The following is a 113572-nucleotide window of genomic DNA, read 5'->3' on the forward strand; positions in this document are numbered from 1 at the left end:
ATTGCAGCAGTTAAAGTGGTTTTACCGTGGTCGACGTGACCGATGGTGCCCACGTTTACGTGTGGTTTATTACGTTGAAATTGCTCTTTAGCCATGGCTATATTCCTTACTGTTATGCCCTCATTCTCGATGAGAGCATGGGATCAAATTTAAACCGTAGTTTTATTTGCTACGTGCTTCAATAACAGCCTGCGCAACGTTGTTCGGCGCATCGTCATACTTCAAGAACTCCATGGAGTAAGAAGCACGACCTTTAGTCAGAGAACGCAACTGAGTCGCATACCCAAACATTTCGGACAATGGTACTTCGGCATGAATCTCAACGCCAGTTGCGTTTGATTCTTGACCTTTCAACATACCACGACGTCTGCTCAGGTCACCGATAACATCACCAGTGTGCTCTTCAGGAGTCTCAACTTCAACTTTCATGATTGGCTCAAGCAGAACTGGGTTCGCTTGTTTAAAGCCTTGTTTGAAAGCTAATGATGCAGCCAGTTTAAACGCTAGTTCTGATGAGTCAACATCATGGTAAGAACCGAAGTGCAGACGAACACCTAAGTCAACTACCGGGTAACCCGCTAATGGACCTGATTTCAGCTGCTCTTGCAGACCTTTGTCAACCGCAGGGATGTATTCTGTTGGGATTACACCGCCTTTGATATCGTTGATGAACTCGTAACCTTTAGGGTTAGAGCCTGGCTCAAGTGGGTACATATCGATCACAACGTGACCATATTGTCCACGACCACCAGACTGCTTAGCATGTTTACCTTCAACATCGGTAATTTTGCTACGAATTGCTTCACGGTAAGCAACCTGTGGTTTACCCACGTTTGCTTCAACGTTGAACTCACGCTTCATACGGTCAACGATGATATCTAGGTGAAGTTCACCCATACCAGCGATGATTGTCTGGTTAGACTCTTCATCAGTCCATACGCGGAATGATGGATCTTCTTTTGCCAGACGACCCAGAGCTAGACCCATTTTTTCTTGGTCAGCTTTGGTTTTCGGTTCAACCGCGATTGAGATTACTGGCTCTGGGAATTCCATACGCTCCAGGATGATTGGCGCGTTAGGATCACACAGGGTATCACCAGTAATAACATCTTTCAGACCGATTGCTGCCGCGATGTCACCAGCACGAACTTCGCTGATTTCTTCACGCTTGTTAGCATGCATCTGAACGATACGGCCTAAACGCTCGCGTTGTGATTTAACTGAGTTCAGTACAGTGTCACCAGAGTTTACAATACCTGAGTAAACACGGAAGAACGTCAAGTTACCCACAAATGGGTCGTTCGCAATTTTAAATGCTAATGCTGCGAATGGCTCGCTATCGTCTGAACGACGTTCAGCTGGAGTATCTTTACCATCATCCAACATACCTTTAATTGCAGGCACTTCAGTTGGGGAAGGCAGATATTCGATAACGGCATCAAGCATCGCTTGAACACCTTTGTTCTTAAATGCAGAACCACAGGTAACCAAGATGATTTCGTTGTTCAGAACGCGTTGACGCAGAGCATTTTTGATTTCTGCTTCAGTCAGTTCTTCACCACCCAGGTATTTTTCCATCAGCTCTTCGGAAGCTTCTGCTGCAGATTCGATCAGGTTTTGACGCCATTCTTCTGCTAGCTCTTGCAACTCTGCTGGGATTTCTTCGTAATCGAAGGTCGTACCTTGGTCAGCATCATTCCAGTTGATAGCCTTCATTTTCACCAGGTCAACAACACCGGTAAAACCTTCCTCTGCACCGATCGCTAATTGCAATGGAACAGGGTTAGCACCTAAACGTGCTTTAATTTGGCTGACAACTTTCAGGAAGTTCGCACCCATACGGTCCATTTTGTTAACGAACGCGATACGTGGAACTTTATACTTGTTAGCCTGACGCCATACGGTTTCAGACTGTGGCTGAACTCCACCAACTGCACAGTAAACCATTACTGCACCGTCAAGAACACGCATTGAACGCTCTACTTCGATAGTAAAGTCAACGTGTCCCGGGGTATCAATGATGTTGATACGGTGTGGTTCAAATTGTTTAGCCATACCAGACCAGAATGCAGTCGTCGCAGCTGAGGTGATAGTAATACCACGCTCCTGCTCCTGTGCCATCCAGTCCATTGTCGCTGCACCATCATGTACTTCACCGATTTTGTGACTTACACCGGTATAGAACAGGATACGCTCGGTAGTAGTAGTTTTACCGGCATCGATGTGTGCACTGATACCGATATTACGGTAACGTGAAATGGGTGTTTTACGAGCCATTTGATTCCTCTGAATTCTAGGACGTTCTATTTAAGTTAACCACAGCGGGTTAGCTTTTAGAGCGCCCGCTGGGTTAACAACTACACCGAAGGGATTACCAACGGTAGTGAGCGAACGCCTTGTTGGCTTCTGCCATACGGTGAACGTCTTCACGTTTCTTAACTGCAGTGCCTTTGTTCTCTGCAGCATCAGAAAGTTCGTTCGCCAGGCGTAGAGCCATAGATTTATCACCGCGTTTACGAGCAGCTTCAACGATCCAACGCATTGCCAGAGCATTACGACGAACCGGACGTACTTCAACTGGAACCTGATAAGTTGAACCACCCACACGGCGTGATTTTACTTCGACTGTTGGACGAACGTTGTCTAAAGCAACTTCGAACGCTTCCAGTTCAGATTTTCCAGAGCGCTGAGCCAGGGTCTCAAGCGCGTTATATACGATAGATTCTGCAGTAGATTTTTTACCGTCTACCATCAGAATGTTTACAAATTTTGCCAGTAGTTCTGATCCGAACTTAGGATCCGGCAGAATTTTACGTTGACCAATTACACGACGACGTGGCATGGAATATCTCCGTTGATAATTCAGGATTGTCCAAAACTCTACGAGTTTATTTTGACATTTATGTTAAAACGTTTGGCCTTACTTAACGGAGAACCATTAAGCCTTTGGCTTCTTCACACCGTACTTAGAACGAGCCTGTTTACGGTCTTTAACACCGGAACAGTCAAGTGCGCCGCGAACGGTATGGTAACGCACACCTGGTAAGTCTTTAACACGACCACCACGGATCAGGATCACGGAGTGCTCCTGCAGGTTATGACCTTCACCACCAATGTAGGAGGTAACTTCAAAACCGTTGGTTAAACGAACACGACAAACTTTACGTAATGCTGAGTTCGGTTTTTTTGGAGTAGTAGTATATACACGAGTACATACACCACGTTTTTGCGGGCAAGCTTCCAGCGCAGGTACGTTGCTTTTTGCAACTTTACGTACGCGTGGTTTGCGAACCAGCTGGTTAACTGTTGCCATTAAATAGCTCCTGGTTTTGCTTTTGCTTCGTAAACACGTATTAAATCTACCTCATATTTCTATGAGGACGCAGAATTTTAGGGCTGAGTATAGAGGGTGTCAAGAAATAACCAACATATCGTCTCACCAAGTGATCTGTTTCGAATGCTTTACAGTCAACTCAACGAACTGTTGGTAGCTGATTATTTGAAATTTAGGCCCTAACAATGCTGTAATTCCACGGGCTTGGGCGTCTTCCTGAAGAACATAGAGTCCGGAATGCTTTCTTGCTACCAGTTTGGAAAAATAATGGTTATTAGCCACTCCACCGTATACTGCATCTTGCAAGAGTAAAATGTCGTCTGCCTGACCAATAAATGTCTCAAGATAGTCTATATCGAGCTTTACTGGAGAGGACATGATGAGATGAAGCATATGCCCCCTTAAAAACTAATAATTTTATCGTAGTGGCTGAGCCGCTGTTGAAGTTTACTTAAGGGTAAGGGCTTCACGGATATCCCACCCATAGCTTGTTCAGTAATACCACGCATTACTAAGGATTGCTGACACACATAAACATTTTCAATATCATAAAGCTCAAGTAATTTAAACGTGGTGATGTAGTCCCGCGCATAGATCACATTGGGCTGTTGAGAGCTTACGAGATGAAAGACCCCCTCGCCTATAAAAAATACCCCAATGTCTTCACTAAGCGCTGCCGTTGCAAGTAAAGCGTCGAGTCCTTCCCTACCGGAGCTTGAACCATGAGGAGCTGTTTTAAAAATATAAGCTATAGAATTCATTAAAATTGTATTACCCGCTCACAGGTTAGCAAGGATGTAGCAAGTTCTCCTAAGCCTGAAAAATTAAATTGTGGGTGAAAGTTATACTGCCCTGCTTGTGCATGCTCCTGATCGATGACCCCACGCCGTAAAGCGGCTGATACACATATATTCAGCGCGATATTTTCCTCACGACTCAACTTTACCCACTCATCAATTAAGTTGTGTTCGTCATTAGCGGGAGATGTGAGCCTATTTGCGTTACTCACGGCCTCCTGATAGAAAAAAATCGACGCAATGCTATGTTCAGCTTTCAATAGGGCTTTAGCGAACATCCAAGCACTTGTGGCATTCTGTGTGCCATAAACTGGGCCAGTTATTACCAGTGCGTAGCGCATTACTCCTCCCCTTCAGGAAAATCTTCGTGTCTGAATTGTCGGATATAAAGATAAACCGTGTGTTTGGAGATATTCAAACGGTCTGCTACCTGATTGATAGCATCTTTAATATCAAATATCCCTTTTGCGTATAAATTCAAAACGACTTGCTTATTCTTACTATTGTTGGCCACCGAACGGTCATTACTGACCTCTTCGATAGTGTGTTCCAATGTCTGCAAAACTAAGTCATCGACTGAACTGGCAAAATGAACATGACTGTCGTGCTGAGCTTCCGATGGGCAAAAGGTCGCGAGGATCTGAGAGAATGGAACATCTAGATTCATGTTGATACACAGTAGGCCGATGACGCGTTGTGAACTATTTTTAATGGCAATCGTCGTTGATTTCATTAATGCACCACTTTTCGACCGAGTAAAACGGGTCCGAGACGATGGATTTTCTCGCCCGTTTAATTCATGTAAAGTTTGTAAGGCAAGATTAGTGATAGGTGAGCCCACTCGGCGCCCCGTTAACTCGCCATTGGCAATACAGATTGCAGAACTTTCAAGGTTATCCAAAGCGTGCAGTACGATCTCGCAATGATCACCCAACATTAGGGCTAAGCCCCCCACTATCGACTCATAAGACCGCAATATTTCATGGTCGAGGGTATTGAATGCATATTTAGAGCTCATTACGTCCCTTGAGCCATCTGTAGTACTTAATGGTTTTGACATAGCTTACATCATCCTAATATGACAAAGGATAATTCCCAATCGCTCAATATCGGAAAGGCCTAGAGGTAAAATATTTATTGGTTTTAAGACTATTATTTACGCCAATCAAGAAGTGATGGCAAGGGGTAAACACCACTGCGTGCTGCAGTGGTGTTGATAATGCGAGAGAGCTTTACTTTTTAGCCGCTGAACTTTCATCAGCCGCTGGTGCTTGTGGAGCTGACTCGCCTTTAGCGGCAGGTTTAACGTCTAATAGCTCAACATCAAAAACTAGAGTCGAATTAGGTGGAATACCTGGCACACCATTCTGTCCATACGCTAGCGCCGGCGGGATCATTAACTGGATTTTACCCCCCTTCTTGATATGTTTTAACCCTTCAGTCCAACCAGGGATAACACCGTCAAGGCGGAAAGAAAGTGGCTCATGACGATCATAAGAGCTGTCGAACTGAGTTCCGTCAGTCAGTGTCCCTTTATAGTTAACAACAACTGTATCGCTGTCAGTAGGGGCTGCGCCAGTACCCGGCTTTTCGACCTTATAAAGCAGGCCTGATGATGTTTTCTTCACGCCTTTTTCTTTGGCGAATTTCGCTGCGAAAGCGTTACCTTTTTCGGTATTCTCTTTGGCATCTTTTTCCATTTTCGCTTGTGCGGCAGCTTTTACATTTCCTTCAAACGCTTTGAGTGTTTGCTCAACTTCACTATCCGAAAGTTTGCTTTTCCCTGCAAAGGCATCCTGCACACCTGCGAGTAATTGTTTATTATCTAGCTTAATACCGAGTTTCTCTTGTCCCTTTAAAGAGTTCTCCATGTAACGACCTAATGAGGCACCCAGCGCGTAAGCCGATTGTTGGCTCTGATCTTTAAAGGCAGAGTTTACTGCAACTTGTCCTGAAGGCTGAGCAGTGGTCTCTGCAGCCATGACTAGAGGGGCGTTAAGGCCAACCGCTAAAGTTGCAGCCAACAGTGAGACTTTAAACAATGATTTCATCCATATCTCCTAACCAAAGTCAGGTACTTTGGCACTTTAAAAGTGTAAAACACTACACAATGACTTTTTAATGGCTAACAGCTGTACCATTACGAGTTAAACGGCCCCTCTACGACAATACACTCATGATAAAGTTTCGAGGTTAACCAATATATTGGGGCGAAAATTTGTTTTTCAAGGGCGAATAAAATATCGCGAATTCCACAGGATTTCTGCAAGGGGTGAGCGGTATACTATCAATTAAGATCGTAAGTTCAACGATGGAGACTAGATTATGAAGGTTGAGGAATTAACTCAACGGCTAGACAACCTTGAAACAAAGGTTGCTTATCAGGAACACACTCTTGAGGAGTTAAACCAAACGTTAATCAGCCATGAACTTGAAATGGCAAAGATGAGAGAACATTTAAGGTTATTGATGAGTAAATTGAAAGCCGTTTCGCCGTCCATGGTAGCCTCTCAATCAGAAGAAACTCCCCCGCCACATTACTAATAAAAAAGGCTGCGTTATGCAGCCCTTTTTAACTTAGTGGTGACAGCCACAGCCGCCAGTACCACAACCTTCTTCGTTTTGCTCGTGATCATGGTCGTGATGATGACCATCAGCACCGTGTACATGACCGTGCGCTAATTCTTCTTCGGTCGCTTCACGAATCGCAACCACTTCGACGTTGAAGCTTAAGTTTTGACCCGCTAACATGTGGTTGCCGTCAACAACAACGTGGTCGTCGCCAACTTCAGTAATTTCTACTGGAACTGGGCCTTGGTCGGTTTCCGCTAGGAAACGCATACCTGGTTGCAGCTCATCCACGCCAACAAAAACATCTTTTGGAACACGTTGAACTAAATTCTCGTCATATTGACCGTAAGCGTCGTTAGCAGGCACATTGATATCGAACTTATCACCAGCTTCGCGGTTATCTAACGCGTTTTCTAAGCCAGAAATTAAAGAACCGTGACCATGTAAGTAGTCCAGCGGTGCGGTAACAGGTGCTTCATCAACCAGCACACCATCTTCAGTACGTACTTGATAAGCAATACTAACTACCAAGTCTTTTGCAATTTTCATGATAACTCCTAACCGTTGAGCGCTGTGTTCCCGTCTCATTGGTCTATTTTTGCCTGCAATAATACCAACCAGAAAGGTCCTGACTATGTTGAAAAACTCTATCAGTTCTTCCGTAAACAATTATAGTGGGAATGATTGGCGCGAAATTCAATGCTTAAACCAGAAATTAGCGTAAAAAACTTATTCCGGTGTAAAGACACCGATGATTTGTTCGTCTTTTCGCACCGCTGATTGCACTTGTTTGTCCGCCTCGCGCATCTGGTCACCACATTTCACACATTCAACCACCTCCACACCTGACTCTTTCCACAGTGCTAAAGTATCTTTTGCTTGGCAGTGCCGACAAATTGCTCCAGCAATAAAACGTTTACGCATGTTACACCCTTAATAGTGAAGAAGAGAACCCGCATTAATCTGCGGCATCCCAGCGTCCCAATGTTTGTTTATCCTGTTGCATTTCCCGACGAAAAACGTCTTCAAGCTCCCGGCGAGCTTCCTTCACCCGTGAGATATGTCCGGTTTCATCATGGTGTGGCATCAGATCCTTCAGCATTTGCTCGTCAAGCTGAGTAAAATATTGCTGAGCACGCTCTGCTTGGTAAGGGTGGATGCCTAGTGATACCAATGCTTTACCGGCTAATTGGACCGCACTTAAAAAAGTTTCACGCGTGATGCCGGTAATTCCAGCTTGTAATAGCTCATGAGCCTCTACCCGCCCTCTTGCTCGTGCAAGAATTTTCAAATGAGGGAAATGTTGCTGGCACAGCGCTACGGTTGCCATGGTATCTGAAGGATCATCGCAGGTCACAATGATCGATTGCGCCCGCTCCGCCCCTGCTGCACGCAATAGTTCTAGATCGTTCGAGTCGCCGTAATACACTTTATACCCATAACTCCGAGTCAAACTCACTACGCTGATATCTTTCTCTAACACGGTAACGCGCATGTTATTGGCCATCAACAAGCGTCCAACGACCTGCCCAAAGCGACCGAAACCGACTAAAATGACTTGAGGTTCATCGTCTTCAACATAATGTTTTTCTGCATTTTCATCATCTTGATTATTAAAACGACGCACTAAGATGAGATCAATCAACTTCATCAGTAAGGGGGTGGTAATCATCGATAGCGTCACGATCACAAGAAGAAGTGATAATTGCTCTTGATGGAACAGTCCCGCACTGGAGGCGGCAGAGAAAAGGACAAATGCAAATTCCCCACCTTGGCTAAGTACGCCAGAAAACTGTAAACGTTCCGAGCTTCTCATTCCATACAGACGCGCCAGTAGGTACAGAACTAATGCTTTGATGGCGACCAGAGTCAAGACGGCGACTAACACCTCGACAACATGGGTAAATAATACGCCAATATTCAGTGCCATACCGACCGAGATAAAAAATAGCCCCAGCAACAGCGCTTTAAAGGGATCGATCGCGACTTCTAACTCATGACGATACTCACTTTCCGCTAACAAGATACCCGCAATGAACGTCCCTAATGCCATCGATAAGCCTAAGGCATCCATAAATAGTGCGGAGCCGATAACGAGCAATAATGCGGAAGCGGTAAAAATCTCTTTCACGCCAGATGCGGCGATGTAGCGAAAGATAGGCCGTAGCAAGAAGCGTCCACCCACCAGCATTCCAGCGAAAGCGAGGACTTTCATCCCTATCTTCATCCAATCGGTGGGATGCCCTGAATCATTTCCCGCTAATAATGGTACCAGCGCTAAGGCAGGTATCACGGCTAAATCTTGAAAAAGTAAAACCGAAAAACCGAGCTGTCCGGCTTCACTACGGTTCATGCCTTTTTCCTGCATCAATTGTAATGCCATGGCCGTTGATGACATCGCAAGACCGATACCGCCAATTACCGCGGCTTGCCAAGAAAATTGGGTGGCCCACAGCAGTCCAGCAAGTAACACACTTGAAAAAATAACTTGTCCCGCACCGACGCCAAAAATGGAGCGCCTTAGCTGCCACAACTTACCCGGGTTTAGCTCTAGCCCGATGATAAACATCAAGAACACCACCCCTAGTTCGGAAAAGTGGAGAATTTCCTCGACATCACTAATAAACCCCGCGCCCCAAGGGCCAATCGCTATCCCCGCTAAGAGATACCCCAGTACCGGACCAATCCCTAGTCTTGCGGCAATCGGTACCGCGACCACCGCTGCGGCGAGATAAATTACGCCTGCGGTTAATAAATCAGATCCGCCCATCCATTATCTCCTCTGGTAATGGCTGAGTGAGCCAGTCTGAATACGCTGCGGCAAGAGATTTCAAGACATCCAAAGGCTGTCGTCTTGCATGATAAATCACCATTGGCGACATCCACTGCATATGGCAAGTCTGCGCGACCAATTCGAACGGGCGCATAATCTCGCCAAGAGGATAACGGTTTAACCCCTGCGATTGATAAGCACTTTCTGGCTCGCCGGTGGTGACGACACAGCGTAAGGTCTTACCTTCTAAGGCCGATTCACCCATTCCCGAAGCGAACCCCCGCGATAGTACTCGATCCAGCCATTCCTTGAGCAGCGAGGGGCAACTATAAGTATAGAGGGGATATTGAAACACAATAATATCGTGCTCCCGTAACAATTGTTGTTCACGATAGATATCGATAAAAAAATTGGGGTACGTGGCATAAAGGTCATGCACCGTAACATGCTCGACTCGGCGAGCCGCTTTAAGTAGCTTACTGTTTACCACTGATTCCTGTGCCTCAGGGTGCGCATAAAGCAAAAGTATTTTAGGTGAAGATGACATTGTCGTCCTCCAAGTTATCGTCTTAGCAATGGTTTTCCGTTACCATGCTGCGATACAAAGATGTGTGGTGAGCGATTTTAGTTATGCCACTAATTTACCATATTCCATAAATTACGGCGCTTATGATTGTCTTCTCTTCCTTACAATTACGACGCGGAACTCGCGTACTCCTAGACAATGCATCGGCAACCATTAATCCGGGCCAGAAAGTAGGCTTAGTCGGTAAGAATGGCTGCGGAAAATCAACCCTATTGTCGTTACTCAAACAAGAGATCAGCGCAGAGAGTGGTAGCGTCAATTTCCCGGCCAACTGGTCCCTAGCGTGGGTAAACCAAGAAACGCCAGCACTTGCCACGTCGGCAATTGATTATGTGATTGATGGCGATAGGGAATTTAGAGACTTAGAAACTCAGCTCTCGGTAGCGAACCAAGCCAATGATGGAAATCAAATTGCGCTGCTTCACGGTAAATTAGAGGCTATCCAAGCCTGGAGTATCCATGCCAGAGCGGCGAGCTTGCTCTATGGGTTAGGCTTTTCTCACACTCAGCTCCAGTCGCCAGTGAAAGACTTCTCAGGAGGGTGGCGAATGCGCCTAAACCTGGCACAGGCGCTAATTTGCCGTTCAGACCTTCTATTGCTGGATGAGCCAACCAATCACTTAGATCTCGATGCGGTAATTTGGCTAGAGAAATGGCTGAAAAGTTATACCGGTACCTTAATCCTTATCTCTCACGACCGGGATTTCCTCGACCCTACTGTGGGCAAGATCTTGCATATTGAGCAAGAGAAACTCATGGATTACACCGGCAACTACAGTGATTTTGAGCGTCAGCGCGCCACTAAATTAGCGCAACAACAGTCATTGTACCAAAGCCAACAGACTAAAGTCGCGCATCTACAGCACTACATTGACCGTTTTCGTGCCAAAGCGACCAAAGCAAAACAAGCACAAAGCCGCCTAAAAATGTTAGAAAGGATGGAAATGATTGCGCCCGCGCATGTCGATAATCCTTTTACCTTCCAGTTCCGTGCGCCAGAGTCGCTCCCTTCCCCGCTATTAACGATGGAAAAAGTGACTGCAGGCTATGGCGATAGAGTTATTTTGGATTCGATTAAACTGAATCTGGTTCCTGGTTCGCGTATAGGCTTACTCGGTAAAAATGGGGCGGGTAAATCTACCCTCATCAAGTTACTGTCCGGTGAGCTTAACCCGCAATCGGGTGTAGTAACCCTTGCTAAAGGCGTAAAGCTCGGCTATTTCGCACAGCATCAACTTGAGTATCTACGTGCAGAAGAGTCACCGCTGCAGCACCTGCAACGGCAAGCCCCGAAAGAGCTGGAACAACACTTACGCGACTACCTGGGGGGATTCGGATTTCAAGGCGATCAAGTTAAAGCCCCTACCGCGCAGTTTTCAGGGGGGGAAAAGGCTCGCTTAGTGTTAGCGCTGATCGTCTGGGAGCGTCCGAACTTACTGCTACTCGATGAACCGACTAACCACCTTGATCTTGATATGCGCCAAGCACTTACCGAAGCGCTTATCGACTTCGAAGGCGCTTTAGTCGTGGTATCGCACGATCGTCACTTATTACGTGCGACGACCGACGATCTTTACCTCGTCCATGATGGTAGTGTCGAGATGTTTGCGGGTGATCTCGATGATTACCAACAGTGGCTCGTCGATCAGCAAAAAGACATCGCTGCCACCCAAAAAAGCGACGCTTCTCGTGATAACAGCCAAAGTGCACAGTCGCGTAAGGATCAGAAAAGGCGTGATGCCGAACTGCGAACTAAGACACAACCTCTACGCAAGCAAATCGAGAAGCTCGAAAAACAGATGAGCGAGTGTCAGCGTAAATTAGCGGAAGATGAAGATAAGTTAGCTGATCCTGCAATTTACGAAGCAAGTCGTAAGCCTGAGCTGACCGATACCTTACAGCATCGGACCGCAGTTCAGGCACAACTTGAAGAGGTAGAACTCGCTTGGCTTGATGCGCAAGAGGAGCTTGAAGCATTACTTACGAGCGAGAGCTAACTCAGGGTAAGCCTCATTTATACGTAATTATAACCAGATAAAGACCACGCTCAGGGCGGTCAACAATCCCATAATAAGATTGAACTGTCGCCATGCGCGTGGGCTGTGCAACCAACGACCAATCACGGTACCGAAGGCTAGCCAAATACACCCCGCAATAAGGTTGACTAAAAACATGGCTAAACTAATGCGAGCAATCGAGGTAATATAGGCCTTACCGCTTAAACTGAAACTGGCAACCGCACCCAGCGACATCAACCAAGCTTTAGGGTTGACGAGTTGTAATACCGCACCTTGCCACAATGGCAATGTCTTTTCTGGATGCTCTTTCACCTCAAGAGATTCATAAGCAGCCGTCGTGATTTTCCAAGCCAACCAAAGTAAATAAGCACTACCTGCGATTTTTAAGAACATATGTAACGCAGGATAAAGGATAATAAGATTACCGACACCGAAGGCTATTAGTAACAGCATGATTTGCATGCCAAACATAATACCTAGCATCAATGGTATAGTACGAACGAAACCAAAATTGGCGCCAGAGGTCGTAAGTAGCATATTATTGGGGCCCGGCGTAATCGCCGCGACCCACAAAAAACCAAATAGTGAGAGAAAAAGACTGAGTTCCATAAAATTACCATTATCCAGATTAACCTTTGAAACTATACAGTGAGTTATGGATCAGACAAGCCCTGAGAACCTGAATAATTATCATAATGACGAGCATGATTTTACTCCTATTCGTTGTTTGAGAAATGCACATATTCAGACTCTATTACCCAGAATCTTACGCCGTATGGTCCGTATCAAACCTGTTTGGCAGCGCCTAGAGCTACCCGATGGGGACTTTGTCGATCTCGCTTGGAGCGAAGATCCGATGTTGGCAAAACATAAGCCACGCGCGGTCATTTTTCACGGGCTAGAGGGCAGTGTAAAAAGTCCTTATGCCCATGGCCTATTAGCCTCTTTTCAGCAGAAAGGATGGTTAGGGGTAGTCATGCACTATCGTGGCTGTAGCGGTGAACCCAATCGATTAAAACAGAGCTATCATTCTGCTGATATCGAGGATGCCAGTTATTTTCTACGGTGGATGAAAGAGAAGCTGGGGCCAGGCTGGACCTCCGCGACTGGATTTTCTCTCGGTGGTAACATGCTTGCTTGTCTAATGGGTAGCCAAGGCGACGAATGCTTACTTGATGCAGGCGTTATCGTTTCAGCTCCCCTGATGCTCGAACCCTGCAGTGTTAAAATTGAAGATGGCTTCTCACGGTTTTATCAGCACTACTTATTAACACGCCTGAAAAAGAGCCTACGCCGAAAGCTTAAGGCACACCCACACCTATTTTCGATTGCACCGGGCGAACTTAAAAAGATCAAGAAACTCCGCGAGTTTGACGATAAGATTACCTCGCGTATTTATCATTTTTCTGACGCGCTAGACTACTACCGACAAGCCAGTGGTATGCCGTGGCTTGCCAGTATAACTAAACCACTCTTAATTATTCATGCGGCAGACGACCCCTTTATGACCGACGATGTCATACCTTTACCAGAACAGCTATCGTTGACTATCGATTATCAGTTAAGTGAATACGGTGGGCACGTTGGTTTCGTTACTGGCAGTCTGTTTAAGCCGGTAATGTGGCTTGAACAACGTATTCCTCAGTGGCTTTCTACACAATTGGATTCTACATCATGATTATCCCTTGGCAGGAACTCCCGGCAGAGACGTTACAAAGCGTCATCGAGTCCTTTGTGTTACAAGAAGGAACCGATTATGGTGAGCAAGAGAAAACCTTATCCGAAAAAGTTGCTGACATTACTCGGCAACTTCAAGCAGGCGACATCGTTATTGTTTGGTCAGAATTACATGAATCCGTCAGCCTTCGTGCAGCGCGGGACATACGCTGAAGGATAACCGTACGCCATAGTAGTCGCCCCTAACCCGCTAAGGAGACCATCATGTCAGCCAAACATCCTATTATTGCCGTAACAGGTTCAAGCGGTGCAGGGACAACGACAACCAGCCTAGCCTTTCGTAAAATCTTTCAACAACTGAGTATCCAAGCCGCTGAAGTTGAGGGCGATAGTTACCATCGCTACACTCGTCCGGAAATGGACGTTGCCATCCGTAAAGCGAGAGATTTAGGTAAACACATTAGTTATTTCGGTCCAGATGCTAACGATTTTTTACTATTAGAACAGACCTTCAAGCACTATTCAGAAACGGGAACCGGCCGTTCCCGTAAGTATCTCCATACCTACGACGAAGCGGTACCGTGGAAACAAGTCCCAGGGACGTTTACGCCTTGGCAACCCCTCCCTGAACGGACTGATGTGTTGTTCTACGAAGGATTACACGGCGCGGTGGTGACTGAAGAGCATAATGTTGCTGATCTGGTGGATTTATTGGTCGGTGTAGTGCCGATTGTAAACCTAGAATGGATTCAAAAGTTAGTACGAGACATGCAAGAGCGGAGTCATTCGCGCGAAGCGGTAATGGATTCAGTGATTCGTTCTATGGAAGATTACGTAAATTACATCACACCGCAATTCTCCCGTACGCATATTAATTTTCAACGCGTCCCGATGGTCGACACTTCTAATCCTTTCGCCGCTCATGCGATTCCTTCGATGGATGAGAGCTTAGTGGTAATCCATCTTCGCGGTGTGGAAGAGATTAACTACCCTTATCTCCTTGCCATGATCCAAGGGTCCTTTATTTCCGCCATGAACACGCTAGTGGTTCCCGGCGGAAAAATGGGCTTGGCGATGGAGCTTATCTTGACGCCAGTCATTAAAAAGCTGGCTGAAAGGCGTCAACAGACCTTATTAACAGCTCAATGTTAAGCGATAATGATTTCGTGGCTATGGGTAATCTCTACCGCTTGCCCCAACATGAGCGCCACTGAGCAATATTTCTCCGCTGACAGGGAAACTGCTCGCTCAACCGCCTTCTCGGTTAATGTCTTTCCCGTGACAATGAAATGCAGATTTATATGGGTGAAAAGTCGAGGGACCTCTTCACGACGAGTAGAGGTTAATTTGACTTCACACCCTCGAACCTCGTGGCGGCCTTTTTCTAGGATTGAAACCACATCAATCGCACTACAAGTTCCCGCCGACATCAGGACCATTTCCATTGGACTCGGCCCCTTTTCACCACGGTTGCCATCCATTACTACTTGGTGGCCGGAGGCCGATTCGGCGACAAAACAGAGCCCATCTACCCACTTTACCTTCGCTTCCACCCACAAGCCTCCAGTTTCAGAATTTATTAGCTAAGATACTCTGAGGTGGATTAATTCGCAAACCACTCATTTGGACTCATACAATACAAGACAGTGACGCTAACCTGTGCTAAAAACAGGGAAAGGATTATTTATTTCGTTAATCCCCAGATAAAATACCTCGGAACACGCTAAGGTAATTTTATCGACCAATAAAAAAAGAAATGGCACTTGATGCTTTCATAGAGTCGCAAAGGCGGCTCACCCTGGTTTTATCCAGGTTCGATTACAATAGAGGATAGAAGCGAATGGTTCTTGGTAAACCACAAACAGACCCTACATTAGAATGGTTCCTCTCCCATTGCCATATTCATAAGTATCCGTCAAAAAGCACCTTGATCCATCAGGGTGAGAAAGCAGAAACGCTTTATTACATTGTTAAAGGTTCTGTCGCGGTACTGATTAAAGATGAAGAAGGCAAAGAGATGATCCTCTCTTACCTTAATCAGGGCGATTTTATTGGTGAGCTTGGCTTATTTGAAGAAGGACAAGAGCGTAGTGCTTGGGTCAGAGCTAAGTCAGCCTGTGAAGTCGCTGAAATTTCGTACAAAAAATTCCGCCAATTGATCCAGGTTAATCCGGAAATTCTTATCCGTCTTTCCGCACAAATGGCTCGACGCCTACAGGTAACGTCAGAGAAGGTCGGCAACCTAGCCTTTCTGGACGTGACAGGACGTATCGCTCAAACTCTGCTGCACCTTGCTCACCAACCGGATGCTATGACCCACCCCGACGGGATGCAAATCAAAATTACCCGTCAGGAAATTGGACAGATCGTCGGATGTTCACGTGAAACGGTTGGGCGTATTCTCAAAATGTTAGAAGACCAAAACTTAATTTCCGCACATGGTAAAACTATCGTAGTATACGGCACACGCTAATCGGCGTAGAAGGCAAGGGAACCCCTTGCCTTGCTCCGGTCGCGATCATTCATACAACAAACTGCAGCGGTTAATGCTACGTCGACTTATTTATCATCCTGAAGTAAATTATGCTTTCCGCCAAACTCTGGTGCTCTGTTTGCCTATTGCACTGGGCTGGCTGATGGGTGATCTCCGCTCAGGCTTACTTTTTTCTTTAGTCCCTTCCTGCTGTAATCTCGCTGGTTTAGATACTCCGCATAAACGTTTTTTTAAACGACTCGTCGTAGGCGGTTTACTTTTCGCCTGCAGCAGCTTTTTACTCCTTTGGTGTTTACAGCAGCACTATCCATTACCGCTCTTTCTGTTCGCTTTGCCGCTAATTGTCGGTGTCACGGGCGAGATAAGCCCGTTACACGGTCGACTATTGCCCGCTTCACTTGTCGCCGCAGTACTTTCTATTAGCTTGGCTGGCCGTATGCCGATATGGGGCCCCCCTCTACTCTATTTAGGAGGGACGGTTTGGTACGGGGTGTTTAATTGGGCGTGGTTTAAGTTTTCGCAGGCGCAGCAGCTTCGTGAAACGCTTAGCTTGCTCTACCGCGAGCTAGGGAATTACTGCGAGCATAAATACCACCGTATTTTTAGCGCGGATGACTCTCCAGAAAGTTTGCAGGATCTCCTCAAGCGTCAGCAGAAAGTGATTGATCTGATTACTCAATGCTACCAACAGTTGCATATGTTACCGGCGGCAAGGAATCGGAATGACCGGTTCTTGATTCGTTATTTCTTGATGGCGCAAGATATTCAGGAACATATTACGATAAGCTTGAATCAACCCGATGAAATCAAAAAACTGTGTCACGATAGTTTTGGCAGAGAAATTCTGAATTGGAATGCCAACACGGTAGCCTCACAGCTCCACCGCTTGGCTGACGATATTTTATATCACCAGTTCGTAAAGCCTTTTTCAATGAGTAAACAAATTTCAGCATTGCAAAAGCTGGCTCAACACTTCCCTCACAATCCGGTACCACAATTTTGCTTTTATCATTTCACGCGGATTGCTCGGGTCCTACAGAATGAGAAACCCCTCTATCAGCGTGATCTCATGCGTGATAGACAGCGTCGTTTACCCTTATTACCTGCCTTAAAAAGCTATCTATCGTTAAAATCGACCGCTTTGCGTTCTGCGGCACGTTTTTCAATTATGTTGATGTGTGGCGGCGGCGTCGGCATGGCGCTGAATATGCCTAAGCCCTACTGGATTTTGATGACCATCGTTTTCGTGAGTCAAAATAACTACAGCGCAACGCGGGTACGTATACAGCACCGAGCATTGGGAACTTTTGCGGGATTAATTATTGCGGCAGTCACACTGAATCTGCATGTCCCTGAATCATGGATCTTAATCATCATGTTACTGATTACCTTCTTCAGTAACCTGTTCAATCGCCAATATTATGGCTGGGCAACGATTGGATTTACGGTCACAGCCGTCTATTCACTGCAACTTCTTTCCCTAAACGGACACCAATTCCTTGTCCCTCGCTTATTAGATACGCTACTCGGCTGCTTGATCGCCTTCGGGGGAACGCTTTGGTTATGGCCACAATGGCAGAGCGCACTGTTACGCGATAATACGCTGGATGTGCTCAATGCTTATCAACAAGCTCTCAAAGTCTTATTAGGTCCAGAACAAAAAGATGAAGTCTTCGAAGCTGCGCGAGTGGAAGCAAACCAAAAACATAACGCGCTGTTCAACGCCCTTAATCAAGCCATGCAGGAGCCTGGTTTCGATGATGAGTATCTCGAAGAGATGCATTTATGGGTTAGCCACAGCCAATATATTGTCGAGCATATTAATGAGCTTACTGCGTTAGCCCGTGAACATACCATGCTTACCCCGACTTTAGCCGAACGCTATTTACAAGCTTGCGAGATAGCGCTACAGCAATGCCAACAGCGTTTATTGTATGCTAACGATCAAGAGAACTATCACTCAACACATGTGATGGATGAAGCGGCTAATTTCGACAAAGGACCCAGTACCATCGTCGAGCGGCATATTGAACGAATTCTTGTGCATGTGAAATCCATGCGGACAATTTCAGCGATTATCTGGACTCAGCGCCCGAAACACGGCGCGTGGTTTTCCCGTGCCAACAAGAGCCCTGAGCAGTAAACAACTCAGGGCAAGCACGTTAACCCATAACCTGGGCGATGGCTTGGTGTAATTTAGCCATTCCTTGCTGCACATCCTGTTCGGAGATAATAAGGGAAGGAGTAAAGCGCACCACATCACTGCCCGCTGATAACACGAGTAACCCCTGTTCTGCGGCCGCCTGAATAATTTCGCGTAAACGTCCTGCATATTCCGGTGTTAATTGTGCGCCAATTAACAGTCCTTGACCGCGAATTGCCGCAAAGAGGTGATAACGTTGATTGATCTCTTCCAATGCTTTAATGAACCAATGATGACGCTGTTCCACACCGTCAAGCAACTGACTGTCATTAATAATATCCAGAGAGGCCTCCGCCACGGCACAAGCTAATGGATTTCCCCCAAAAGTGGTACCATGGGTGCCCGCAGTCATGACCTGTGCAATATCTTCTCGCGTCAACATCGCACTAACAGGAAAGCCTCCGCCCAATGCTTTGGCTGTAGTGAGAATATCGGGAACCACTCCTGAGTGCTCATAAGCAAACAGTTTACCTGTACGTCCCATCCCCGTCTGGACTTCATCGAACACCAATAACGCTTGGTATTGGTCACAAAGCTGGCGCAAACCTGCCAAGAACTCTGGCGTTGCGGGAGTAACCCCCCCTTCACCTTGAATCGGTTCTACGACAATCGCACAGGTATGATCATCGATAACGGCTTTCACTGCATCAAGATCGTTGAAAGGGACATGTACAATATCGGCAGGCTTAGGGCCAAATCCATCAGAATATTTAGGTTGTCCACCGACCGTAACCGTGAAGAATGTACGCCCGTGGAAAGCATGATGAAAGGCGATGATTTTCGTTTTATAGGGACTGATTTTATTGGTAGCGTAATAGCGAGCCAACTTAAAGGCGGCTTCATTGGCTTCAGCGCCGGAATTAGCAAAAAAGACACGGTCAGCAAACGTAGCGGCCGTCAATTTCTGTGCTAAACGTAAAGCAGGCTCATTGGTATAAATATTACTCAGATGCCATAACTGCTCGCTCTGTTTTTGTAAGGCCTCGACTAGGACTGGGTGACAATGGCCTAATGCCATGACCGCAATCCCACCGGCAAAGTCGATATACTCATTACCTTGTTGGTCCCAGACGCGGCTCCCCTGTCCTTTTACTGGGACAAATTGTGCAGGCGCATAAATAGGTAAGATCACATCGTTAAACAGTTCACGAGTAATAGGGGGCTGTGTTACCGACATCTGAGGTCCTTAATAGGCTAGCGTGAGATAGAATAAATATACATTTATATTGCATATTAAATCAATCATCGAGTAATAAAGTTATTCAGTAACGATAGGCCTTGTTCACTCAAAATACTCTCTGGATGGAATTGCACACTTTCTATATCAAGATAGCGATGACGCAGCCCCATGATTGTCGTTTTTCCCTCTTCTTCAACCCAAGCCGTAATTTCAAGCTCATCAGGTAGTGAGGCGGCTTCAACCACCAAAGAGTGATAGCGAGTGACGGTAAGAGGATCTGGCAGATGTGAAAATAACCCTTTCCCATCGTGACGGATGACTGAGGTTTTACCGTGCATGACTTGATGTGCACGGATCACTTTACCACCAAAACCTTGAGCGATAGCTTGGTGACCTAGACAAACCCCTAATATGGGGAGCTTACCGGCAAAATGTTGAATAGCCGCCAACGAAATTCCCGCTTCATTAGGCGTACAAGGCCCGGGTGAGATCACAAGGTGACTCATTCCCAACTCTTCCATCTCTTGGAGTGTAATTGCATCGTTACGGATAACCTTCACTTCTGCGCCGCATTGGCAAAAGTATTGATAAAGATTCCAAGTAAAAGAGTCATAGTTATCTATGATTAACAGCATATGATTTCTCCGTTTGAGAAGGTAATCGTATTACCCGATGAGAAAGGTTCCAAGCACGCTATAAGCAGTGCTTGGATAATCCATTAAGGTAAAACTTTTACGGAGAGGATTGTGACAGGCTTTGCAGGCACATTTTGATAAGGCCCATTATTAGTCGTTTCGACATGGGAGATTTTCTCCGCCACATCAAGCCCTTTAGTCACTTTACCAAAGACGGCATAGCCGAAATCACGTTGACCATGATCGAGGAAAGCATTGTCAGCGACGTTGATAAAGAATTGGCTGGTCGCACTATCCTTATCAGCCGTTCTCGCCATAGAAATGGTGCCACGGGTATTACGTAAGCCATTATCCGCTTCGTTCTTGATTGGCGCTTGAGTCGATTTCTGCTGCATATCTGCCGTAAAACCGCCGCCTTGGATCATGAAGCTTGGGATCACACGGTGGAAAATCGTGTTGTTATAGAAACCGCTATTCACGTATTGAAGAAAGTTTTTCACGGTGACTGGCGCCTTTTCATCGTTCAAGGTTAATTCAATATTCCCTTCGGAGGTCGTCATTAACACATGCGTGTCAGCCATCGCATGTTGAGCCGTGGCGGCTAATGAAAGCAGAGTTAGTGCTGTAGCCAGTGTTTTTTTTAACATAGTTGCGCGTCCTTATCTTGGATGGAATAAATACTGTGGATGATTGTAAGGAGTATCAGCGCCCTACCGCTAGCGATTTCCTGACTTATATCTCGCTAACCACAGCATAAAATATGGCTAGGAGTGTTTTTTCTTTAATGACGACTGTAATTAATTAAATATTCTCGTCAATGTGAGCATCATTATTTATAAACCAGAGCGATGGCATTACAATCGTGCACTTCACCCTTCGGACTATTCCTTTAACAGGTATTAATGATGATGCAAATAAAAAGAACCGGGCTCACCTGGATAAGCTTTCTTTCCTACGCACTGACAGGGGCGCTGGTGATTGTAACCGGAATGGTGATGGATAATATCGCCCACTATTTTAACGTTCCCGTGACGAGTATGAGTAATACCTTCACTTTTTTAAATGCAGGGATTTTGATCGCAATCTTTCTTAATGCTTGGCTGATGGAATTAGTCCCGCTAAAAAGACAGCTGATATTTGGCTTTGTTTTAATGCTGGTTGCGATTGCCGGACTGGTAACCGCCCACTCACTCGCTGTATTTTCAGCTTGCATGTTTATCCTTGGTGTCGTCAGCGGGATCACCATGTCGATAGGGACTTTTTTGATTACCCACCTTTACGAAGGTCGCCAGCGAGGCGCGAGATTACTGTTCACTGACTCTTTTTTCAGTATGGCTGGGACAATCTTCCCCATTATTGCCGCGGCGGTCTTATCGCGTCAGTTACCTTGGTATTTAGTCTACTGTGCAATCGGGTTAATTTACGTCGCTATTTTTATCATTACTCTCTCTACCGAATTCCCAATTCTCTCCAAGAGTGCACAACAAAAGAGTGAACCGAAAGAAAAGTGGGGCGTAGGAGTCTTCCTGCTTGCGCTGGCAGCCTTATGTTACATTCTTGGCCAGTTAGGGTTTATCGCTTGGGTGCCTGATTATGCTACGAAATCGTTAGGCTTTGAATTAGGGCGTGCAGGTCAGCTGGTCGGTAATTTCTGGACGGCTTATATGGTCGGTATGTGGGTATTCAGCGTTGTATTACGTTTTATCGATTCACAGAAATTACTGGTAATACTCACGGCTTTAGCGTCCTTATTGATGTACTGGTTTAACCATGCACAGGACCCTAATATGCTGCATATCATCATCGCTGCTCTAGGCTTCTTCTCTAGCGCGATCTATACCACAATCATCACGCTCGGCTCCCAGCAAACCAAGATTGCCTCGCCTAAATTAGTTAACTTCATCCTGACCTGCGGGACGGTTGGCACCATGTTAACGTTTGTTGTCACGGCCCCTATCGTGAGTCACGATGGACCGCATGCTGCGTTGATGACTTCTAATGGCCTCTACCTCACGGTATTTGTCTGTTGCTTATTGCTTGGATTTGTCACTAAACATCGCACTAATCATTAATACAAAAAAAGGCGGTAGAGAGAATCTACCGCCTTTTTTATGTTTGATAAGTGTCAGTATTACGGACGTGCTACAAATCCAATCGCCTCATACACTTTATCAAGCGTTTGTTTAGCCTGAGCACTGGCCTTTTCCGCACCTTCTTTCATGATTTTATTAAGCAGAGCTTCGTCATTACGGAAATGATGATAGCGTGCTTGTAAATCAGTGAGCATGCCCGAGACGGCTTCCGCTACCGCGCCTTTCAAATGCCCATACATCTGGCCTTCGAATGCGCTCTCAAGTTCAGCGATCGATTGACCAGTGACCCCTGACAGAATATCCAACAGGTTGGACACGCCTGGCTTATTTTTTACGTCGTAACGCACGACAGGTGGCTCATCAGAGTCGGTGACTGCGCGTTTGATCTTCTTGACGACAGCTTTCGGTTCTTCGAGCAACCCAATAACATTGTTACGGTTGTCGTCAGACTTAGACATCTTCTTGGTAGGTTCAAGTAATGACATCACTCGAGCGCCCGATTTCGGGATGAACGGCTCTGGTACTTTAAAGATATCGCCGTAAATTGCATTAAAGCGTTGAGCAATGTCACGACTCAGCTCAAGGTGCTGCTTCTGATCTTCGCCGACCGGAACCTGCTGCGTTTGATAGAGAAGAATATCGGCAGCCATTAAAACTGGGTAATCGAATAGCCCAGCATTGATATTTTCTGCGTAGCGAGATGACTTATCTTTGAACTGAGTCATTCGGCTTAACTCACCGAAATAGGTATAACAATTCAGCACCCATGAGAGTTGCGCATGCTCTGGCACATGGGATTGGACAAAGATGGTAGATTTTTCAGGGTCGATACCACAGGCAAGATACAGCGCTAAGGTATCAAGGGTAGCCTTACGTAACGCTACCGCATCTTGACGGACTGTGATCGCGTGTTGGTCAACAATGCAGTAGATACAATGGTAGTCATCCTGCATCTGCACCCATTGACGCAGTGCGCCCATGTAGTTACCGATAGAAAGTTCGCCGGAGGGTTGTGCCCCACTAAAGACGATTGGTCTGGTCATTATTTCTTGTCCTGGAGATTACTTCTCAATAAGGGAGATAAGGTGATCAAATTGATGAATAACGTGGTCTGGGTGACTCTCTTCGATTGGTTCGCCATAGTTATAGCCATAAGATAACCCGACCGAATGGACACCCGCCGATTTCGCTGCCTGTATATCGTTACGTGAATCGCCGACAAACAGCAGTTGTTCAGTGAGTAACCCAAATTGACCCAGTACCATAAAGAGTGCGGCGGGATGGGGTTTTTTAACGGGAACGTCATCCCCACCAATAATTAAACTGAAATAGTGGTCAATCCCTAAGCTTTCCAATAAAGGACGGACAAAAGGAGTAGGCTTATTAGTGACAATCGCCAGAGGGATATCTTCTGCCTGTAAGGTAGCTAAGACGTCTTTCACGTGGTCAAATAACTGACTTCCTGTCTCTGCTGTCTGAAGATAATGGTGGTCGAAGCAGCTACGTGCTTGGGCAAGCTGAGTTTCATCAGGGGCTTCACCAAGCGCCCAAGTTAGCGCCCGAGTAACCATAATGTCGGCACCATTACCGATCCAACGGATGACATTATCAACCCCTGCAGCAGGAAGTTGGAGATCAGCAAGCATTAAGTCAATTGCACTCGCCAAGCCCGGAGCGCTATCGATGAGTGTGCCATCTAAATCGAAGGCAATGCCGCGAATATCAGTGAAATGAGCCATGTGCTTTCTCCACTTCACGACGCATTTCGGCTATTACCGTTCTGTAGTCTGGTTGATTAAAAATAGCGGAACCCGCCACAAACATATCCGCGCCGGCCGCAGCGATTTCGGCGATATTATCGACTTTCACGCCACCATCGACCTCTAACCGAACATCGTAGCCGCTTTGATCAATACGCTTACGTACTTCGCGAAGTTTGTTTAGCGTAGAAGGGATGAAGCTTTGTCCCCCAAAGCCTGGGTTAACCGACATTAATAAAACAATATCAACCTTATCCAACATGTAATCAAGGTAGGTCAGCGGCGTGGCTGGATTGAAAACTAGGCCAGCTTTACAGCCGTGCTCTTTAATCAATTGTACTGTGCGATCAACATGTTCGCTGGCTTCAGGATGGAAAGTAATAAAGCTTGCACCCGCCTTAGCGAACTCAGGGATCAACGCATCGACAGGCTTAACCATTAAATGTACGTCGATTGGCGCAGTAATACCGTAATCGCGGAGCGCTTTTAACACCATTGGCCCCATCGTGAGATTGGGCACATAGTGATTATCCATGACATCAAAGTGGACAACATCACCCCCGGCTGCAATAGCCTTGGCCGTATCTTCCCCTAATCGAGCAAAGTCGGCGGATAATATGGATGGCGCAATTAAATAATTTTTCATGCAATTCTCCGAGAGTATGATTTCCAATTTCAGCATTGCTGAGGAACCGCTACGACATTATGTATAGAGAGCTAGCAATTCATCAATCTTAGTTCTGCCCTTAGCACTGCGGCTAATGGAACGCCTTGCGGTAACAATATGAAGTGTAGCCTCTTCATACCATTTTCGAGTCATTTCCGTGTCATGGTTCGAGATTAACACAGGCACCGATTTCTTTTGTGCCAACTTCTGAGCGAGTTCCGCTAACAGCGCTTGCTCCTTAGCAGAAAAGCTATTGGTATGATAAGCCATGAAGTTTGCCGTCGATGAGAGTGGCGCATAAGGTGGATCGCAATAAACGACCGAGCCACGTTTAACTTGAGAGAGTGTTTGTGCGTATGATTCGCAAACAAATGTCGCTTGTTGAGCGCGTATCGCGAACCATTCAAGTTCCGCTTGCGGAAAATAAGGCCTGACGTATCGACCAAAAGGCACATTAAATTGCCCACGTAAGTTATAGCGGCATAGTCCGTTATAACCGTGTCGATTCAAGTAGAGAAAAAGTAGCGCTCGATAGTAAGGATCGTTGCTCTGATTAAACAAACTGCGATGCGCATAATAGGTCTCAGCATTGTTTGTTTCAGGCGTGAAAAAGCCGCGAGCGTCAGCGATGAATTGACTACTGCTGTGCTTGATAATGTTGTAGAGATTAATCAAGTCACTGTTGATATCAGCAAGGTAGTACTTTTTGAAATCGGTATTGAGGAAGACTGATCCAGCTCCCACAAAAGGTTCTACTAAGCAGTCACCTTCGGGTAAATGGCGTTGGATGTCGTCTAAAAGGAGATACTTGCCTCCCGCCCACTTTAAAAAAGCGCGTTTTTTCTTCATGTTGTCGTATCAAAGATTCATTATGAGATGTTGCGGTTATCCGGACAACAGATTGGCGCTTAAATCGAGGGCTGCGATGAGCAGCCCTATTGAGATTACTGAGCTGATTCTTTATGAACTTGGCTCATTGGCTTAACCCATGGACTCTTAGCTTTTACAGCTTCTGGTAGAGAAGAGATAGCACTTTTTGCTTCAGCGGGTGTTTTGTAATTCCCTGTAGTCAAGACATACCAAGCTTGTCCATTACGAGACGTTTTATACACTTGGTAGCTAGAGAGATTTTGCTGTTTTGCCCAAGCGTTCAACGTATCTTCACGACTTGCGCCACTAAGCTGGAGCGTGTATCCCTTGCCTGATACCGCTTCACGAGAAGGTGCCGCAGGCGCTGATATCGATTTCGCTGGCTGAGACACGGTAGTCGTAGTCACTGGAGCCTGCTTTTCCGCTGTTTTGACTGGGGCTTTAGGGGCCTCAGCTTTTTTAGCTTCATTGTGCTCAGGCTGACGGCGGCTAACAGTTTCACGATGTTCAGGCACAACATGGCGCACTTCAGAACGGTGACTTGGTTGGCGAAGCTCTGTATGGGTTACTGGAGCCTTAGCACGTGCTTGTTGTTCGCTCGGAGCTGAATGACGAACCGGTGGAGTAGGTGCCATGTCAGGAGACGTTGGTTGCTGAGCTGTCTGCGTTGTATTGCTCAGTTTCGCATTACGATCAAGTGTTGCTGCAGCTGTCGGTAAAGAAGCCGCTGACGCTTGCTCCGCTGACGGTTGGGTAGCTTGGGTGCCGCCGTTCGTTGGCTCCATCGATCCGTTCGAGGTGGTATCATTCGGTGCTGCTGGCGTTTGCGCGGCATCAGCCTGTTGTTGTGGCTGATCGTTTGCTGGAGCAGTGGAGTTATCTGCTGGTGAATTACCAGACAGGTCGATGTTTCTTTCGTTACCTTGACCAGCAGCTTCTTCATTAGGTTTAGACGAGCTATTCATTGCTGAGCCAATGCCTAAAACGAGTAGCAAGAGTACCAGTATTCCCACAGCAATCATCAGATGCTGCTTGGAGATGGGTAGCTTCGAGGACGGTGCAGGTTTTTTTCCACGAGGAGCAGGACGGTCACTCGTGTCAGGTTTTAATTCATCTTCGGGTTGAAAGTCATCCATTGATCCACCTCATACGTATTCGGCTAAGTACCACTAGCGTGGCCCCGCTGACATTATTAGTTATTGTCTTACCTTAGCTAACACTTAGTTATGGCAGCTAAAACAGTATCATGTCCCACTCCAGAACGCACCTCGGCCTTACCTAAATCGGTCGGTAAGACTAAGCGTAGCTCTCCTGATAACACTTTCTTATCCCGCATCATATGCGGTAAGTAGTCTTCGGCCGACATCTGCTGTGGACCGTTAACCGGCAGTCCGGCACGCAACAATAGCGTGATGAGCCGTTCTGTTAATGAGGCACTGAATGTCCCAAGTTGTTCCGCAGTCCGCGCAGCCATTACCATGCCTGCCGCGACCGCTTCACCGTGTAACCAATTGCCATATCCCATATGCGCTTCAATGGCATGACCAAAAGTATGTCCGAGGTTTAACAGCGCGCGATTACCCTGTTCCCGTTCATCTGCTGCGACAATCTCAGCCTTAAGTTCACAACAACGTCTAATACAATAAGCCAGTGCTTTTTGATCTAAGCGTCGTAGCGCATCGATGTTCTCTTCGAGCCATTCAAAAAAGGCATAGTCGAGGATAACACCATACTTGATGACTTCAGCTAACCCAGACGATAACTCTCGTGGTGGTAGCGTTGCTAAGCAATCAAGATCAATGACAACCGAGGTAGGTTGGTAGAATGCGCCAATCATATTTTTCCCTAAGGGATGATTGACAGCCGTCTTGCCACCTACCGATGAATCAACTTGAGATAACAGCGTGGTAGGCATTTGAATAAAACGCACACCACGCTGGTAGCTAGCTGCAGCAAAGCCTGTCATATCACCAATCACTCCACCCCCTAACGCAATGAGTGTCGTGTCGCGACCGTGTGGCTTTTCTAATAACGCAGTAAATACTGTATCGAGTACTGATAACGACTTGTATTGCTCACCATCGGGTAATACGACGGAGTCAGCGTTGATACCTAACGCAGAGAGTTGTGCTAAAACGGGCTGTAGATAGAGCGGTGCAATCGTTTCATTTGTCACAACCATGACCGATTGATGGGCAGTTAGTGGCCAGTAAGATGCAGATTCACTGAATAAGCCTGCAGCAATCGTTATGGGATAGCTGCGTTCGCCAAGTGAAACCATCATCTTCTGCATCATGTTACTGGCCCTCAACTGATTAAACTGCGTTCTATCAACTTAATTGTTTTCCAACATATGGATAATCTGGTTGGCGACGACTTTTGCGCTCTGCTCATCAGTGCGGATGGTGACATCAGCAATCTCTTCATACAAAGGATTACGCTCACCCGCGAGATCTTCTAAAACGTCGCGAGGAGGAGAATCAACTTGTAGGAGAGGGCGGCGCTTATCACGTTGCGTCCGAGCAAGTTGCTTCTCGATAGTCGTTTCAAGATACACAACGACACCACGAGCCGATAAACGGTTACGTGTCTCACGAGATTTAACTGAACCGCCGCCTGTCGCTAAGACAATGCCTTGCTTCTCAGTCAACTCATTAATGATTTTTTCCTCACGATCCCGGAAGCCCTCTTCGCCTTCAACATCGAAGACCCAACCCACATCAGCCCCGGTACGGCGCTCAATCTCTTGATCGGAATCATAAAATTCCATATTAAGTTGTTGAGCTAACTGACGACCAATAGTGCTTTTGCCGGCACCCATAGGCCCAACCAGAAAGATATTACGTTTCTCTGCCATTTTTATCGGTACTACTAAGAATTCGTTGATGATACCCCATAGTCACTATAGACAACGGGACAGAAACTGAGACCTCATAAGCATGTAACAAGAGTCAGGTGAAAAATTATCTCAACACTCAAGACCATTTGGCAACCAATTAAATGATTTATCAGCAACTCTTCACCCGCATAGACCGTGAAGCGTTCCTGTCAGTCGCTCTTATAGTACTATATCCAGACTCATTGAGTGATGATTTATTAAACTCAGTGCTTAAGGTTCTTAAAAATTGATAACCTTTTATGCTAATTAGCGCTTTACGTCAACGGTGAACCTCAATCTATCCTGAATTTACGGGATATTAACTATAGGTAACAGACGTGGTGTGATGAAAATCACCAGCTCTCTTTTTTGGCGTTGCTGCGTCTGCTTTTGAAATAATACTCCTAATAGCGGTATCTTTCCTAACCAGGGTACAGCCGCCATCCCTTGTTGATGCTGTTGTTGAAAAACTCCACCTAACGCAATAGTTGTCCCATTCGCGACTAATACTTCCGTCGTAATCTCCTGTTTTTCGATAGATGGGGGGCCCTTACCATCACCTTGCAATACTTTCCCAGGGACGTCTTGGTTAAGCCTTAGCCGTAAACGAATATACTCCTGTCCAACCCTTTCAGGCGTTACCTCCATCCCGAGCATAGCCTCTTTAAAATGAATGACTGGGTTTTCATTTTTACCGCTCACCGTTTGATAAGGAATTTCTGTTCCCTGTTTAATAGATGCGGTCCGGCCCTGGGAGGTGACTAAATGGGGACTGGCAATAATTTCTAGCTGATTTTCTTGTTCCAACGCGGAGAGTTCGAGAAATAATAGTCGGCTATCGATACGCGTAATGGCCGTCTTGACTTGAAGCGTCGGTACAGCAACGCCTAAGGATGTCGTGAACTCGTGCTTACCTGCCCGTTCCGGCCCCGGACTCGACGTATCGCTGAACCATGACACGCCGAGTTCGCGTAAATTATCTTGGCTAATTGAAATCATCTGGGCAGTAATTTCGATTTGTGGCTGAGGATGGTCATGCAAGGCAATCCACTGCTCTATTTCCTGTATAGACTCTGCATCGTCCCAAACAGTAAGTTGTTGTCGGTCATGGTCTATAAAGCGTTTTCCCTTCCCCCCTGCTCGACTAAAAGGTCGCGCTGTTAGCTGTTTTTCAAGCTCGGCAGCCCCTATAAACTTTAAAGAAAAAACTTTTTGCTCCAATTCCGCTTGCGGTGGAGAGAAAGCAGATCCTCCTCGATCATTGTCGGAGCCTTGAGACGCACTCTCACGGACCACTAAAATATTGGCGTGTTGAATGATCTCTACTTTTGTTAGATCCTTAATAATATCTAATGCATCCTGCCATTCGACATCGATAAGATGCAAAGTTAAAGATTGCTCAATGCTAGGATCCACTACGATGTTGAGGTCTTTTGCTGAGGCTAGTAAGGAGAATATTTGCGCAACTGGCGTATTCTCAGTATTAATCGATATTTTGCTGCTCGCGAGAGCACTGCCGGTTAAAAAAATCGTTAACATAAATAAGAAGAATCTCGCTGAACGCATTATGAAACTCCTTTGAAAGATAGGGTGATCCGATTCGCTGGACAAGGCGGTAAGGCGCTGATTTCAATATGCGTCAATTCGATTCGAGTGACCCGACCATGAATAAAAGACGGCTGTGATGCTAATTCCACCTTTCTTATCCCCAATACGCGATGTGACATCAATGCCTGACATTGAGAGGGGCTGATGAGAACTGCATTTAATTCCCAGCCATCGAGTTGCGTAGCCAGTGCAGTACATTGCGATGAATCGAAGGGTTGGAAAGGATCTTTTGCTAAAGCTTGGTTCTTCATTATTAGTAACAAAAGGCTTAAGCAGTAAAGCGTCATTTTAGTTTTTGTCATACGTTAGCTTTACCAAAATAGGGCCATCGTGCGCCGAGAGTTGCAGTTGGTCAGGCTTCATCTTTCGGTTTAACTGAGTTAAGTGTTGCCAAAACTGTAAAAAGTCTTGCCAACCAAGAACCAGCGTAGCCTTTTGCTGGGTACCACTTTCCTGCCAATTCGCGACAGCGGTCCCATAGGACAAAATGAATATTGGAAATGCTTCAACCTGCCCACTTTCTAAACGAGCCAGTTGCTTCGATATCATGTAATAAGGTTTTGCCTGACGATATACGTTGAGTCGTTGGCTCGCATCGTTACGTGAGGTTTGTAGGAAAACTAACTGTTCGTTTTGATGGTTATAGGGGGGTAACAAAAAATAGAATAGTAGAAAAATACCAGACAATATAACCGTACCAAGGGTAAGAGCCCATTGTATGAAAGTCGGTAAATAAATGATTTTTCGCCAGAATTTATTTTCCATTCGCTGTGTTATCTCTCACCTCTGCTGACATTGAAAAGCTCACTCTAAATTCGTAATGCCGTGCTTCTTTTTTAAGGTCGTTGAGGCTTAATGCCGTAACCTGCTCGACGCTAAGTAATTGGTGGATAAACTGTTCAATTTCTTCCAAACTCAAACTTTTCCCGGTAATTGTCCATCCTGTTCGTCCTACGGTCAGAGCGGTCAGCCACGAATATTCGGGTAACCGGTCAGTTAGCCACTGGAAAAATAAACGGTAGATATCCATTTCATCGCGTACGCGTTCACTCTGCAGCCGTTGACGATCGGCTTGCTCAAGTCGTTGTAATCCCTGCTGCTGTTGCGCGATCCGTTCGGATAACTGACTGATCAGCGGTTGATAAAGCTCCTGTAACGCATTGAGTTCGCGGATATTTTTCTGGAGACCATCAATGATGATACAGGTTCCTACGATTAACAGAATCAGGAGCAAAACTCCGTTACTCATAATATAAATACTACGCTGAGACAGTTTTTTTCGCCGCCATTCGAGTAAGTTAACACGACTCATAATTGGTCGGCCTTACGCAAAGCGAGTCCCAAGGCCACCACTAAATCAGGTCGTGAGGCTATCACTGGCGGAGATTGTTCGATGGCCTTGAGTAAACTGTAGGAGTCGATATTTATCTGGTCAGCATCATTCTGGTCACCCGCAAAGAAATAGGATTCACTATTGATCGCTATTGAGTGGATCACCGTTTCAGTAGTAGGAAAATCTACTTTTAAGCACTGTCCGTGGTGATATTGTTGCTGATGACAAGTCGCCCATAACCAAATTTCACGATCTTCAACGATCAGCGTACTGCTGCCACGGGGATCGAGTAATGGATACAGAGCTGTTGAGGCTAACTCTACAACGTCTACGGTTAAGCCAGCGTTTTTGAACAAAGCGTAATAATCCTTTAACACTTTATTCCTTGTTACCGTGACACTGATTTCCGTTGATGTATCCGGGCCTAAACAGTAATCCCACGTTAACTCATGGAGATGGGAGAACAGCCGCTCCACGGAAAGCTGGACAAAACGCTCTAACGGTAAGCCTTGTAAAGTTGTGCTAGGTAACGAAAGGGTCCGCAATAAAACGCATTGCACAGGGTAGCTCACTCGTAATGAATAACGGTAAGGTAAATGCGTACGAAGCTTTATTAGAATTGAACGAAACTCTTGAGTAATGGCTAATAACCCGGTTGAGGTGAAGACCGGCTCGTCCAACGGGAACACCCACCAGCCCTGTAAACACCATTTATATCGATTCCCTTTTATGGCGACTACAGTGACTTGAGCCGTATTAATATGAAGCCCTATTTGCCATCCTTGGCTAAACATTTTCTAACCTCCCGAGGTCGATGAGATATTTTGACGTATCAAAGCAGCGTTGATGCCTTTATACTACGAGGTAATTGTTTATAAACTACCCAATACCGTTCGAGTGAGAGAGTTTAGGTGAAGTTCTTAAAGTATTTATTCATATTATTTATTTGCTGCATTTTTCTGGGAGTAGGCTCTATATATGGCTTATATAAATATATTGAACCTCAACTACCCGACGTAAATACCCTCAAAGATGTCAAAATGCAGACACCGATGCAGGTCTATAGCGCAGACGGTGAGCTCATTGCACAATTTGGTGAAAAGCGCCGTATCCCTCTGACCTTGCAGCAAATGCCCCCAGATCTTATCCATGCGTTTATTGCTACGGAAGATAGTCGCTTTTACGAACATCACGGGGTTGACCCAATCGGGATTTTTCGTGCCGCATCTATAGCACTGTTCTCCGGTAGAGCGTCGCAAGGGGCGAGTACTATCACTCAGCAGCTAGCACGTAATTTTTTCCTCTCACCCGAAAAAACACTGTTACGTAAAATCAGAGAAGCCTTCCTAGCCATTCGTATCGAACAACTTTTTAGCAAAGATCAGATCCTCGACCTTTACTTAAATAAAATTTATCTTGGTTCTCGTGCTTACGGAGTGGGGGCCGCCGCACATGTCTATTTCGGCAAGGATGTGAATGAGCTGAGCTTAAGCCAGATGGCAATGATTGCCGGATTGCCTAAAGCCCCTTCAACCTTTAATCCGCTTTATTCACACACCCGTGCTCTCGCAAGACGTAATGTGGTATTGGGTAGAATGTTGGACCAAAAGTATATTAGTCAGCAGCAATATGAGCAGGCAGTTAATGAACCCCTCATCTCACAATATCACGGCCCACAGGTTGCCTTTACGGCACCCTACATCAGTGAGATGGTTCGCCAAGAGATGGTGAAACGTTATGGTGAAGATGCCTATAACGACGGTTACCAAGTGACCACCACGATCACGCGGACGTTGCAAGAAGGTGCTCAACAAGCCGTCGTTAATAATGTCTTGAACTACGATATTCGTCACGGCTACCGTGGACCAACCAAAGTTCTTTGGCACGATGGGCAATCTGCTTGGGACGACAAAAAAATTGACCAAACGCTGGCAAGCTATCCGACTTACGGACCTCTTATTCCCGCGGTCGTCCAACACGTTGACGGTAATGCAGCGCAAGTCAGGCTAAAAAACGGTACCGTTCAGACTTTGTCCCTCTCGGGTATTCGTTGGGCAAGACCTTTTAAAAACGATAACTTACAGGGCGCAACCCCTCGTTCTGTTAGTCAGGTTATCGCAATAGGGCAGCTTATCTGGGTGAGAGCGGTAGGCCAAGAATGGTGGTTAGCACAAGTTCCTCAGGTTAATTCGGCACTAGTATCGTTGGATTCGCATAATGGTGCGATTAAAGCCCTAGTTGGTGGTTTTGACTTCTCCCAGAGTATGTTTAACCGCGCCACGCAAGCATTACGCCAAGTGGGATCGAATATCAAACCTTTCCTCTATACTGCCGCGATGGATAAAGGCCTGACTTTAGCGACTATCTTAAACGATTTACCTATCTCACGATGGGATGCTGGAGCGGGTTCTGATTGGCGTCCTCACAATTCACCGAATGTTTATGCAGGCCCCATGCGCCTTCGCCAAGGACTTGGTCTGTCTAAAAACGTTGTGATGGTACGCGCGATGCGGGCCATGGGTGTTGATTATGCAGCCAAATATCTCTTACGCTTCGGTTTTCCTGAGCAAAATATCATCCACACCGAATCATTAGCCTTAGGCGCGGCCTCCTTTACACCGATCCAGGTAGCGAGAGGCTATGCAATACTCACCAATGGTGGTTTCCAAGTGGAACCTTGGTTGATCAGCAAAATTAGCGATCAACAAGGAAATGTGTTGTTCCAAGAGAATCCTAAAGTCGCCTGTCCAGAGTGTAATTCACCCACCCTCTTTGCGAGCACCTCGGATGTCGCGAGATTGGACGATACACAAACAGAGAATGTGGCACACGCTGAGCAGCCCATCCCAAACGGCGCTCCGCAAACAGAGGTACAATCTGTCAGTAAGGATTCCACTACAGATCCCTATGCACCTCATGTGATCAGCACGCCCCTTTCCTTTTTAATTAAAAGTGCGATGAACTCGAATATCTTCGGCGAGCCCGGTTGGCAGGGAACCGGATGGCGTGCAGGGCGTGATTTACAACGTAACGATATTGGCGGTAAAACCGGAACGACTAACAGTTCGAGAGATGCATGGTTTTCTGGCTATGGTCCTGGTATTGCGACATCGGTCTGGATTGGTTTTGATAACCCTAGCCATGCCTTAGGCCGTACCACCGCATCGGGGGCAATAGCAGACCAAGTCTCGGGGTACGAAGGTGGCGCTAAAAGTGCCCAGCCGGCTTGGGATGACTATATGAAAATCGCGCTACAAGGTGTGCCATTACAGCCCTTAACGCCACCAGAAGGGATCACCACGGTCACGATTGATAGAACAACGGGGAAATTATCACATGGTGGTGGAAACAGCCGCCCTGAATACTTTATTACCGGAACTGAACCCAAAGAGTATTCGGTTCAGGAAACCAGCACTACGATAGGTTCGGGCGCAGAGAGCCAAGACTTGTTTTGATCCTCACTGTGGGCTAACGGATTAGCCCACCTGTTCGCTTAAATTAGAAGCCTGTGACTGTTTTGCTAACCATTCCCGTAATAAAAACATCGCACTAATGTTCCGTGCTTCCTGGAATTGTGGGTGATTCAATAGATCGATTAGCTTAGCGACTGGCCAACGGTGGATAACTAAGGGTTCCGGTTCATCGCCCGTTAGCCATTCAGGATAGAGTTTCTCCGCGACGAGAATATGCATTCGACTCGAGAAATACGAGGGAGCCATAGTGACATGCCCTAGCGCCGTCAGTTTTTCGGCACCCATTCCCACCTCTTCCTTTAATTCTCTTACGGCCGCTTGCTTAGGGGTTTCCCCCGCGTCGATCAACCCTTTAGGAAAGCCCAACTCGTAACCTTCAATCCCAACCGCGTACTCTTCAATCATCAAGACATTTTCGCCTTCCAGCGCGAGGATCATAACCGCTTCACGACCCGCAGGCTTCATACGCTCATAAACACGTTCGACACCATTACTAAAACGAAGCTGGACAGATTGAATAGTAAACAGCCTTGAGCTCGCGACTTCTGCAATACGCAAAATTTGCGGTTTTTTTTGCGCGGACATGGTTTACCTCGTAATGATGATCAGTATACCGCTATTGAATCATAGCCAGCGAGAGGCAACCAGCCCAAATTTTGGGTCTTTACAGGTATGATTGCTTTTTGAGTGGATAATAATAAGATTATCCTGATTTATTATCGCGCTGCGTGAGAATAGATTGCTACAGGATTATGCCGATTATTTAATTCATTGCTTCGCTGATATAGGTATCATTGTACTCGTTCTCTTTTACTGGCCATGAGGCTCATCACTTCTTTGCTCTGGGTAACGCATGAGTGTTTTTATTTTCTTAATGCTTGTCATTTTGTTCTGCATACTCTTTGTATGGACGAAAATACTGCTACCCAAAAAACAACTTCGTGCACAACATCAAGAATTAAATACTCTCGACCATCGTCAGCTCACCGCAGAGGAAATGAGGCTTTGTCGTGCTTATCTAAAGCAACGTCAGCCAAAACCTACTGGGCTAATAGAACACTTATTAAACAAAGTTAACTTACCCCGTAACGCCTGCACGCTGCGTGATAAATCGGTGTATAAGCTCAATCATTCCATTACACATTACAGTTTATCTGCGAGTGTTCCAGAACGTAATCGCTATTACCTCGATGCGTTCGAAGTTCACTTACCGCCCAACGGCCAACCCTTTATCACCGCTGATAACACTATCGAACTGGTCTATACCAATTATTTACCTCTAATTGTTAGTCTCAATGGCCACCATTTACTGCACGATCTTGAGCACGCTGGCCCACAAACAAATCTGTCTGCTGTCACTGATACCTCGATTCGTAAAGAGACCAGTGAGCGGATCGCCATCCTCAATGTTCGTCGTCAAACCCACGAGGAATATACCTTAACCCACGCGAATAATATCAGTGAGGCACTGATACTCTGCTGCGCACTGTTACTGATATTTTGTAGCTTGTTGACACCGTTAAAAGTCATGCCGTGGATCTTACTCGCCAGTTTACTGATTATTTTACCCTGTTTATGGATAATGTACCGCCGCCCACCCCGTAGCCATTTACAAGAAATTAGGACAATGCGCGGCCTGCTTAAGCCTTGGGACCTTTTTGGCGAAGCCAATCCCAAACAGCAGAGCCTCTCCTTAGGGATCCTTGATCTGAATTATCCGGAACATTGGTACCCCTATATTCAACAAGATATTGGTAAAGAGACGGTGATTGAAGTTGATAGTCAGAACCGAGTCGTGCAACACGGTCCTTTACTTTCGCTCACTCAAGAAGTTAAAAAGTTTCCCTTACAAAATTGGCGTCATAATCTGACATTGGCTGCAGGATCCTTGATAATACTCATTATGACCACCAGCTGGTTACCGACTGGCGTCTCATTCAATATTGCTTTGGCGCGACTGCAAGGCGAACAGCATGTGACCGTGAACGATGTTAGGCAGCTCACGCAGCATAAATTACATGTCGGTGAAGTTATCAATATCAAAGGGACGGGAAGGTGTGTGGTTCCTCAGACTTATCAAAGCAACCGGAGCTACGATTTCTTACCTTTCGACTGTTCTGCTATCTATTGGAATAAGCAGTTATCCACTACCCTACCTTCCTCCCCGATCATAGAGCAGACTCAAGCGTTGCTGGCGACCACCTCTCAGCAGCTTGCACCCGAGAACGATTTAAAAGGGATAAACCCACAGCTTGCGTCTGCGATACAGAAATCGGGGATGATACTGCTGAATAATTTCTCAGATATTGTGCTGAAAACGGCACAGCTTTGCTCTGCCGAAGGGGATTGCCTACGCTTAAAAAGTGCTTTAGTGAATCTTGAAAATGCGAAGGACTGGCCTCTTTTGGTCGATCAAGCAAAATCAGGGAAACTCGACGGCTTAAATGTTCTGTTGCGGCCAAACAGCGCACAAAACTTAACGAACCTCGTCGAAGCAGCAACGACGACCTTTATGAGTAATGAGACCCGTAAAACAATCGAGTCGCTAAGTCACTTACCTAAGAATGGCTACCTCTTTATTAACGGACAAGGTCAGCTGTTGGTCGACCAAGAGCAGCCAGATACCTCGCTCTTCGATTTAGCGCCTGCGGCGCAATGGAGAGAGCTACAACGTATTTCCGGGCAGCTGTTAAATACTCCTTTTGCCTTATCGGGAATTATCACTTCCCTGCAACACGATAGCCAAGGAACGATACATGTTATCGTCCACCAAGAACCCAATACTCATGCTTTATGGCGTTATGTTGTTACCACGCTATTCTTAGCCTGTTTGGTCATCCTTGTTGTGGTGAACACATTCTTGGGAATTCATCGTCTACGCTCTCATTTCTCGCGTAATACGCGTATTCAAGAAGACTACAATGCCTCGATAGCGAATGCCTCGCAGCCTCTCCTTCGTCACTTTAAAGAATGATGGTTAAGGTTAAGTCTTACTGCTAAGCTTATGCTAGGTTGTCTCTAGGAGGCACATATGCAAACGACCCAGACACATCCTACTCCCGATAAAGTTAGGCTCGATAAATGGCTTTGGGCTGCGCGTTTTTATAAAACGCGAGCCGTCGCCAGACAGATGATCGAGGGAGGAAAGGTTCAGTATAATGGCCAACGGAGTAAACCCAGTAAATGGGTGGAACCCGGCGCTCAGGTACAAGTCAGACAGGGTAATGATCTGCGTACCGTCATCGTTGTATCTCTTAGCGAACATCGCCGCAGCGCACCCGAAGCACAGCAACTCTATCAGGAAACTGCAGAGAGTATTGCTAAGCGCGAATCGATCGCACAGGCACGGAAAATGAACGCATTAACGATGCCGCATCCCGACCGTCGCCCTGATAAAAAAGAGCGCCGTGATCTAATTAAATTTAAAATAACGGGCGAATAACTACGCCCTAGAGAGAAAATAATGTCCGTCCAAGATCAACTTCACCGTTACTTATTTGCTGATGCCGCCGTTCGTGGCGAATTGGTTAATGTCAGCCATACTCTACACGCTATCCTTGAGGGCCATGACTACCCTACTGCGGTTAAGAAATTGATGGCAGAGATGTTGGTCACGACAAGCTTAATGACAGCTACGCTAAAATTTGAGGGCGACATCACTGTGCAACTGCAAGGTGAAGGTCCCTTAGCAATGGCAGTGATCAACGGTAATGATAAACAAGAGTTGCGGGGCGTTGCACGAGTTCGTGGCGAGATCGACGATAATGCTACCCTCGCGCAAATGCTCGGCCAAGGTTACCTGGTTATCACCATCACCCCGGCCAAAGGTGAGCGTTACCAAGGCATTGTCGCGCTAGAAAAGCCGACTTTTGCTGAGTGTATTGAAGAGTATTTCTTGCGTTCAGAACAGCTTCCTACGAGGTTAATCATCCGAAATACGACACAAGGTGCCGCCGGTATCTTACTGCAAGTCTTACCCAGCGAGGATAAAGACAGCGAGGCGCTCAATCACCTCGCGACACTTGCCACAACGGTGAAGGAAGAAGAGCTTATAGGTTTACCGGCCAACGATGTTTTATGGCGTCTATTCCACCAAGAAGAAGTGACCGTCTATGATCCTCAGTCAGTACAATTCAAGTGCAGCTGCTCTAGACAACGCTGTGGCGAAGTTTTAAAGACCGTCTCGGTAGAAGAAATCGACGCCATTTTAGCTGAAGATGGCAAAATCGATATGCACTGCGATTATTGTGGCAGCCACTATTTATATGATGCCGTCGATGTTGCCAATATTCGTAACGACGTGCCGTTAAATAATTCCTCACTCCATTAATGAGGTAACAGGCGGGGCTTAAGCCCCGCTTACTTCGTTCAACATCCCCATGAATGTTTCTCTTTTTTAGGCAGTAATTTAACGCCGCTCACACTTTGCTCCCTCTCTGCTTTTTCGCCCGACGATTCAGGGTACACTTTTCTGACATTGACGTATTTTTGCTAAGTCACTTTTTTATCGAAGGAGTTGCGACCCATGTCAGCCACACCCCCGCTTCCCGATCTGAGTGCTATTGGGATCACTGGTTCTATCGAAATTATCCATAACCCCTCATATGAACAACTCTTCAACGAAGAGACGTCTCCAGACCTTGAAGGCTTCGAAAGAGGTGTTGTCACGCAGTCTGGTGCTGTCGCGGTCGATACAGGGATTTTTACAGGACGATCGCCAAAAGATAAATATATAGTCCGTGATGCCACCACCGAGCATACCGTATGGTGGAACGACACGAGTGCCGCCAAAAATGCTAACCAACCTCTTTCACCGCAAATATGGGACCACTTGAAAGGGCTATTATGCGAACAACTTTCAGGTAAGCGATTATTTGTTGTGGATGCCTTTTGTGGGGCTAACCCTGAAACACGGTTGAGTGTGAGATTCGTTACCGAAGTCGCTTGGCAGGCCCATTTCGTCACCAATATGTTTATCATCCCGAGCGCGGAAGAATTAGCCGTCTTTGAACCGAACTTTGTCGTCCTGAATGGCTCAAAATGCCATAACCCATCGTGGCGTGAACAGGGGCTTAACTCGGAAAACTTTGTTGCCTTCAACCTCACAGAACGCATGCAGCTTATCGGCGGGACGTGGTACGGCGGTGAGATGAAGAAGGGCATGTTTTCGGTGATGAACTACCTGTTACCGCTACAGAATATTGCGTCAATGCACTGTTCAGCCAATGTCGGTAAAGAGGGGGATGTCGCGGTATTTTTCGGTCTATCCGGTACGGGAAAAACGACGCTCTCCACGGATCCTCTACGCCAGTTGATTGGTGATGATGAGCACGGGTGGGATGACGATGGAGTTTTCAACTTCGAGGGGGGATGTTACGCAAAAACAATCAATCTCTCTGAAACCGCTGAACCTGAAATCTATAAAGCGATCCGTCGTAACGCATTACTTGAAAATGTCGTGGTTAATCCGGATGGTAGCGTTGATTTTAACGATGATAGTAAGACCGAGAACACGCGTGTTTCTTATCCGATTAATCATATCGATAATATTGTCCGTCCCATCTCGAAAGCCGGCCATGCTAAAAAAGTGATATTTTTAACGGCAGATGCTTTTGGTATTTTTCCGCCAGTGTCGAGATTGACGCCTGAACAGACTCAGTACCATTTCCTATCGGGCTTCACAGCAAAATTAGCGGGTACAGAACGTGGAGTAAAACAACCAACGCCGACCTTTTCGGCCTGTTTTGGAGCCGTTTTCCTGACGCTACACCCAACGCGTTATGCTGAAGTATTGGTTAAACGAATGCAGGCAAGTGGCGCGAAGGCTTACTTAGTGAATACGGGATGGAATGGACAAGGAAAACGTCTGTCATTAAAGGATACGCGTCGATTAATTAATGCCATTTTACATGACGAATTGGATCATGCTGAATGCCATACCCTGCCACTCTTTAATTTACAATTCCCCAAACATATCCAAGGCATCGATCCCGCGGTTCTTGATCCAAGATCGAGTTGGAATAGTGCTCTTGAGTGGGAATCGAAAGCAGAAGAGTTGGCGAAGCAGTTCATCGACCATTTTGCGCCGTACACTGATACTGATGCCGGTAAAGCTTTAGTCAGCGCAGGGCCACAACTGAACGCATAATTATCCGCTCACCCCCGGGTTAGCGGGAGTGAGCGTTGTGTTATACGCTCTCAGTTACCGCAGGCTGCTTGCTGGAAGGTAAAGGTAGCCATGCTCTAATCTTAAGACCACCCTTTTCACTGGTATCGAAACTCAGTTCTCCCTGATGTGCATCGATAATTCTCTGCACTATCGCGAGCCCTAATCCCGTGCCACTGGTCGTCCTAGCACTATCTCCTCTCACAAACGGCTGGAGAAGATGGGCGATTTGATCTTTATCGATACCTGGACCATCGTCTTCAACTTGGAACCAAGCACGATCTAGCTCACGCCCACTGCTCACTCGGATCCAGCCATTGCCATAACGGGCGGCATTCACCACCATATTAGCGACTGCCCGTTTAATCCCCAGAGGGTTAATATCCAGTAATAGCTCGTTACTCATGACTTGATTATCGATTTCACGCTCGTATCCGCTCTCAGCTGCGACGACTTCGCCTAATACGGTATTGAGATCAACCCGTTCTTTCTGTATTTCTTGGCCCGTGCGCAGATAGTCAATGAACTGCTCAATAATGGCATTACACTCTTCAATATCTTTGTTAATAGAATCGGCAAGATATTGTTCGTCTGCACCAATCATCTCTGTCGCTAAGCGAATTCGAGTAAGAGGAGTACGTAGATCGTGGCTAACACCGGCCATCAACAAGGTTCGGTCATCGGCCAACTGCTTCACACCCGAGGCCATTTGGTTGAAGGCGCGGGTCACCGAGCGGACTTCTGATGCGCCGTACTCTCTTAGCGGAGGCGGGATTTGCCCTCTACCTACCTGTAATGCTGCATGTTCAAGCGCGACCAGTGGCCGGTTTTGCATACGGATAAATAACCAAGCCCCGACGATAGCCAATAGCATGATCATCAAGGTATATCGGAATAGCGGTGAGAAATCGCCTTGATGGATTTCGGTCAGGGGGACTCTGACCCAAATATTAGGGGACAACCAGGTCTTTAACCACACCACCGGGGTTTTCTTATTCACTTCAACACGAACGTCTGTGGGACCCCCCAATTGGTGTGCCATCTGTTTGCTTAAGAATTTATAGTGTTGCGCCCAACGTAAACCACTTTCTTCCGCGGCAGAGTTGGTATAAAGAGAAATTCCTAGCTCACGGTAGATTTCCCGTCTAAAGGCCGGGGGAACCTCAAGTTGCGTGCCGTCTTCAAGCTGTAGTTTATCGGTCATAAGCATTCTCACTTCATACGCGAGAACCTTATTAAATTGCTGTAAGCTAGGTAGAATTGCAAAGTTAAGGACGACGAGATAGGTCGTCACCAAACTCACAAAGAGAAGTGAAACGATGAGTAGCAACATCCGCGCAAAAGAGCTGCGCGGAGAGAAGCGAAATTTCTTCATGCTTTACTGCCATCGGGAACAAAGACGTAACCAAGGCCCCACACCGTTTGAATATAACGGGGGTGAGCCGGATCTTCTTCAACCATTCTTCTCAGTCGTGAAATCTGTACATCGATGGAACGCTCCATCGCGCTGTACTCACGGCCCCGTGCTAAATTCATGAGCTTATCACGAGAAAGCGGCTCACGAGGATGACTGACTAATGCCTTAAGCACCGCAAATTCACCACTGGTCAGTGGCATAGGCTCGTCTTCACGGAACATCTCGCGCGTACCTAAGTTAAGCTTGAACTTACCGAAGGTGATCACCGCCTCTTCCTGAGAAGGCGCACCGGGTAGTTCATTCGCTTGACGGCGTAACACTGCACGGATGCGTGCCAGGAGTTCGCGTGGATTAAACGGCTTAGGAATATAATCGTCAGCACCGATTTCTAACCCAACAATCCTATCGACTTCTTCGCCCTTCGCCGTGACCATAATAATCGGCATTGGATTACTCTGGCTACGCAAGCGACGGCAGATGGATAGCCCATCCTCACCCGGTAACATCAAGTCGAGCACCATCAGATGGAAAGATTCACGGGTTAACAAACGGTCCATTTGTTCAGCGTTCGCTACGCTACGCACTTGGAATCCTTGCTCAGTGAGATACCTTTCAAGCAATGCCCGTAAACGCATGTCGTCATCGACAACTAAAACTTTGTAATTTTCCTGCATACTAATGACTCCCAAAGGCATTATCGCCAGCTATGCTATTTTTAAAAATAATGCTCACGGTGACAAATTTTATTGGTTTATATTCTTACTGAAATTGTTACAAAGCATATTTAACAGTATGTTAAGTAAAGATCTAACTATAGGTGATAGAGGACAATAGTGTGAAAACCCAACTTATCACTCGTGAAGGCTACAATAAGTTGAAACAAGAGCTCGACCAGCTGTGGCGAGAAGAGCGTCCAGAAGTCACAAAAAAAGTGACCTGGGCTGCCAGTTTGGGCGATCGTAGTGAAAATGCTGACTACCAATACAATAAAAAGCGTTTAAGAGAAATTGATCGCCGAGTTCGCTATCTCCGCAAGAGCCTCGAATCACTCCGTATTGTCGACTACTCACCGCAACAAGAGGGTAAAGTTTTCTTTGGTGCACAAGTGGAAATTGAAAATGATGACGGGGATACTCTCGCCTTTCGAATAGTGGGTTACGACGAGATATTTGGTCGTAATGACTATATCTCGATCGACTCACCAATGGCTAGAGCCTTACTGAAAAAAGAGGTCGGCGATAGCGCGACCGTCCAGACACCCTCAGGTCCCGCCGTATGGTACGTCAATAATATCAGTTATCTCTGCACACCTCAGGAAAATCCTTAATCTGAACGCCCAGACTGGAAATTCACGGAGCATCGCCGTATAACTGTCAGAAAATTTACCTCCTTATAAGCTACGAGTCACAATGAAAAAGTCGCTAAGTCAGATCATTGCCAACGAATTGCAGGTCCGCATCGAACAAGTAGATGCCACGATACAACTCTATGACGAAGGTAACACTGTTCCTTTTATTGCCCGCTACCGTAAGGAAGTGACTGGAGGCTTGGACGACACCCAACTTCGTCAATTAGAAACACGTTTGACTTACCTACGGGAACTTGATGAGCGTCGGCAAACCATTCTTAACTCCATTTCAGAGCAAGGCAAATTAACCGACGAACTCGCCCAGTCGATTGACGCCGTATTAAGTAAGACTGAACTCGAAGATCTTTATCTACCTTATAAGCCTAAGCGCCGTACGCGCGGGCAGATCGCGATTGAAGCAGGTCTGGAACCGTTAGCTGATAAATTGTGGGCATCCCCTCAACTCGATCCGGAAGCGACTGCCGCAGAATTTGTTAATGCCGATAACGGTATCGCCGATACGCGTGGCGCCTTAGATGGTGCTCGCTATATCCTGATGGAAAGATTTGCGGAAGATGCCTCATTGCTAGCAAAAGTCCGGCAGTATCTCTGGAAAAATGCTCACCTAGTCTCCAAAGTCGTCGCAGGAAAAGAGACCGAAGGCGCGAAGTTTCGCGATTATTTCGACCATCACGAACTCTTGGCGACAACGCCTTCTCACCGAGCACTCGCCATGCTGCGCGGACGCAACGAAGGTATTCTACAACTTTCGCTGAACCCAGATCCTCATAGTGAAGAGACGCCAAAAGAAAGCTTCGGTGAAACGTTAATTAGCGAACACCTTAACGTGCGTATCGCCAATGCACCCAGTGATACTTGGCGGAAGTCAGTCATTAGTTGGACATGGAAAATCAAAGTGCTGCTGCACTTAGAAACCGAACTGATGGGCTCGCTACGTGAACAGGCGGAACTTGAAGCCATCGATGTCTTCGCGCGTAATCTTAACGCACTGTTGATGGCCGCCCCCGCGGGCATGCGTGCCACGATGGGTCTGGATCCCGGATTACGTACCGGCGTAAAAGTGGCTGTAGTAGACGCTACCGGTAAATTAGTCGCGACCGATACTGTCTATCCTCATACCGGTCAAGCAGCTAAAGCTGCCACGGCAGTCGCTATGCTTTGCCAGCGACATAACGTTGAGTTGGTGGCGATTGGTAACGGCACGGCTTCACGGGAGACTGAGCGCTTTTTTATTGAACTCAAAAAACAGTTCCCCGGCGTTACCGCCGAAAAGGTGATTGTTAGCGAAGCTGGCGCATCCGTCTATTCCGCTTCTGAACTTGCGGCATTAGAGTTTCCAACTCTCGATGTGTCGTTACGAGGCGCAGTCTCTATCGCACGAAGACTGCAGGATCCTCTAGCTGAACTGGTAAAAATTGATCCTAAATCGATCGGGGTCGGCCAATATCAACATGATGTGAGCCAGACGCAATTAGCCAAAAAACTCGATACCGTTGTTGAAGATTGTGTGAACGCCGTGGGGGTCGACCTTAATACCGCCTCCGTACCGCTATTGACGCGTGTTGCCGGCTTAAGCCGTATGATTGCGCAGAATATCGTGCAATGGCGCGACAACAACGGCCGTTTCATGAACCGGCAACAACTTCTCAAAGTGACTCGTCTTGGTCCCAAAGCTTTTGAGCAGTGTGCCGGGTTTTTACGTATCAACCAAGGGGATAATCCTCTCGATGCTTCGACGGTTCACCCTGAAGCTTATCCTGTGGTCGAGCGGATCATCGCACAGACTCAAGAGCAACTCGCTTCACTAATGGGAAATAGCACGGCTATTCGTGCCTTATCCGCTTCTCAGTTCACTGATGAACGGTTTGGCCTACCAACCGTTACCGACATTCTCAAAGAACTTGAGAAGCCTGGTCGCGATCCTCGTCCAGAGTTTAAGACGGCTACCTTCGCCGAAGGTATCGAAACGATGGATGACCTTACCCCTGGCTTAATTCTAGAGGGAACAGTCACCAACGTGACCAATTTCGGAGCCTTTGTCGATATTGGTGTACACCAAGATGGCTTGGTCCACATTTCTTCATTAGCCAACCGTTTTGTCAGCGACCCACACGAAGTGATTAAAACCGGCGAAATCGTCAAAGTGAAGGTACTGGAAGTCGATCTGGCGAGAAAACGCATCGCGCTAACCATGCGCCTTGATGAACAGCCGGGTGAGACGCAATCGCGGCGTAGCGTAGCCCCTGAAAAAGCTAACCCTAAGCAAGCTCGCCAGCCTTCACGTCAAGCCTCGACGCAAGGCAATAGCGCGATGGGCGATGCACTCGCGGCGGCGTTCAAGAAAAAGTAGTCTTCTATCAATCCTGCCCGAGGGCAGGATTGATACGGTTATAACTGTCCGAGCGTTTTCGTTACCACGACTTCAAGTTCTGCTAATCCATCGATCTCGGCAAGAAGCTTTTTGAACGGTGGTTGCTGCATGTGTGTATCCAACGCTTCCTGACTGCTCCAGCACTCCAGCATGATATAACGCCGTGGTTGCTGAATATCCTGAGTCAGTACGTAGGATTGACAACCTGCCTCGGCTTGCACTGCTTGCTCTGCTGCCTTGAGCGCACGCTCAACAACGGTTTCATTCCCAGGCTTTGCTGTAACATAGGCAATAACGTTAATTAAGGGTTGCATCATTTCTTCCTCATTGTGACTTAATTACCTGGTTACTATAAGACAGTATCCACTAACACTAGTGGGCGATAATGCTAATGCGTAAAGTTAATAATCGCCTCGCAGAATTCCTCTGGATGTGAAATGAACGGTGCATGCGCGGCGTGTTCAATCACTATCGATTGACTGGCTGGCCATAACTTATCGAGTAGCGGAATACTTTTACGAGGGACTAAGCTATCTAAGGCACCGTAAATTCGTAGGGTCGGCGCAGCTATCTTAGAAAGTTTTTCGCGTAAATCATCGTGTTGTAAAATATTGAGTCCCTGATTAAGCACCGCTAATGAGGCTTGAGGCTGATTAATGATCGCCTGCTTAAGCGTTTTGGTATTCAATGAGGCATTCGCGGTCCCCAAACTTTGTAAGGCAATAAACCGCTCAATAGTCCGGCGGAAATCGGTCGCTAATTGTGTTTGAAAGTTATCTAAAACCTGTGGTGTGATCCCCGGCCACTGCGCTCTTTCGCTGAAACAGGGAGAAGAGGCAACAAAAATAAGTTGCTTAACCTGCTCTTTAAAGTCGATGGCTAGTTGTGCCGCGACTAGCCCCCCCAGGGACCAACCGAGTACGATACTTTGTGAGGGAATATGTGGCGCGATATGGCTGGCCAGCGCACCAAGATTTAAGGCGTCATAAGGTTGACTTCGACCATAGCCTGGAAGATCGATCAGGGTAATCGAAAAATGAGGGCTGAGTGGCGTTAAAATGAAATCCCACACTTGGGAGTTCAATCCCCATCCGTGGAGTAGCACAAGTGATTGATCGCCTTGTCCATAGTGTTGTGTAAATAGGGTCATAGTCTCTGTTCTCTTGGAGGTATAGCCTATGTTAACAATCAAAAGCAGGTGTTGGATATGTATGCTGCCCGTTTGGCAAGCATCGGTGGGGATTTGCTCCTGGTGCGAACAGAAATTATTGCTCGACCAACCGCGTTGCTTAAGCTGCGCTTTACCAACTGATGCCGTAAGCATCACCTGCAGCGCCTGCCAACAATCCCCCTTTTCGTGGCAAGGTACGATTACGGCGGCCAATTACCTTCCCCCTCTCAGTAAACTTCTTCACCAGTTCAAGTTTTCATCACAGACCGCACTTGCCGCCATGCTTTCGAGATTAATTTTGCTAAACTATTTACACTACCGACGGCATTACCAGTGGCAGAAACCTGATGTCGTTGTCGCCGTTCCCTTACATCCTAAGCGTTATCAACAACGGGGCTTTAACCAAAGCGATCTTCTCGCGAGGCCTCTCGCTCGCTGGCTCGCTTGCCAATATTGGCCCAATGCCATACGTTGTACGAAATTAACTTCGGCGCAACACACTCTCGATAGGGCGAGCCGTCAACATAACCTTGATCGAGTGTATGACGTTACTACCACTCTCTATGGCAAACATGTTGCGCTCGTGGATGATGTGCTGACGACAGGTGCAACGGCTCGAGAAATCGTTAGGCTTTTGCAGCAACAGCAAGCCGCTAGCGTGCAAGTGTGGTGCTTGTGCCGTACCTTGTAGAGTAGCAATGATGCGCGTAAGATGACTTTTAACATAGATAACATTGAGCGATGTCTTATGATTCATATAACCGATACAGCCCAACAACATTTTGCGAAATTGCTCACCAAGCAAGAGCCAGGGACTCAGATCCGTGTCTTCGTCATTAATCCCGGTACGCCTACCGCGGAATGTGGGGTGTCGTACTGCCCGCCAGATGCTGTTGAAAGCACCGATACGGAATTAAAATACGAATTTCTCACCGCTTATGTCGATGAGTTAAGCGCACCGTATCTGGATGAAGCAGAGATTGATTTCGTCACAGATAATCTGGGTTCCCAACTTACCTTGAAAGCGCCTAACGCTAAGATGCGTAAAGTATCTGACGATGCACCATTGATTGAGCGTGTCGAATATCAATTACAGGCCCAAATCAACCCACAACTCGCAAGCCACGGCGGAAAAGTCTCTCTTATGGAGATAACACCAGAAGGCTACGCTATCTTGCAATTTGGCGGCGGATGTAATGGCTGTTCAATGGTCGATGTCACCCTGAAAGAAGGGATTGAGAAAGAGCTTCTAGCAACCTTCCCTGAGCTGAAAGGCGTACGAGATTTGACCGAACACCAGCGTGGCGAGCACTCCTATTATTAAGCGATGATCCTGCCCGGATGTCGGGCAGGATCATTAACATATCTCAAGCTTGACCGCATGTTGAGACAGTAGATGCAAAATAGGATCCGGCGGTAATTTGTCGGTAAAGAGTGAATCTAACATCTCCATTCCCCCTAAACTTACCATCGCTTTACGCCCAAACTTTGAACCATCAGTCACCAACATGACGCAACGTGAGTTCTCAATAATCGCCCGTTTGGTCCGTACTTCGTGGTAGTCGAATTCTAGCATCGTACCGGCTTCATCAATTCCGCTGATACCAATCACGCCAAAATCGAGTCGAAATTGCGAGATAAAATCCATCGTCGCTTCGCCAATAATTCCACCATCGCGGGCACGTAATGTCCCCCCGGCAATAATGACGCGAAAGTCTGTCTTCGCCATCATCAATTGGGCAACATTGAGGTTATTGGTCACAATTTGTAGATTGTGGTGGCCCATTAGAGCGTGAGCCACAGCTTCTGGAGTGGTACCGATATCGATAAAAAGGGTCGAGCCGTCTGGAATTTGCTGAGCGACTTTCGCTGCAATACGCGTTTTCGCACTTGAGTGCATCATCTTACGATCATGCCAATCCGTATTTTCGGCACTGGAAGGCAGCGCCGCGCCACCATGATGGCGCTGAATAAGGTTTTGCTCAGCTAAATCATTAAGATCGCGGCGGATAGTTTGAGGAGTGACTGAAAAAAATTCAACTAACTCCTCAGTACTCACATATCCCTGGCGCTTCACGAGTTCCACAATAGCATCATGTCTCTGCGTCTGTTTCATTAAACGTCCTTCACTTACGCTTTTTCAGCGCCACTTGGCTATCGACAAAAGCCATCGCCAGCCCAATGACGAGTCCAACAATATAGGCCATATTACTCATTGGGTTACCAAAGACCCCGTAGTAACCCGCCACTAACCACAGCAGAGCAAATACGATCAGACCACGTTCTAGATAGATGCCACTGTCAGGGTCACGTTCACCCCTTAACCAGCTGTACCCCATTAAGGCATAAACGACTCCAGAGAGGCCACCAAACCAAATACCGCTGAACTTAGCTTGCATCCAACCGGACAATAACGCTGAGATAACCGTAATCACAAACAACTTACCGCTACCCAAACGCTTCTCAATCACGCCTCCTAAGTACCACCACCACATCAAATTAAACATAATTTGTAGTAGGCTGAAATGGATAAATATGTGGCTGATCCAGCGCCAAACTTGAAGCCCTTGCTCATTATTGGCAGGCCAGCTCAGCCAGTAGAAAATAGGCTGTTCTCCAATAAACATCAGTAATAAGTAGGTAATGACGACTAAAGCCATGACTGTCAGCGTCAGCGGCCCCGCGCGATCTTTAATATTTCGCCATAATTCTGCTTTAGGATAGCCAAGCCGAGTACCTGCTCGACCACTCTGCCAACTTGCGGCAAGGTAACGCGGGTTGGAAGGGTCGCGAATAAATTGCTGTAATGCAGCGTTAACGTCATCCAGTTTTTGCTCGTCGTCGAGGAATAAGACGTAATTCTGCTGCTGTTCTATATGTAATTTAATACCTTGCGTAGCCATGTAATCAACAAAAGCATAGGCCATACGCGGGTTTGTAAATTCGGTGACTCGAAGCATATCGTCCTCAATACCTAGTATAATGGGATTAAATCTCTTTAATCACTTGATCCGGGAAACGTGCATACCATGCATCAAACCCGCCATCCACACTATAAACTTGGTCAAATCCTTGGTTAATCAAATATTGTGCCGCACCTTTGCTGCTATTGCCGTGATAACAGAGCACCAGCACCGGTTGGTCATAGTCACTGTCTTCGACAAACTGATTCAACGAACCGTTCGTAAGATGAAATGCTCCGCGAATATGGGCTTTTTCAAAACTTTGCGGATCACGAATATCAACCAGACGCGCCCCTTCTTGTAAGTATTTTTCTGCGGCCAGTACATCAATGCATTCGTAAGTATCCATAACTGTTCTCAAAATTATTGCAGGTTCCTTATATTGTACCTCTAATTATATTGTACCTCTAATTTCGTCTCGGTTAACCCTTTCCACGACGCTATTCCGCCTACGCCCACCTTAAATGTTATTTCTATCACGCTAATATGTTTTTTTACGGTTAAATATTGGCAAATATGTTTGGTTTCGATTACTATATTTTCGAAAACGAACATTATTGACAGCCAATAAGCGAGGAGTGCACGTGGAAACCAAAGACCTGATTGTGATCGGAGGCGGTATTAATGGGGCTGGCATCGCGGTCGATGCAGCGGGCCGCGGATTATCTGTATTGCTGCTCGAAGCAAAAGACTTTGCCTGCGCAACCTCCTCTGCAAGTTCGAAACTTATTCACGGTGGCTTACGCTACTTAGAGCATTACGAGTTCCGCTTAGTGAGTGAAGCGTTAGCGGAACGCGAGGTGTTATTAAAAATGGCCCCTCAACTCGCCTTCCCTATGCGCTTCCGCCTACCCCATCAGCCCCATCTTCGTCCCGCGTGGATGATCCGTGTTGGCTTATTTATGTATGACCACTTGGGTAAACGTACAAGCTTACCCGCCAGTAAAAGTCTAAAATTTGGCACACAATCAGCGCTGAAACCCGATATTACGAAAGGCTTCGAATACTCGGATTGCTGGGTCGATGATGCGCGTATGGTCGTCGTCAATGCCCAAGAGATGGTCGAAAAAGGTGGCGAAGTCCGTACCCGCACAAAGGTAACCCGTGCATGGCGTGAAAAGGGTTTGTGGCAGGTTGAGGCTGAAAATGTTGATACCGGCGAGGTGTTACGTTGGCAAGCAAAAGGCCTAGTCAATGCGGCAGGACCATGGGTTAAAGATATCTTCGATAATCAATTAGCGATCAAATCGCCTTATGGTATCCGACTCATTAAAGGAAGCCATATCGTTGTGCCTAAAGTCCACGACGAGAAGCAAGCTTATATCCTTCAGAACGAAGATAACCGTATTGTTTTTATCATTCCGTGGATGGATGAATTCTCAATCATCGGCACGACCGATGTGGAATATAAAGGTGATCCACTGGCCGTTAAGATCGATGAGAAAGAAACCGCGTATCTGCTCAAAGTATATAACCAATACTTTAAACGCCAATTAAGTACCGAAGATATTATCTGGAGCTATTCTGGCGTACGTCCATTATGTGATGACGAATCAGATTCGCCTCAAGCGATAACGCGTGACTACACCTTGGATGTGCATGACGAGCAAGGCAGTGCCCCACTACTCTCAGTATTTGGTGGAAAGCTGACGACTTACCGTAAATTGGCTGAGCATGCTTTAGAGAAGTTAGCGAAATACTATCCCAATATTGGGCCAGCGTGGACCAAAGAGTGTGTATTGCCAGGTGGCCACTTTACGGGGACCCGTGAAGCGTTTACGCAAAACCTTCGCAAGCGCTATCCTTTTATCAGTACAGAAATGTCTCGTCACTATGCACGTACCTACGGCAGCGATACGGATAAGCTACTTGAAGGTATCACCAACATTGAACAACTGGGTCATCACTTCGGTCACGATTTTTACGAACGAGAGCTTCGTTATCTCGTCGATAACGAATGGGTATGTACGGCTGAAGACGCTCTATGGCGTAGAACAAAACAAGGTATGTGGCTTTCACCGGAGCAACAAGAGGATGTGTCCCGTTGGTTAGCACAGCATCTCTCTTCATCCGTCGCCTAACAATCTGTTCGATATAAAAAAACCGGGCTAGCCCGGTTTTTTTATTAGCCTACCAGTTGACGTAACATTCTTCTTAGCGGCTCTGCAGCGCCCCACAGCAGCTGATCACCTACGGTGAAGGCTGACAGATATTCAGGCCCCATATTTAATTTACGAAGGCGCCCGACGGGTGTCGTAAGGGTACCTGTCACCGCAGCAGGTGTCAGTTCGCGCATTGTCAGCTCACGATCGTTAGGGATGACTTTAACCCAAGGGTTATGTGCCCCAAGCATTTGCTCAATATCAGCCAACGGAATATCTTGCTTCAATTTAAGCGTGAAAGCTTGGCTGTGGCAGCGTAATGCTCCCACTCGCACACATAATCCATCAACCGGGATAATCTGCTGGGTCGCCAAAATCTTGTTAGTTTCGGCTTGCCCTTTCCACTCTTCTTTACTTTGGCCACTCGGTAATTGCTTATCAATCCACGGAATAAGGCTTCCCGCCAGCGGTACGCCAAAGTTATCCGTTGGTAAGGTGCCCGAGCGGGTAAAATCGGTGACACTGCGTTCTATATCTAAGATAGCCGAGGCGGGATCCTGTAATGACGTTGCCACGTGATCATGGAGCATACCCATTTGCGTCAGTAACTCACGCATATGACGCGCACCGCCGCCCGATGCAGCCTGATAGGTGGCCACAGAAGCCCATTCAACGAGATTTTGTGAGAACAGTCCACCCAATGACATCAACATTAAACTGACGGTACAGTTTCCACCCACAAAGGTTTTGACGCCACGATTGATCCCATCGGTAATGACTTTTTGGTTTACCGGATCAAGGATGATGATCGCATCGTCCGCCATCCGAAGCGTTGAGGCTGCATCAATCCAATAGCCTTGCCATCCCGCTTGACGTAAACGTGGATAAACGTCGCTGGTGTAATCCCCACCTTGGCAGGTAACTATAATATCGAGGCTCGCTAATGCATCAATATCATACGCGTCCTGTAAGGTCCCTTGGCTGTGCCCGGCAAAGACAGGCGCTGGCTGGCCGTGCTGTGAAGTCGAAAAAAAGACTGGATTAATGACAGAGAAGTCATTTTCTTCATTCATACGCGACATTAGCACGGAACCCACCATGCCACGCCACCCGATAAACCCTACATTTTTCATGATGTGCCTGCTGTAATGATAAATATGCTGCATACCGATAATCGGATATGTCTGCACTCCCACCGATGGGAATGATACTATCAAACTCTACAAAAACTGGAGGTACTAGCAAGTGAAAAAAATCGATATTGCTCGATTAATTTATCATTTGGCTAATACTCGCCGCCTGGAAGGACGACGATAAGTCATGACTGAACTTTTTTCTGCCGCAGTATTGCTGGTTTTGATTATGGACCCGCTAGGTAACCTACCGATTTTTATGTCGGTGTTAAAGCATATTGATCCTAAGCGTAGACGGGTGATCATTATTCGTGAGCTGCTGATTGCCCTGGTGATAATGCTACTCTTTTTATTCACCGGCGAAAAAATGTTGGCCTTCTTGAATTTACGGGCGGAAACGGTCTCCATCTCGGGTGGGATTATTTTATTTTTGATCGCGATAAAAATGATATTTCCTTCGCCGGAGTCTACGACTTCGGGTTTGCCGGCCGGTGAAGAGCCTTTCTTAGTTCCTTTGGCCATCCCCCTATTAGCCGGTCCTTCGCTACTCGCAACCTTAATGCTGATGTCACATCAGTATCCTGGCGATATGGGGATGTTAATCATCGCGCTATCCATCGCATGGGGGATTACTGCTGCAATTCTAATGATGTCAGGGCTATTTCTAAGGCTGTTGGGGTCAAAAGGCGTGAATGCACTTGAGCGATTGATGGGACTGATTCTAATAATGATTGCAACACAGATGTTTTTAGATGGGATTCGAGCCTATTTAAAACTCTAGTAAAAAAAGGGTCGATATGTCGACCCTTTTTTTTATTAGGACAGTAATTCAAAGGCGATCATACCAATAATCCCCCCCGTGACGCCGAGGATAGTTTCCATCATTGTCCAGGTTTTGAGGGTTTCTACCTCAGTCGCCCCCGTAAAACGTCCATATAACCAGAAGCCCGCATCATTGACGTGACTGACAATAATTGACCCTCCCCCGATACAAATTGAAAGCGCCGCCAGCTGAGCGCCACTGTAATGCAACGGTTCAATCACGGGCATGATCAGTCCCACAGCGGTCAGACATGCTACCGTCGCCGAACCTTGAATAATACGGACCACGCCGGCCAGAATGAAACAAGAGAGTGCGACGGGTAGCCCTAAGCCTATTAAGGAGTGACCCAACGCTGGACCGACACCTGAATCGACTAGGACTTGTTTGAAAACGCCTCCCGCACCGATAACCAGTAAAATAATTCCTGCAGGTTGTAACGCTTCACCACAAATTGCCATTACTCGAGACTTATCCATTCCTTGACGATAAGCCAAACCATAGATAGTGATTAATACGGCAATAAGAATCGCGATAAAAGGATGGCCAATAAATTCAAAGCATTCGTAGAGGCGGCTTCCCTTATCGATAAAATTAGCCGCAATCGTTTTTAAACCAACCAAAATTAACGGGAAAAGGATCAGTGATAAACTGAATCCAAAAGAGGGCAATTTATCTTTCGCGACTTCAGGAAAGCTATCCGCTGCTGGAGAAGCAAATTGTACGCGTTTCGCAATAAAGTTACCGAAGAGAGGACCCGCGATAAGCATTCCAGGAATGGCTGCACAGAGGCCTAGTAAGATCATCCAGCCAAAATCCGCATGCATCTGCGAAGCGAGTAGCATCGGCGCAGGTCCTGGCAACACGAATGCCGCTGCCGCGGCAACACCCGCAAACAAAGGGATTACCAGCTTCACCATATTGTCTTGAGTACGACGCGCGACCGCAAAAGCAATACTGATTAATAATACGATCGCTACTTCAAAAAATAAGGGTAATGCGCAGATGAAGCCTGCTGCCCCCATTGCAAAGTGGGAACGCTTTTCACCAAAGGTTTTCAACATCCGTATCGCTATTTGGTCAACTGCGCCGGTTTCATGCAAAATCTTACCGAACATCGCGCCGAGTGCGACCACTACGGCCAGGAAGCCTAGAGTACCTCCCATCCCTTTTTGCATGGTGTCAGTAATTTTATCCAGTGGCATCCCTGAAAAAATACCGGCACCGACAGAAACGAGCATTAACGCGACAAAAGCATGCATCCGCGCTTTCATGACTAAAAATAGAAGCAGAATGACAGAGCCTGCTGCCGTTAAAACGAGTGTTGCCGTGCTCATGAATCAACCTTATTGGATATTGTTTTTAATCGTTTCAACTGTCTCAGCAATGACATCATCGAGTGAATGGCTAATATCAACGACTAAAACATCAGATTCTGAACCATTAGGTTCTTCCAAGGTATCGAATTGAGTCACTAACATGTTTGTTTTAAAGAAGTGACCTTTACGTACTTTAAGGCGCTGTTCAATGGTCTCGAAGTCACCCTTTAAATAGATAAACTTAAGATTTTTGATACCGTCACGCAGAATATCTCGATAACTTTTCTTTAAGGATGAGCAGACGATGATGGACACCTTTTGCGTGCGCTGCATGGCAAACGCAGCATCGTTAATGGCCTGTAGCCAAGGGGCTCGGTCTTGATCATTCAGTGGCTGACCTTCTGCCATTTTTAGAATATTAGAACGAGGGTGTAAGAAATCACCGTCTAGAAAAGCAGTTTGCAGCTTTTGTGAGACTTGATTAGCAACAACTGATTTTCCGCTACCTGAGACACCCATCAGGACAAACACATAATGCTGAGAAGAGGCTTCTGTCATAACTGCTCCAACCTTAGTCATTCACAATGTTACCGATAACAATTTAATAACTATTGTTATAGCTTGTCGGTTGAAGCGCAATCTATTCGTTAGTAAAAGGCTTAAAATGTGAACTCAATCATAAAAATGATTAAATACTGCCGCCCTTTCTAAGTGAAAAACCTAAATCAATGCAGGATGACTCACACCCCTTTCCAGCTAGACGGGCCAGTAACATTTCTGCGGCGATTTTGCCCATTTTTTTCCGAGGTGTCACCACCGTCGCTAACGTTGGAGAGACATTTTCTGTAATGTCGTGACCATGAAACCCCGCAATCGCCATTTGATCGGGGACAGAGATTCCTTGTCGCTGGCACTCAAACATCGCACCAATCGCAAGGTCATCATTGGTACAAAATATCCCGTCAACGTCTGGATAACGTTGCTGGGCCAATTTTAACAGTTCGCCCCCTGTACTAAATGAAGAAGGCTGCTCGCTCATCACCGTACGTGGCGCTAATCCTGCCTGCTCCATGGCCTCAATATAACCGGCTTTTTTCTGTAATGTTCGTTCGTCAAGGCGAGCGCCAAGATAGACGAGGTGCCGATGGCCTTGAGCAATCATGCTTTCGGTCATTTGACGGGCCGCCGCAACGTTATTAAACCCTACCGCCATATCTAAATAAGGTGAGGATGAGTCCATAATCTCAACGACAGGAATACCCGCTACCTCCAGCATACGCAATGTACCGGGGGTATGTTGGCGCTCCGTTAAAATCACCCCGTCAACATTCCACCCTAGCAACGAGCGAAGTTGACGTTCTTCTTTCTCGGCATGATAGCCAAAGTGGGCAACTAATGTTTGATAACCGGCTTTATCGGTTACGGACTCTATACCTTGTAGCACGTCGGCAAACACGTGGTTAGTTAAAGAAGGAAGCAATATACCAATCGCTCGGCTTGTCGCATTGGATAGCATATCGGGTACGCGGTTAGGAATATAACCGAGCTCATCCAGCGCAATAGCAATCCTTTCGCCAAGCGGAGCGGATACTTGTTGTGGATTACGTAGATAACGACTGACCGTCATTTTGGTGACTCCAACGCGATCAGCAACGTCTTGCAATATGGGCCTTTTTTTCTTCATTGCGCTCAATTGGGTAGGCAGTAAGAGTAATTTAATAGTAACACTATTTTACACTAGCCAAAAAAAAGAGACGGCTATCTGGAAGCCGTCTCACATTACCCATTACTTTTTTACACTGGTGGTAAATCAAAAATTAAGAGTTCCGTGGGCTGGTCTGCAGAGAAGGTGAGACTCTTTTCATCCCACACGGCTGCCGCATCACTCGCCTCAAGTCGTTGTTCGTTAACCGACACCTGGCCTTTGACCACTTGGACCCAAGTCTTACGAGCAGGATCAATATCCATGCTCCCTGCTTCTCCATCTGCCAGTACCCAACGTGATAAGGTCATGTCCTGATACACTTTTAACGAGTTTTCTCTCGCATCAGGTGTCAGGATGAATTGACGGCCTGATTGGTCAGCAAATTTACGTTGCTCATAACGAGGGGTAATATTTTGCTGGTCAGGCATGATCCAAATTTGATAAAGGTGCAGAGCCTGTTGAGAGTCGGGATTATATTCTGAGTGGCGAACGCCAGTGCCCGCACTCATAATCTGAAATTCTCCTGCTGGAATTTGTTCTTTATTCCCCATGCTATCTTGGTGTTCAACGACGCCAGAGAGAACATAAGTAAGAATTTCCATATTTTGATGAGGGTGAGTCCCAAATCCTTTGCTCGGAGCGATGGTATCTTCGTTGATCACGCGCAATGCAGAAAATCCCATAAAATTCGGATCGTAGTAGTCTGCAAACGAAAATGTATGCCAGCTATCCAACCAGCCATGGTGAGCATGGCCACGTTCTTGCGCTTTACGGATATAAATCATGGAAACCTCCTCAATTTTTTCTATAGTTTGAAGAGATACTGAGTAAAAGAATAGCTGAAAAACTTCACCGCTCTATTCAAAATTTGTGAACGACGGCGAAAAAAAAGCCAGCACGCGGCTGGCTAAATACTGGAAGCAATGTGAGCAATGTCGTGTTCCGTTGAATGTCAGTCTCACCGGAACAGTTGAATGTTAATCGCAATCATTATCATTTACAATAGCATTATGGAAATTAATGAGGTTTTTTATGAAAAGATTAATTGTCTTGCTGGCGTTACTGAATTCTACAGCGGCTTTCGCTACCAATCTTTCTAGCCCATCGCCGCTGTCACCCTCAGCATCACAGCAGCGCTTGCAAAACCAGATGTCCACTCAGCAACAGCTACATTCACAACAACTTCATTTAGAACAACAGAATAGTGCTCAACGGCTACAGCAGGAAAATCAGCTTCACCAACAGAAGATGTTACGCAAAGTCCAAAGCGAACAGCCCTAATTCGGAAACTGTGGGCCGATTTGATCGATACAATCGGTACAAATCGTATCCACCCCATAGTCGAGTAATTCGCGAACCTTACGCGGGTCGTTGACGGTATAGGCAAGAATACGCAACCCCGCCTGCTTAATTTGATAAATGCGTGCAGGGGTTAATAGCCGATAATTAAGATGTAGGGAAACACACTCAAGTTGTTGGGTGGTGCTCAGCCAATCATCCTGCCATTCATGCATCAAATAGCCGCGCGGAAGATCTGGCTGTTCCTGCTGTGCGGCAAATAGTGCTTCGTAAGAGAATGAAGAAAGTAGCGGCTTGGTCATCTCTCGCCAATATTCCGCCGCTGCGCGGGCGACCAACGTACCGGTAACGGATTCCAACCCCGTTGTCGGTTTAATTTCGATATTGGCTAACAGCCCATACTGCTGACAACGTTTAGCGACATCAGCAAGGTGTGCCAGCCCTTCTCCTACAAACTGCTCAGAAAACCATGAGCCTGCATCCACCTGTCGTAAGGTCTCCCACGTCATATCGCCTGCCACCCCTCGAGAGTGACTAGTGCGGGTGAGCGTATCATCGTCTAGTAAAAAGACCTGCTGATCAGCCGAAAGTTTAGCGTCGAATTCAATCATGGTATGGCCATAATGATATCCGCAGTCAATGGCGGCTAAGGTATTCTCTGGCGCTAAGTTGCCTCCGCCCCGATGAGCGACAATTCTTGGGTAGGGCCAATTTTCATTAATCATCTAAACGCTGTCCTGAGGTGATATCAAAATACTGTAAGTCCTGGGCCGGTAGCGTCACCCTTATCAGTTCGCCTACTTTTGGGCAGTTCAATTGCGCAGCACGAATAACCAACGGTTGCGCTCCAATTTTACCATGAATGATATTATCAGCACCGAGCATTTCTACCGCATCGACCTCGATGATCATCCCGTCTCCATGCTCTGTTAAGGATTCAACCTTGATATGTTCTGGACGTATACCGAGAGTCAATGCCGGTTTGATTGACTTAATTCAGTAAATGCTGACAAATATTGGTCATAACCATGACAGTGAAGCGTGACAGAAATAGGGCAGATTAAAGGCAGTTTTATGACAGCAAGGTTTTCAGCGCATAAAAAAGGAGATGACTAAGCATCTCCTTTCGATCGCGACGTTATATCACTACGCTTCGATAGCAACTCGTAGCTTTTTCATCGCATTTTTTTCAAGTTGGCGGACACGTTCTGCCGAAACGCCATATTGATCAGCTAACTCTTGTAGGGTGATCTTGTTATCGTCGTCCAACCAGCGAGCACGAATGATATTTTGGCTACGCTCATCAAGCGTCATCATCGCATCACTCAGTTTATCGGCTGCGTGCGAATCCCAGTTATCTTCCTCAATACCGTCCGCAAAGTCAGAGGTTTTGTCTTGAAGATATAGTACTGGTGCCTGCGACTTACCTTCTGCGTTATCGTCATCAGAAGTGAGGTCGAACGTCATATCCTGAGCGGCCATCCGAGATTCCATCTCACGCACATCCTTGCTACTTACCCCTAACTCGCGTGCAACCATTTCAACTTCGTCTTGGTTGAACCAACCGAGACGTTGTTTGGTTTTACGTAAGTTAAAGAATAACTTGCGTTGTGCTTTGGTGGTCGCAACTTTAACAATACGCCAGTTACGTAACACGTATTCGTGGATTTCCGCCTTGATCCAGTGCACTGCGAAGGACACTAGCCTTACACCAACCTCTGGATTGAAGCGACGTACGGCTTTCATTAAACCAATGTTACCTTCCTGGATAAGATCAGCCTGAGGCAGACCATAACCAGAATAGTTACGAGCAATGTGAACCACAAACCGCAGATGTGACAGGATCAGCTTTTTTGCTGCATCCAGATCAGACTGGTAATGCAGCCGTTCTGCTAATGCTTTTTCCTCTTCGGCCGACAGCATCGGACAGCCGTTGGCAGCTCGGACGTAAGCATCCAGATTACCTAAAGGAGCAATAGCTAAAGCTTGCATTTCGTTGGTCATTCAAACCCTCTCAATTAATTATGCTGCTCGTCCTTAAACAGACTTATACCCTAACGCTAGCGTTGGTTTATCACCCTAAACAACTGGTGCTATAGGATTAGAACATAAACTTATCCACAGGTTCATTGTTATTGTGAATAATTTATTCTAGCGTTCATCCCTGTAATGCCAACAAAGTCGGCCTGATAACAAAGAATAGTATAACAAAAAATATTTCTGTGCGTTAATCCGGTGTAAAACGACGTAAATGCTGTACAGTCGCTAACCATGCGGCTAACCAGCCTATCATCGCTGAAACCAATAACAGTAACAGCGCTTCATCCCAAGAGAAGCCTGAAAGATCAAATGAGGCGCTAAAGACCGATGCGACATGCGATACTACCGACTCTAAACGGAATACTAGGATCTCAGAGAAAATGAGTGAAAGGAATGCGCCGCTAAGGCCGAGCATTGCCCCACCGTATACAAAAGGTCTTAAGATAAAACCGTCGGTAGCACCAATCAGTTTTTGAACATTTATCGTATCGCGGCGAGAGAAAATACTTAATCTCACACTATTACCGATAACCAAGAAGACAGCAACGACCATCAGCATACCGATCATTAAAGCGACATGTCCTGCTAATCCAGTCAATGCAGAGAGCCGAGCAAACCAACTGTCATCCATGCGTACTTCGTCGATACCGTTCATTTTGGTAATACGATCACGCAGCGTATTCATCGTGTCAGCATTCTGAAAATCGAGCTTAGGCGCGACCACGGCAACTGCAGGCAGTGGATTCTGCTCTAGCATATCCATCGCCCCACCAAACCCCGACCAATTCCGAAACTCACTTAAACTTTCTTCACGAGAGAGATAGTCAACGTGCTGCACGCCTTCCAATTGCTTGAGTTGCTGGGTCACGTTCTCTGCAGCATTATCGTCAAGTGTTTTGGAGAGATAAACGGTAAGCTGAGGAGCTGGATACCATTGCTTGGCCGCTTGGTCGACGTTTTTCCATACGATATAACAGACGCTGGGTAACGTTAACGAAATAGCAATCACGGTGACAGTTAATAGTGTTGCCAAGGGCTGACGTAGCATATCCGCCAGCATCCCGCGCCAAGCATAATGTAACTGCTCTTGCCAACCCCCACGCAATGCCCGCTGCTTAGACACTTTCTTTTGTTTGGGTGCTCCCGGTTTTTTCAGGCGCTTATTTAACTTATTAACCGCTTTCATTCCCCGCCCCTGTATAACCGGCCTTGGTTAAGATTCATCACGTTATAGTTACGTCGTGCGATAAGTGAAATATCATGCGTCGCCATCAATACCGTCACGCCTACCCGGTTAAATTCTTCGAATAGACGCAAGATATCTTCTGATAGCGCATGATCTAGGTTACCCGTTGGTTCATCCGCTAGCAGCAATGCTGGTTTATTGACTACCGCACGAGCAATACCAACACGTTGTTGTTCACCACCAGAGAGTTGAATCGGATAGTTTCTCGCCTTATCTAATAACCCAACTTTATCGAGGGCTGCGGAGACTCTACGTCGAATATCTTCTTCACTGGCTCCAGAAATGATAAGTGGAATAGCGATATTGTCGTACACCGTCCGATCCATGAGCAGGTGGTGATCCTGAAAGATCATCCCTATTTGACGACGCAAGAACGGGATTTCACTGTTTTTAAGACGGGTGATGTTGTGCCCACTAAACCATATTTGTCCGGCACTTGGCCGTTCAATGCCACAGATCAGCTTCAGTAATGTACTTTTGCCCGCACCTGAATGTCCGGTGAGGAATGCCATTTCTCCTTGGCGTAAATGAAAATCCACGCCCTGAAGGGCCTGACGCCCTCCTAAATAAGCTTTACTGACCTCATCAAAGCGAATCATTCCATTATTCCTCTCGGGCGAATAGCGCCTCTATAAAATCTTCAGCCTGGAATGGCCGTAAGTCATCAATCCCTTCGCCTACACCAATGTAGCGAATTGGAATACCAAATTGGTCAGCAATACTAAAAATCACGCCGCCTTTCGCCGTACCATCGAGTTTCGTCAAACTTATCCCCGTCAGCCCCACTGCCTCATTAAATAATTTAGCCTGGCTAATGGCATTTTGCCCGGTACTGGCATCGAGCGTCAGCATCACTTCATGCGGCGCGTCTTCATCTAAACGGCCCATCACTCGGGTGATCTTCTTAAGCTCTTCCATTAAGTGCGATTTATTCTGCAAACGTCCAGCGGTGTCAGCAATCAGTATATCTACGCCACGGGATTTTGCCGCCTGAATGGCATCAAATATTACCGAAGCGGAATCAGCACCAGTATGTTGAGCAATAACAGGAATATTATTACGCTCACCCCATACTTGTAGCTGCTCGACCGCCGCTGCACGGAAGGTATCTCCCGCCGCTAACATGACTGACTTGCCCTCAGACTGATATTGTTTAGCCAGCTTACCAATGGTAGTGGTCTTTCCGACGCCATTGACACCAACCATTAGAATAACAAATGGATTTTTCCCTTCAACAGACAATGGTTGTTCAACTTTGTGTAAGATTGCAGCCATTTCGTCTTTGAGTATGCCATACAGCGCTTCAGCATCTTTAAGCTGTTTGCGGTTCGCTTGGGTAGTTAAGGAGCGAATAATTTTTTGGGTAGTATCCATCCCCACATCAGCGATAAGTAATTGTTCTTCAAGCTCTTCGAATAGCTCATCGTCAATCTTTTTACCGCGGAACAGGCCAACGAAGCCGCTCCCTAAGTTCTGCCGCGTTTTAACCAAACTACGCTTAAGACGCGCGAAAAAACCTTCTTTAGACGGCCGCTCTTGCTCTTTAGGGGGCACGATTGGGGCTAAATCGGTGGCATCTTCCAGACTATTCTGAGGTTCAGGTGTGGCAGTACCGAGTACGTCACTATTATCAATCTCTTCAATATCTTGGAGAGGTTCAGGGACGTTAGCTGAAAGCTCTGGCTCTGGCTCTGGCTCTGGCTCTGGCTCTGGCTCTGGCTCTGGCTCTGGCTCTGGCTCTGGCTCTGGCTCTGGCTCTGGCTCTGGCTCTGGCTCTGGCTCTGGCTCTGGCTCTGGCTCTGGCTCTGGCTCTGGCTCTGGCTCTGGCTCTGGCTCTGTAGGGAGAGGAGACTTCTCCACTGATAAGTTGTCAACAACCGGTTGTTCATCAGCATGCTCGGTGAACGCCTCGGGCGTGGACGATTCAGCATGCTGGACGGCATACTCCTGTTCCAGTGCTGTCGGCGTAACATTTTCGTGTTGTGCCTCACTCTGCACACTTTCGCTAGGCGTGCTGCTATTTTTCGACTCTAGTGGCTGAGTCTCGTCCTTAGCAGGCTGTTTTTCTTCGTCTTTGCCGAAACCTAACCAGGAAAAAAAGCCACGTTTTTTTTCTTTTGCCATTGTTAGACAATACTCCTTGCTAAGGCCGTCCAGAACAATCCGCTGGAACAGTAGCCACTAAAAATTATTTGTATCAGTCAGTAATTAACTACTGTCATACTGCGACACTAATGAGATAATCCTTTATTCTACCATTTAACCCATACTGCATCACCGTTTCGTTTCGGCGTTTATTGGACGGACCGCAGTAAAATTCAGTCATAAAACATCGTAAGTATAAACTATGAGCAAATCGGCAGGAAAAATCGGTCAGATACGGATCATTGGGGGTCAGTGGCGTGGCCGTAAATTATCAGTCCTCGATAGTGAAGGGCTAAGACCGACTACCGATCGTGTACGGGAAACCCTTTTCAATTGGCTAGCGCCTTGGCTACCCCAAGCACACTGTCTAGATTGCTATGCAGGCAGCGGGGCACTAGGGATTGAGGCAGCTTCTCGCTATGCGGCGCAAGTCACTCTGATTGAGAAAGAGGCGCATGTGGCTCGTCAGCTCCAAAAAAATATTGACGTATTGAATGCTCCTCAGCTTACCCTACACCGTGCGGATACCTTACAATTTCTTACTCAATCACGGCCAGATACGCCGTTTAACATTGTTTTTATCGATCCCCCCTTTCGCCGTGGGCTTTTGGAACACACGATACAACTGCTTGAGGCGCATCAGTGGTTAGCGGAAGATGCCGTGATTTATACTGAGAATGAAGTGGAACAGGGTACGCCGACTGTGCCAGCAAACTGGGCACTGCATAGAGAGAAAGTTGCAGGCCAGGTATGTTATCGTCTCTACCATCGTCAATGATGAAGGATATTCGTAATGTTGATTAACTTTGGTCGAGTAGTCATGGTATTTATTTGGGGGGTACTATTACTTAACCTCGTACATCCTGCCACGAAACCCTTGAAATATTTTATCGATGTCGCATTGATATTTATGGTTGTCATGCACGGACTACAAGTCGTTTTATTGAAAGCCACGCAAACCGCTAATGGTCCCAAGATGACAAGAAAAGAAGAGATTAAATTATTTGTATTCGGGGTTTTCGAATTACTTTCTTGGCAAAAAAAACATTTTCCAAAAAAATAAAAAAACTAAAAGAGAGTGTAAGCTCTCTTTTAGTTTTTATTAACTTAATTACATTTCACGGTAGGAAGCAATATAAGGTTTAGCTACGTCGTAACCCACAATACCACCATAAAGAAAACCGCCAATACCGGCCCCAACGGCTGAGGCCGTGAGCCCCACTAATTGGGCAATGCCGCCGATTAACCAACCACCCGCACCACCATACTTACCACCGACTGCAGCTCCAGTACCAAATCCATCAATCGCACCGAGTATAGACCCCCAGAATGCGCCGTTATAATCACCATCGATCAGACCACCGGCACCAGAGACTGTAGACATCTCTACTAATGAAATTTCTTTCATATATTGAGTCCTTAATTTTAAAAATAAGCTTTAGAAAATTTATTTAATATGTGAAATTAAATAGCAACGGTCTTAGGTTGCTGTGTCACTTTATACTGAACACCAGACAATTCAATATGTCTAACTCTTATTTAATAGATAAAAAAATAAAAAAGTTATATTTACGCCGTAATATAAAGAAAAACGCCGTTTTTTACTGCTTAAGTAGAATATAATCTTATCTCACTCGTGATATAGAAATGAGTCACCGCGACTGCTAATGAGTAGTAACTTTAACCATGCCGCCACTATCGATTAATGGGTAATCAACTGGACAGTGAGTTTTCGTACTCAAATGAGTTAAACGTAGTCTGTTTACTTAATCTTGAGAAACACTACTCCTGATCCTCATCATGGATAGAGCCTGAACCCAAAGGAAGGAAAGAAATGAGACACACCAACTCAAATGAGAGATACATGGCCACAAAAAAAAACGACTTAACACCCTTTCTTAACATAAAAAACGTAAGGCATTTCCGTAGATTGGGCAGTCAATAACGTATGCTCCATAAATTCACAAAACCCTGGAATATCACGCTTCGTTGCCGGATCGTCGGCAATTATTTTTACGACTTCACCATCCTGCATACTGCGAACCGTTTTTCTCACCAGCATGACTGGCTCTGGGCAACGTAAACCACAGGTGTCCAATAATTGATCGTAATGGTCTGACGGGCTATTCATAACACTTCTCTTGGGGGGGAAAATATCGCAGTGTACTCCGCCTGAACGCCACAGACAATTTCTGCCGCACAAGCCGCATAACGCAATCGCGGGTAAGAGTTCCTTGCATAATCCGCGTATCTCAGTAAGATGCAGCCCATCTGATTAGAGACCGTACTATATTTTACACAATGGGTTCCCTCACCCCATTCCACTAAAAAGGTCAAAAATGAATAGTTTCACCGATAAACAGCGCAAAAAGCTGTTATTACCCTTAGCTATTTTTCACCTTATTATCATTACCTCCAGTAATTACTTGGTCCAACTCCCGGTGAGTGTGTTTGGGTTTACCACGACTTGGGGGGCATTTAGCTTTCCTTTTATCTTTCTCGCGACTGATCTCACCGTAAGAATTTTCGGCGCACACTTAGCGCGGAAAATTATTTTTTCGGCGATGCTTCCTGCGTTACTGCTTTCATTTATTATATCCAGCCTCTTCTACCAAGCCTCTTGGCAAGGTTGGCAAGCCCTAATTGGTCTTAACACCGTCGTGATTCGGATTGCTATGGCAAGCTTTGTTGCTTATGTATTGGGGCAGCTATTAGACATCACTGTTTTTAATCGCTTGAGAAAGGCGAAACAGTGGTGGCTCGCCCCAGTGACCGCGATGTTTTTTGGGAACCTCAGCGATACGTTCGCCTTTTTCTCGATTGCGTTCTTGCACAGCAGCGACCCTTTTATGGCTGCCCACTGGCAAGAAATCGCTCTGGTTGACTACAGTTATAAGGTTTTGATCTGTCTTATCTTTTTTATTCCAATTTATGGTCTACTGTTAAATACCCTTATTAAGCGCATGCTTGGCGATACACGCTTTTACTCTCTGAGTACGGATAAGGGATAACCGCGTTAAGACGAAATGTGCAACACAATACTGTTTGCAATACCGTACTATTTCCGCTTTGATAACGACTTAAATTGTAAGGAAGGGATTACTATGCGACATATTACACACTACTTGGGTATCATTTTAGTCGTACTCGGTCTTGCTGCCTGCGATCAAAAGAAAGATGATCCACACGCTCAGCACCAGGACCAAAGTGCCTCACAAAGTCAGCATCAGAATATCTCGTTACTCGACGGCAAACTGACCTTTAGCCTGCCACAAGAAATGAGCGATCAAACCGGTAAACTCGGTACCGAATCAAACAATATGCATGTCTACGCAAATAATAATGGCCAACAAGCAGTGATTGTTATTATTGGTGATGAAACGGCGCTAACTCTGCCAGAACTTTCTCAGAAGCTACAAGATCAACAACGGCACCGTGACCCCCAACTGCAAGTTGTTGCGGATAAGCCTATTACTCTTGGCGATACTCCGGGTCAAAAATTGGACAGCGTCGTGTCCACAAACAACCATAGCAATTGGTCTACCGTCGTTCTTGCTAAACTGAACAATCAGCTTATTACCATACAGATTTCTCTGCCTGCCGATAACCAATCTCAATCGCAAAGTATCGCCTCAGAGATCGTTCAGTCCATCGTTATTCGTTAATGCAATTGAGGCCGTTATTTCAAGTAACGGCCTATCTCATCGCTCTCTTCTAACTTCTCTTTCCGCTAAGCCTCGTATCTGCCAGTTGCTGGGTTTTGGTCAAAAAACGTTCTGAATGTGACTTCGCTCGCAGATATACAGTATACTTAGCCGCTTATTGGTACAATTACGCTGATAATTATTGAAGAGACTTTGGTTGAAATTCAAAAAATCTCATATAATTTTGTTACCAATCTTTGAACGACTGCTTAGCAAACTTCCGTCACATTATAGGTAAATTTATGAAATTACGTAGGAAGCGTATTAAACCCATCGGCATTGATGACGTTACTATCATAGACGATGCTCGTTTACGTAAAGCAATCACTGCTGCTTCATTAGGAAATGCAATGGAGTGGTTCGACTTTGGGGTTTACGGGTTTGTCGCCTATGCTCTGGGTAAAATCTTTTTCCCCTCCGCCACGCCTGGTATTCAGATGATTGCTGCGTTAGCAACCTTCTCCGTTCCCTTCTTAATTCGTCCTCTGGGTGGACTCTTTTTTGGTATGCTCGGCGACAAATACGGCCGCCAAAAAATACTGTCTGTCACAATTGTGATTATGTCGATCAGTACCTTCTGTATCGGACTTATCCCTTCTTATGCTTCTATCGGCATTTGGGCTCCGATCCTACTTCTGATTGCAAAAATGGCTCAAGGGTTCTCCGTGGGGGGGGAATATACTGGCGCCTCAATCTTTGTAGCGGAATACTCCCCTGACCGTAAGCGTGGCTTTATGGGCAGCTGGCTCGATTTCGGTTCAATTGTTGGATTCGTGCTAGGTGCTGGGGTAGTCGTTCTTATTTCCACTATCATCGGCGAAGCACGCTTTATGGAGTGGGGCTGGCGTCTACCGTTCTTCTTAGCATTGCCTTTAGGTATTGTCGGGCTTTACCTGCGTCACGCCTTAGAAGAAACCCCTGCATTCCAACAACACGTTGATAAATTAGAGCAAGGCGATCGCGAAGGCCTACAAAATGGTCCTAAAGTCTCTTTCAAAGATATTGCGACCAAACACTGGAAAAGTCTGCTAGCTTGTATCGGATTAGTGATCGCCACTAATGTTACTTACTACATGTTACTGACTTACATGCCGAGCTATCTTTCGCACAATCTTCATTACTCAGAAGATCACGGTGTGTTAATTATCATCGCCATTATGATTGGTATGCTATTTATCCAGCCAGTCATGGGAATGCTCAGTGACCGATTCGGACGTCGCCCGTTTGTCATCATCGGCAGTATTGCCCTGTTCTTCACGGCTATTCCAGCGTTTATGTTGATCACCAGTAATGTACTCGGTTTGATTTTTGCTGGCCTACTGATTTTGGCAGTGGTGTTAAACTGTTTTACAGGGGTTATGGCATCGTCCTTACCGGCAATGTTCCCGACTAATATCCGTTACAGCGCGTTAGCCAGTGCATTCAACATCTCCATTTTGATCGCTGGTCTGACACCGACCATTATCGCGTGGTTGGTTGAAGCATCAAATAATCTTTTCATGCCCGCTTATTATCTGATGGTCGTTGCAATTATTGGACTGATTACGGGTATTTGCATGAAAGAGACGGCAAACAAACCGCTGAGTGGTGCCACACCTGCGGCATCTGATTTAGATGAAGCACGTGAGATTTTGCAAGAGCATCACGACAATATCGGTCAAAAAATTGATGATATCGATGAAGAGATCCAACGACTGGAGCAAAAACGTAGTCGTTTGGTTGACCAACATCCGGATATTAAAGAGTAAGTAAAAAGCCCCCGAAAGGGGGTTTTTTGGCACACAAAGCCATGTTCTCCCCCCCTTAAAGGCGTAAGCTTTTACTTTCCACAATCTGTACGAGAGCGTCCATGTCTGAATTTATTCTCCCCAACCGCCCAAGAAGACTCCGTAAAACCGCATCGATGCGCGAACTGTTTAAAGAACAATCGCTAAGCCTGAATGACCTGATCCTACCGATTTTTGTTGAGGAAGGCGCAGAGGATTATCAGCCAATCAATGCTATGCCAGGAGTTATGCGTATTCCCGAAAAGCGCCTAGCGTATGAAATTGAACGTATTGCTAAAGCGGGTATTCGCTCTGTGATGACATTCGGGATCTCTCATCATCTTGATGAGACCGGCAGTGATGCGTGGGCGGAGAATGGACTCGTTTCAAGAATGTCTCGTATCTGTAAAGATACGGTTCCTGAGATGATTGTGATGTCTGACACGTGTTTTTGCGAATACACCTCACACGGGCACTGCGGAGTATTGTGCGCTAACGGTGAAGTGCATAATGACCACACTTTAGTGAACCTCGGCAAACAAGCAGTTGCGGCAGCACGGGCTGGTGCTGATTTTATCGCGCCTTCCGCTGCAATGGATGGACAGGTAAAAGCGATTCGCCAAGCCCTGGATCAAGCAGGATTTCACCATACGCCAATCATGGCTTATTCAACCAAATTTGCCTCGGCATTCTATGGCCCTTTCCGCGAAGCGGCGGGAACCGCATTGAAAGGCGATCGTAAAACGTATCAGATGAACCCGATGAACCGTCGTGAAGCGATCCGCGAGTCACTGCTCGATGAAGCCGAGGGTGCTGATGTACTGATGGTGAAACCAGCAGGTGCGTATCTCGATATTATTCGCGATATCCGTGAGCGTAGTGATCTGCCACTCGCGGCCTATCAAGTCAGTGGCGAATACGCGATGATTAAGTTTGCGGCACAAGCTGGCGCGATTGACGAAACCAATGTGGTGTTGGAAAGCTTAGGGGCGATTAAAAGAGCAGGAGCGGATACCATCCTCTCTTATTTTGCTTTAGATCTTGCTGAAAAGAAAATTCTGACCGCCTAATCATCAAAAACCGCCCGTTCAGGGCGGTTTTTTAGGGTGCGGTTTTACTCTTTGCTGTCTGCTTCATAATACTGCACACCAATCTGGATACGCTCACGGCCAGTCGCCACACGATGACGGTTAGTGTCGCGCAGTGAATAGATGCATCCACAATATTCTTGCTGGTAAAAGCGCTCGCGCTTACTAATATCGATCATCCGCTTAGAGCCGCCGCCTTTGCGCCAATTAAACTCCCAATACATCATATCAGGGTACTTCGAAGCCGCTCTTACGCCACAGTCGTTGATCTGCTCCATGTTTTTCCAACGAGAGATACCTAAACAAGAGGTTATCACCGGAAAGCCATTTTCGTGTGCATAAAGCGCCGTTCGTTCAAAACGCATATCGAAACACATAGTACAGCGTTCACCACGCTCAGGCTCCCACTCCATGCCTTTCGCTCGTTCGAACCAATTATCTCGATCATAGTCGGCATCAATAAAGGGGATTCCAAATTTCTCTGCGAAACGAATATTCTCTTCTTTACGTAACTCGTACTCTTTAAGAGGATGGATATTCGGGTTATAGAAAAATATGGTGTATTCAATCCCCGAGGCTAACATTGCCTCCATCACTTCCCCTGAACAAGGCGCACAACAAGAGTGAAGCAGAACTTTATTATGTCCCCCAGGTAAGGGTATCGGTTTACGCTCTAAAGAGTCAGACATACTCATATTCCAAATAAATCTCATAACAAAACACGCCGCGTCAGCTAAGCGTAGACAGGTATCACCTCTTTGGGTGATGCGATAGGCCATTTTTTGAATAACGACCTACCGGTTGAATCCTTACATAGAATAACCCGGTTTCTTAATCAGGTATTCTTCTTGACCCATAATTTCAGGCTCATAGACCGTTTCACGCCATGCGTCGGGTGTGACATGTTGCAAAGAAACGCTCACTGATTCTGTTTTTGAGGCGAAACGTCTAACGATTACCTCTGTAATCTCGTCTGCCAGCGCTTGTTTTTCCTCATCAGTAAATTCACGAGGAAAACTTTTAATGTCTACATGCGGCATATCTTCTCCTATACGGTCAGTTTTCTATTAGTACTCATTACCCATCACGCGATCGCGATAGCTTTCCCAATCAAATCTTACCCATAAGCTATTGCCCAGTCTCATGCGATCCATTACCCGCTCGCCCAATAAGGCATTCATTCCTTCATGATTTAAATTGGAAAGCATGCCGGTAGGTCGTTTAGATGAAGAGCGACGGTCAACAATTTGGTTAATAATGACCTTCTCGTAGCGAGATTCCGTTTGCATACCGATTTCATCAATCACAAGGAGATCAACGGTACTTAGATCATGCAGTAAGCGCTCTTCGGTCATTGTACTACCGCCACTGAATGTCCCCTTCATGGTCGACATCACGTCAGCCACGGTCATAATTAATACGCTTTTACCTTGCAGTATCAGGCTATTACCAATCGCCGCCGCCAAATGATTCTTACCCGTTCCTGGGCGCCCCGAAAAGACAAAGCTAGCGATACTCTGCCCAAATTGGTCGGCGTATTCTCGCGCCGCTACCAAGGCTTTTCGCTGCCCTTCGCTTTCCACTCGATAATTATCGAATGAACAGTTCAAATGGAGTTCTCTTATTCCAGAGCGGCCCATAATGCGTTGCATTTTCATCGCCCTGTTCTCACGAACAATCGCTTCAGAACGTAAGCGGCCCTGCTCTTGGTTCCACGCAAGAAGCTCTTTACCTTCAGTAAATTTAGGAGTAATGCCATCGGGCATGAATTTCTTAAGCCTAACAAATAAATTTTCAGGTGTTTTCATTATTCACCTCTAAATCCATTGGGAATATGGTAGTCCGGCTCTGCCACTTGCGTGATATCACGTTTAGGCGTCAAGTGCGGAGCGCCACGACTAACTTGTAAATGTCGCGCTAATTTCTGCTGCCATTGTACTTGATGAAAAATACGTCCTTCTGCCTGCCAGTAGGCAATGAACGCGGCAAGTTCTTCTACCGTGACCGGTTCGTGCAAGGCGATGCCCCACAGTGCAGCTTGGCGTAAAAAGTCGCTATCGGGCTGCCATCCGGCATATAACGCGAACTTTCCAGCGGGGGCTTTGACCACTGTCGCGGGTTCATCAAAAAAGTCTGCTTCGAGTGCAATAGTGTTTTGATTTTGTAACTGAGCTTCAGCCATTAATAACTGATTGAGGCGAGCTGGCGATAAGCCATAGAAAATAGGTTGGTTATTATCGAACACGGCCACCGTTTGCTGATCGGCACGCTCAATAGCCTTAGCCGGAGCTTGGCAGAACTGTTCTAATCCTATGATTGATTGAGATAAAATCTTTACCGACATGTGATAACTCGAACCTCAGTATTTTTTGTATGCTAACTTCATGCAGAGCACAAGCGCTGCCTAACCGCTATAGTGTATCAACTTTGCTGCGACTGATCGCGCAAAGCTGTGCTTTTCATGCTGATTAATAAATAAACAGGAGTAATCTATGAGCAAACCTCGCTGTGGATGGGTCACAAATGATCCTGATTACCTTGCTTATCATGATCACGAATGGGGTGTGCCGTGTTTTAATCGGCAACGTCTTTTTGAGATGCTCTGTTTAGAGGGACAGCAAGCTGGGCTATCATGGATCACCGTTTTAAAAAAACGTGAAGCCTATCGACGGGCTTTCTATCACTTCGAACCGGGAAAGGTGGCCCAGATCAGTTCAGAGGAGATGAATACTTTGCTGCAGTCACCGGAGTTGATCCGCAATAAATTAAAAATTCGCTCAATCATTAATAATGCACAGGCATTATTGGCGATGGAAGCGGAAGGTGAAGATTTTGTAAACTTTATTTGGCAGAGCGTCGCTCACCAACCAATTGTTCAAGCCTATGATGATTATCATCTAGCACCAGTAAGTAGCCCACAATCAATATTTTTATATAAATCATTGAAAAAAAGAGGTTTTAAATTTATAGGCCCTATTATTTGCCATGCTTACATGCAAGCTTGTGGACTTATTATTGATCATCAAGTGAACTGTTTTAAATATTCAGAGACAAATGATAGCCTTTGATAATACATAATTTAGGGCGCAATATTGCTTAAGCCTTGGTATATTTAATAAATAATTATAATGCATTGGGAGATTTGATGAACACCAAGTCAACAAGAGCAACAATAAGTGATGTTGCTAAAGCGGCTAAAACCGGTAAAACGAGCGTATCGCGCTACCTTAATGGTGAGCATCAATTGCTTTCAGATGATTTAAAACATCGTATAAAACAAGCCATTAGCGACCTGAATTACAGTCCTAGCCAAATGGCGAGAAGCCTGAAACACGGTCGTACCAAGTTAATTGGCCTTCTCATCGCGGACATCACCAATCCCTATTCGATTGAGGTGATGGGTGGCGTAGAGACCGCTTGCCGCGATAACGGTTTTACACTACTGATGTGTAATACCAACAATAAGCCTCATCTCGAGCAGCATTACTTACAGCTCCTCAGCAGTTATCAGGTTGAAGGCATTATTGTGAACGCCGCCAATATGCAAGAAACCGCATTTGACTGTATTCAGCATGCCTCGATCCCCCTTACGCTTATCGACCGAAAAGTCAGTAACTATGATTACGATGTTGTCGGTTTAGACAATTTCCAAGGTTCGGTCGATATCACTGAACACTTAATCGATAATCACTATCGTTCATTGCTGTTTATTAGTGAGCCCATCGCACAGGTCAATACCCGCAAAGAGCGTTTAGAGGGCTATCTCAGCGCTGTATCACCTCATCAAGACCTGACTGCAGAGCACGCAGAAGTCGCCTTAGACAACCCTGAGCTTCTTCAGAAAACTATCGCTGAATTTGTTACCCGTCACGCGGGGCAGCCTTCCGCCATCATTACCGCTAACGGCGCACTAATGTTATTCGTCACTAAAGTACTGCATGCCATGAAGTTGGTCTGGGGTAAAGATATTGGCCTGGCAAGCTTTGATGAAATGAACTGGTCTTCGATTGCGGGCTGCGGGATCACTACCCTACAACAACCCACCCATCAGATTGGTTATAGTGCATTTCAGAATATCTTAACGAGACTTAAGCATTCAGAAAATCCTGCGCAGGAGACTCGCTTTGAAGGCAGATTAATCGTTCGCCCATCAAGTCACGCGTTACCAAGCAAAGAATAAATATTAAGAAGGTGGGCATCGTAGAGTTTTTCTCTCTTCCCAATGGAACCGATACCATTTATCCTGTAACACTCTACGTCTTCAGAGGTAGTGATGGAAAGAAAAATTATTGTCGTCACGGCGGCCTTCGGTGCCGAAGTTGTTCATCAAGCTGGTGGACAACGCTATTTTATTCCAATCATCGCTCAGTCGGGTGCTGATGGCGTGGAAATACGTCGAGAACTCCTCTCGTTAGCCGTCGACCAAGAGCTGGTTGATCTTAAGTTACTTATCGACGCACAAGGACTGTTTTCTTATTACTCTGTCCCTGAGTCGCTTTTTACCGCTCCGGGTACGATTAACCCACGACTCGAACACTTTCAGCGGGAAGCGGCCTTGCTTAATGCGCGAGCGATTAAGTTTGCCTTAGGGACGGGAGCCGGGGCGTATTCTTCCGAACAACTGGCTGCCCAGCTTTCTGACTGTAGCATTCCGCTGCTGATAGAAAATGATCAGACCGCAACCGGAAAGATCCAACCGATGTTGGACTATTTCAGTCACTACCATCCATTACCAACCGTCCAAGGTATGACGTTCGATATGGCTAATTGGTTGTGGGTCGGAGAGTCGCCTTGTAAAGCGGCAGAGCAGCTTGCACCCTTCGTCTCATACTGTCACGTCAAAGCCGCGGTACAAGTCGAGGCATCTTGGCAGGCTATCAGCTTAGATCCAACACAAGGTGAATGGCGATCACTCCTCAGCATGATGCCTGAAGGCGTTCCCTTAGGTATCGAATTTCCATTGGAAGGTCGTGATATTGCCGAACGTGTCCATTATTACGTAGGGCTACTTCGTGCTGCATGAAGTGCTTTATTCTTAAATATCCTTAAGAGAGGTTCGAATGAAACCCACAATTATCCAATTTATGCCACTACCCGCTGATTTAGTAAGTCAACTCACGACCCACTTCGAAGTGGTAGAGGTGGACAACCTTGATCAAGAAACGGTTACTCGACGTGCTGAAGCTTTCAAAAAAGCTGAAGGTCTAATTGGTTCGGGTGGCAAAGTGAATGAAGCGTTGCTTGCACAGATGCCAGCATTAAAAGTCTGTTCTACCGTTTCTGCAGGTTATGACTCCTATGATATCGGGGCCTTAACCCATCATAAAGCTATCCTCACCAATACTCCTGGCGCTCTCACGGAAACGGTCGCCGATGCCATGATGGCATTAGTACTCTGTGCGGCGAGAAACATTCCAGCCATGGATCAGTGGGTGAAAACCGGAGGATGGGATGCCGCCCCGGAAAAATTACCCTTGGCGATTGATGTCCATCATAAGAAGATGGGGATTATCGGTATGGGCCGTATTGGGTTAGCGTTAGCCAAGCGTGCGCACCATGGCTTCGGTATGGATATTCTCTACAATGCCCGCAAGCCGCATAAGAATGCTGAGCAAGAAGTTAATGCTCACTATGCAAGCGTTGAGCAACTTCTCGCTGAAGCCGATTTCGTCTGTGTCGTATTGCCGCTTACTGACGAAACTCATCATTTGATCAGTCATGCTCAATTTGACCAAATGAAAGAGAGCGCGATTTTAATTAACGCTGGGCGTGGACCTGTCGTCGATGAAGAGGCGCTTATTGCCGCACTGAAAGAAAAGAAAATTTATGGTGCTGGTTTAGATGTGTTTGAAAAAGAACCATTAGTAGGGAGTTCTGAATTAACAACGCTTCCGAATGTCGTGACCTTGCCTCATATCGGTTCAGCTACCCATGAAACACGTTATGCGATGAAACGTGATGGTGTTGAAAATCTGATTTTAGGGCTGCAAGGTACATTGAAAGAAAATATTATCAACCCTGAAGCCTTAGAGGCATAATTTCCTCTTTACTGGGCATCGTGATGATGCCCGTCTACAGCCAATTAGTTAGGGGGGTTATGTCGATCAGAGACGTTGGGTTAGCATTGCTCGTTATTCTTATTTGGGGGATTAACTTTGTCGTCATCAAAATAGGCTTGCATAATTTCCCCCCTTTTTTGCTTGCTGGACTTCGCTTTACTTTTGTTGCCTTCCCCGCTTGTTTACTGGTTTCTAGGCCGAAAGTTCCGCTCCATCTAATTATTGCCTATGGACTAACGATCAGCTTTCTGCAGTTTGGCCTGCTGTTCTTGGCGTTGAATCTCGGTATGCCGGCAGGCTTAGCGTCACTATTGCTACAATCTCAAGCCTTCTTTACGCTTTTCTTCGGTGCGCTCTGTTTAGGGGAAAAAATTAAATCCCATCACATCGTTGGATTATTGATAGCAATAGTGGGGATGGTGTGCTTAGCAAACAGCAGCATTAACCCCACTCAAACCTCCGGTATGTCGCTATTTACTTTATTGCTTACTTTAGGGGCGGCATTAAGCTGGGGCATCGGCAACATTGTTAGTAAGATTATTTTACGACGCTACCCTGTCGAACCTTTAAAATTGGTGGTGTGGAGTGCTTTTATCCCGGTATTACCTTTCTTTCTGTGTGCACTCTTCATTGATGGTAAAGAAAGTCTTTGGCATAGCCTCATAAACATTAACTTATTTAATGTATTAACCATCTTCTATTTAGCGATACTGTGTACGGTGGTTGCTTATGCTATTTGGGGAGCGCTACTGAGTAAATACCCCACTACTACTGTCGCCCCATTAACCCTGCTCGTGCCTGTTGTAGGGATGGTCGCCGCCACTCTTGTTTTGGGTGAAACCTTGACCCGCTCACAAATCCTGTCGGTAGTGTTAATTATTTCAGGTCTTGTCGTGAATAGTTTTGCCCCAAGAATAGTCAGTTATCTGCGCCTCTGTAAACTGTAGTCATGGCGTGGAGACTCTTTGTTTCACTGTTAAATTCAGTATTCCTAATCGCTCGATTATTAATCGCTATGTGTCACAATTTTTTCCTTAAATGAAAGGAATTAGAAAGGAATATTTTAGAATTTGTCATACACTGAAAGGCACACTTTCTAAGCAGCAACTATAGGGTTCCCTGTTGAGGGTTACTTAACCTGCTTCGCCATGGATGGAATGAGGAGTTACACATGCTCAGACGTAAAGCTCTACCTAAATTTGTAATGATTTCGAGCTGCCTAGTCAGCCTTACAGCATGTTCTAGCATCATGTCACACACTGGGGACAATCGAGGCTACTACCTTGGCACACAAGCCAATAACGAAATTATTGGCAGTAACGATACGACCTGGGGTATAAAATCCCTAGCCGTACTGGATTACCCGTTCTCGGCGCTCACCGATACGTTAATTTTACCTTGGGATTATTACCGTAACAGTCACAGCGAACCTTCTTCGCTCAGAGATCGTGTCGCGGCAAGCGAAAAACTGAACCACACTGATGAAGCGCTCGCGCAAGCTAACACCAATATAATTCAGTAGTGGTCACCGTAAATATCTGCCTAAAGCCACCAATATCACGCATGAAGGCTATTTTATCGCCTTTCGGTGACCAGACTACCGCCTCGGCACAAGGCGCGGTAGAGGTTTTGGTGGTAAGTGGGACAATAGTGTCCAAGGTTAAATCGTAAATAACAATCTGGTTATTTAAGACAAAGGTTATCGCTTTACCTAAAGGATGCCAGGTAAAGGCCGATTGCACATCGTGGTAGCCTTGTGTTGATTGCTGGGGCAAGCCGCCGTTAGGCGAAATAACCCAAAGTTGAATAATATCGTTTAAATCAGCCATTAAAAAAGCGATCAGTCTGCCATCCGGCGAGCTTCTTAACCAATGCCGAGGCTGTAAGGCAACACCTACCCCGTCACTAAAAGTAAGTCTGCGCTGCACAATTCCGGCTGGTGGCGCGGGTAAACAGCGCTCAGTGCCCTCAATCGGCTGATCGCCAGCATGTTGATAGGCGGTAAAATCGTCTGGAAGGTCGACAATAAAAATTTCCGGGACGCTGTGCCCTGTAACGGAAACTGTTTCACCGATAAAGGCCAATGCCCAGCGCTGCCGCTCTCCTAACTCATTGATATAGCCTTGGTGCCCAATCCAACCTTCCTCGAAGGCACGTGAGATTTGATCGCTACCTGGCTGGGGTGCAAGAGTCGTCTGACTGACTACCACACAAAAATGCGAACCATCGTGTTCTCGAGGAGCCTTATTTAAGACAGTAACAGGGTGGTATGGCAGCGCTATCGCCACATTACGCTGGTCTTCTTCAACGGCGCGTTGGCGCATCACATGGTCGTTATAGGTAAAACTGATCCTATCGCCTTCCTGACTGAACATATGCACGTGGCTGCCGCCGCGTAGCGCCCCAAGAGTAAAAGGCGGCGTGATATCACAAGCATCTAACGTCTCAACTTTTCCCGAGGAGAGAATGACACCGCGTCGGTGATGAACATCATAATGCCATTCATCGTCAGGGGATTCCGGTCCATGAATACAGACAAAGCGGTCATTAATTTGCGGATGTGCAGTAATCACACCTACATGCGCGCCTTTAGAAGCCCGATAAATTTCAGTCACTTTTCCCGTCTCGACGTGGATTTTCTCAACACACTGGCTCGTAAAAAGATGCTGGGCGGGGCGAAGATCGTACACAAGGCTCTGGCCGTCTGCACTCCAAACTTGGGCATTTGTCAGTTGATGATGTTGTAAGCGAGTCGTGACTTGTACTTCATCCATACCGGTTTCCTAAGGCGTCGACGCTAAAATCGCACTATGCCGTAATCCTCGCACAGCGTCTAGGCAAAAAAAAAGCTGCCTTTCGGCAGCCATTCAGGGAATAAAACGCTCTTATTATAATTACTTATTAGACAACTTGCTCACAGTGCTAATTTTTGGTCACTTCAGTATTACCTGCAATGACTGAGTAAGTTAATAATAACCCTAGTTACTATTTTACGATTACCCAAAAATGCGGTTTTTGTCACTATTTTTTCCGCTTTGTAATCGTCCTACAGCGCCCACTGTTGAATCGCTTTCGCGACGCCATCTTCTCGATTAGATGCTGTGTGATAAGTGGCCTGCTCTTTTACCGCATCAATAGCATTTCCCATTGCCACCCCGTAGCCCGCCCACGCTAACATTGTGAGATCGTTTTCATGATCGCCTACCGCTAAGACCTCTTCAGCGCTGATCCCAAGCTTTTCTGCAAGGTGACGCACGCTATTACCTTTACTTACTCGCTTATCCAAGATCTCAAGGTAGTGGTTAGCACTCTTCACTAAAGTGTAACGATCATGGAGATCAGCAGGTAGCTGACTGATCGCTTTGTCTAATTGTTCTGGCTCATCCACCATCATCAGTTTCGGGAAACGGAGATCGGCGTCCATCGCCTCAACACTACGATAACGTAACGGTATCCCTGTAATCTCAGATTCATGAACTGTGTAGCGGCTGATATCTTGGTTAGGGGTATAGAGGTATTGTTTATCCAACGCTTGGAAGTGGACTTGCAGCTGCTGAGATAATTGCTCAAAGTAGTGATAATCCTCCATCCCGAGCGTTGTCTCAAGGATAGGGTGTCCATCTTCAGCGCGCTGAACTAAGCCACCATTGTAACTAATACAATATTGATCTGGGACGTTAAGTCCTAGCTCCGCAACATATTTTTGCATCCCGATATAAGGACGTCCTGAGGCAAGCACGACGAGTATGCCTTTTGCTTTAGCCTGCTCGATAGCTGCCTTTACCGCTGCCGTGATTTCATGCTGCGGATTGAGTAACGTGCCATCCATATCTAGCGCAATCATTTTTACTGCCATGTTTACCCCTCTGCATAAATAAAAAAACACCGCTGCAGTGTGCTAGCGGTGTTTTCAGAGTAGCGTAGTTACGGTGATCCGACTACCGCTAAAGCATGCTCACGCACGTTAACCTTAAATATCGATATTAGCCGCTTTTAAGGCATTATCTTCAATAAAGGCACGGCGAGGTTCCACGGCATCACCCATTAATGTGGTGAACAGTTGGTCCGCAGCGATAGCATCTTTAATGGTCACGCGTAACATACGGCGACTTTCAGGATCCATGGTGGTCTCCCATAGCTGCTCTGGGTTCATCTCACCGAGTCCTTTATAGCGCTGAATCGAAAGCCCACGACGGGACTCTTTGATCAACCAGTCAACCGCTTGGGTGAAGGTCGCGACGGGTTGACGGCGTTCACCACGTTCCACGTAAGCATCTTCTTCAAGTAAGCCATTAAGCGCTTGGCCTAGTTGTGACAGTTTACGGTACTCAGGTCCCTCAATAAAGTCACGGTCCAAGGTGTAATCCGTATCGACGCCATGCGTGCGAACACGAATGACCGGCTCGTGAATATTCAGCTCACGATTCTCACGAATAATCGCTGAATAAGTGCTGCCGCTAACTTCGTTTTCGGTTAAATAAGTGACTAAACCGTTCACCCAACCCTGAGTATGCGTGCTGTCAGAAAGCTCAACTAACGCAGGGTTATAAACCAAGCTGTTTAACAGAGCGCTCGGATAATGACGCTCCATACGCTTGATCATTTTACCTGTGCTAATAAATGATGCCACGAGTTGTTCCAGAGCTTCACCCTGTAAGGCCGGTGCACCGGTGGTGGTGTACAAGGCAGCACCATCCAAGGCAATAGCAATGTTGTATTGGTCCATTGCGTCGCCGTCTTTAATATATTGCTCTTGCTTACCTTTTTTCACTTTAAATAAAGGCGGTTGAGCAATATAGACGTGACCACGCTCAATAAGCTCTGGCATTTGACGATAGAAGAAGGTCAGTAAAAGCGTACGAATATGCGAACCATCTACGTCCGCATCGGTCATGATGATGATGCTATGATAACGTAACTTATCTGGGTTATATTCGTCGCGACCAATACCACAGCCTAACGCGGTGATAAGCGTCGCCACTTCCTGTGAAGAGAGCATTTTATCGAAGCGCGCTTTCTCAACGTTAAGGATCTTACCTTTTAGCGGAAGAATAGCTTGGTTTTTACGGTTACGTCCTTGCTTCGCCGATCCACCTGCCGAGTCACCCTCCACTAAGTAGATTTCAGAGTGCGCAGGATCTCTTTCTTGGCAATCGGCCAATTTACCCGGTAACCCGGCGAGGTCCAAGGCACCTTTACGGCGTGTCATTTCGCGCGCACGGCGGGCGGCTTCACGGGCCCGTGCTGCATCGATAATTTTACCCACGACGATCTTTGCATCACCTGGATTTTCGAGCAGGTATTCAGCGAGTAACTCGTTCATTTGCTGTTCAACAGCAGACTTCACTTCTGAAGAAACGAGTTTATCTTTAGTTTGTGAAGAGAACTTCGGATCCGGTACTTTCACTGACACGACCGCAATCAGTCCTTCACGCGCATCGTCACCCGTTGCGCTGACTTTTGCCTTTTTACTGTACCCTTCTTTATCCATATACGCGTTCAACGTACGCGTCATCGCCGCACGGAAACCGGCCAAGTGAGTACCGCCGTCGCGCTGTGGGATGTTGTTAGTAAAACAGTAAATATTCTCTTGGAATCCATCATTCCATTGCAGAGCAACTTCGACACCGATACCGTCTTTTTCTGTAGAGAAGTAGAAAACATTAGGATGGATAGGCGTTTTATTTTTATTCAGGTACTCAACGAATGCCTTAATACCGCCTTCATAGTGGTAATGATCGGCTTTATCATCACGCTTATCTTCAAGGCGAATCGACACACCAGAGTTTAGAAATGAAAGCTCGCGAAGGCGCTTGGCTAAAATTTCATATTCAAAAACAACGACATTAGTGAAGGTTTCGTGGCTTGGCCAAAAACGCACTTGCGTACCCGTAGAATCAGTCTCGCCAACAACCGTTAACGAGGCCTGTGGCACACCATGCACATAGGTTTGTTGGTGAACTTTGTTATCACGACGGATAGTCAGTTCTAATTTTGCGGAGAGGGCGTTTACCACTGATACGCCTACGCCATGTAACCCCCCGGAGACTTTATAGGAGTTATCATCAAATTTCCCGCCCGCATGCAGGACTGTCATGATGACTTCGGCAGCCGAAACGCCTTCCTCTGGGTGAATGCCCGTTGGAATCCCCCGCCCATCATCTTGTACCGATACGGAGTTGTCAGCATGAATGGTGACTGTAATTTCACTACAGTGACCGGCTAGGGCTTCGTCGATGGCGTTATCCACAACCTCGAATACCATGTGATGCAACCCAGTACCATCATCGGTATCACCAATATACATGCCTGGGCGTTTACGTACCGCATCAAGTCCTTTTAAGACTTTAATACTTGAGGAGTCATAAGAATTCGACATCAACGTTTCTCACTCATTTTTCTGAAGATTGAACGGTTATTTTACCCTTTTCTACGCTGAACATCTTGCCCTTTTCGTCATTCATGTCGATTACATGATCAAAATTAATTGCGCTAACGAAAACTTGCGCTTGTGTGGCTTTTAAACGTTCGGCTAAGAGATGCCGACGTGAGTCATCAAGCTCAGAGGCAAAATCATCAATCAGGTAAATACAACGACGACCACTCTGTTGGGTAAGGAATTCACCTTGGGCTAACCGCAGTGCACACATAAGTAATTTTAACTGACCTCGAGATAACAGATCTTCGACAGGCGTTGCATGTGCACGGATCCGAAAATCCGCTTTATGCGGTCCCGACGAGGTATAGGTTAACCCACGGTCACGTTCGAACTGTCGTTCGAGTAATTCTGCATAATCGCTTTCTTTCTCCCACCCTCGTAGGTAGGAGAATTGCAAAGCAAATTCGGGTAAAAACTGCTGGCAGGTTTTCTGGATTTCTAGCGCGATATGCTCGCTATATTCGGCACGCCAAGCGCTTATCTGCTCCGCTAAGGGGACCATTAATTGGTCCCAAGGGCGTAATTGCTGATAACGACTCACTTGCCTTAACGCGGCATTACGCTGTTTGATCAATCGTCGATAATCATTCCAAGCCGTAAAAAAGCCTGGATAGCGGTGAAAACAACCCCAATCAATATAAGCCCGCCGAAATTTAGGCCCCCCGGTGAGCAAGGTGAAACCTTCTGGGGTAATAAGCTGCATTGGAAGTAACTGCGCGAGGTCGGCAACACGATGACCGTCAGTCCCATCAATTCTCACCTTGGTCGTGCCTGCGCGGTCTTTACTCAATCCCAAGGTTTGCTGATGCTGCTCGCCCGCTAATCGACAGTGCAAGACGAATTCGGACATATCATGCCGGATTACCCTCGCGGTCTGCACGCTACGAAATGCACGACCATGACCGAGAGTATAAATTGCCTCTAAAACGCTGGTTTTACCGCTACCATTTTCGCCTATCAAATAATTAAACCCCGAAGCCGGGGCGAGTTCCGCTTGGTCGATATTGCGGAAGTCTTTTATCATTAATCGGTTAATAGACATAAGGGTAACCAGTAATCAGCAAGTCTATCCTGCTCAGCACCCCCTAGAGCCGCATTGGCATAACAACATAAGCTGCATGCGGACTCGCGACATCTTCAATCTGCACACTGGACACGGAATCAGTCAACAGTAGCCGGACGTTTTCGCATTTGAGCGCATTTAATACGTCTAACACGTAGCTGACATTAAAGCCTATTTCCAGATCACTGCCTTGATAGTCGACATCTAAAATTTCTTCGGCTTCTTCTTGCTCAGGGTTGTTCGCGGTAATACGTAGTTGGTTCTGCGTGATGAACAAACGTACACCCCGGAATTTCTCGTTTGAGAGAATCGCCGCCCGCGCAAAGGCCTGTTTAAGCACATCGCAGCCAGATTCTAATGTCTTATCAGGATTTTTCGGAAGCACCCGACGATAATCAGGGAAACGACCGTCCACCAATTTGGAGGTGAAAATATAGTCGCCAACATGCGCCCGAATATTGTTACTTCCAATCTGGACCTGTAATGGGGTTTCACTTCCATCTAATAAACGTACCAGTTCAGTCACGCCTTTACGAGGGACGATCACTGAGTGGTGGGGTAATGATTGCCCTACTGACATCGCACAGACCGCAAGTCGGTGACCATCGGTCGAGACGGTTCGAAGTTCTTCACCTTCCGTTTCAAACAACATACCGTTTAAGTAATAACGCACATCCTGGTGAGCCATTGAGAACTGGGTAGCATCAATTAAGCGTTTTAGGGTGGCATGCGGTAATGTGAATTCCACATCACTTTGCCAATCGTCGAGATTAGGAAAGTCTCCCGCTGGCAAGGTGGAAAGGGAGAACCGGCTTCGTCCAGAACGTACCAAAATACGATCCCCATCAAGGGTGACATGTATCTCGGCCCCTTCCGGCAGTCCACGACAAATATCGAGAAACTTACGAGCAGGCACAGTCGTCGCACCGACTTCATGCGCTTTCGTTAATCCGACACGGGCAATCATCTCCATTTCGAGATCAGTCCCGGTGAGAGATAAACAGTTCTCTGTCACTTGCAGTAAAATATTCCCTAAAATAGGCAGAGTGGGTCTCCCACCTAAAGGGCTGCTGACTTGCTGTAATGGTTTGAGCAGATGCTCACGTTCTACAATAAATTTCATAGCATCAAGAGGATAATGTTCTGATTAGATTAGAAAAGTCTTCTTTGATATCATGACTTTCTTCGCGTAACTGTTCGATCTTACGGCAAGCATGTAATACCGTCGTATGATCGCGCCCACCAAAAGCATCCCCGATTTCAGGTAAGCTGTGGTTAGTTAATTCTTTTGCCATCGCCATCGCCATTTGACGTGGTCTTGCGACTGAGCGCGATCGACGCTTAGACAGCAAATCGGCAACTTTAATTTTATAGTATTCTGCCACTGTTTTCTGAATATTATCGATCGTAACCAACTTTTCTTGCAGCGCTAATAAATCGCGTAATGCTTCGCGAACGAAATCAATGGTGATAGCTCGTCCGGTAAAGTTTGCATTGGCAATCACACGATTCAATGCCCCTTCCAATTCCCGCACATTGGAACGCAGACGTTTTGCAATAAAGAATGCAACTTCGCCAGGGAGGCGAATATTATTTTCATCCGCTTTTTTCATTAAAATAGCGACACGGGTTTCCAGCTCTGGCGGTTCAATAGCAACGGTCAAACCCCAGCCAAACCGCGATTTTAACCGATCTTCGACGCCATTAATCTCTTTAGGATAACGATCTGACGTTAAAATAATTTGCTGATTGCCTTCTAACAATGCGTTGAAGGTATGAAAAAACTCTTCTTGAGAACGCTCTTTATTCGCAAAAAATTGAATATCATCGATTAATAATGCATCAACAGAGCGATAATAGCGCTTAAATTCTTCAATCGCATTATTCTGTAGGGCTTTCACCATATCTTGTACGAATCGCTCTGAGTGCATATAAACCACTTTTGCATTAGGTTTATGAGCCATAATGCCATTACCCACCGCATGCAATAAGTGCGTTTTACCTAAACCTGTTCCCCCGTAAAGAAATAAGGGGTTATAGGCGCCGCCAGGATTATCGGCAACTTGACGGGCAGCAGCACGAGCGAGTTGGTTTGATTTACCTTCAACAAAGTTGTCAAAGTTATGACGGTTATTTACGTTCGAGCGGTACGCCACGTCGACTGGCGCGGGCACACTGTCCCAACTAGGGCGACGATTATCGTTTGTTACCACGGGCTGGGCCGGCACTGTCGCCGCCGGTATTTTTTCAACCGCCGGTACTGTATTGATAGGTTGAGTACTGACCGGTTTAGCACCCACTTCGAAACGTAACTGTGGGACGTTAGCCCCACAAAATTCATTAAGCAGAGCATTAATATTATTGATGTACTTATCGCGTACCCAATCTAAAACAAAACGGTTGGGGGCATACAGAGCCAAAATGTTGTCGCTTAACTCAGCTTGAAGAGGTCTGATCCACATACTGAATTCAGTGGCAGGAAGCTCATCCTGTAGACGGGTAAGGCACTGTTGCCAAAGCGTAAGTGACACGGCGGACTCCACTCATACAAAAAGTAAGACAAGAAATGGCGCTAAGATATTGATAAATATGTTTTATATATATAAGCGTAGATACGTCAGCAGCGATAGTTTCCCTGAATAATGCCGTGTACACGACAAGGGATCGCTTGCGGAACCGTGGATCATAACGCAAAGTGAGCCAGAGATCTTGCTTTTCTACACCGATTTTACCCATTTTATCCACAGGGTTTTCCAATAGTTGTGTTGCCTGTGGCAAAAATAAGCTTTGCCCATCGATCAGCTTTCTACCGAGGATCCAGAACGATCCTTGCGCTTTAACGTGAAGCAAGTATAATCTTGCCGATTCTATTTTAGGGCGGTTACGTTTTTCCTAACGTAAAAAGCTTCTCTTATAGAGAATAGGCGTATGATAATCAGCGAAGTAAATTGACTCCGGGCTGTACAATTATTACAATCCCGCCTCTTTGATAAAATATACCGAGGCGTTGGTCGTTTTACTGGCCTTATAACGCATCACCAAGTGAACATTTTCAAGTTTAGGTAGAAATCGCCATGAAACGCACTTTTCAACCATCTGTACTGAAGCGTAACCGTTCTCACGGCTTCCGTGCTCGTATGGCTACTAAAAATGGTCGTCAGGTTCTAGCACGTCGTCGTGCTAAAGGCCGTTCTCGTCTGACCGTTTCTAAGTAATAAAGCTAGCCCTAGTGGTTAAGCTCGCATTTCCTAGGGAGTTACGTTTGTTAACTCCCGCTCATTTCACTTTCGTCTTCCAGCAACCACAACGGGCTGGCATGCCGCAAATCACCATTCTCGGCCGCCAAAATTCGCTGGGGCATCCCCGCATCGGTCTCACTGTCGCGAAAAAACATGTTAAACGGGCTCATGAACGTAACCGAATTAAACGCTTAACTCGGGAAAGTTTCCGTCTACGTCAACATGAATTACCCGCGATGGATTTTGTGATCGTAGCTAAAAAAGGGATTGCGGAGCTGGATAATCAGTCATTTACGGAAGTGTTGGAGAAATTATGGCGTCGTCATTGTCGCCTAGCACGCGGCTCCTGATTGCTTTAATACGTGTTTATCAACGGTTAATTAGTCCACTCCTTGGGCCACATTGCCGTTTTACTCCCAGTTGTTCTCATTACGGCATTGAAGCATTACGCCGTTTTGGCGTAGCAAAAGGGAGTTGGTTAACGATTAAACGCGTATTAAAATGCCATCCTTTACATCCGGGTGGTGACGACCCTGTGCCGCCGAAAAACACTGAAACCAGAGAAAACTAACGATGGATTCGCAACGCAATCTTTTTTTCATCGCTTTTCTGTTCGTCTCCTTTATGGTCTGGCAAACGTGGCATGCGGATCATAATCCGCAGCCTCAAGCACAGCAGACTACACAGAATTCGAACACCCCTGCGGGTGATGCCGCAAGTCAGGCTAACAATAGTGGACAAGGTAAAACCATAACCGTTACCACCGATGTATTCTCTCTACAGATTAATACGCGTGGTGGCGATATTGAACAAGCCAAACTGCTGGCGTATCCTGATAAGTTAGGCTCAACCACTCCGTTCCAATTACTTGAAACTGCTCCTGACTTTGTTTATCAAGCCCAAAGTGGATTGATTGGACAAAATGCACCGGATAGTAATACGACTCGTCCTCTGTTCAACGCCACTCAAGATAGCTATACCCTAGCGGATGGTCAGTCTGAACTGCGTGTACCGATGACTTGGACTGCGGCCGATGGCGTTGTCTATACTAAAACGTTTGTATTCAAGCGTGGCGGATATGCGGTGAATGTTGACTACAACGTAAATAACGTTACTCAACAGCCTCTATCGTTGGCGATGTTTGGCCAACTGAAGCAAACCATCACCCTGCCTAAAGCCCGTGATACGGGTAGCAGTAACTTTGCTTTACATACTTTCCGTGGTGCAGCGTATTCCACAAACGACGAGAAGTATGAGAAATATAAGTTCGATACGATTGCTGAAGATAAGAATCTGAACACCACCACCAGCAATGGTTGGGTGGCAATGTTACAGCAATACTTTGCGACTGCATGGATCCCACACACTTCGGGTAACAATACGTTTTATACCACGAAGTTAAGCGACAACTTAGCGGCAGTAGGTTTTAAATCGACGCCAATTACCGTCGCAGCGGGTCAGCAACAAGACTTGAAAGCCACGCTGTGGGTGGGTCCTGAAATTCAAGACCAAATGGCCGCTGCCGCACCACACTTAGACTTGACCGTTGATTATGGTTGGTTATGGTTTATCTCTCAACCGCTGTTTAAGCTGCTGAAATTCCTGCACAGCTTCATCGGTAACTGGGGCTTCTCCATTATCGTTATTACGTTCATCGTTCGCGGTATCATGTATCCATTGACGAAAGCGCAATACACGTCAATGGCTAAGATGCGCATGCTACAGCCTAAAATTCAGGCCATGCGTGAGCGTCACGGAGAAGATAAGCAACGAGTAAGCCAAGAAATGATGGCGTTGTATAAAGCAGAGAAAGTTAACCCTCTGGGTGGATGTCTTCCTCTGTTAATTCAGATGCCAATCTTCTTAGCACTTTACTACATGCTGATGGGATCGATTGAATTACGTCATGCACCTTTTGCATTATGGATTCATGACTTAAGTGCACAGGATCCGTACTACATTCTGCCGATCTTAATGGGTGTGACGATGTTCTTCATTCAGAAGATGTCTCCAACAACCGTTACTGATCCAATGCAGCAGAAGATTATGACGTTTATGCCTGTCATCTTTACTGTCTTCTTCTTGTGGTTCCCATCAGGTCTGGTGCTGTACTACATCGTCAGTAACCTGGTGACGATCCTGCAGCAACAGCTGATTTATCGTGGATTAGAGAAGCGTGGATTACATAGCCGTAAGAAAAAAGGCTAATCCCGTATTACGCTAAATCGCGTTATACTTAGGCGGTCATTATGACCGCCTTTTTTTATGCTAGAGAGAATAACATGAGCCACAACGATACGATCGTCGCCCAAGCAACCCCTCCCGGCCGTGGCGGTGTTGGGATATTGAGAATATCAGGCCCAGCAGCCGCTGACGTTGCACAGGGTTTATTAGGGAAATTGCCTAAACCTCGAACCGCAGAGTATCTTGCCTTTAAAGATGCGGAGGGTGCAGTGCTTGATCAAGGCATCGCCCTGTGGTTTCCCAATCCACACTCCTTTACGGGCGAAGATGTGTTGGAGCTTCAAGGCCATGGCGGACCGGTTATTCTCGACCTCTTACTTAAACGTATCCTGGCGACTAATAAGGTACGTATTGCAAAACCGGGAGAGTTTTCAGAGCGCGCATTCCTCAACGATAAACTCGACCTGGCTCAAGCTGAGGCTATTGCTGACCTAATCGATGCAAGTTCAGAGCAAGCCGCCCGTTCTGCCGTTAATTCTTTACAAGGCGCGTTCTCCGCGCGCGTTAATCACCTCGTGGAAGCATTGACTCATCTGCGTATCTACGTTGAAGCGGCGATTGATTTTCCTGATGAAGAAATCGATTTTCTCTCAGATGGTAAAATCGAGGCACAGCTAAATACCGTTATTAGCGACGTAGACGACGTCCGCCAAGAGGCTCGCCAAGGCAGCTTATTACGCGAAGGCATGAAAGTGGTTATTGCCGGTCGTCCGAATGCTGGGAAATCAAGTTTACTCAATGCCCTTGCCGGTAGGGAAGCCGCTATCGTTACCGATATAGCAGGAACAACCCGCGACGTCTTACGCGAGCATATTCATATTGATGGCATGCCATTACATATTATTGATACCGCAGGGTTGCGTGAAGCCAGTGATGAAGTGGAGCGTATTGGTATTGAGCGTGCGTGGCAGGAGATAGATCAAGCTGACTGCGTATTATTTATGGTGGACAGCACGACCACCGAAGCGACTGATGCGGCAGCGATCTGGCCTGATTTTATCGCTCGCCTCCCAACGTCTATTCCCGTCATTGTCGTCAGAAATAAGGCGGATATCACCGGAGAGGTCGCTGGGCTTTTTGAAGAGAAAGGTAACCTTCTTATCCGTCTTTCCGCGCGCGAAGGGTCGGGGATTGATGCATTACGCGGTCATCTTAAAAAGAGCATGGGCTTTGCCGGAAATACCGAAGGTGGGTTTATTGCAAGGCGCCGTCATCTAGAAGCATTAGAATTAGCAGGAACTCACCTACTACAAGGTAAAGCGCAACTGCTGGATGCGCATGCAGGGGAGCTTTTAGCAGAGGAACTGCGAGTGGCACAAAGCGCGTTGAGCGAAATTACCGGTGAGTTTACTTCCGATGATCTACTAGGAAGAATTTTTTCCAGTTTCTGTATCGGTAAATAGTGTAATGGGCACAGTCATTCTGTGCCCACCCTACTAGCGTGTTTTCGTCTCTTGGCTAATCCCCATCAATACGCCCGCATTCAGTAAGCCACCGACTGATTGCGCAAGATCTGCGGGGATAGCAACGACCTTACTATTATCGCTTGCTGCTAATTTCGACAATGACGTGACATAGTTATTCGCTAACTGGAAGGTCATTGCTTTCTCTCCGCCCGCTTCCATTAAGGCTTGTGAAAGCTGTGAAGTCGCTTTACGTTGGCCTTCGGCTAACGTTTCCAGAGCCTCGGCTTCTCTTCTCGACGACTCTAATTTCGCTTCAGCATCCAAGATCATCGCTTGCTTCTTCCCTTCCGCTTCACGAATAGCCGCATTTTTATTACCTTCCGCGCGGGTTTCCGTTGCTTTACGCTCACGTTCAGCCGCCGCTTGCTGCTCCATTGACTTACGCATTGACTCCGAAGGGGTAATATCTTGAATATCGACGGCCTTAAGAATGAGTCCCCAGTCACTCATCTGTTCTTCCATATTAGCGCGAAGCGTGATGGCTAATTGATCTCGATTAGATAAGGTATCATCAAGGTTCATGCCCCCTACCGCATTACGAATGGTCGTCATCACTAAGTTCTGTACCGCTGCACTATAGCTATCAACACCATAAGCCGCTTTTGCCGGGTCGGCAATACGGATAAAGCAAATAGCATTTACCCCTACGGTGGCATTATCACGAGTAATACCTTCAATCCCTTTCACTTCAAACATCTGATCTTTCGCTGACATACGGTAGGCCACCGCATCGATGAAAGGGATAAGAATATTAAGGCCTGGATTAAGCGTAGTGTGGTACTTCCCCAAACGTTCAACAATCCATTGATCCGCTTGTGGAACAATCCGGACACATTTTAAAAAAGTCACTATTACCAATACAACGAGTAGAATAGCGACAATAATTCCTGGTGTGATAATCATTTTACTCCCTCTTTTAATGATGAACTAGTTTGCACTTTAACGATATTGTTTTCAGTTATCGCAATAACAGTAACACGGGTTTGCCTTGCTAATGAGTGATCGCTACAACACACCCATTCCTGCTTCCCCTGGATTGGGCGACTAAGCAATAAAGTTCCTAATTGGCCGGGCTGTAGGGCCTCAGCAAGAATACCTTCACTACCCATTAACGCACTTTCAACATGAGCGATAGGTTTGCTTCTTATCCATTTCACCCAGACAAAGGCACAAACTAGCGAAGATAGCGCCCAAATTAAGAGTTGCATTACCACGGAGAGATGAGGGCAAAGGTAGGAGGTAATTGCAGGGACCAACGCTGCAATCGCCATCCATAGCCCAAAGAAGGTCACGGTACAAAACTCAATTATCGCAAAAATTGCGGCAACACCGAGCCATATCCAATAGAAGCCCATCGACGAGTCCTTATAAATGATGATTCATCGAATCATACCTTTTATTCAGACAGACAGGCCAATACCCATACAAACTTTACATTCAATCTCGCTAAGTTTGTGGGGTCAAATCGATAATACGATCGGCACTGGCAATCGTCGAAGGTCTATGAGCAATAAATATCCGTGTGATATTTAATGAGCGAATAGCCGCATTCACCGCGGATTCGTTCTCTAAGTCCAAGTGACTGGTCGCCTCATCTAAAAAGAGTATTGCGGGTCTTCGATATAATGCGCGAGCAATCAGTAAACGTTGTTTTTGACCACCAGATAAGCTCCCACCCAGTTCACTGACTAAAGTTTCATACCCCATCGGCATGCTAATAATTTCATCATGCAAATTTGCCAGGGTTGCACATTCAATAATACGCTCACGATTATTATCTTCACCAAATCCCGTGATATTTTCAGCAATGGATCCGGCAAATAATTTATCCTCTTGCAGTACACAAGCAATAACTTCTCTGAAGTTATTCAGGCCCACTTGTGTAATGTCGAGTCCATTGAAGCGGATAGTGCCGCTGTCCGGTGTCAGTAAGCCACACATCAACTTCATCAACGTGGTTTTCCCTACCCCAGATGGCCCAACGATGGCAACGCTTTCTCCTCTCTCAATACTAAATGAACGATGCGAAAGGATAGGCGGTGTTAATTTATCGTACTGGTAACTAATATTTTCCACTTCGAATCTGGCGGGTTGATCATATTCACATAGACGTTTTGAGCTCAGCTGAGATTCAGGCTCCTGATAGACAATATCCGCCACCCTCTCGTTATGGAGGCTAAGCATTCTCAGCTCAAGCACCATGTCGACGATCGCTGATGCACGCTCAGAAAATTGTCCTCGATAGGCATTGAACGCGACAAACATCCCTAACGTCATATGGCCTTCAATGACCATTGATGCCCCTAACCAAAGAATCAATACCTGATCCAAAGTACTAATTAACGAATTCACCCCCCCGAATAGCATGTCTAAACGTGTCATGCGGATAACTGCATTGGTAGTTTCAATGTTGAGATTGAGCCAATAGCGTGAGCGGGTTTTATTTAAGCCTAAGACCTTGAGTGTGGCGATGCCATATAAGGTTTCCATAAAATGCGAGCTGGCACGCGCATCCTTAACGATCTGCTCTTCCTGAGCCTGCCGATAACGGTGGTAAGTCGCGAAACGTAATATGACATAGAGCAGAGTGAATGCCAGCACGACAAAATATAACCATCCACCGTACATAAACATCATTACCGACACACTGATGACCATTAGGAGATCAATAGTGCCTGAGATTACGCTAGAGGTCAGCGTTTCACGAATCGTGGCTAGCGAGCCAAAACGCGATTGAATATCGCCTAGCTTTCGCTTTTCAAAATAGCTCAACGGTAACCGTAGCAAGTGGTCCATCAAGCCTGTTTTCCATTGCACATCAATCAGGGACTGCATGACCAAGGACGTCCAACTTCGTAGCATACTAATAAAGGTACGAAATAAGATAAAGCTCACCAACCCAAGGCAGATTAACGTTAAAAGATCCCGGTCCCTAGCGATAATGACATGATCCATTACCAACTGTGTGCCCACTGGGATCGCGATATTAACAGCCTCAACGAGAATCGTTAGCGCAAATATTTTGGCTAGCACACTAGGTAGGCCGGAGATATTCTTCAGTAAACTTAAAAAGCTAATACGTGATCGCGCTTTGATCGGTTTGAATTCACTATCTGGCCAAAGCTCTAAAGCTATCCCCGTAAAGTGCTGTGACATCTCCTGCAAACTCACCACTCGCCGTCCAAATGCCGGGTCGTGAAGCGTAAATTTATTCCTACCAGCCTTTACCAGCACCACGAAATGGCTCATATCCCAATGTAGTAAACAAGGACGCTTAAGTTGCCTAATTTCTTCTAAATCGAGGGATAATGCCCGTGTTTGGAGGTTTAATTGGCTACCAATATGCACCAGTGTCGCTAGAGTGGCACCTTGCGTTGAGAGTCCGAACTTTTGGCGTAAATTGAGCAGATCGATATTCATACCAAAGTAACGACAGACCATCACAATACAAGCGAGACCACATTCGGCCGCTTCTGTTTGCAGTACTTGCGGCACTTTTCTAAAAAATCCGAACTGAAGCTGCTGGCATATTCTTTTGAAAAGTTGACGGACTTCATCCATTTACAGGCCCTCCTAAACTACGTTTGATGTCGTAATAAGGGGAAAGAATCCATTGATAAAGTGGGCGCTTTTCAAGAAATAATGTCACTTCTGCAGACATACCATTGCCTATTGGTAAACGTCGATCCTCGAAATTAAGTACTTGGTCACTCAGTGTCACAATCGTCTTATAATAAGCTTCCTTTGACTGTTGCGCCGTCACTGGGGAACTGCCCTTATAGCTCATCATTTCACTGTCGGTCGCCGGTACTCGCGATAAAGAGGTAATTTCACCTGAGAACTGGCCAAACTTTTGATAAGGATAAGCATCATAACGAATATTCACTTTGTCACCGGGGCGGACGAATGGCACGCTATGGTTAGGTAACCACAACATTAATTGATAGTGCTGTTGCTCACCGGGTAAAATTTGTGCCAAGCTATCACCTAAACTGAACATTTGCCCTTCGGTGAACGCTAAATTTTCGATTTTACCTGCCACGGGTGAGGTAATAATTAATCTATCATTCGCATCCACTTCGGCAAGCATTCGATTGAACTCGCTGAGTTTAAGTTCGTATTCAGAGATACGATTATCAAAGTCAGCCGAGGTGCTGGTTATCTCGCTTTCTAAATTAATGATCTGCAAATTTTCTTGAATAAGCTGACTATTCATACTTTGCCAAGAAGACTGTTGCTGGTAAAAGAGGTAACGTTGATTATAGGATTGCTCTTTACTGATTAACCCTCTCTTCAAATATTCATCGTAGTTTTTCATACTCTCTTTCATGTCTTTAAGTCCATGCAAAGAATTTCCTACAAGCAACTTCGTATTGTCATACGATTTTTTATACTCAACTAATTGCTGGGTTAATTTTTCAATATTGATTCTTTTGTTTTCTTTCAACTTATTAATAATATTATTAGTTAATAAAATTTGTTGATTAATGCTAGCTTTAGAGTTTTCGCTTAAATTTCCGGACTGTGTGTCTCGACTAATATCCAATGCATAAATCGGCATCCCTTTTTTGACGGTTTCGCCGATCTCTCTGTAATTCTTCGCAATTCTACCTTGCTGCGGAGCAAGAATCGTAACTGTCTGTTGCTGTGAGAATATCTCACCTTTGACGTTAACCCGTCTAGTATATTCGCCTTTAATTAATGCTACAAAAGTGATTGTAATAAAAGTGATTGTACAGGTGACCACCACCCAGAGCGGTATTCCTCTCAATAGCAATGCTTTACCGAGCCAATGATGGCGCTGGTGATAAAGTGCTTCCTTTCTGAATAGCTCATTATCTTTCATATTATTTGGCTTTTTTTATATATTACCGAATTACGCTTAGAAATTTCATAAAAAAAAGCAAAGAGATTTTTATAAAAAACCTCTTTGCTTTCTAATCAAATCACTTTATTTTCTTAGCATAAGCTTGAAAAATGAAGTCATAGTATCAATCGCCGAATCGATAACTAAACCTGCATTTTTCGCCACATTACCGGCATTAACTCCGGCATTTTTCCAACCGATAGTTTCAGCTAAAGCACCAAATGTAGACCCTACGGTACCGAATACGGTAGAAAAAATACCGGCTCCAGATACATTTTCCATTTGTACGCTAGTTAACTCTTTCACTATATTTTCCTTAATAATATTAATTTCCAATTATTTATCAACAATCATATATTGTCTTGCTGACAGCGTCAGAGTAGCGAGTGTGACTAGCGCTTACAATGTCATATATTCAGAAGGAAAGTAAAAATCTAATTTTTTGGAAAAGATGCATGGCAAAAAAGATGGAACCAAATACTTTTTTGTCATCAAGGTTCACACAGCATAGAATTAAAATGAGTATAAAAAAAACCAGTATAGATTGTAGACCTATACTGGTTTCTATATTTAGGATTTTTTTAATTCGTATTATTTGTTAAGAATTGATCTAACTTATCTCCATCGAGATGGCGGACGTCTTGCCCTTTGACAAAATAGAAGATGATCTCACAAATATTTTGGCAACGGTCGCCTATTCGCTCAATCGATCGAGCACAAAATAAGGCGGTCAAAACATTAGGGATTGTTCGAGGATCTTCCATCATATAGGTCATTAACTGACGTATAATCCCTTCATACTCTTGGTCTAGCTTCTTATCCGCTTGGTAAATCTCAATCGCCGCCTCGAGATCCATCCGAGCGAAGGCATCCAGAACTTCATGCAACATTTCAACCGAATGCTGTCCAAAAGACTCAAGACTAATCAATAGCGGTTGATGTTGTTGGCTAAATTTCTCCAACGCTGTACGGCTAATTTTTTCTGCCACATCACCAATACGTTCAAGTTCAGATATCGTTTTAGTAATGGCCATCACTAGCCGTAAATCACTGGCTGTAGGCTGTCTTTTCGCAATGATTTTGACGCAGTGTTCATCGATCTCGACTTCCATGCGATTCACTTTTTGGTCATCGGCAATCACTCGACGAGCTAACTCACTGTCCATGTTATGTAATGCGGTAATGGCATCTGTTAGCTGTTGTTCAACCAATCCACCCATGATCATCACTTGAGTGCGAATGTGCTCAAGTTCGGCATTGAATTGGGCCGAAATATGCTTATTAAGGTTTAAAGTATCCATATTACTCTCCACGCACTGAAATTGATTAATTACGGTTTATGCTTTCGGTATTAGCCATAGCGCCCAGTAATGTAATCTTCAGTTTGTTTTTTAGCTGGTGTCGTAAACAGCGTATCCGTATCACTAAACTCCACCAACTCGCCCAAATACATGAATGCAGTATGATCGGAGCAACGTGCGGCTTGTTGCATGTTATGCGTGACAATCACGAGGGTGTAATCTTGTTTTAACTCAGTGATCAATTCTTCAATCCTACCGGTAGAGATAGGATCCAGTGCGGAACAAGGCTCATCGAGTAGCAGAATTTCAGGCCGTATAGCAATCCCTCTGGCAATACAGAGACGTTGCTGCTGGCCGCCAGAAAGGCTGTATCCGCTTTGATGAAGTTTATCTTTAGTTTCAGTCCATAACGCGGCTTTAGTTAATGCCCACTGCACGCGTTCATCCATCTCAGCGCGGGAGAGCTTTTCAAACAAGCGTACGCCGAAAGCAATATTATCGTAAATCGACATAGGGAACGGCGTAGGTTTCTGAAAAACCATGCCGATTTTGGCCCGTAGTAACGCAATATCTTGCGAAGATTGTAAAATATTTTCGCCATCAAGTAGGATTTCACCTTCTGCTCGCTGCTCGGGGTAGAGCTGAAACATCTTATTGAAGGTTCTTAAAAGTGTCGATTTCCCGCACCCAGATGGCCCGATGAAAGAGGTCACTTTATTACGGGCAATGTCTAAATTGATATTTTTGAGTGCATGAAATTTTCCATAGTAGAAGTTTAAATCACGTACTTGTAATTTACTTGCAGCCGGGTTCGCTTTCGCCATCGTCATAATTATCTCTCTTTCACTTATTACTTACGCTTGACGAAAATCATGCGCGCTAGAATATTGAGGACGAGTACACATAGGGTAATCACCAGTACCCCCGCCCAAGCCAAGCTTTGCCACTGTGCAAAAGGACTCATGGCAAATTTAAAAATAGTGACCGGTAAGTTCGCCAATGGCTGGCTCATATCGGTACTCCAGAACTGGTTCGATAATGCGGTGAAGAGTAGCGGGGCCGTCTCTCCAGCAATACGAGCAATCGCCAGTAACACACCGGTCATAATACCGGATAGCGAGGCTTTTAAGGTGATAGATAGAATCATCCGCCACTTTGGTGTGCCTAATGCATAAGCGGCTTCACGCAAACTATCAGGCACCAGTTTAATCATATTTTCTGTCGTGCGGATCACGATCGGGATCTGTAATAGCGCTAACGCGAAGACACCAGCCCAACCCGAAAAGTGCTGCATACGGCTGACGACGAGGGTATAGACAAACAACCCGATCACTATCGAAGGAGCCGAGAGTAGAATATCGTTGATAAACCGAATGACTTCTGCCAACCAGGTCTTGCGACCGTATTCCGCAAGATAAATACCGGCCAAGATCCCCAAGGGCGTACCCAATACCGTCGACCACAGTATTAACAAACCACTACCGGCTAAGGCGTTAGCAAGTCCACCACCGTCAGTATTGGGTGGCGGCGTATCCTGCGTGAAGAGATCCCACGATAGGCCATCAATACCTTTGCTTACAGTGGTCCATAAAATCCACAGCAACCAAAATAAGCCAAACGCCATGGTTAAGAGTGACAAGGTTAAGGCTAGGTAGTTTTTTACCCGGCGCCGTGTTTGACGCTTAATACGCTCTGCGATTTCTTGAGCGGTATGACTCGGTAAGTAATCACTCATCCGCGAGCCCCTTCTTTTCTAGCAAGACGCATAACCATTAGACGCGAGATCGCTAACACGATGAATGTGATGACGAAGAGGATTAAGCCAAGTTCCATCAGCGCTGAAATATGCAGACCAGATCCCGCTTCGGCAAATTCGTTGGCTAAAGCAGAGGTGATGCTATTTCCTGGCATATAGAGCGAGGCACTATCGAGCTGATAAGTGTTACCAATGATAAAGGTAACGGCCATCGTCTCGCCCAATGCTCGGCCAAGGCCTAACATTACACCACCGATGACACCGTTCTTCGTGAAAGGTAAGACAATGCGCCAAATCACTTCCCAAGTCGTACAGCCAATTCCATAAGCCGATTCTTTCATCATGACCGGCGTCTGTTCAAAAACGTCACGCATTACGGAAGCAATGTAAGGGATGATCATCACGGCCAAAATAATCCCCGCTGCCAGTATCCCAATACCAAATGCCGGACCCGAAAATAAACTGCCTAAAATTGGCACACTTGACAGTAAATCGGCCACAGGCGTTTGGAAGTATTCAGCAAATAGCGGCGCAAACACAAATAATCCCCACATACCATAAACAATACTGGGTATCGCAGCGAGTAGTTCAATGGCTGTGCCGAGTGGTCGCCTCAACCATGCAGGTGAGAGTTCAGTCAGAAATAACGCAATCCCAAAGCTGACCGGTACCGCAATAAGTAATGCTATCGCTGAAGTGACCAGTGTGCCGTAGATAGGCACGAGTGCGCCGAATTGTTCGTTCGGTGCATCCCACGTTTTGGTCCATAAGAACGAAAAACCAAACTGATGGAGGCTAGGCCATGATGAAATCATCAGGGAAACAATAATGCCACCTAGCATAAGGAGGACAATTAAGGCGGCAATTTTTACCAGAAGGCTAAATATTACATCGCCGTATTTACTGGGAGCCTTAAAGGACGACCGGTGTTGTACCATAACATTCTCAAGTAGATAGATGACAGGGCAGCAAGCTGCCCTGAAAATAAATAAGCGTCGCGTGGCGAGAATTAAGGATAGATTGCTTTACCTTCCTCTGTCGTAATAGTCTTTTTCCACGCATCACGGATTAGTGTCACTACCGATTCAGGCAGTGCTGCGTAGTCTAAGCTATTCGCCGTTTTCGCACCTTGTTGGTAACCATAATCGAAAAACTGTAAAACAGCTTTAGCTTTATCCGCATTAGCCGGTTTTTTGTAGACTAGGACATAGGTGGTGGACGAGATAGGCCAAGCATTGTCGCCCGCTTGATAGGTCAGATCTTGTGCGAAACTCTGTTGCCAATTTGCACCTTTCGCTGCATCGCTGAATGATTGTTCATTCGGGGCAATTGCTTTTCCTGCCGCATCGACTAATTTGGTATAGGTAAGATTATTTTGTTTAGCGTAGGCATATTCAACGTAGCCAATGGAACCCGGCAGACGTTGTACAAAGGCTGCTACGCCATCATTACCTTTACCGCCCAGACCAATCGGCCAATTAACGGTATTGCCTTTACCAATTTTGCTGTTCCACTCTTGGTTAACTTTCGCTAAGTAACTGGTGAATACAAAAGAGGTCCCTGAGCCATCTGCGCGGCGAACAACATTAATATTCGTTGCCGGCAGTTTTAATCCTGGGTTTAAGGCTGCGATCTCAGGATCGTTCCAGCGAGTAATTTTACCTAAGTAAATATCACCGGTTGTTTTACCATCTAATATTAGTTGGCCCGACTTAATGCCCGGTAGGTTGACGGCAAGGACGACACCACCGATAACCGTTGGAAATTGGAAAAGACCATTTTTCTCTAGGTCAGCCGCACTCATCGGAGCATCAGAAGCGCCGAAGTCGACAGTTTTAGCGATGATTTGTTTAACCCCACCCGATGAGCCGATGCCTTGGTAGTTCACTTTACTGCCATTGGCTTTGTAGTAATCTGCTGCCCAACGAGAATAGACCGGTGCAGGGAAAGTACCACCAGCGCCAGTAAGATCAGTTGCGGCAAACGCCGAAACGGTAGTCAATGCTAAGGTCACTGCTGTGAGGTGAGTCGCCATCTTACGCTTGAATTTCATACTCTCTCCAAAAGACCGATTTAATTACAACCTAAGGTGTGTTGCGGTTAAATTAGGTCAATTCAATGACACGAAGATGTCACTTTTATGACAGAAATATGACAGTGGTTATTGGGGAGAGTACTAGGGTGAGATTACCTCTGTAACTTGAATAAGGCCACTGCTGAGAGTATTAAGGATAAAAAAAACCCCTCATCACTGAGGGGGAAGACAGGGATGGTGTCTATGGCAAGGAAAAAAGGTATGACATACTACTGCTACTACCATACAGCCAACACGATGTGTTCACTGTAATTCGTTGATATCGCATAATTGATCAATACGATAATCATAATTCTGCTGAACTTGCTTTTTCTGGCTTGACGTTAATAATCCGTAGATTTGGTTGCGCACGTGAGCCATCTCAACTTGAAACTTAACTTGCTGATCGGCAATTTTTTGCGCTTGATTACGAACAGCTGTCTCATCAAAATCAGGGGATAACGTTAATTTCTGCATCGCCTTCAAATCACTGATATCCGTAGTTGAATGGCGAAAGCGAAACTGGTCTGTCAGATCCCGCATTCTTTGCCGCTGCGACTCACTGAGTTCGATGCCATCGAACATATGTGATTGGATGCGTTGTGTCAGGCTATCATTCGTTGTGCAAGGTTGGTTAATCTTATCTTTAAGTGGTGTTTCGACGCTTTGGGCGTACCCCGTAGAAACAATAAATAAAGAGGATATCGCGAGAGCACAAAGATGACGCATTTCACTGTTCCTCGTAGCAGTTGTTGTTTGAAGCATTGGGGGGTAGTCTAGGCGAGTTGCTGCAAACATCCGTCAGGGGGTGTAAAACTAAGTAAAGTGATAAACACGTTACCATGGAACAAGGTATTTTTGCTGCCGAAGAGGAGAGATTATGAATAAAATTTTACTCGTTGATGATGACCGTGAACTGACTTCACTGTTAAAAGAATTACTTGAAATGGAAGGTTTTGATGTAACCGTCGCGGGTGATGGCGAGCAAGCGTTATCTTTGATGGACAGCAGCATCGATCTATTACTTTTAGACGTCATGATGCCTAAGAAAAATGGTCTTGATACCTTAAAAGAACTCCGCCAACAACATCAAACACCTGTCATTATGCTTACGGCTAGAGGTAGCGAGCTGGATCGTGTTCTTGGATTAGAACTTGGTGCCGATGATTACCTGCCAAAACCGTTTAACGACCGTGAATTAGTCGCGCGGATCCGCGCCATATTGCGTCGTTCAAATTGGAGTGAGCAGCAACAAGTGCAAGAAAGTAATTCCCCTACCCTTAAAGTCGATGAATTACGCCTGAATCCTGGACGGCAAGAAGCGAGTTTTGATAATGAATCACTGGAACTCACGGGAACCGAATTCACATTACTCTACCTATTAGCGCAACACTTAGGCCAAGTTGTCTCTCGTGAACATCTTAGCCAAGAGGTACTGGGTAAACGCTTGACGCCTTTTGATCGTGCTATCGATATGCATATCTCTAATCTGCGCAGAAAGCTTCCTGAACGGCGTGACGGGCACCCATGGTTCAAAACCCTGCGTGGACGTGGCTATTTAATGGTCTCTGCAACATGATTGCCAGTCTGACTACCCGTATTTTTGCGATTTTCTGGTTAACATTGGCGCTTGTGCTGATGCTTGTCCTTATGGTTCCCAAGCTCGACTCACGACAGATAACCTCTTTACTCCCGAGCGAATATCGTGAGGGGGCAATGGTTGAGCAACATATTGAGGCCGAGTTACGACAAGATCCTCCCAATGACCTGATGTGGTGGCGACGTCTTTATCGAGCAATTGATAAATGGGCTCCTCCTGGTCAGCACTTACTTCTTGTCACCTCTGAAGGTCGGGTTATTGGTGCGCGCCATAATGAAATGCAAATTATTCGGAATTTTATCGGGCAGTCAGACAATGCCGATCACCCTCAAAAGAAAAAATATGGTCGTCAAGAGATGGCTGGCCCTTTCTCTATCGAGGATGGGGAAGATAATTATCAGTTGTATATGATCCGCCCAGCCAGTAGTTCACAGCTCGATTTTGTGAACCTATTGTTTGACCGACCCTGGTTACTCCTCCTCGTCACCATGTTAATCAGCACTCCTTTACTACTATGGTTAGCGTGGAGTCTCGCAAAACCTGCGCGTAAGCTCAAATATGCTGCCGATGAGGTGGCCAGCGGCAACCTTCGTCAGCATCCAGAACTTGAATCTGGCCCTCAAGAATTTCTAGCAGCTGGTGCCAGCTTTAATCAGATGGTGAGTGCGCTTGAGCGTCTTATCAAAGGGCAACATCGCTTGCTATCGGATATTAGCCATGAATTACGTACGCCCCTAACCCGGTTACAACTCTCAACGGCATTATTACGTCGGCGCGCTGGGGAGAGTAAAGAATTGGAGCGTATTGAAACTGAAGCACAGCGTTTGGATGGAATGATTAACGATCTCCTCGACCTCTCGCGTACTCAGCATAAAAATGCCTTGGTTAGCGAGGTATTACGCGCTAATCAATTGTGGAAAGACGTTATTGACGATGCACGCTTTGAAGCTGAGCAGATGGGTAAGAAAATGGAAATTCCTTATCCGCCAGGAGCATGGCCTTTGTATGGTAACCCCCACGCCCTAGAAAGTGCCGTCGAGAATATTATCCGTAATGCGCTGCGCTATTCCCACTCAGCGATTAGCATTAGCTTCTCTGTCGATAGAACGGGCTTAACCTTACATGTTGATGATGATGGGCCTGGAGTCGACCCACAAGATCGGGAACAAATATTCCGTCCTTTCTACCGAACGGACGAGGCGCGTGACCGTGCTTCTGGCGGTACTGGGCTTGGCCTGGCTATTGTCGACACCGTTATTCAACAGCATCACGGACATGTTAAAGCAGAAGACAGTCCACTCGGTGGCTTACGGTTAACTATCTGGCTTCCGTTATACTCAGCGAAACAATAATTTGCTATGCTGCGGCTCTCGAAAAGGGAGCCGCCATGATTAATATCGTTTTATTCGAACCAGAAATTCCCCCCAATACTGGGAATATCATTCGCCTCTGCGCGAATACAGGGTTTTCCCTGCATATTATCGAACCCTTAGGCTTTACTTGGGACGATAAGCGTTTGCGCCGTGCAGGATTGGATTACCACGAATTTACTGCCGTAAAAAAACATGCTAATTACGAGGCTTTTCTCGCTGCTGAACAGCCCGCAAGACTGTTTGCATTGACCACTAAAGGCACACCCGCCCATAGTGCGGTGAGTTGGCAAACGGGTGACTATCTTATGTTTGGACCCGAAAGCCGTGGTTTACCTGCAACCATTCTCGATAGCTTACCGCCTCAGCAGAAAATCCGTATTCCTATGGTAGAGAATAGCCGCAGTATGAATCTCTCAAACTCAGTCGCGGTCGTCGTGTTCGAAGCATGGCGTCAATTAGACTATGCGGGTGCACTATTACGGGAATAAGCGCAGAATAAAACGCATTAGATCCCATCACCGTATTCAAATCCCATCGCCCCAGTAAAATGTTGATCCATTTCCATTGAGGGCTTTTGGCTGGTCGGACGGCCTACAATTCTTGCAGGAATTCCGGCGACGGTGGTGTGCGGCGGTACAGCCATCAATACCACTGAACCCGCGCCAATTTTTGCCCCTTCGCCGATTTCAATATTACCTAATACTTTCGCGCCTGCGCCAATCATTACCCCCTCACGGATTTTTGGATGACGGTCGCCGGACGTTTTGCCTGTCCCGCCTAGCGTGACAGACTGAAGTATTGATACATCATCACTGACTACGGCCGTTTCACCGATCACGATGCCAGTGGCATGGTCGAGCATTATGCCACAACCGATCTTGGCAGCTGGATGGATATCAACCCCAAAGGAAACGGAGATCTCGTTCTGTAGATAAACGGCAAGTGAGCGTCTACCTTGGCGCCATAACCAATGACCAATACGATAGGCCTGTAGCGCATGAAAGCCTTTAAGATAGAGTAACGGAGTCGAGTATTTATCAACTGCGGGGTCACGCTGGCTCACCGCCATAATATCGCGGACAGCAGACATGATCATGCCAGGATCTTGGCGGTAAGCTTCTTCGACGATGTCGCGAATCGCAATGGCGGGCATATTGGCATTCGCCAGCTTATTCGCCAACATGTAGCTCAATGCACTGCCTAAATTATCGTGCTTCAACAGCGTGGCGTGGAAAAAGCTGGCAAGCATGGGTTCGCCGGATGCCAACTCACGTGCTTCAGCGAGAATCGCTTCCCAAATTTGCTCAAGCTCTTCCGAAGACATGACATGCTCCTGATAAAAAACGCCCTAACGGGCGTAATAATAAAATGAAATAAACTCACTTACTGACGTGATTCGTCTTTACGTTCTCGTCCCAACAGAGCTATGGCTGCCTCTTGGGTGGGTTTTCCGCAATAGAGCACTTGATAAATTTGCTCAACAATCGGCATTTCTACCCCAACGCTCGCCGCAAGTAAGTAAACTTCTTTGGTATTGCGATAGCCTTCTACAACCTGACTAATCGTTTCTTGCGCGTCTTCAACCGACGTACCTTGCCCCAACAACATTCCAAAACGGCGGTTACGTGACTGGTTATCTGTGCAGGTTAATACTAGATCGCCTAAACCTGCCATGCCAGTGAAGGTCTCGGCTTGCGCACCTAATGCCAAGCCCAAACGAGACATCTCCGCTAAGCCGCGAGTAATTAACGCTGTACGAGCATTGGCACCAAACCCCATACCATCTGACATACCTGCTCCGATGGCGATAACGTTCTTCACTGCACCACCCAATTGCACACCGGTCATATCATTATTGCTGTAGACCCGAAAACTTTTACCACAATGGAGTTTAGTCTGTAAGTCCATCGCAAATTGTGCATTCTTCGATGCTAAAGCAATCGCGGTGGGCATGCCCGCAGCAAGTTCCTTAGCGAAGGTCGGCCCGGAAATTACCGCGAGGGGAATATCGGGACCTAAAATTTCTCTCGCGACCTCTTCAAGCAAACGCCCCGTCTCAACTTCTAACCCTTTTGTCGCCCAAACTATACGTGTATCCGGAAGTAAGAATGGGACGATCTGTCTTAAAACTTCACCAAACACATGACTTGGCACAACAATTAAGAGATCACGGCTTAGGGCGACGGCTTGGTTAAGCTGAGAAGTTAATGCAAGATTTTCTGGGAAAGGCACATCGGAAAGGAACTCCGCATTGCAACGTTGTTCACTTAAACGGGCGATATGTTGTGGGTTATGCCCCCATAACATCACTGGATAACCATTACGAGCCAAGGTTATCGCTAAAGCGGTGCCGTATGAACCGGCACCGATAACACTTACACTTGCTTCACGCATCGTGATTAAGCATCCTGCGCGGCTTCACCACCTTCTTGCTGCTGAAGGTAGTTCATGAAAAGCGCGTCAAAGTTGACTGGCGCTAAGTTCAATTGCGGGAAGGTGCCACGAGATACCAGCGCCGAGATACATTCACGCGCATAAGGGAACAGGATGTTAGGGCAGTAAGCGCCTAAGCAGTGAGCCATTTGCGAGCCTTCAATTCCTGAAATGGTAAAAATACCCGCTTGCTGAACTTCACACAAGAAAGCAGTATCTTCACCGACCGTTGCGGTTACCGTTACGCGGAGTACCACTTCGTAGATCCCTTCGGAAAGTTGAGTCGATGCAGTATCGAGGTCCAACTTAACATCAGGTTCCCACTCTTTTTGGAAAATTTGCGGAGCATTAGGTGCTTCAAAAGAGATATCTTTGGTGTAAACACGCTGGATCTGGAAAGTCATTTCGTTTGGGTTCTGTTCAGACATGGTACTCAATCCTTTAAAACAAAATAGCGCCTATCGTTAGGCATTCAGTAGTGGGTCTAGTTGTGCACGCTGTTCCAATGCAAACAAATCATCGCATCCGCCGACATGGAGCTGATCGATAAAAATCTGTGGCACCGTCGTACGCTGACTACGATCTATCATTTCTGCCCGTTTTTCGCTGTCATTATCGATCGCAATTTCGTGGTATTTCACACCTTTTTGATCCAACAATGCTTTTGCACGATGGCAAAAGGGACAAGTTTGTTTAGTGTAGATATCAATGGATGCCATAAAAGCCTCTTAAGAATCTATTTGCCACGGACTAATGGAAGGTTTTCACTGCTCCAACCACTAATACCCTCTTTTAATACCGTTACTTTTTCAAAACCTGCTGCAGTAAGTTGGGCTGCAGCATCACCTGCGCTCTGGCCGGTTGCGCAAACTACGATAATCGGTTGAGATTTGTACTTCTCAAGCTCAGTAAAATTACCTTTCTTAATCTCATCGCTGCTCACTTGGAGTGCGCCAGAGATGTGACCACGACGGAAATCATCACGCCCACGCACATCAACCACGACAGCATTTTCTTTGTTAATAAGATGGGTAGCTTCGCCACGCCCAATCAATTTAACTTTGGAAAATAGGCCTTTGAAAGTCGTAAAAATTACTAATACCAGTAATACCACCCAAGCAAGGCTTAAGATAAGGTGATTCTGCACAAATTCCATAATTTCTTGCATAAGAAAAACAACTCCGAGAACGATCTACTATAAATGTATCCGCGCAGCAGCAATGCACTGCGTAGTCAGGACAACATTGCAAAATGGGAATCATCTACTGTAATAACCTTAGACGGGCCCTTTCACACTGCCGAATTCTTACCTATTATCTGATTATGCCATTATTATAAGCTGTACACTATAAAACCCGAGCGTTACTCTGGTAACCTGTGAAACATCATGGAATAATCTCAGCCTTATGACGGAAAAAAAGCGTTTCACTTTATCTTTTTCAGCTCGGCATAATACGATTTTGTCTACTCAATTTCGCTTTTTACCGATGACGTCCAGCCTGCTCCTGTGTGCGGGCCTATTGACCTTACCTATTTCCAGCCACGCTGACGATAATCAATCGGCGCTTCGCTCGATTCAACAAGATATTGCGGCCAAAGAGCGCAGTGTTCAAGCACAAAAACAGCAACGTGACGAATTATTGGGTAAATTAAAGAGCCAAGAGAAACTTATCGCCCAAGCCAGTCGACAGTTACGTGAAACACAGCTCAATTTAAATAGTATTAATAGCGATATCCAAGAACTGACGGACTCAATTGAAGAGCTTATCCGCTCCCAAGCCCATGAAGAAAAGGTTCTTGCCGCTCAGCTTGATGCGGCTTTCCGTCAAGGTCAGCACAGCGGTATTGAGCTCCTGCTCAGTGGTGAAAATGGTCAACGCAGTGACCGCATGCTGACTTATTTCCGTTATTTGAATACAGCACGTCAAGAAAATATCGAGTCACTAAAACAAACTCGCGCCGATTTAGCAGATAAAAAGTCGCAGCTCGAAGTGCGTCAACAGCAACAGCAAACGCTATTCACCCAACAGAAAGCGCAGCAAGATCAATTGCAGTCAGCCCAGAGTGCACGGCAAAAGACCTTACAGCAATTGAATGTGTCGTTACAAAGGGATCAAGCCGATCTCGCCGAAATGCGGCAAAACGAAAACCGCCTACAAAACCAGATTGCCCGAGCAGCACAAGAAGCTAAAGCTCGAGCGGCACGTGAAGCAAGAGCCGCAGAACAAGTCAAACAGCGCCAAGCACAAGCCCAAGCTAAAGGTTCAACTTACCGCCCAACTGAAGGTGAAAAAGAGCTTATTGCCCGAACCGGCGGCTTAGGCCGTGCTAATGGCCAATATCCTTGGCCGATTCATGGCCGTCTGATACACCGATTTGGCGACACTCTACAAGGTGAGTTACGTTGGAAAGGATTAGTTATTGGCGCAGCTGAAGGGACGGATGTTAGGGCAATTGCTGATGGCCGCGTGTTAATGGCCGACTGGTTGCAAGGGTATGGCCTGGTCGTCGTAATTGAGCATGGTAAAGGCGATATGAGCCTCTATGGCTATAATCAGAGTGCGTTGGTAAACGTTGGCCAACAAGTCAGAGCGGGCCAAGCTATCGCACTCGTTGGTAGCAGTGGAGGGCAAGGCGCACCCGCACTTTACTTTGAAATTAGACGCCAAGGACAAGCGGTTAACCCCTTAAGCTGGTTAGGAAAATAATGTGCGAAAATTATTTAATTCTCTTATTACTTTTGGTTTCCTAACGTTCGCTTATTCAACCTCTGCAGGACAGTTAGCCCTTGTTATTGACGACTTCGGTTATCGACCCACGGAAGAGCATAAAGTTATCGCTCTTCCTAATACTATCTCTATCGCGGTATTGCCTGATGCCCCGCATTCCCACTCGATGGCCACCCTCGCCCATCAGGCTGGTCATGAAGTGCTGATTCACCTGCCAATGGCACCGATGAGTAAACAACCTCTTGAAGTGAATACCTTGACCCCTGAGATGAGTCTCAGTCAGATGCAAAGTATTATTGAGCATGCTATTCGCCAAGTCCCTTATGCTGTGGGATTAAATAACCATATGGGTAGCCGGATGACCTCCAACTTACCTGCTATGCAAAAGGTAATGAGCGTTCTTAACCATCATCAGCTCTACTTCCTAGACAGCGTGACCATTGGCAATACGCAAGCCGTGAATGCTGCACAGGGAACCTCAGTAAAAGTGTTGAAGAGAAATGTGTTCTTAGACGACACACAAAACGAAGCGGATATTCGCTACCAATTTCAACGTGCGGTTAAGCTGGCCCAGCGTAATGGTTCGGCAATCGCCATTGGTCACCCCCACCCCACGACGGTAAGAGTCTTACAACAACTCCTGCCTACCTTGCCCGCCGATGTTAAATTGGTGAAACTGAGTCAGTTACTCAATCATTCTGCGACAGCCACGGTTACCCACTCGTCGCCACCGCCGACATTGGCCGCGCATTGCCCTCGTACCCAGCCTTTACGCCAGCATAAAGCATCAGAAGGCATTATGATAATTTATACCTCCGTGCGCGACAGTCAATTCATAAACAATATCAAAGCATTATTCTAATTTAGGCCGCCGGTTAGGCGGCTTGCTGCCATCCTTTAGTTAAGATGGTATGATTTAAGGTAATTCACTCGAATAATGTTCGAGTCTCGTCTTAGTCGAAAGGTGATTTATGATTATTGTAACTGGTGGTGCCGGCATGATCGGCAGTAATATCGTTAAAGCGTTAAACGATCGCGGCTATAACGATATTTTGGTGGTGGATAACCTCAAAGATGGCACTAAGTTCATTAATCTCGCTGATCTTGATATCAGTGATTACATGGATAAAGAAGAATTTTTGATGAGTATTGTGGCCGGTGATGAGTTAGGACCTATTGAAGCTATTTTCCACGAAGGTGCATGCTCTGCAACCACCGAGTGGGACGGTAAATACATGATGGACAATAATTACCAATACTCTAAAGAACTCCTACATTTTTGTTTAGAGCGTCAAATTCCCTTCTTATATGCATCGTCTGCGGCCACTTACGGTGGACGAGATAGCGATTTTATTGAAGAGCGCCAATACGAATCGCCACTCAACGTCTATGGCTACTCTAAAATGCTGTTTGACCATTACGTAAGAAGTATTCTTCCTGAAGCTGACTCGCCAGTGTGTGGATTCCGCTATTTTAACGTATATGGTCCCCGTGAAGGCCATAAAGGCAGCATGGCGAGTGTGGCCTTTCACCTTAATAATCAAATAAACCAAGGTGAAAATCCCAAGCTATTTGCCGGTAGTGAGCAGTTTAAACGTGACTTTATCTATGTTGAAGATGTCGCTGACGTGAATCTCTGGTGCTGGGAAAACGGCGTTTCAGGAATTTTTAACTGTGGTACGGGTCATGCCGAATCTTTCCAAGTCGTCGCTGACGCCGTCTTAGCGCATCATCAACAAGGTGAAGTGGAGTATATCCCTTTCCCAGAGAAGCTTAAGGGCCGTTACCAAGCCTATACCCAAGCCGATCTCACTCGTCTTAGAAATGCAGGTTATACCAAAACTTTTAAAACCGTGGCTGAAGGCGTAAGCGACTACATGCGTTGGTTGAACAAGCCTTAAGAAAGTGGAAGCCTTATCGATGAAAATATTAGTGATTGCGCCATCATGGGTCGGTGACATGATGATGTCTCAAAGCTTGTATCAAACGCTGAAAGCACAATGGCCACAAGCGATAATTGATGTAATGGCCCCCGCATGGTGCAGGCCACTACTGGCAAGAATGCCAGAAGTTAATCAAGCGATAGCAATGCCAATTGGCCACGGAAGTCTAGCTTTAGGCGACCGATATCGACTCGGTAAGGCGCTACGTGATAACCATTACGACCGCGCTTATATTCTCCCCAACTCCTTTAAATCGGCTCTTATCCCTTGGTTCGCGGGGATAAAACACCGTATTGGTTGGTTGGGTGAGATGCGTTATGGCTTATTGAACGATTATCGCCGCTTAGATAAAGCCGCGTTTCCTTTAATGGTTGAACGCTATATTGCTTTGGCTTACGAACAGAATAAAGCGACCCGTGACACAGACTTACCAAGACCGCTTGCACGGCCAGCACTGGTTGTTTCAGCGCGTGAAAAACTTGAAACTGCCGCGCTCTTCAACTTGCATGCCGATCGTCCACTCATCGGCTTTTGCCCAGGGGCTGAATTCGGGCCAGCAAAGCGTTGGCCTGACTACCATTATGCTGAACTCGCTAAACAGTTGATTGCAAAAGGCTACCAAATTGCCCTGTTTGGTTCAGCCAAAGACAATGAGGCTGGCGCTGAAATTATCGCGCGATTAACCCCAGACGAAGCGGCACACTGCACAAATCTAGCGGGGAAGACTGAACTTGATCAAGCTGTAATCTTACTCGCTCAATGTCATGCTGTGGTCACTAACGACTCAGGGTTAATGCATGTTGCAGCGGCCCTTGGACGGCGGCTGGTCGCGCTGTACGGTCCGAGTAGCCCAGACTTTACACCGCCTTTAACCGATGAAGCCCGTATTATCCGCTTAATCACCGGCTACCACAAAATTCGCAAAGGTGAAGCTGACCAAGGCTACCATCAAAGCCTGATCGATATTACTCCGAATCAGGTCGTCGCTGAGTTAGAAGCGCTGTTAGCCACGGTTCAGGAGCCTGAATGCGTGTCTTAATCATTAAGACGTCCTCCATGGGCGATGTTATTCATACACTGCCTGCGCTGACGGATGCGCTAAAGCAAATCCCGACCATCCGTTTCGACTGGGTCGTGGAAGAGGGCTTTAGCCAAATCCCCACTTGGCATCAGGCTGTCGATCGTGTCATTCCGGTGGCTATCCGTCGCTGGCGGAAAAATTGGTTGCGTCGCGATATACGAGAAGAGCGGCAGCGCTTCTATCAGCAGCTGAAGAGCGTTCACTATGACGCGGTCATTGATGCTCAAGGGCTGATCAAAAGTTCAGCCTTGATTACCCGTAAAGCCCAGGGTACTAAACACGGTTTGGACTGGCAGAGTGCCCGCGAGCCTCTTGCCAGTTGCTGGTACGACCGTGGTCATCGGATGAGTAAACAGCAGCATGCGGTGGAGAAAATACGGGCGCTATTCTCAGCAAGCCTCGGCTATCCACTCCCCAAGACCCAAGGGGATTACGCAATCGCCCAGCATTTTGTCAATGCCCTTCCCGCAGAGGCTAATCACTATCTCGTCTTCTTGCATGCGACAACACGTGACGATAAGCATTGGCCAGAAAGCGCTTGGCAATCATTGATAGACTTAGTGGTGGCACGAGGCCTTAAGGTAAAATTACCATGGGGTTCGCCGATAGAACAGCAGCGTGCAATACGGCTTGCGGCAGACCGCCCTCAGGTAGAGGTGTTACCGAAACTTTCACTCAGTGACGTCGCAACACAATTAGCAGGTGCGAGGGGTGTCGTCTCGGTCGATACGGGTCTGAGTCATCTTACCGCTGCGTTAGACCGCCCGAATATCACCTTATATGGCCCCACAGACCCGTTACTGATCGGCGGTTATGGTAAGAATCAATATGTGATTAAAGGCCAACCTACTGGCAAAATGAGTGAAATTCAGCCCAACGAAGTGCTTGAAAAACTCACCGCCATTGGTTGTATTTAAGATGAAGGCCTCCAATGTCTTGATTAGCGGGAGGCCTTATCATCGTTTAGTGCTTAAGTTGCATTATCCGTCTCGCGCTTAAAAACATTCCCATTAGGAACGCTGAAGCGATTGCTGTTTGGAAAATAAAGGTCTCCTCGACCCAACCTCTTACAAAGAAATCGGCAAACATCATTAAGAATACCGAGCTATAACAATATCTGATCATATTTTC

The 113572-nt window shown here is 46.3% G+C and carries 123 protein-coding genes (1 of these 123 cut by a window edge); 45 read left to right on the forward strand and 78 right to left on the reverse strand.

Features of this window, described 5'->3' with window-relative positions; all coding sequences use genetic code 11:
- The 9 genes from BMX14_RS11995 to fkpA all read right to left on the reverse strand — a co-directional run.
- On the reverse strand, positions 1-95 hold a 95-nt coding region (locus BMX14_RS11995; protein ID WP_230527487.1), incomplete at its 3' end, for a GTP-binding protein.
- A gap of 67 nt (positions 96-162) precedes the next feature.
- The gene (gene fusA / locus BMX14_RS12000) at positions 163-2277 is read right to left on the reverse strand and encodes an elongation factor G (protein ID WP_092677122.1); all 2115 of its coding nucleotides are present in this window, start codon (positions 2275-2277) and stop codon (positions 163-165) included.
- Positions 2278-2371: 94 nt separating this feature from the next.
- Positions 2372-2842: a 30S ribosomal protein S7 gene (gene rpsG / locus BMX14_RS12005; protein ID WP_048912872.1), complete on the reverse strand. Its 471-nt coding sequence runs from the start codon at positions 2840-2842 to the stop codon at positions 2372-2374.
- A 96-nt stretch (positions 2843-2938) separates the two neighbouring features.
- Positions 2939-3313, reverse strand: coding sequence for a 30S ribosomal protein S12 (gene rpsL / locus BMX14_RS12010; RefSeq protein ID WP_003852912.1), 375 nt, complete (start codon positions 3311-3313; stop codon positions 2939-2941).
- Between the two features lie 123 nt (positions 3314-3436).
- On the reverse strand, positions 3437-3727 hold the full coding sequence (gene tusB, locus BMX14_RS12015; protein ID WP_092677124.1) for a sulfurtransferase complex subunit TusB: 291 nt from the start codon (positions 3725-3727) through the stop codon (positions 3437-3439).
- Positions 3728-3735: 8 nt separating this feature from the next.
- Positions 3736-4095: a sulfurtransferase complex subunit TusC gene (gene tusC / locus BMX14_RS12020; protein ID WP_092677126.1), complete on the reverse strand. Its 360-nt coding sequence runs from the start codon at positions 4093-4095 to the stop codon at positions 3736-3738.
- Positions 4095-4472, reverse strand: coding sequence for a sulfurtransferase complex subunit TusD (gene tusD / locus BMX14_RS12025; RefSeq protein WP_092677128.1), 378 nt, complete (start codon positions 4470-4472; stop codon positions 4095-4097). Before tusD ends, tusC begins: the two co-directional genes overlap by 1 nt.
- Complete coding sequence (locus BMX14_RS12030; RefSeq protein WP_092677129.1) at positions 4472-5191, reverse strand: helix-turn-helix transcriptional regulator; 720 nt, start codon at positions 5189-5191, stop codon at positions 4472-4474. The genes tusD and BMX14_RS12030 overlap by 1 nt, the downstream gene beginning before the upstream one ends.
- A gap of 172 nt (positions 5192-5363) precedes the next feature.
- Entirely contained in the window at positions 5364-6182 is an 819-nt protein-coding gene (fkpA, locus tag BMX14_RS12035; RefSeq protein WP_092677131.1) for an FKBP-type peptidyl-prolyl cis-trans isomerase, read from the reverse strand.
- Positions 6183-6456: 274 nt separating this feature from the next.
- Here fkpA and BMX14_RS12040 point away from each other — a divergent pair, with 274 nt between their 5' ends.
- Positions 6457-6675: a SlyX family protein gene (locus BMX14_RS12040; protein WP_092677133.1), complete on the forward strand. Its 219-nt coding sequence runs from the start codon at positions 6457-6459 to the stop codon at positions 6673-6675.
- Positions 6676-6708: 33 nt separating this feature from the next.
- Here the strand turns inward: BMX14_RS12040 and slyD are convergent, their stop codons facing one another.
- From slyD to kefG, 4 genes are all read right to left on the reverse strand, one after another.
- Positions 6709-7251, reverse strand: a complete 543-nt coding sequence (slyD, locus tag BMX14_RS12045; protein ID WP_092677135.1) for a peptidylprolyl isomerase — start codon at positions 7249-7251, stop codon at positions 6709-6711.
- 180 nt (positions 7252-7431) lie between these two features.
- Positions 7432-7626 carry a YheV family putative zinc ribbon protein gene (locus BMX14_RS12050; protein ID WP_048912880.1) on the reverse strand — a complete coding sequence of 65 codons (195 nt, stop codon included), beginning with the start codon at positions 7624-7626 and terminating at the stop codon, positions 7432-7434.
- Positions 7627-7660: 34 nt separating this feature from the next.
- Positions 7661-9472, reverse strand: a complete 1812-nt coding sequence (gene kefB, locus BMX14_RS12055; protein ID WP_092677137.1) for a glutathione-regulated potassium-efflux system protein KefB — start codon at positions 9470-9472, stop codon at positions 7661-7663.
- Positions 9459-10022 carry a glutathione-regulated potassium-efflux system ancillary protein KefG gene (kefG, locus tag BMX14_RS12060; RefSeq protein ID WP_048912882.1) on the reverse strand — a complete coding sequence of 188 codons (564 nt, stop codon included), beginning with the start codon at positions 10020-10022 and terminating at the stop codon, positions 9459-9461. Before kefG ends, kefB begins: the two co-directional genes overlap by 14 nt.
- Before the next feature lie 122 nt (positions 10023-10144).
- Here kefG and BMX14_RS12065 point away from each other — a divergent pair, with 122 nt between their 5' ends.
- Positions 10145-12058 carry an ABC transporter ATP-binding protein gene (locus BMX14_RS12065; RefSeq protein ID WP_092677138.1) on the forward strand — a complete coding sequence of 638 codons (1914 nt, stop codon included), beginning with the start codon at positions 10145-10147 and terminating at the stop codon, positions 12056-12058.
- 27 nt (positions 12059-12085) lie between these two features.
- Here BMX14_RS12065 and BMX14_RS12070 read toward each other — a convergent pair whose 3' ends face one another.
- On the reverse strand, positions 12086-12688 hold the full coding sequence (locus BMX14_RS12070; RefSeq protein WP_092677140.1) for a LysE family translocator: 603 nt from the start codon (positions 12686-12688) through the stop codon (positions 12086-12088).
- Positions 12689-12734: 46 nt separating this feature from the next.
- Here BMX14_RS12070 and BMX14_RS12075 point away from each other — a divergent pair, with 46 nt between their 5' ends.
- From BMX14_RS12075 to BMX14_RS12085, 3 genes are read left to right on the forward strand one after another with little or no spacing between them, the layout of a single operon-like run.
- On the forward strand, positions 12735-13757 hold the full coding sequence (locus BMX14_RS12075; RefSeq protein ID WP_092677142.1) for a hydrolase: 1023 nt from the start codon (positions 12735-12737) through the stop codon (positions 13755-13757).
- Positions 13754-13969: a YheU family protein gene (locus BMX14_RS12080; protein ID WP_092677144.1), complete on the forward strand. Its 216-nt coding sequence runs from the start codon at positions 13754-13756 to the stop codon at positions 13967-13969. The genes BMX14_RS12075 and BMX14_RS12080 overlap by 4 nt, the downstream gene beginning before the upstream one ends.
- A gap of 51 nt (positions 13970-14020) precedes the next feature.
- A complete protein-coding gene (locus BMX14_RS12085; protein WP_092677146.1) occupies positions 14021-14908 on the forward strand; it encodes a phosphoribulokinase in 888 nt (295 codons plus the stop codon).
- Here BMX14_RS12085 and BMX14_RS12090 read toward each other — a convergent pair.
- Positions 14905-15309, reverse strand: coding sequence for an OsmC family protein (locus BMX14_RS12090; protein WP_092677148.1), 405 nt, complete (start codon positions 15307-15309; stop codon positions 14905-14907). The two genes, BMX14_RS12085 and BMX14_RS12090, sit on opposite strands and share 4 nt — an antisense overlap.
- A 287-nt stretch (positions 15310-15596) precedes the next feature.
- Here BMX14_RS12090 and crp point away from each other — a divergent pair, with 287 nt between their 5' ends.
- Complete coding sequence (gene crp, locus BMX14_RS12095) at positions 15597-16229, forward strand: cAMP-activated global transcriptional regulator CRP (protein ID WP_048912889.1); 633 nt, start codon at positions 15597-15599, stop codon at positions 16227-16229.
- A 73-nt stretch (positions 16230-16302) separates the two neighbouring features.
- Positions 16303-18393: a YccS/YhfK family putative transporter gene (locus BMX14_RS12100; protein ID WP_092677149.1), complete on the forward strand. Its 2091-nt coding sequence runs from the start codon at positions 16303-16305 to the stop codon at positions 18391-18393.
- A gap of 19 nt (positions 18394-18412) precedes the next feature.
- Here the strand turns inward: BMX14_RS12100 and BMX14_RS12105 are convergent, their stop codons facing one another.
- The 3 genes from BMX14_RS12105 to ppiA all read right to left on the reverse strand — a co-directional run bounded on the left by BMX14_RS12105 (position 18413) and on the right by ppiA (position 20915).
- The gene (locus BMX14_RS12105; protein WP_092677150.1) at positions 18413-19630 is read right to left on the reverse strand and encodes an aspartate aminotransferase family protein; all 1218 of its coding nucleotides are present in this window, start codon (positions 19628-19630) and stop codon (positions 18413-18415) included.
- A gap of 65 nt (positions 19631-19695) precedes the next feature.
- Positions 19696-20268 (reverse strand): anthranilate synthase component II, encoded by a 573-nt coding sequence (locus tag BMX14_RS12110; RefSeq protein ID WP_092677151.1) that lies wholly within the window; start codon positions 20266-20268, stop codon positions 19696-19698.
- A gap of 83 nt (positions 20269-20351) precedes the next feature.
- Positions 20352-20915, reverse strand: coding sequence for a peptidylprolyl isomerase A (gene ppiA / locus BMX14_RS12115; RefSeq protein WP_092677153.1), 564 nt, complete (start codon positions 20913-20915; stop codon positions 20352-20354).
- Positions 20916-21173: 258 nt separating this feature from the next.
- Between ppiA and tsgA the strand changes: the two genes are divergently transcribed.
- Positions 21174-22340, forward strand: a complete 1167-nt coding sequence (gene tsgA, locus BMX14_RS12120) for an MFS transporter TsgA (RefSeq protein WP_092677155.1) — start codon at positions 21174-21176, stop codon at positions 22338-22340.
- Between the two features lie 59 nt (positions 22341-22399).
- Here the strand turns inward: tsgA and trpS are convergent, their stop codons facing one another.
- The 12 genes from trpS to BMX14_RS12180 form a co-directional block, all read right to left on the reverse strand.
- Positions 22400-23404, reverse strand: a complete 1005-nt coding sequence (gene trpS / locus BMX14_RS12125; protein ID WP_092677157.1) for a tryptophan--tRNA ligase — start codon at positions 23402-23404, stop codon at positions 22400-22402.
- Between the two features lie 18 nt (positions 23405-23422).
- On the reverse strand, positions 23423-24100 hold the full coding sequence (locus BMX14_RS12130) for a phosphoglycolate phosphatase (RefSeq protein WP_092677159.1): 678 nt from the start codon (positions 24098-24100) through the stop codon (positions 23423-23425).
- Complete coding sequence (gene rpe, locus BMX14_RS12135) at positions 24084-24767, reverse strand: ribulose-phosphate 3-epimerase (protein ID WP_092677161.1); 684 nt, start codon at positions 24765-24767, stop codon at positions 24084-24086. The genes BMX14_RS12130 and rpe overlap by 17 nt, the downstream gene beginning before the upstream one ends.
- Positions 24768-24824: 57 nt before the next feature.
- Positions 24825-25637 carry an adenine-specific DNA-methyltransferase gene (gene dam / locus BMX14_RS12140; RefSeq protein WP_092677163.1) on the reverse strand — a complete coding sequence of 271 codons (813 nt, stop codon included), beginning with the start codon at positions 25635-25637 and terminating at the stop codon, positions 24825-24827.
- Positions 25638-25732: 95 nt separating this feature from the next.
- Complete coding sequence (locus BMX14_RS12145; RefSeq protein ID WP_092677165.1) at positions 25733-26794, reverse strand: SPOR domain-containing protein; 1062 nt, start codon at positions 26792-26794, stop codon at positions 25733-25735.
- A gap of 77 nt (positions 26795-26871) precedes the next feature.
- The gene (gene aroB, locus BMX14_RS12150; protein WP_092677404.1) at positions 26872-27951 is read right to left on the reverse strand and encodes a 3-dehydroquinate synthase; all 1080 of its coding nucleotides are present in this window, start codon (positions 27949-27951) and stop codon (positions 26872-26874) included.
- Positions 27952-27993: 42 nt separating this feature from the next.
- On the reverse strand, positions 27994-28515 hold the full coding sequence (aroK, locus tag BMX14_RS12155; RefSeq protein WP_048912898.1) for a shikimate kinase AroK: 522 nt from the start codon (positions 28513-28515) through the stop codon (positions 27994-27996).
- 330 nt (positions 28516-28845) lie between these two features.
- The gene (gene pilQ, locus BMX14_RS12160; RefSeq protein ID WP_092677167.1) at positions 28846-30102 is read right to left on the reverse strand and encodes a type IV pilus secretin PilQ; all 1257 of its coding nucleotides are present in this window, start codon (positions 30100-30102) and stop codon (positions 28846-28848) included.
- Positions 30102-30446, reverse strand: a complete 345-nt coding sequence (locus tag BMX14_RS12165; RefSeq protein WP_092677169.1) for a hypothetical protein — start codon at positions 30444-30446, stop codon at positions 30102-30104. The genes pilQ and BMX14_RS12165 overlap by 1 nt, the downstream gene beginning before the upstream one ends.
- Positions 30433-30831: a HofO family protein gene (locus BMX14_RS12170; protein WP_143056418.1), complete on the reverse strand. Its 399-nt coding sequence runs from the start codon at positions 30829-30831 to the stop codon at positions 30433-30435. The genes BMX14_RS12165 and BMX14_RS12170 overlap by 14 nt, the downstream gene beginning before the upstream one ends.
- 67 nt (positions 30832-30898) lie before the next feature.
- A complete protein-coding gene (locus BMX14_RS12175; protein WP_092677173.1) occupies positions 30899-31456 on the reverse strand; it encodes a PilN domain-containing protein in 558 nt (185 codons plus the stop codon).
- Positions 31453-32271, reverse strand: coding sequence for a type IV pilus biogenesis protein PilM (locus BMX14_RS12180; protein ID WP_092677175.1), 819 nt, complete (start codon positions 32269-32271; stop codon positions 31453-31455). The genes BMX14_RS12175 and BMX14_RS12180 overlap by 4 nt, the downstream gene beginning before the upstream one ends.
- 117 nt (positions 32272-32388) lie before the next feature.
- On the opposite strand from BMX14_RS12180, the gene mrcA reads away from it, so the two are divergent.
- Positions 32389-34932: a peptidoglycan glycosyltransferase/peptidoglycan DD-transpeptidase MrcA gene (gene mrcA, locus BMX14_RS12185; protein ID WP_092677177.1), complete on the forward strand. Its 2544-nt coding sequence runs from the start codon at positions 32389-32391 to the stop codon at positions 34930-34932.
- A gap of 21 nt (positions 34933-34953) precedes the next feature.
- On the opposite strand, the gene nudE is transcribed toward mrcA, so the two are convergent.
- A complete protein-coding gene (nudE, locus tag BMX14_RS12190; protein WP_092677179.1) occupies positions 34954-35535 on the reverse strand; it encodes an ADP compounds hydrolase NudE in 582 nt (193 codons plus the stop codon).
- A gap of 268 nt (positions 35536-35803) precedes the next feature.
- On the opposite strand from nudE, the gene BMX14_RS12195 reads away from it, so the two are divergent.
- From BMX14_RS12195 to pckA, 4 genes are all read left to right on the forward strand, one after another.
- Positions 35804-37924 carry an IgaA/UmoB family intracellular growth attenuator gene (locus BMX14_RS12195; protein ID WP_092677181.1) on the forward strand — a complete coding sequence of 707 codons (2121 nt, stop codon included), beginning with the start codon at positions 35804-35806 and terminating at the stop codon, positions 37922-37924.
- Positions 37925-37981: 57 nt separating this feature from the next.
- Positions 37982-38392: a ribosome-associated heat shock protein Hsp15 gene (gene hslR / locus BMX14_RS12200; RefSeq protein ID WP_092677183.1), complete on the forward strand. Its 411-nt coding sequence runs from the start codon at positions 37982-37984 to the stop codon at positions 38390-38392.
- Positions 38393-38413: 21 nt separating this feature from the next.
- Positions 38414-39280: an Hsp33 family molecular chaperone HslO gene (gene hslO / locus BMX14_RS12205; RefSeq protein WP_092677185.1), complete on the forward strand. Its 867-nt coding sequence runs from the start codon at positions 38414-38416 to the stop codon at positions 39278-39280.
- Positions 39281-39475: 195 nt separating this feature from the next.
- Entirely contained in the window at positions 39476-41098 is a 1623-nt protein-coding gene (pckA, locus tag BMX14_RS12210) for a phosphoenolpyruvate carboxykinase (ATP) (RefSeq protein ID WP_092677187.1), read from the forward strand.
- A gap of 40 nt (positions 41099-41138) precedes the next feature.
- Here the strand turns inward: pckA and envZ are convergent, their stop codons facing one another.
- Both envZ and ompR read right to left on the reverse strand, forming a co-directional pair.
- Positions 41139-42491, reverse strand: a complete 1353-nt coding sequence (envZ, locus tag BMX14_RS12215; protein WP_092677188.1) for a two-component system sensor histidine kinase EnvZ — start codon at positions 42489-42491, stop codon at positions 41139-41141.
- Entirely contained in the window at positions 42488-43207 is a 720-nt protein-coding gene (ompR, locus tag BMX14_RS12220; RefSeq protein ID WP_048912907.1) for an osmolarity response regulator transcription factor OmpR, read from the reverse strand. The genes envZ and ompR overlap by 4 nt, the downstream gene beginning before the upstream one ends.
- A 161-nt stretch (positions 43208-43368) precedes the next feature.
- On the opposite strand from ompR, the gene greB reads away from it, so the two are divergent.
- A complete protein-coding gene (greB, locus tag BMX14_RS12225) occupies positions 43369-43860 on the forward strand; it encodes a transcription elongation factor GreB (RefSeq protein WP_092677190.1) in 492 nt (163 codons plus the stop codon).
- 82 nt (positions 43861-43942) lie between these two features.
- Positions 43943-46252, forward strand: coding sequence for a Tex family protein (locus BMX14_RS12230; RefSeq protein WP_092677192.1), 2310 nt, complete (start codon positions 43943-43945; stop codon positions 46250-46252).
- Positions 46253-46290: 38 nt separating this feature from the next.
- Here the strand turns inward: BMX14_RS12230 and BMX14_RS12235 are convergent, their stop codons facing one another.
- Both BMX14_RS12235 and bioH read right to left on the reverse strand, forming a co-directional pair.
- Positions 46291-46590, reverse strand: coding sequence for a putative quinol monooxygenase (locus BMX14_RS12235; RefSeq protein WP_092677194.1), 300 nt, complete (start codon positions 46588-46590; stop codon positions 46291-46293).
- Between the two features lie 71 nt (positions 46591-46661).
- Positions 46662-47423 carry a pimeloyl-ACP methyl ester esterase BioH gene (bioH, locus tag BMX14_RS12240; protein WP_092677196.1) on the reverse strand — a complete coding sequence of 254 codons (762 nt, stop codon included), beginning with the start codon at positions 47421-47423 and terminating at the stop codon, positions 46662-46664.
- Between the two features lie 61 nt (positions 47424-47484).
- Here bioH and BMX14_RS12245 point away from each other — a divergent pair, with 61 nt between their 5' ends.
- The gene (locus BMX14_RS12245; RefSeq protein ID WP_092677198.1) at positions 47485-48135 is read left to right on the forward strand and encodes a phosphoribosyltransferase family protein; all 651 of its coding nucleotides are present in this window, start codon (positions 47485-47487) and stop codon (positions 48133-48135) included.
- A gap of 57 nt (positions 48136-48192) precedes the next feature.
- On the forward strand, positions 48193-48768 hold the full coding sequence (nfuA, locus tag BMX14_RS12250; protein ID WP_048912912.1) for a Fe-S biogenesis protein NfuA: 576 nt from the start codon (positions 48193-48195) through the stop codon (positions 48766-48768).
- 33 nt (positions 48769-48801) lie between these two features.
- Here nfuA and BMX14_RS12255 read toward each other — a convergent pair whose 3' ends face one another.
- From BMX14_RS12255 to glpE, 3 genes are read right to left on the reverse strand one after another with little or no spacing between them, the layout of a single operon-like run.
- The gene (locus BMX14_RS12255) at positions 48802-49560 is read right to left on the reverse strand and encodes a DeoR/GlpR family transcriptional regulator (protein ID WP_092677200.1); all 759 of its coding nucleotides are present in this window, start codon (positions 49558-49560) and stop codon (positions 48802-48804) included.
- A gap of 10 nt (positions 49561-49570) precedes the next feature.
- On the reverse strand, positions 49571-50404 hold the full coding sequence (glpG, locus tag BMX14_RS12260) for a rhomboid family intramembrane serine protease GlpG (protein WP_092677202.1): 834 nt from the start codon (positions 50402-50404) through the stop codon (positions 49571-49573).
- A 28-nt stretch (positions 50405-50432) separates the two neighbouring features.
- The gene (glpE, locus tag BMX14_RS12265) at positions 50433-50756 is read right to left on the reverse strand and encodes a thiosulfate sulfurtransferase GlpE (protein WP_092677204.1); all 324 of its coding nucleotides are present in this window, start codon (positions 50754-50756) and stop codon (positions 50433-50435) included.
- A gap of 235 nt (positions 50757-50991) precedes the next feature.
- Here glpE and glpD point away from each other — a divergent pair, with 235 nt between their 5' ends.
- Positions 50992-52488, forward strand: coding sequence for a glycerol-3-phosphate dehydrogenase (glpD, locus tag BMX14_RS12270; RefSeq protein ID WP_092677206.1), 1497 nt, complete (start codon positions 50992-50994; stop codon positions 52486-52488).
- A 44-nt stretch (positions 52489-52532) separates the two neighbouring features.
- Here glpD and asd read toward each other — a convergent pair whose 3' ends face one another.
- Complete coding sequence (asd, locus tag BMX14_RS12275; RefSeq protein ID WP_092677208.1) at positions 52533-53642, reverse strand: aspartate-semialdehyde dehydrogenase; 1110 nt, start codon at positions 53640-53642, stop codon at positions 52533-52535.
- A gap of 187 nt (positions 53643-53829) precedes the next feature.
- Between asd and BMX14_RS12280 the strand changes: the two genes are divergently transcribed.
- Positions 53830-54423, forward strand: coding sequence for a YhgN family NAAT transporter (locus BMX14_RS12280; protein ID WP_062812267.1), 594 nt, complete (start codon positions 53830-53832; stop codon positions 54421-54423).
- Between the two features lie 35 nt (positions 54424-54458).
- On the opposite strand, the gene gntU is transcribed toward BMX14_RS12280, so the two are convergent.
- The 4 genes from gntU to BMX14_RS12300 form a co-directional block, all read right to left on the reverse strand.
- Positions 54459-55799 (reverse strand): gluconate transporter, encoded by a 1341-nt coding sequence (gntU, locus tag BMX14_RS12285; protein ID WP_092677210.1) that lies wholly within the window; start codon positions 55797-55799, stop codon positions 54459-54461.
- 9 nt (positions 55800-55808) lie between these two features.
- On the reverse strand, positions 55809-56339 hold the full coding sequence (gene gntK / locus BMX14_RS12290) for a gluconokinase (protein WP_092677212.1): 531 nt from the start codon (positions 56337-56339) through the stop codon (positions 55809-55811).
- Between the two features lie 130 nt (positions 56340-56469).
- Positions 56470-57465: a gluconate operon transcriptional repressor GntR gene (gene gntR / locus BMX14_RS12295; protein WP_092677214.1), complete on the reverse strand. Its 996-nt coding sequence runs from the start codon at positions 57463-57465 to the stop codon at positions 56470-56472.
- A gap of 110 nt (positions 57466-57575) precedes the next feature.
- Positions 57576-58271 (reverse strand): pirin family protein, encoded by a 696-nt coding sequence (locus BMX14_RS12300; RefSeq protein ID WP_092677216.1) that lies wholly within the window; start codon positions 58269-58271, stop codon positions 57576-57578.
- Positions 58272-58518: 247 nt separating this feature from the next.
- Between BMX14_RS12300 and BMX14_RS12305 the strand changes: the two genes are divergently transcribed.
- Positions 58519-58767, forward strand: a complete 249-nt coding sequence (locus tag BMX14_RS12305) for a hypothetical protein (RefSeq protein ID WP_092677218.1) — start codon at positions 58519-58521, stop codon at positions 58765-58767.
- Here BMX14_RS12305 and ugpQ read toward each other — a convergent pair.
- The 6 genes from ugpQ to ftsY all read right to left on the reverse strand — a co-directional run bounded on the left by ugpQ (position 58764) and on the right by ftsY (position 64195).
- Positions 58764-59510, reverse strand: coding sequence for a glycerophosphodiester phosphodiesterase (gene ugpQ / locus BMX14_RS12310; protein WP_092677220.1), 747 nt, complete (start codon positions 59508-59510; stop codon positions 58764-58766). The two genes, BMX14_RS12305 and ugpQ, sit on opposite strands and share 4 nt — an antisense overlap.
- Positions 59503-59760, reverse strand: coding sequence for a TOBE domain-containing protein (locus tag BMX14_RS12315; RefSeq protein ID WP_177173144.1), 258 nt, complete (start codon positions 59758-59760; stop codon positions 59503-59505). Before BMX14_RS12315 ends, ugpQ begins: the two co-directional genes overlap by 8 nt.
- A 171-nt stretch (positions 59761-59931) precedes the next feature.
- Complete coding sequence (gene rpoH, locus BMX14_RS12320) at positions 59932-60789, reverse strand: RNA polymerase sigma factor RpoH (protein ID WP_048911294.1); 858 nt, start codon at positions 60787-60789, stop codon at positions 59932-59934.
- A 223-nt stretch (positions 60790-61012) separates the two neighbouring features.
- A complete protein-coding gene (gene ftsX / locus BMX14_RS12325; RefSeq protein WP_092677224.1) occupies positions 61013-62011 on the reverse strand; it encodes a permease-like cell division protein FtsX in 999 nt (332 codons plus the stop codon).
- Positions 62008-62670, reverse strand: coding sequence for a cell division ATP-binding protein FtsE (gene ftsE / locus BMX14_RS12330; RefSeq protein WP_092677226.1), 663 nt, complete (start codon positions 62668-62670; stop codon positions 62008-62010). The genes ftsX and ftsE overlap by 4 nt, the downstream gene beginning before the upstream one ends.
- A gap of 4 nt (positions 62671-62674) precedes the next feature.
- On the reverse strand, positions 62675-64195 hold the full coding sequence (gene ftsY, locus BMX14_RS12335; protein ID WP_092677228.1) for a signal recognition particle-docking protein FtsY: 1521 nt from the start codon (positions 64193-64195) through the stop codon (positions 62675-62677).
- Positions 64196-64418: 223 nt separating this feature from the next.
- Here ftsY and rsmD point away from each other — a divergent pair, with 223 nt between their 5' ends.
- Together rsmD and BMX14_RS12345 are read left to right on the forward strand one after the other, a co-directional pair.
- Positions 64419-64994 carry a 16S rRNA (guanine(966)-N(2))-methyltransferase gene (gene rsmD, locus BMX14_RS12340; RefSeq protein WP_092677230.1) on the forward strand — a complete coding sequence of 192 codons (576 nt, stop codon included), beginning with the start codon at positions 64419-64421 and terminating at the stop codon, positions 64992-64994.
- A 15-nt stretch (positions 64995-65009) separates the two neighbouring features.
- Positions 65010-65279 carry a DUF1145 family protein gene (locus BMX14_RS12345; protein WP_092677232.1) on the forward strand — a complete coding sequence of 90 codons (270 nt, stop codon included), beginning with the start codon at positions 65010-65012 and terminating at the stop codon, positions 65277-65279.
- A gap of 48 nt (positions 65280-65327) precedes the next feature.
- On the opposite strand, the gene BMX14_RS12350 is transcribed toward BMX14_RS12345, so the two are convergent.
- Both BMX14_RS12350 and tusA read right to left on the reverse strand, forming a co-directional pair.
- The gene (locus BMX14_RS12350) at positions 65328-65624 is read right to left on the reverse strand and encodes a DUF5862 family protein (protein ID WP_092677234.1); all 297 of its coding nucleotides are present in this window, start codon (positions 65622-65624) and stop codon (positions 65328-65330) included.
- 477 nt (positions 65625-66101) lie between these two features.
- On the reverse strand, positions 66102-66347 hold the full coding sequence (gene tusA, locus BMX14_RS12355; protein WP_092677236.1) for a sulfurtransferase TusA: 246 nt from the start codon (positions 66345-66347) through the stop codon (positions 66102-66104).
- 208 nt (positions 66348-66555) lie between these two features.
- Here tusA and BMX14_RS12360 point away from each other — a divergent pair, with 208 nt between their 5' ends.
- From BMX14_RS12360 to hemB, 4 genes are all read left to right on the forward strand, one after another.
- Positions 66556-67227 (forward strand): 7-cyano-7-deazaguanine/7-aminomethyl-7-deazaguanine transporter, encoded by a 672-nt coding sequence (locus tag BMX14_RS12360; RefSeq protein ID WP_092677238.1) that lies wholly within the window; start codon positions 66556-66558, stop codon positions 67225-67227.
- Positions 67228-67320: 93 nt separating this feature from the next.
- Positions 67321-67881: a DcrB family lipoprotein gene (locus BMX14_RS12365; RefSeq protein WP_092677240.1), complete on the forward strand. Its 561-nt coding sequence runs from the start codon at positions 67321-67323 to the stop codon at positions 67879-67881.
- Positions 67882-68162: 281 nt separating this feature from the next.
- Positions 68163-69668: a glycine betaine/L-proline transporter ProP gene (gene proP / locus BMX14_RS12370; protein WP_092677242.1), complete on the forward strand. Its 1506-nt coding sequence runs from the start codon at positions 68163-68165 to the stop codon at positions 69666-69668.
- A 101-nt stretch (positions 69669-69769) separates the two neighbouring features.
- Positions 69770-70756 carry a porphobilinogen synthase gene (hemB, locus tag BMX14_RS12375; protein ID WP_092677244.1) on the forward strand — a complete coding sequence of 329 codons (987 nt, stop codon included), beginning with the start codon at positions 69770-69772 and terminating at the stop codon, positions 70754-70756.
- A 44-nt stretch (positions 70757-70800) separates the two neighbouring features.
- Here hemB and BMX14_RS12380 read toward each other — a convergent pair whose 3' ends face one another.
- The 4 genes from BMX14_RS12380 to dnaT all read right to left on the reverse strand — a co-directional run bounded on the left by BMX14_RS12380 (position 70801) and on the right by dnaT (position 73118).
- Positions 70801-71463, reverse strand: a complete 663-nt coding sequence (locus BMX14_RS12380) for an epoxyqueuosine reductase QueH (RefSeq protein ID WP_048911157.1) — start codon at positions 71461-71463, stop codon at positions 70801-70803.
- A 120-nt stretch (positions 71464-71583) separates the two neighbouring features.
- Entirely contained in the window at positions 71584-71814 is a 231-nt protein-coding gene (gene pptA, locus BMX14_RS12385) for a tautomerase PptA (protein ID WP_092677246.1), read from the reverse strand.
- Positions 71815-71841: 27 nt separating this feature from the next.
- A complete protein-coding gene (gene dnaC, locus BMX14_RS12390) occupies positions 71842-72582 on the reverse strand; it encodes a DNA replication protein DnaC (protein ID WP_092677248.1) in 741 nt (246 codons plus the stop codon).
- Positions 72582-73118 carry a primosomal protein DnaT gene (dnaT, locus tag BMX14_RS12395; protein WP_092677250.1) on the reverse strand — a complete coding sequence of 179 codons (537 nt, stop codon included), beginning with the start codon at positions 73116-73118 and terminating at the stop codon, positions 72582-72584. Before dnaT ends, dnaC begins: the two co-directional genes overlap by 1 nt.
- Before the next feature lie 148 nt (positions 73119-73266).
- Here dnaT and BMX14_RS12400 point away from each other — a divergent pair, with 148 nt between their 5' ends.
- The 6 genes from BMX14_RS12400 (at position 73267) to BMX14_RS12425 (ending at position 78355) form a co-directional block, all read left to right on the forward strand.
- The gene (locus BMX14_RS12400) at positions 73267-73842 is read left to right on the forward strand and encodes a DNA-3-methyladenine glycosylase I (protein WP_092677252.1); all 576 of its coding nucleotides are present in this window, start codon (positions 73267-73269) and stop codon (positions 73840-73842) included.
- Positions 73843-73919: 77 nt separating this feature from the next.
- Positions 73920-74954, forward strand: coding sequence for a LacI family DNA-binding transcriptional regulator (locus BMX14_RS12405; RefSeq protein WP_092677254.1), 1035 nt, complete (start codon positions 73920-73922; stop codon positions 74952-74954).
- A gap of 93 nt (positions 74955-75047) precedes the next feature.
- On the forward strand, positions 75048-75797 hold the full coding sequence (locus BMX14_RS12410; RefSeq protein ID WP_092677256.1) for a sugar phosphate isomerase/epimerase family protein: 750 nt from the start codon (positions 75048-75050) through the stop codon (positions 75795-75797).
- A 37-nt stretch (positions 75798-75834) separates the two neighbouring features.
- Complete coding sequence (locus BMX14_RS12415) at positions 75835-76812, forward strand: NAD(P)-dependent oxidoreductase (RefSeq protein WP_092677258.1); 978 nt, start codon at positions 75835-75837, stop codon at positions 76810-76812.
- Between the two features lie 59 nt (positions 76813-76871).
- On the forward strand, positions 76872-77780 hold the full coding sequence (locus BMX14_RS12420; RefSeq protein ID WP_092677260.1) for an EamA family transporter: 909 nt from the start codon (positions 76872-76874) through the stop codon (positions 77778-77780).
- 224 nt (positions 77781-78004) lie between these two features.
- A complete protein-coding gene (locus BMX14_RS12425; protein ID WP_092677262.1) occupies positions 78005-78355 on the forward strand; it encodes a YceK/YidQ family lipoprotein in 351 nt (116 codons plus the stop codon).
- Here the strand turns inward: BMX14_RS12425 and BMX14_RS12430 are convergent.
- The 6 genes from BMX14_RS12430 to dnaA all read right to left on the reverse strand — a co-directional run bounded on the left by BMX14_RS12430 (position 78333) and on the right by dnaA (position 86866).
- Entirely contained in the window at positions 78333-79607 is a 1275-nt protein-coding gene (locus BMX14_RS12430) for a DUF3748 domain-containing protein (protein WP_092677264.1), read from the reverse strand. The genes BMX14_RS12425 and BMX14_RS12430 overlap by 23 nt on opposite strands.
- 272 nt (positions 79608-79879) lie before the next feature.
- Positions 79880-80689: a sugar-phosphatase gene (yidA, locus tag BMX14_RS12435; RefSeq protein ID WP_092677266.1), complete on the reverse strand. Its 810-nt coding sequence runs from the start codon at positions 80687-80689 to the stop codon at positions 79880-79882.
- Between the two features lie 114 nt (positions 80690-80803).
- Positions 80804-83212: a DNA topoisomerase (ATP-hydrolyzing) subunit B gene (gyrB, locus tag BMX14_RS12440; protein WP_092677268.1), complete on the reverse strand. Its 2409-nt coding sequence runs from the start codon at positions 83210-83212 to the stop codon at positions 80804-80806.
- 13 nt (positions 83213-83225) lie between these two features.
- Positions 83226-84314, reverse strand: a complete 1089-nt coding sequence (recF, locus tag BMX14_RS12445) for a DNA replication/repair protein RecF (RefSeq protein WP_092677270.1) — start codon at positions 84312-84314, stop codon at positions 83226-83228.
- A gap of 43 nt (positions 84315-84357) precedes the next feature.
- A complete protein-coding gene (gene dnaN, locus BMX14_RS12450) occupies positions 84358-85458 on the reverse strand; it encodes a DNA polymerase III subunit beta (RefSeq protein ID WP_092677272.1) in 1101 nt (366 codons plus the stop codon).
- Between the two features lie 4 nt (positions 85459-85462).
- On the reverse strand, positions 85463-86866 hold the full coding sequence (gene dnaA, locus BMX14_RS12455; protein ID WP_092677274.1) for a chromosomal replication initiator protein DnaA: 1404 nt from the start codon (positions 86864-86866) through the stop codon (positions 85463-85465).
- A gap of 543 nt (positions 86867-87409) precedes the next feature.
- Here dnaA and rpmH point away from each other — a divergent pair.
- From rpmH to mnmE, 5 genes are all read left to right on the forward strand, one after another.
- Entirely contained in the window at positions 87410-87550 is a 141-nt protein-coding gene (rpmH, locus tag BMX14_RS12460) for a 50S ribosomal protein L34 (protein WP_003849659.1), read from the forward strand.
- Positions 87551-87564: 14 nt separating this feature from the next.
- Positions 87565-87924: a ribonuclease P protein component gene (rnpA, locus tag BMX14_RS12465; RefSeq protein ID WP_092677275.1), complete on the forward strand. Its 360-nt coding sequence runs from the start codon at positions 87565-87567 to the stop codon at positions 87922-87924.
- Positions 87888-88145, forward strand: coding sequence for a membrane protein insertion efficiency factor YidD (yidD, locus tag BMX14_RS12470; protein ID WP_092677277.1), 258 nt, complete (start codon positions 87888-87890; stop codon positions 88143-88145). Before rnpA ends, yidD begins: the two co-directional genes overlap by 37 nt.
- Before the next feature lie 2 nt (positions 88146-88147).
- On the forward strand, positions 88148-89782 hold the full coding sequence (yidC, locus tag BMX14_RS12475; RefSeq protein ID WP_092677279.1) for a membrane protein insertase YidC: 1635 nt from the start codon (positions 88148-88150) through the stop codon (positions 89780-89782).
- A 74-nt stretch (positions 89783-89856) separates the two neighbouring features.
- Entirely contained in the window at positions 89857-91221 is a 1365-nt protein-coding gene (gene mnmE / locus BMX14_RS12480; protein WP_092677406.1) for a tRNA uridine-5-carboxymethylaminomethyl(34) synthesis GTPase MnmE, read from the forward strand.
- Between the two features lie 33 nt (positions 91222-91254).
- Here mnmE and BMX14_RS12485 read toward each other — a convergent pair whose 3' ends face one another.
- The 11 genes from BMX14_RS12485 to cpxP form a co-directional block, all read right to left on the reverse strand.
- The gene (locus tag BMX14_RS12485) at positions 91255-92187 is read right to left on the reverse strand and encodes an SPFH domain-containing protein (protein WP_214220788.1); all 933 of its coding nucleotides are present in this window, start codon (positions 92185-92187) and stop codon (positions 91255-91257) included.
- Positions 92184-92639, reverse strand: a complete 456-nt coding sequence (locus BMX14_RS12490; RefSeq protein ID WP_092677280.1) for an NfeD family protein — start codon at positions 92637-92639, stop codon at positions 92184-92186. Before BMX14_RS12490 ends, BMX14_RS12485 begins: the two co-directional genes overlap by 4 nt.
- A gap of 91 nt (positions 92640-92730) precedes the next feature.
- Positions 92731-94845: a peptidase domain-containing ABC transporter gene (locus BMX14_RS12495; protein ID WP_092677282.1), complete on the reverse strand. Its 2115-nt coding sequence runs from the start codon at positions 94843-94845 to the stop codon at positions 92731-92733.
- Positions 94838-96130, reverse strand: a complete 1293-nt coding sequence (locus BMX14_RS12500; protein ID WP_092677284.1) for an HlyD family secretion protein — start codon at positions 96128-96130, stop codon at positions 94838-94840. Before BMX14_RS12500 ends, BMX14_RS12495 begins: the two co-directional genes overlap by 8 nt.
- 105 nt (positions 96131-96235) lie before the next feature.
- Positions 96236-96457: a hypothetical protein gene (locus BMX14_RS12505; protein WP_092677286.1), complete on the reverse strand. Its 222-nt coding sequence runs from the start codon at positions 96455-96457 to the stop codon at positions 96236-96238.
- Positions 96458-96732: 275 nt separating this feature from the next.
- Entirely contained in the window at positions 96733-97452 is a 720-nt protein-coding gene (phoU, locus tag BMX14_RS12510; RefSeq protein WP_092677288.1) for a phosphate signaling complex protein PhoU, read from the reverse strand.
- A gap of 50 nt (positions 97453-97502) precedes the next feature.
- Positions 97503-98276 (reverse strand): phosphate ABC transporter ATP-binding protein PstB, encoded by a 774-nt coding sequence (gene pstB, locus BMX14_RS12515; protein ID WP_177173149.1) that lies wholly within the window; start codon positions 98274-98276, stop codon positions 97503-97505.
- 26 nt (positions 98277-98302) lie between these two features.
- Positions 98303-99187 carry a phosphate ABC transporter permease PstA gene (gene pstA, locus BMX14_RS12520; RefSeq protein ID WP_092677292.1) on the reverse strand — a complete coding sequence of 295 codons (885 nt, stop codon included), beginning with the start codon at positions 99185-99187 and terminating at the stop codon, positions 98303-98305.
- Positions 99184-100146: a phosphate ABC transporter permease PstC gene (gene pstC / locus BMX14_RS12525; RefSeq protein ID WP_092677294.1), complete on the reverse strand. Its 963-nt coding sequence runs from the start codon at positions 100144-100146 to the stop codon at positions 99184-99186. The genes pstA and pstC overlap by 4 nt, the downstream gene beginning before the upstream one ends.
- A gap of 71 nt (positions 100147-100217) precedes the next feature.
- Positions 100218-101261 carry a phosphate ABC transporter substrate-binding protein PstS gene (gene pstS / locus BMX14_RS12530; protein WP_092677296.1) on the reverse strand — a complete coding sequence of 348 codons (1044 nt, stop codon included), beginning with the start codon at positions 101259-101261 and terminating at the stop codon, positions 100218-100220.
- Positions 101262-101546: 285 nt separating this feature from the next.
- The gene (gene cpxP, locus BMX14_RS12535) at positions 101547-102011 is read right to left on the reverse strand and encodes a cell-envelope stress modulator CpxP (protein WP_177173145.1); all 465 of its coding nucleotides are present in this window, start codon (positions 102009-102011) and stop codon (positions 101547-101549) included.
- A gap of 151 nt (positions 102012-102162) precedes the next feature.
- Between cpxP and cpxR the strand changes: the two genes are divergently transcribed.
- Genes cpxR through trmL form a run of 3 tightly spaced genes read left to right on the forward strand, consistent with a single transcriptional unit; the run spans position 102163 to position 104743 of the window.
- Positions 102163-102861, forward strand: a complete 699-nt coding sequence (gene cpxR / locus BMX14_RS12540) for an envelope stress response regulator transcription factor CpxR (protein ID WP_048913000.1) — start codon at positions 102163-102165, stop codon at positions 102859-102861.
- A complete protein-coding gene (gene cpxA / locus BMX14_RS12545) occupies positions 102858-104234 on the forward strand; it encodes an envelope stress sensor histidine kinase CpxA (protein WP_092677300.1) in 1377 nt (458 codons plus the stop codon). Before cpxR ends, cpxA begins: the two co-directional genes overlap by 4 nt.
- Before the next feature lie 35 nt (positions 104235-104269).
- Entirely contained in the window at positions 104270-104743 is a 474-nt protein-coding gene (gene trmL, locus BMX14_RS12550; protein ID WP_092677302.1) for a tRNA (uridine(34)/cytosine(34)/5-carboxymethylaminomethyluridine(34)-2'-O)-methyltransferase TrmL, read from the forward strand.
- Between the two features lie 17 nt (positions 104744-104760).
- Here trmL and cysE read toward each other — a convergent pair whose 3' ends face one another.
- Genes cysE through BMX14_RS12575 form a run of 5 tightly spaced genes read right to left on the reverse strand, consistent with a single transcriptional unit; the run spans position 104761 to position 107856 of the window.
- A complete protein-coding gene (gene cysE / locus BMX14_RS12555) occupies positions 104761-105579 on the reverse strand; it encodes a serine O-acetyltransferase (RefSeq protein ID WP_092677304.1) in 819 nt (272 codons plus the stop codon).
- Between the two features lie 59 nt (positions 105580-105638).
- Complete coding sequence (gene gpsA / locus BMX14_RS12560; protein WP_177173146.1) at positions 105639-106649, reverse strand: NAD(P)H-dependent glycerol-3-phosphate dehydrogenase; 1011 nt, start codon at positions 106647-106649, stop codon at positions 105639-105641.
- A gap of 5 nt (positions 106650-106654) precedes the next feature.
- Entirely contained in the window at positions 106655-107116 is a 462-nt protein-coding gene (gene secB, locus BMX14_RS12565) for a protein-export chaperone SecB (RefSeq protein ID WP_092677308.1), read from the reverse strand.
- 36 nt (positions 107117-107152) lie between these two features.
- Positions 107153-107407 (reverse strand): glutaredoxin 3, encoded by a 255-nt coding sequence (gene grxC / locus BMX14_RS12570; RefSeq protein ID WP_092677310.1) that lies wholly within the window; start codon positions 107405-107407, stop codon positions 107153-107155.
- A gap of 17 nt (positions 107408-107424) precedes the next feature.
- Positions 107425-107856, reverse strand: coding sequence for a rhodanese-like domain-containing protein (locus tag BMX14_RS12575; protein ID WP_092677312.1), 432 nt, complete (start codon positions 107854-107856; stop codon positions 107425-107427).
- Positions 107857-108094: 238 nt separating this feature from the next.
- Here BMX14_RS12575 and envC point away from each other — a divergent pair, with 238 nt between their 5' ends.
- The 5 genes from envC to rfaC all read left to right on the forward strand — a co-directional run bounded on the left by envC (position 108095) and on the right by rfaC (position 113358).
- On the forward strand, positions 108095-109396 hold the full coding sequence (gene envC / locus BMX14_RS12580) for a murein hydrolase activator EnvC (protein WP_092677314.1): 1302 nt from the start codon (positions 108095-108097) through the stop codon (positions 109394-109396).
- 1 nt (position 109397) lies between these two features.
- Positions 109398-110279, forward strand: a complete 882-nt coding sequence (locus BMX14_RS12585) for a divergent polysaccharide deacetylase family protein (RefSeq protein WP_092677316.1) — start codon at positions 109398-109400, stop codon at positions 110277-110279.
- 109 nt (positions 110280-110388) lie between these two features.
- A complete protein-coding gene (rfaD, locus tag BMX14_RS12590; RefSeq protein ID WP_092677318.1) occupies positions 110389-111318 on the forward strand; it encodes an ADP-glyceromanno-heptose 6-epimerase in 930 nt (309 codons plus the stop codon).
- Positions 111319-111337: 19 nt separating this feature from the next.
- Positions 111338-112399: an ADP-heptose--LPS heptosyltransferase RfaF gene (gene rfaF / locus BMX14_RS12595; RefSeq protein ID WP_092677320.1), complete on the forward strand. Its 1062-nt coding sequence runs from the start codon at positions 111338-111340 to the stop codon at positions 112397-112399.
- The gene (gene rfaC, locus BMX14_RS12600; protein WP_092677322.1) at positions 112387-113358 is read left to right on the forward strand and encodes a lipopolysaccharide heptosyltransferase RfaC; all 972 of its coding nucleotides are present in this window, start codon (positions 112387-112389) and stop codon (positions 113356-113358) included. The genes rfaF and rfaC overlap by 13 nt, the downstream gene beginning before the upstream one ends.
- A gap of 46 nt (positions 113359-113404) precedes the next feature.
- On the opposite strand, the gene rfaL is transcribed toward rfaC, so the two are convergent.
- A protein-coding gene (gene rfaL, locus BMX14_RS12605) for an O-antigen ligase RfaL (RefSeq protein WP_092677324.1) crosses the window boundary here: on the reverse strand, positions 113405-113572 show its final stretch. Its footprint extends 1068 nt past the window's final position; only the last 168 of its 1236 coding nucleotides appear in the window; the start codon falls outside the window, past its right edge; it ends in the stop codon at positions 113405-113407.

The sequence above is a fragment of the Rosenbergiella nectarea genome (assembly GCF_900111105.1).
Classification (GTDB): Bacteria; Pseudomonadota; Gammaproteobacteria; order Enterobacterales; family Enterobacteriaceae; genus Rosenbergiella; species Rosenbergiella nectarea.

Coding starts and splice junctions, on each gene's coding strand:
- fusA (WP_092677122.1), bottom strand. CDS start 2,277: ATGGCTCGTAAAACACCCATTTCACGTTACCGTAATATCGGTATCAGT.
- rpsG (WP_048912872.1), bottom strand. CDS start 2,842: ATGCCACGTCGTCGTGTAATTGGTCAACGTAAAATTCTGCCGGATCCT.
- rpsL (WP_003852912.1), bottom strand. CDS start 3,313: ATGGCAACAGTTAACCAGCTGGTTCGCAAACCACGCGTACGTAAAGTT.
- tusB (WP_092677124.1), bottom strand. CDS start 3,727: ATGCTTCATCTCATCATGTCCTCTCCAGTAAAGCTCGATATAGACTAT.
- tusC (WP_092677126.1), bottom strand. CDS start 4,095: ATGAATTCTATAGCTTATATTTTTAAAACAGCTCCTCATGGTTCAAGC.
- tusD (WP_092677128.1), bottom strand. CDS start 4,472: ATGCGCTACGCACTGGTAATAACTGGCCCAGTTTATGGCACACAGAAT.
- BMX14_RS12030 (WP_092677129.1), bottom strand. CDS start 5,191: ATGTCAAAACCATTAAGTACTACAGATGGCTCAAGGGACGTAATGAGC.
- fkpA (WP_092677131.1), bottom strand. CDS start 6,182: ATGAAATCATTGTTTAAAGTCTCACTGTTGGCTGCAACTTTAGCGGTT.
- BMX14_RS12040 (WP_092677133.1), top strand. CDS start 6,457: ATGAAGGTTGAGGAATTAACTCAACGGCTAGACAACCTTGAAACAAAG.
- slyD (WP_092677135.1), bottom strand. CDS start 7,251: ATGAAAATTGCAAAAGACTTGGTAGTTAGTATTGCTTATCAAGTACGT.
- BMX14_RS12050 (WP_048912880.1), bottom strand. CDS start 7,626: ATGCGTAAACGTTTTATTGCTGGAGCAATTTGTCGGCACTGCCAAGCA.
- kefB (WP_092677137.1), bottom strand. CDS start 9,472: ATGGGCGGATCTGATTTATTAACCGCAGGCGTAATTTATCTCGCCGCA.
- kefG (WP_048912882.1), bottom strand. CDS start 10,022: ATGTCATCTTCACCTAAAATACTTTTGCTTTATGCGCACCCTGAGGCA.
- BMX14_RS12065 (WP_092677138.1), top strand. CDS start 10,145: ATGATTGTCTTCTCTTCCTTACAATTACGACGCGGAACTCGCGTACTC.
- BMX14_RS12070 (WP_092677140.1), bottom strand. CDS start 12,688: ATGGAACTCAGTCTTTTTCTCTCACTATTTGGTTTTTTGTGGGTCGCG.
- BMX14_RS12075 (WP_092677142.1), top strand. CDS start 12,735: ATGGATCAGACAAGCCCTGAGAACCTGAATAATTATCATAATGACGAG.
- BMX14_RS12080 (WP_092677144.1), top strand. CDS start 13,754: ATGATTATCCCTTGGCAGGAACTCCCGGCAGAGACGTTACAAAGCGTC.
- BMX14_RS12085 (WP_092677146.1), top strand. CDS start 14,021: ATGTCAGCCAAACATCCTATTATTGCCGTAACAGGTTCAAGCGGTGCA.
- crp (WP_048912889.1), top strand. CDS start 15,597: ATGGTTCTTGGTAAACCACAAACAGACCCTACATTAGAATGGTTCCTC.
- BMX14_RS12100 (WP_092677149.1), top strand. CDS start 16,303: ATGCTACGTCGACTTATTTATCATCCTGAAGTAAATTATGCTTTCCGC.
- BMX14_RS12105 (WP_092677150.1), bottom strand. CDS start 19,630: ATGTCGGTAACACAGCCCCCTATTACTCGTGAACTGTTTAACGATGTG.
- BMX14_RS12110 (WP_092677151.1), bottom strand. CDS start 20,268: ATGCTGTTAATCATAGATAACTATGACTCTTTTACTTGGAATCTTTAT.
- ppiA (WP_092677153.1), bottom strand. CDS start 20,915: ATGTTAAAAAAAACACTGGCTACAGCACTAACTCTGCTTTCATTAGCC.
- tsgA (WP_092677155.1), top strand. CDS start 21,174: ATGATGCAAATAAAAAGAACCGGGCTCACCTGGATAAGCTTTCTTTCC.
- trpS (WP_092677157.1), bottom strand. CDS start 23,404: ATGACCAGACCAATCGTCTTTAGTGGGGCACAACCCTCCGGCGAACTT.
- BMX14_RS12130 (WP_092677159.1), bottom strand. CDS start 24,100: ATGGCTCATTTCACTGATATTCGCGGCATTGCCTTCGATTTAGATGGC.
- rpe (WP_092677161.1), bottom strand. CDS start 24,767: ATGAAAAATTATTTAATTGCGCCATCCATATTATCCGCCGACTTTGCT.
- dam (WP_092677163.1), bottom strand. CDS start 25,637: ATGAAGAAAAAACGCGCTTTTTTAAAGTGGGCGGGAGGCAAGTATCTC.
- BMX14_RS12145 (WP_092677165.1), bottom strand. CDS start 26,794: ATGGATGACTTTCAACCCGAAGATGAATTAAAACCTGACACGAGTGAC.
- aroB (WP_092677404.1), bottom strand. CDS start 27,951: ATGCAGAAGATGATGGTTTCACTTGGCGAACGCAGCTATCCCATAACG.
- aroK (WP_048912898.1), bottom strand. CDS start 28,515: ATGGCAGAGAAACGTAATATCTTTCTGGTTGGGCCTATGGGTGCCGGC.
- pilQ (WP_092677167.1), bottom strand. CDS start 30,102: ATGCGTTCAGCGAGATTCTTCTTATTTATGTTAACGATTTTTTTAACC.
- BMX14_RS12165 (WP_092677169.1), bottom strand. CDS start 30,446: ATGACAAAAACTAAAATGACGCTTTACTGCTTAAGCCTTTTGTTACTA.
- BMX14_RS12175 (WP_092677173.1), bottom strand. CDS start 31,456: ATGAGTCGTGTTAACTTACTCGAATGGCGGCGAAAAAAACTGTCTCAG.
- BMX14_RS12180 (WP_092677175.1), bottom strand. CDS start 32,271: ATGTTTAGCCAAGGATGGCAAATAGGGCTTCATATTAATACGGCTCAA.
- nudE (WP_092677179.1), bottom strand. CDS start 35,535: ATGTCCGCGCAAAAAAAACCGCAAATTTTGCGTATTGCAGAAGTCGCG.
- BMX14_RS12195 (WP_092677181.1), top strand. CDS start 35,804: ATGAGTGTTTTTATTTTCTTAATGCTTGTCATTTTGTTCTGCATACTC.
- hslR (WP_092677183.1), top strand. CDS start 37,982: ATGCAAACGACCCAGACACATCCTACTCCCGATAAAGTTAGGCTCGAT.
- hslO (WP_092677185.1), top strand. CDS start 38,414: ATGTCCGTCCAAGATCAACTTCACCGTTACTTATTTGCTGATGCCGCC.
- pckA (WP_092677187.1), top strand. CDS start 39,476: ATGTCAGCCACACCCCCGCTTCCCGATCTGAGTGCTATTGGGATCACT.
- envZ (WP_092677188.1), bottom strand. CDS start 42,491: ATGAAGAAATTTCGCTTCTCTCCGCGCAGCTCTTTTGCGCGGATGTTG.
- ompR (WP_048912907.1), bottom strand. CDS start 43,207: ATGCAGGAAAATTACAAAGTTTTAGTTGTCGATGACGACATGCGTTTA.
- BMX14_RS12230 (WP_092677192.1), top strand. CDS start 43,943: ATGAAAAAGTCGCTAAGTCAGATCATTGCCAACGAATTGCAGGTCCGC.
- BMX14_RS12235 (WP_092677194.1), bottom strand. CDS start 46,590: ATGATGCAACCCTTAATTAACGTTATTGCCTATGTTACAGCAAAGCCT.
- bioH (WP_092677196.1), bottom strand. CDS start 47,423: ATGACCCTATTTACACAACACTATGGACAAGGCGATCAATCACTTGTG.
- BMX14_RS12245 (WP_092677198.1), top strand. CDS start 47,485: ATGCTGCCCGTTTGGCAAGCATCGGTGGGGATTTGCTCCTGGTGCGAA.
- nfuA (WP_048912912.1), top strand. CDS start 48,193: ATGATTCATATAACCGATACAGCCCAACAACATTTTGCGAAATTGCTC.
- BMX14_RS12255 (WP_092677200.1), bottom strand. CDS start 49,560: ATGAAACAGACGCAGAGACATGATGCTATTGTGGAACTCGTGAAGCGC.
- glpG (WP_092677202.1), bottom strand. CDS start 50,404: ATGCTTCGAGTCACCGAATTTACAAACCCGCGTATGGCCTATGCTTTT.
- glpE (WP_092677204.1), bottom strand. CDS start 50,756: ATGGATACTTACGAATGCATTGATGTACTGGCCGCAGAAAAATACTTA.
- asd (WP_092677208.1), bottom strand. CDS start 53,642: ATGAAAAATGTAGGGTTTATCGGGTGGCGTGGCATGGTGGGTTCCGTG.
- BMX14_RS12280 (WP_062812267.1), top strand. CDS start 53,830: ATGACTGAACTTTTTTCTGCCGCAGTATTGCTGGTTTTGATTATGGAC.
- gntU (WP_092677210.1), bottom strand. CDS start 55,799: ATGAGCACGGCAACACTCGTTTTAACGGCAGCAGGCTCTGTCATTCTG.
- gntK (WP_092677212.1), bottom strand. CDS start 56,339: ATGACAGAAGCCTCTTCTCAGCATTATGTGTTTGTCCTGATGGGTGTC.
- gntR (WP_092677214.1), bottom strand. CDS start 57,465: ATGAAGAAAAAAAGGCCCATATTGCAAGACGTTGCTGATCGCGTTGGA.
- BMX14_RS12300 (WP_092677216.1), bottom strand. CDS start 58,271: ATGATTTATATCCGTAAAGCGCAAGAACGTGGCCATGCTCACCATGGC.
- BMX14_RS12305 (WP_092677218.1), top strand. CDS start 58,519: ATGAAAAGATTAATTGTCTTGCTGGCGTTACTGAATTCTACAGCGGCT.
- ugpQ (WP_092677220.1), bottom strand. CDS start 59,510: ATGATTAATGAAAATTGGCCCTACCCAAGAATTGTCGCTCATCGGGGC.
- rpoH (WP_048911294.1), bottom strand. CDS start 60,789: ATGACCAACGAAATGCAAGCTTTAGCTATTGCTCCTTTAGGTAATCTG.
- ftsX (WP_092677224.1), bottom strand. CDS start 62,011: ATGAAAGCGGTTAATAAGTTAAATAAGCGCCTGAAAAAACCGGGAGCA.
- ftsE (WP_092677226.1), bottom strand. CDS start 62,670: ATGATTCGCTTTGATGAGGTCAGTAAAGCTTATTTAGGAGGGCGTCAG.
- ftsY (WP_092677228.1), bottom strand. CDS start 64,195: ATGGCAAAAGAAAAAAAACGTGGCTTTTTTTCCTGGTTAGGTTTCGGC.
- rsmD (WP_092677230.1), top strand. CDS start 64,419: ATGAGCAAATCGGCAGGAAAAATCGGTCAGATACGGATCATTGGGGGT.
- BMX14_RS12345 (WP_092677232.1), top strand. CDS start 65,010: ATGTTGATTAACTTTGGTCGAGTAGTCATGGTATTTATTTGGGGGGTA.
- BMX14_RS12350 (WP_092677234.1), bottom strand. CDS start 65,624: ATGAAAGAAATTTCATTAGTAGAGATGTCTACAGTCTCTGGTGCCGGT.
- tusA (WP_092677236.1), bottom strand. CDS start 66,347: ATGAATAGCCCGTCAGACCATTACGATCAATTATTGGACACCTGTGGT.
- BMX14_RS12360 (WP_092677238.1), top strand. CDS start 66,556: ATGAATAGTTTCACCGATAAACAGCGCAAAAAGCTGTTATTACCCTTA.
- BMX14_RS12365 (WP_092677240.1), top strand. CDS start 67,321: ATGCGACATATTACACACTACTTGGGTATCATTTTAGTCGTACTCGGT.
- proP (WP_092677242.1), top strand. CDS start 68,163: ATGAAATTACGTAGGAAGCGTATTAAACCCATCGGCATTGATGACGTT.
- hemB (WP_092677244.1), top strand. CDS start 69,770: ATGTCTGAATTTATTCTCCCCAACCGCCCAAGAAGACTCCGTAAAACC.
- BMX14_RS12380 (WP_048911157.1), bottom strand. CDS start 71,463: ATGTCTGACTCTTTAGAGCGTAAACCGATACCCTTACCTGGGGGACAT.
- pptA (WP_092677246.1), bottom strand. CDS start 71,814: ATGCCGCATGTAGACATTAAAAGTTTTCCTCGTGAATTTACTGATGAG.
- dnaC (WP_092677248.1), bottom strand. CDS start 72,582: ATGAAAACACCTGAAAATTTATTTGTTAGGCTTAAGAAATTCATGCCC.
- dnaT (WP_092677250.1), bottom strand. CDS start 73,118: ATGTCGGTAAAGATTTTATCTCAATCAATCATAGGATTAGAACAGTTC.
- BMX14_RS12400 (WP_092677252.1), top strand. CDS start 73,267: ATGAGCAAACCTCGCTGTGGATGGGTCACAAATGATCCTGATTACCTT.
- BMX14_RS12405 (WP_092677254.1), top strand. CDS start 73,920: ATGAACACCAAGTCAACAAGAGCAACAATAAGTGATGTTGCTAAAGCG.
- BMX14_RS12410 (WP_092677256.1), top strand. CDS start 75,048: ATGGAAAGAAAAATTATTGTCGTCACGGCGGCCTTCGGTGCCGAAGTT.
- BMX14_RS12415 (WP_092677258.1), top strand. CDS start 75,835: ATGAAACCCACAATTATCCAATTTATGCCACTACCCGCTGATTTAGTA.
- BMX14_RS12420 (WP_092677260.1), top strand. CDS start 76,872: ATGTCGATCAGAGACGTTGGGTTAGCATTGCTCGTTATTCTTATTTGG.
- BMX14_RS12425 (WP_092677262.1), top strand. CDS start 78,005: ATGCTCAGACGTAAAGCTCTACCTAAATTTGTAATGATTTCGAGCTGC.
- BMX14_RS12430 (WP_092677264.1), bottom strand. CDS start 79,607: ATGGATGAAGTACAAGTCACGACTCGCTTACAACATCATCAACTGACA.
- yidA (WP_092677266.1), bottom strand. CDS start 80,689: ATGGCAGTAAAAATGATTGCGCTAGATATGGATGGCACGTTACTCAAT.
- gyrB (WP_092677268.1), bottom strand. CDS start 83,212: ATGTCGAATTCTTATGACTCCTCAAGTATTAAAGTCTTAAAAGGACTT.
- recF (WP_092677270.1), bottom strand. CDS start 84,314: ATGTCTATTAACCGATTAATGATAAAAGACTTCCGCAATATCGACCAA.
- dnaN (WP_092677272.1), bottom strand. CDS start 85,458: ATGAAATTTATTGTAGAACGTGAGCATCTGCTCAAACCATTACAGCAA.
- rpmH (WP_003849659.1), top strand. CDS start 87,410: ATGAAACGCACTTTTCAACCATCTGTACTGAAGCGTAACCGTTCTCAC.
- yidD (WP_092677277.1), top strand. CDS start 87,888: ATGGCGTCGTCATTGTCGCCTAGCACGCGGCTCCTGATTGCTTTAATA.
- yidC (WP_092677279.1), top strand. CDS start 88,148: ATGGATTCGCAACGCAATCTTTTTTTCATCGCTTTTCTGTTCGTCTCC.
- mnmE (WP_092677406.1), top strand. CDS start 89,857: ATGAGCCACAACGATACGATCGTCGCCCAAGCAACCCCTCCCGGCCGT.
- BMX14_RS12485 (WP_214220788.1), bottom strand. CDS start 92,187: ATGATTATCACACCAGGAATTATTGTCGCTATTCTACTCGTTGTATTG.
- BMX14_RS12490 (WP_092677280.1), bottom strand. CDS start 92,639: ATGGGCTTCTATTGGATATGGCTCGGTGTTGCCGCAATTTTTGCGATA.
- BMX14_RS12495 (WP_092677282.1), bottom strand. CDS start 94,845: ATGGATGAAGTCCGTCAACTTTTCAAAAGAATATGCCAGCAGCTTCAG.
- BMX14_RS12500 (WP_092677284.1), bottom strand. CDS start 96,130: ATGAAAGATAATGAGCTATTCAGAAAGGAAGCACTTTATCACCAGCGC.
- phoU (WP_092677288.1), bottom strand. CDS start 97,452: ATGGATACTTTAAACCTTAATAAGCATATTTCGGCCCAATTCAATGCC.
- pstB (WP_177173149.1), bottom strand. CDS start 98,276: ATGGCGAAAGCGAACCCGGCTGCAAGTAAATTACAAGTACGTGATTTA.
- pstA (WP_092677292.1), bottom strand. CDS start 99,187: ATGAGTGATTACTTACCGAGTCATACCGCTCAAGAAATCGCAGAGCGT.
- pstC (WP_092677294.1), bottom strand. CDS start 100,146: ATGGTACAACACCGGTCGTCCTTTAAGGCTCCCAGTAAATACGGCGAT.
- pstS (WP_092677296.1), bottom strand. CDS start 101,261: ATGAAATTCAAGCGTAAGATGGCGACTCACCTCACAGCAGTGACCTTA.
- cpxP (WP_177173145.1), bottom strand. CDS start 102,011: ATGCGTCATCTTTGTGCTCTCGCGATATCCTCTTTATTTATTGTTTCT.
- cpxR (WP_048913000.1), top strand. CDS start 102,163: ATGAATAAAATTTTACTCGTTGATGATGACCGTGAACTGACTTCACTG.
- cpxA (WP_092677300.1), top strand. CDS start 102,858: ATGATTGCCAGTCTGACTACCCGTATTTTTGCGATTTTCTGGTTAACA.
- trmL (WP_092677302.1), top strand. CDS start 104,270: ATGATTAATATCGTTTTATTCGAACCAGAAATTCCCCCCAATACTGGG.
- cysE (WP_092677304.1), bottom strand. CDS start 105,579: ATGTCTTCGGAAGAGCTTGAGCAAATTTGGGAAGCGATTCTCGCTGAA.
- gpsA (WP_177173146.1), bottom strand. CDS start 106,649: ATGCGTGAAGCAAGTGTAAGTGTTATCGGTGCCGGTTCATACGGCACC.
- secB (WP_092677308.1), bottom strand. CDS start 107,116: ATGTCTGAACAGAACCCAAACGAAATGACTTTCCAGATCCAGCGTGTT.
- grxC (WP_092677310.1), bottom strand. CDS start 107,407: ATGGCATCCATTGATATCTACACTAAACAAACTTGTCCCTTTTGCCAT.
- BMX14_RS12575 (WP_092677312.1), bottom strand. CDS start 107,856: ATGCAAGAAATTATGGAATTTGTGCAGAATCACCTTATCTTAAGCCTT.
- envC (WP_092677314.1), top strand. CDS start 108,095: ATGACGGAAAAAAAGCGTTTCACTTTATCTTTTTCAGCTCGGCATAAT.
- rfaD (WP_092677318.1), top strand. CDS start 110,389: ATGATTATTGTAACTGGTGGTGCCGGCATGATCGGCAGTAATATCGTT.
- rfaF (WP_092677320.1), top strand. CDS start 111,338: ATGAAAATATTAGTGATTGCGCCATCATGGGTCGGTGACATGATGATG.
- rfaC (WP_092677322.1), top strand. CDS start 112,387: ATGCGTGTCTTAATCATTAAGACGTCCTCCATGGGCGATGTTATTCAT.